The 115,343-nt window shown below is 45.4% G+C and carries 103 protein-coding genes and 1 pseudogene (2 of these 104 cut by a window edge); 65 read left to right on the top strand and 39 right to left on the bottom strand.

What is annotated here, in order from left to right:
• From ACLHG7_RS16415 to ggt, 5 genes are all read right to left on the bottom strand, one after another.
• On the bottom strand, positions 1–125 hold the 5' portion of the coding sequence (locus tag ACLHG7_RS16415; RefSeq protein ID WP_410212032.1) for an ABC transporter permease. 799 nt of this gene lie to the left of the window's left edge; 125 of the gene's 924 nt are visible here — the first part of the coding sequence; the start codon lies at positions 123–125; its stop codon lies off the left edge, out of view.
• Positions 122–1,204 carry an ABC transporter permease gene (locus tag ACLHG7_RS16410; RefSeq protein ID WP_410212031.1) on the bottom strand — a complete coding sequence of 361 codons (1,083 nt, stop codon included), beginning with the start codon at positions 1,202–1,204 and terminating at the stop codon, positions 122–124. Before ACLHG7_RS16410 ends, ACLHG7_RS16415 begins: the two co-directional genes overlap by 4 nt.
• Positions 1,201–2,784, bottom strand: a complete 1,584-nt coding sequence (locus ACLHG7_RS16405) for an ABC transporter ATP-binding protein (RefSeq protein ID WP_410212030.1) — start codon at positions 2,782–2,784, stop codon at positions 1,201–1,203. The genes ACLHG7_RS16410 and ACLHG7_RS16405 overlap by 4 nt, the downstream gene beginning before the upstream one ends.
• 2 nt (positions 2,785–2,786) lie before the next feature.
• Positions 2,787–3,794, bottom strand: coding sequence for a BMP family protein (locus tag ACLHG7_RS16400; protein ID WP_410212029.1), 1,008 nt, complete (start codon positions 3,792–3,794; stop codon positions 2,787–2,789).
• A 284-nt stretch (positions 3,795–4,078) separates the two neighbouring features.
• Positions 4,079–5,671: a gamma-glutamyltransferase gene (gene ggt / locus ACLHG7_RS16395; protein ID WP_410212028.1), complete on the bottom strand. Its 1,593-nt coding sequence runs from the start codon at positions 5,669–5,671 to the stop codon at positions 4,079–4,081.
• A 193-nt stretch (positions 5,672–5,864) separates the two neighbouring features.
• Between ggt and ACLHG7_RS16390 the strand changes: the two genes are divergently transcribed.
• From ACLHG7_RS16390 to ACLHG7_RS16360, 7 genes are all read left to right on the top strand, one after another.
• Positions 5,865–6,677 (top strand): cysteine hydrolase, encoded by an 813-nt coding sequence (locus ACLHG7_RS16390; RefSeq protein ID WP_410212027.1) that lies wholly within the window; start codon positions 5,865–5,867, stop codon positions 6,675–6,677.
• Entirely contained in the window at positions 6,674–7,855 is a 1,182-nt protein-coding gene (locus ACLHG7_RS16385) for an amidase (protein WP_410212026.1), read from the top strand. Before ACLHG7_RS16390 ends, ACLHG7_RS16385 begins: the two co-directional genes overlap by 4 nt.
• 146 nt (positions 7,856–8,001) lie before the next feature.
• A complete protein-coding gene (locus tag ACLHG7_RS16380) occupies positions 8,002–8,889 on the top strand; it encodes an outer envelope protein (protein ID WP_410212025.1) in 888 nt (295 codons plus the stop codon).
• Positions 8,890–8,981: 92 nt separating this feature from the next.
• Positions 8,982–9,968: a bile acid:sodium symporter family protein gene (locus ACLHG7_RS16375; RefSeq protein WP_410212060.1), complete on the top strand. Its 987-nt coding sequence runs from the start codon at positions 8,982–8,984 to the stop codon at positions 9,966–9,968.
• A gap of 351 nt (positions 9,969–10,319) precedes the next feature.
• Positions 10,320–10,583: a hypothetical protein gene (locus tag ACLHG7_RS16370; protein WP_410212024.1), complete on the top strand. Its 264-nt coding sequence runs from the start codon at positions 10,320–10,322 to the stop codon at positions 10,581–10,583.
• Between the two features lie 287 nt (positions 10,584–10,870).
• On the top strand, positions 10,871–11,212 hold the full coding sequence (locus ACLHG7_RS16365) for a hypothetical protein (protein WP_410212023.1): 342 nt from the start codon (positions 10,871–10,873) through the stop codon (positions 11,210–11,212).
• Between the two features lie 18 nt (positions 11,213–11,230).
• Complete coding sequence (locus tag ACLHG7_RS16360; RefSeq protein ID WP_410212022.1) at positions 11,231–11,788, top strand: GNAT family N-acetyltransferase; 558 nt, start codon at positions 11,231–11,233, stop codon at positions 11,786–11,788.
• A 2-nt stretch (positions 11,789–11,790) separates the two neighbouring features.
• Here ACLHG7_RS16360 and ACLHG7_RS16355 read toward each other — a convergent pair whose 3' ends face one another.
• Positions 11,791–12,405, bottom strand: a complete 615-nt coding sequence (locus tag ACLHG7_RS16355; RefSeq protein ID WP_410212021.1) for a pyridoxamine 5'-phosphate oxidase family protein — start codon at positions 12,403–12,405, stop codon at positions 11,791–11,793.
• Between the two features lie 27 nt (positions 12,406–12,432).
• A complete protein-coding gene (locus ACLHG7_RS16350) occupies positions 12,433–12,915 on the bottom strand; it encodes a DUF1348 family protein (protein WP_410212020.1) in 483 nt (160 codons plus the stop codon).
• Between the two features lie 142 nt (positions 12,916–13,057).
• On the opposite strand from ACLHG7_RS16350, the gene ACLHG7_RS16345 reads away from it, so the two are divergent.
• The 4 genes from ACLHG7_RS16345 to ACLHG7_RS16330 all read left to right on the top strand — a co-directional run bounded on the left by ACLHG7_RS16345 (position 13,058) and on the right by ACLHG7_RS16330 (position 16,856).
• Positions 13,058–13,963 (top strand): LysR family transcriptional regulator, encoded by a 906-nt coding sequence (locus tag ACLHG7_RS16345; RefSeq protein ID WP_410212019.1) that lies wholly within the window; start codon positions 13,058–13,060, stop codon positions 13,961–13,963.
• A gap of 234 nt (positions 13,964–14,197) precedes the next feature.
• On the top strand, positions 14,198–15,196 hold the full coding sequence (locus tag ACLHG7_RS16340; protein ID WP_410212018.1) for a lipase family alpha/beta hydrolase: 999 nt from the start codon (positions 14,198–14,200) through the stop codon (positions 15,194–15,196).
• Positions 15,197–15,387: 191 nt separating this feature from the next.
• The gene (locus ACLHG7_RS16335) at positions 15,388–15,672 is read left to right on the top strand and encodes a hypothetical protein (RefSeq protein ID WP_410212017.1); all 285 of its coding nucleotides are present in this window, start codon (positions 15,388–15,390) and stop codon (positions 15,670–15,672) included.
• Positions 15,669–16,856, top strand: coding sequence for a hypothetical protein (locus tag ACLHG7_RS16330; RefSeq protein WP_410212016.1), 1,188 nt, complete (start codon positions 15,669–15,671; stop codon positions 16,854–16,856). The genes ACLHG7_RS16335 and ACLHG7_RS16330 overlap by 4 nt, the downstream gene beginning before the upstream one ends.
• Positions 16,857–16,870: 14 nt before the next feature.
• Here ACLHG7_RS16330 and ACLHG7_RS16325 read toward each other — a convergent pair whose 3' ends face one another.
• Positions 16,871–18,661 carry a patatin-like phospholipase family protein gene (locus tag ACLHG7_RS16325; RefSeq protein WP_410212059.1) on the bottom strand — a complete coding sequence of 597 codons (1,791 nt, stop codon included), beginning with the start codon at positions 18,659–18,661 and terminating at the stop codon, positions 16,871–16,873.
• 437 nt (positions 18,662–19,098) lie between these two features.
• Here ACLHG7_RS16325 and ACLHG7_RS16320 point away from each other — a divergent pair, with 437 nt between their 5' ends.
• The 4 genes from ACLHG7_RS16320 (at position 19,099) to ACLHG7_RS16305 (ending at position 24,332) form a co-directional block, all read left to right on the top strand.
• Positions 19,099–19,647 (top strand): rhodanese-like domain-containing protein, encoded by a 549-nt coding sequence (locus tag ACLHG7_RS16320; RefSeq protein ID WP_410212015.1) that lies wholly within the window; start codon positions 19,099–19,101, stop codon positions 19,645–19,647.
• 176 nt (positions 19,648–19,823) lie between these two features.
• The gene (gene epsC / locus ACLHG7_RS16315) at positions 19,824–20,837 is read left to right on the top strand and encodes a serine O-acetyltransferase EpsC (protein WP_410212014.1); all 1,014 of its coding nucleotides are present in this window, start codon (positions 19,824–19,826) and stop codon (positions 20,835–20,837) included.
• Positions 20,838–21,151: 314 nt separating this feature from the next.
• On the top strand, positions 21,152–22,087 hold the full coding sequence (locus ACLHG7_RS16310; protein WP_410212013.1) for a family 2A encapsulin nanocompartment shell protein: 936 nt from the start codon (positions 21,152–21,154) through the stop codon (positions 22,085–22,087).
• Positions 22,062–24,332, top strand: coding sequence for a family 2A encapsulin nanocompartment cargo protein cysteine desulfurase (locus ACLHG7_RS16305; RefSeq protein ID WP_410212012.1), 2,271 nt, complete (start codon positions 22,062–22,064; stop codon positions 24,330–24,332). Before ACLHG7_RS16310 ends, ACLHG7_RS16305 begins: the two co-directional genes overlap by 26 nt.
• Positions 24,333–24,439: 107 nt before the next feature.
• Here ACLHG7_RS16305 and ACLHG7_RS16300 read toward each other — a convergent pair whose 3' ends face one another.
• Positions 24,440–27,142 carry a penicillin-binding protein 1A gene (locus ACLHG7_RS16300; protein ID WP_410212011.1) on the bottom strand — a complete coding sequence of 901 codons (2,703 nt, stop codon included), beginning with the start codon at positions 27,140–27,142 and terminating at the stop codon, positions 24,440–24,442.
• Between the two features lie 461 nt (positions 27,143–27,603).
• Between ACLHG7_RS16300 and ACLHG7_RS16295 the strand changes: the two genes are divergently transcribed.
• From ACLHG7_RS16295 to ACLHG7_RS16245, 11 genes are all read left to right on the top strand, one after another.
• Positions 27,604–28,662, top strand: a complete 1,059-nt coding sequence (locus ACLHG7_RS16295) for a pilus assembly protein PilM (RefSeq protein WP_114898043.1) — start codon at positions 27,604–27,606, stop codon at positions 28,660–28,662.
• A gap of 2 nt (positions 28,663–28,664) precedes the next feature.
• Complete coding sequence (locus ACLHG7_RS16290) at positions 28,665–29,300, top strand: PilN domain-containing protein (protein WP_410212010.1); 636 nt, start codon at positions 28,665–28,667, stop codon at positions 29,298–29,300.
• On the top strand, positions 29,297–30,013 hold the full coding sequence (locus ACLHG7_RS16285; RefSeq protein WP_410212009.1) for a type 4a pilus biogenesis protein PilO: 717 nt from the start codon (positions 29,297–29,299) through the stop codon (positions 30,011–30,013). The genes ACLHG7_RS16290 and ACLHG7_RS16285 overlap by 4 nt, the downstream gene beginning before the upstream one ends.
• A gap of 98 nt (positions 30,014–30,111) precedes the next feature.
• The gene (locus tag ACLHG7_RS16280) at positions 30,112–30,600 is read left to right on the top strand and encodes a pilus assembly protein PilP (RefSeq protein ID WP_410212058.1); all 489 of its coding nucleotides are present in this window, start codon (positions 30,112–30,114) and stop codon (positions 30,598–30,600) included.
• Positions 30,601–30,684: 84 nt separating this feature from the next.
• Complete coding sequence (gene pilQ, locus ACLHG7_RS16275; RefSeq protein ID WP_410212057.1) at positions 30,685–32,976, top strand: type IV pilus secretin PilQ; 2,292 nt, start codon at positions 30,685–30,687, stop codon at positions 32,974–32,976.
• Positions 32,977–33,074: 98 nt separating this feature from the next.
• A complete protein-coding gene (gene aroK / locus ACLHG7_RS16270) occupies positions 33,075–33,593 on the top strand; it encodes a shikimate kinase AroK (protein ID WP_410212056.1) in 519 nt (172 codons plus the stop codon).
• A 104-nt stretch (positions 33,594–33,697) separates the two neighbouring features.
• Complete coding sequence (gene aroB, locus ACLHG7_RS16265) at positions 33,698–34,798, top strand: 3-dehydroquinate synthase (RefSeq protein WP_410212055.1); 1,101 nt, start codon at positions 33,698–33,700, stop codon at positions 34,796–34,798.
• Entirely contained in the window at positions 34,795–35,673 is an 879-nt protein-coding gene (locus ACLHG7_RS16260) for a hypothetical protein (RefSeq protein ID WP_410212008.1), read from the top strand. The genes aroB and ACLHG7_RS16260 overlap by 4 nt, the downstream gene beginning before the upstream one ends.
• A gap of 461 nt (positions 35,674–36,134) precedes the next feature.
• Positions 36,135–40,646 carry a glutamate synthase large subunit gene (gene gltB / locus ACLHG7_RS16255; RefSeq protein WP_410212054.1) on the top strand — a complete coding sequence of 1,504 codons (4,512 nt, stop codon included), beginning with the start codon at positions 36,135–36,137 and terminating at the stop codon, positions 40,644–40,646.
• A gap of 192 nt (positions 40,647–40,838) precedes the next feature.
• Positions 40,839–42,260: an FAD-dependent oxidoreductase gene (locus ACLHG7_RS16250; protein WP_114898048.1), complete on the top strand. Its 1,422-nt coding sequence runs from the start codon at positions 40,839–40,841 to the stop codon at positions 42,258–42,260.
• 136 nt (positions 42,261–42,396) lie between these two features.
• Positions 42,397–42,816, top strand: coding sequence for a glutaredoxin family protein (locus tag ACLHG7_RS16245; protein ID WP_410212007.1), 420 nt, complete (start codon positions 42,397–42,399; stop codon positions 42,814–42,816).
• A gap of 7 nt (positions 42,817–42,823) precedes the next feature.
• Here the strand turns inward: ACLHG7_RS16245 and ACLHG7_RS16240 are convergent, their stop codons facing one another.
• Both ACLHG7_RS16240 and ACLHG7_RS16235 read right to left on the bottom strand, forming a co-directional pair.
• Positions 42,824–44,308, bottom strand: a complete 1,485-nt coding sequence (locus ACLHG7_RS16240; RefSeq protein WP_410212006.1) for a hypothetical protein — start codon at positions 44,306–44,308, stop codon at positions 42,824–42,826.
• 79 nt (positions 44,309–44,387) lie between these two features.
• Positions 44,388–45,560 carry a branched-chain amino acid ABC transporter substrate-binding protein gene (locus ACLHG7_RS16235; RefSeq protein WP_410212005.1) on the bottom strand — a complete coding sequence of 391 codons (1,173 nt, stop codon included), beginning with the start codon at positions 45,558–45,560 and terminating at the stop codon, positions 44,388–44,390.
• A 253-nt stretch (positions 45,561–45,813) separates the two neighbouring features.
• Between ACLHG7_RS16235 and ACLHG7_RS16230 the strand changes: the two genes are divergently transcribed.
• From ACLHG7_RS16230 to ACLHG7_RS16185, 10 genes are all read left to right on the top strand, one after another.
• The gene (locus tag ACLHG7_RS16230) at positions 45,814–46,422 is read left to right on the top strand and encodes a LemA family protein (RefSeq protein WP_114898051.1); all 609 of its coding nucleotides are present in this window, start codon (positions 45,814–45,816) and stop codon (positions 46,420–46,422) included.
• A gap of 3 nt (positions 46,423–46,425) precedes the next feature.
• Entirely contained in the window at positions 46,426–47,493 is a 1,068-nt protein-coding gene (locus ACLHG7_RS16225) for a TPM domain-containing protein (RefSeq protein ID WP_410212004.1), read from the top strand.
• Positions 47,487–48,038: a TPM domain-containing protein gene (locus ACLHG7_RS16220; protein WP_410212003.1), complete on the top strand. Its 552-nt coding sequence runs from the start codon at positions 47,487–47,489 to the stop codon at positions 48,036–48,038. Before ACLHG7_RS16225 ends, ACLHG7_RS16220 begins: the two co-directional genes overlap by 7 nt.
• Before the next feature lie 211 nt (positions 48,039–48,249).
• Positions 48,250–48,606, top strand: coding sequence for a roadblock/LC7 domain-containing protein (locus tag ACLHG7_RS16215; RefSeq protein ID WP_410212002.1), 357 nt, complete (start codon positions 48,250–48,252; stop codon positions 48,604–48,606).
• A gap of 69 nt (positions 48,607–48,675) precedes the next feature.
• Positions 48,676–49,644 (top strand): hypothetical protein, encoded by a 969-nt coding sequence (locus ACLHG7_RS16210; RefSeq protein ID WP_410212001.1) that lies wholly within the window; start codon positions 48,676–48,678, stop codon positions 49,642–49,644.
• 26 nt (positions 49,645–49,670) lie between these two features.
• Positions 49,671–50,213 carry a GTP-binding protein gene (locus ACLHG7_RS16205; protein ID WP_410212000.1) on the top strand — a complete coding sequence of 181 codons (543 nt, stop codon included), beginning with the start codon at positions 49,671–49,673 and terminating at the stop codon, positions 50,211–50,213.
• A gap of 5 nt (positions 50,214–50,218) precedes the next feature.
• Entirely contained in the window at positions 50,219–50,650 is a 432-nt protein-coding gene (locus ACLHG7_RS16200; protein WP_410211999.1) for a roadblock/LC7 domain-containing protein, read from the top strand.
• Between the two features lie 171 nt (positions 50,651–50,821).
• Positions 50,822–51,592 (top strand): TenA family transcriptional regulator, encoded by a 771-nt coding sequence (locus ACLHG7_RS16195; RefSeq protein WP_410211998.1) that lies wholly within the window; start codon positions 50,822–50,824, stop codon positions 51,590–51,592.
• Between the two features lie 17 nt (positions 51,593–51,609).
• A complete protein-coding gene (locus ACLHG7_RS16190; protein ID WP_410211997.1) occupies positions 51,610–52,185 on the top strand; it encodes a GNAT family N-acetyltransferase in 576 nt (191 codons plus the stop codon).
• A gap of 68 nt (positions 52,186–52,253) precedes the next feature.
• The gene (locus ACLHG7_RS16185; RefSeq protein ID WP_410211996.1) at positions 52,254–53,018 is read left to right on the top strand and encodes a sulfite exporter TauE/SafE family protein; all 765 of its coding nucleotides are present in this window, start codon (positions 52,254–52,256) and stop codon (positions 53,016–53,018) included.
• 93 nt (positions 53,019–53,111) lie between these two features.
• Here the strand turns inward: ACLHG7_RS16185 and ACLHG7_RS16180 are convergent, their stop codons facing one another.
• The 4 genes from ACLHG7_RS16180 to ACLHG7_RS16165 all read right to left on the bottom strand — a co-directional run bounded on the left by ACLHG7_RS16180 (position 53,112) and on the right by ACLHG7_RS16165 (position 57,155).
• Positions 53,112–54,971: a hypothetical protein gene (locus ACLHG7_RS16180; protein WP_410211995.1), complete on the bottom strand. Its 1,860-nt coding sequence runs from the start codon at positions 54,969–54,971 to the stop codon at positions 53,112–53,114.
• Positions 54,972–55,028: 57 nt separating this feature from the next.
• Positions 55,029–55,973: a lactonase family protein gene (locus tag ACLHG7_RS16175; protein WP_410211994.1), complete on the bottom strand. Its 945-nt coding sequence runs from the start codon at positions 55,971–55,973 to the stop codon at positions 55,029–55,031.
• Positions 55,974–56,180: 207 nt separating this feature from the next.
• Complete coding sequence (locus ACLHG7_RS16170; protein ID WP_410211993.1) at positions 56,181–56,675, bottom strand: cupin domain-containing protein; 495 nt, start codon at positions 56,673–56,675, stop codon at positions 56,181–56,183.
• A 30-nt stretch (positions 56,676–56,705) separates the two neighbouring features.
• Complete coding sequence (locus ACLHG7_RS16165; RefSeq protein ID WP_410211992.1) at positions 56,706–57,155, bottom strand: hypothetical protein; 450 nt, start codon at positions 57,153–57,155, stop codon at positions 56,706–56,708.
• A 287-nt stretch (positions 57,156–57,442) separates the two neighbouring features.
• Between ACLHG7_RS16165 and ACLHG7_RS16160 the strand changes: the two genes are divergently transcribed.
• Positions 57,443–58,459 carry a zinc-binding alcohol dehydrogenase family protein gene (locus ACLHG7_RS16160; protein ID WP_410211991.1) on the top strand — a complete coding sequence of 339 codons (1,017 nt, stop codon included), beginning with the start codon at positions 57,443–57,445 and terminating at the stop codon, positions 58,457–58,459.
• A gap of 22 nt (positions 58,460–58,481) precedes the next feature.
• Here the strand turns inward: ACLHG7_RS16160 and ACLHG7_RS16155 are convergent, their stop codons facing one another.
• Both ACLHG7_RS16155 and serA read right to left on the bottom strand, forming a co-directional pair.
• The gene (locus ACLHG7_RS16155) at positions 58,482–59,462 is read right to left on the bottom strand and encodes a lactonase family protein (RefSeq protein ID WP_410211990.1); all 981 of its coding nucleotides are present in this window, start codon (positions 59,460–59,462) and stop codon (positions 58,482–58,484) included.
• Between the two features lie 173 nt (positions 59,463–59,635).
• The gene (serA, locus tag ACLHG7_RS16150) at positions 59,636–60,868 is read right to left on the bottom strand and encodes a phosphoglycerate dehydrogenase (protein WP_410211989.1); all 1,233 of its coding nucleotides are present in this window, start codon (positions 60,866–60,868) and stop codon (positions 59,636–59,638) included.
• 106 nt (positions 60,869–60,974) lie between these two features.
• Here serA and ACLHG7_RS16145 point away from each other — a divergent pair, with 106 nt between their 5' ends.
• The 3 genes from ACLHG7_RS16145 (at position 60,975) to ACLHG7_RS16135 (ending at position 64,496) form a co-directional block, all read left to right on the top strand.
• Complete coding sequence (locus ACLHG7_RS16145) at positions 60,975–62,396, top strand: FAD-binding oxidoreductase (RefSeq protein WP_410211988.1); 1,422 nt, start codon at positions 60,975–60,977, stop codon at positions 62,394–62,396.
• Between the two features lie 66 nt (positions 62,397–62,462).
• Positions 62,463–63,779: an AbiH family protein gene (locus ACLHG7_RS16140; protein ID WP_410211987.1), complete on the top strand. Its 1,317-nt coding sequence runs from the start codon at positions 62,463–62,465 to the stop codon at positions 63,777–63,779.
• A gap of 72 nt (positions 63,780–63,851) precedes the next feature.
• Positions 63,852–64,496: a fumarylacetoacetate hydrolase family protein gene (locus tag ACLHG7_RS16135; RefSeq protein WP_410211986.1), complete on the top strand. Its 645-nt coding sequence runs from the start codon at positions 63,852–63,854 to the stop codon at positions 64,494–64,496.
• On the opposite strand, the gene ACLHG7_RS16130 is transcribed toward ACLHG7_RS16135, so the two are convergent.
• The 5 genes from ACLHG7_RS16130 to ACLHG7_RS16110 form a co-directional block, all read right to left on the bottom strand.
• On the bottom strand, positions 64,471–66,150 hold the full coding sequence (locus tag ACLHG7_RS16130) for a SulP family inorganic anion transporter (protein ID WP_410211985.1): 1,680 nt from the start codon (positions 66,148–66,150) through the stop codon (positions 64,471–64,473). The genes ACLHG7_RS16135 and ACLHG7_RS16130 overlap by 26 nt on opposite strands.
• 126 nt (positions 66,151–66,276) lie before the next feature.
• Complete coding sequence (locus ACLHG7_RS16125) at positions 66,277–67,026, bottom strand: DUF3761 domain-containing protein (protein ID WP_410211984.1); 750 nt, start codon at positions 67,024–67,026, stop codon at positions 66,277–66,279.
• Positions 67,027–67,228: 202 nt separating this feature from the next.
• Positions 67,229–68,215 (bottom strand): M14 family zinc carboxypeptidase, encoded by a 987-nt coding sequence (locus ACLHG7_RS16120; RefSeq protein WP_410211983.1) that lies wholly within the window; start codon positions 68,213–68,215, stop codon positions 67,229–67,231.
• Positions 68,216–68,387: 172 nt separating this feature from the next.
• A complete protein-coding gene (hslO, locus tag ACLHG7_RS16115) occupies positions 68,388–69,269 on the bottom strand; it encodes an Hsp33 family molecular chaperone HslO (protein WP_410211982.1) in 882 nt (293 codons plus the stop codon).
• Positions 69,270–69,358: 89 nt separating this feature from the next.
• Positions 69,359–71,254 (bottom strand): monovalent cation:proton antiporter-2 (CPA2) family protein, encoded by a 1,896-nt coding sequence (locus ACLHG7_RS16110; protein WP_410211981.1) that lies wholly within the window; start codon positions 71,252–71,254, stop codon positions 69,359–69,361.
• Positions 71,255–71,575: 321 nt separating this feature from the next.
• Between ACLHG7_RS16110 and ACLHG7_RS16105 the strand changes: the two genes are divergently transcribed.
• Positions 71,576–72,259, top strand: coding sequence for a DUF4230 domain-containing protein (locus ACLHG7_RS16105; protein ID WP_410211980.1), 684 nt, complete (start codon positions 71,576–71,578; stop codon positions 72,257–72,259).
• A gap of 10 nt (positions 72,260–72,269) precedes the next feature.
• On the opposite strand, the gene ACLHG7_RS16100 is transcribed toward ACLHG7_RS16105, so the two are convergent.
• Entirely contained in the window at positions 72,270–74,540 is a 2,271-nt protein-coding gene (locus tag ACLHG7_RS16100; RefSeq protein WP_410211979.1) for a primosomal protein N', read from the bottom strand.
• 37 nt (positions 74,541–74,577) lie between these two features.
• The gene (locus ACLHG7_RS16095; RefSeq protein WP_410212053.1) at positions 74,578–74,961 is read right to left on the bottom strand and encodes a RidA family protein; all 384 of its coding nucleotides are present in this window, start codon (positions 74,959–74,961) and stop codon (positions 74,578–74,580) included.
• Positions 74,962–75,509: 548 nt separating this feature from the next.
• Between ACLHG7_RS16095 and ACLHG7_RS16090 the strand changes: the two genes are divergently transcribed.
• From ACLHG7_RS16090 to ACLHG7_RS16040, 11 genes are all read left to right on the top strand, one after another.
• Positions 75,510–76,931, top strand: coding sequence for a mannose-1-phosphate guanylyltransferase/mannose-6-phosphate isomerase (locus ACLHG7_RS16090; protein WP_410211978.1), 1,422 nt, complete (start codon positions 75,510–75,512; stop codon positions 76,929–76,931).
• A gap of 3 nt (positions 76,932–76,934) precedes the next feature.
• Positions 76,935–78,092 (top strand): capsule biosynthesis protein, encoded by a 1,158-nt coding sequence (locus ACLHG7_RS16085; RefSeq protein ID WP_410211977.1) that lies wholly within the window; start codon positions 76,935–76,937, stop codon positions 78,090–78,092.
• Positions 78,092–78,901, top strand: coding sequence for an ABC transporter permease (locus tag ACLHG7_RS16080; protein ID WP_410211976.1), 810 nt, complete (start codon positions 78,092–78,094; stop codon positions 78,899–78,901). Before ACLHG7_RS16085 ends, ACLHG7_RS16080 begins: the two co-directional genes overlap by 1 nt.
• Entirely contained in the window at positions 78,898–79,551 is a 654-nt protein-coding gene (locus ACLHG7_RS16075) for an ABC transporter ATP-binding protein (RefSeq protein ID WP_410211975.1), read from the top strand. The genes ACLHG7_RS16080 and ACLHG7_RS16075 overlap by 4 nt, the downstream gene beginning before the upstream one ends.
• A gap of 29 nt (positions 79,552–79,580) precedes the next feature.
• The gene (locus tag ACLHG7_RS16070; RefSeq protein WP_410211974.1) at positions 79,581–80,861 is read left to right on the top strand and encodes a glycosyltransferase family 4 protein; all 1,281 of its coding nucleotides are present in this window, start codon (positions 79,581–79,583) and stop codon (positions 80,859–80,861) included.
• 289 nt (positions 80,862–81,150) lie between these two features.
• Positions 81,151–81,747, top strand: coding sequence for a DUF4214 domain-containing protein (locus ACLHG7_RS16065; RefSeq protein WP_410211973.1), 597 nt, complete (start codon positions 81,151–81,153; stop codon positions 81,745–81,747).
• Entirely contained in the window at positions 81,747–85,346 is a 3,600-nt protein-coding gene (locus ACLHG7_RS16060) for a glycosyltransferase family 4 protein (protein ID WP_410211972.1), read from the top strand. The genes ACLHG7_RS16065 and ACLHG7_RS16060 overlap by 1 nt, the downstream gene beginning before the upstream one ends.
• A gap of 144 nt (positions 85,347–85,490) precedes the next feature.
• Positions 85,491–86,525: a GDP-mannose 4,6-dehydratase gene (gene gmd / locus ACLHG7_RS16055; RefSeq protein ID WP_410211971.1), complete on the top strand. Its 1,035-nt coding sequence runs from the start codon at positions 85,491–85,493 to the stop codon at positions 86,523–86,525.
• 172 nt (positions 86,526–86,697) lie between these two features.
• The gene (locus tag ACLHG7_RS16050) at positions 86,698–87,495 is read left to right on the top strand and encodes an FkbM family methyltransferase (protein ID WP_410211970.1); all 798 of its coding nucleotides are present in this window, start codon (positions 86,698–86,700) and stop codon (positions 87,493–87,495) included.
• Positions 87,496–87,497: 2 nt separating this feature from the next.
• A complete protein-coding gene (locus tag ACLHG7_RS16045) occupies positions 87,498–88,391 on the top strand; it encodes an NAD-dependent epimerase/dehydratase family protein (protein WP_410211969.1) in 894 nt (297 codons plus the stop codon).
• A complete protein-coding gene (locus ACLHG7_RS16040) occupies positions 88,388–89,488 on the top strand; it encodes a glycosyltransferase family 4 protein (protein ID WP_410211968.1) in 1,101 nt (366 codons plus the stop codon). Before ACLHG7_RS16045 ends, ACLHG7_RS16040 begins: the two co-directional genes overlap by 4 nt.
• Positions 89,489–89,514: 26 nt before the next feature.
• Here the strand turns inward: ACLHG7_RS16040 and ACLHG7_RS16035 are convergent, their stop codons facing one another.
• From ACLHG7_RS16035 to ispZ, 8 genes are all read right to left on the bottom strand, one after another.
• On the bottom strand, positions 89,515–90,744 hold the full coding sequence (locus ACLHG7_RS16035; RefSeq protein ID WP_410211967.1) for a capsule biosynthesis protein: 1,230 nt from the start codon (positions 90,742–90,744) through the stop codon (positions 89,515–89,517).
• A 99-nt stretch (positions 90,745–90,843) separates the two neighbouring features.
• Complete coding sequence (locus ACLHG7_RS16030) at positions 90,844–91,887, bottom strand: hypothetical protein (RefSeq protein WP_410211966.1); 1,044 nt, start codon at positions 91,885–91,887, stop codon at positions 90,844–90,846.
• A 2-nt stretch (positions 91,888–91,889) separates the two neighbouring features.
• Positions 91,890–93,044: a glycosyltransferase family 4 protein gene (locus ACLHG7_RS16025; RefSeq protein WP_410211965.1), complete on the bottom strand. Its 1,155-nt coding sequence runs from the start codon at positions 93,042–93,044 to the stop codon at positions 91,890–91,892.
• Between the two features lie 5 nt (positions 93,045–93,049).
• Complete coding sequence (locus ACLHG7_RS16020; RefSeq protein WP_410211964.1) at positions 93,050–94,225, bottom strand: polysaccharide biosynthesis/export family protein; 1,176 nt, start codon at positions 94,223–94,225, stop codon at positions 93,050–93,052.
• Positions 94,226–94,612: 387 nt separating this feature from the next.
• Entirely contained in the window at positions 94,613–96,151 is a 1,539-nt protein-coding gene (gene mnmC / locus ACLHG7_RS16015; RefSeq protein ID WP_410211963.1) for an FAD-dependent 5-carboxymethylaminomethyl-2-thiouridine(34) oxidoreductase MnmC, read from the bottom strand.
• Between the two features lie 43 nt (positions 96,152–96,194).
• A complete protein-coding gene (locus tag ACLHG7_RS16010; protein WP_410211962.1) occupies positions 96,195–96,665 on the bottom strand; it encodes a hypothetical protein in 471 nt (156 codons plus the stop codon).
• Positions 96,666–96,683: 18 nt separating this feature from the next.
• Positions 96,684–96,992 (bottom strand): YciI family protein, encoded by a 309-nt coding sequence (locus ACLHG7_RS16005; RefSeq protein ID WP_114898092.1) that lies wholly within the window; start codon positions 96,990–96,992, stop codon positions 96,684–96,686.
• Positions 96,993–97,041: 49 nt separating this feature from the next.
• Positions 97,042–97,590 (bottom strand): septation protein IspZ, encoded by a 549-nt coding sequence (gene ispZ, locus ACLHG7_RS16000; protein ID WP_410211961.1) that lies wholly within the window; start codon positions 97,588–97,590, stop codon positions 97,042–97,044.
• A gap of 38 nt (positions 97,591–97,628) precedes the next feature.
• Here ispZ and ACLHG7_RS15995 point away from each other — a divergent pair, with 38 nt between their 5' ends.
• Positions 97,629–98,480, top strand: coding sequence for a PHP domain-containing protein (locus ACLHG7_RS15995; RefSeq protein ID WP_410211960.1), 852 nt, complete (start codon positions 97,629–97,631; stop codon positions 98,478–98,480).
• Positions 98,481–98,532: 52 nt separating this feature from the next.
• On the opposite strand, the gene ACLHG7_RS15990 is transcribed toward ACLHG7_RS15995, so the two are convergent.
• Together ACLHG7_RS15990 and radC are read right to left on the bottom strand one after the other, a co-directional pair.
• Entirely contained in the window at positions 98,533–99,438 is a 906-nt protein-coding gene (locus ACLHG7_RS15990; RefSeq protein ID WP_410211959.1) for a bestrophin family protein, read from the bottom strand.
• Positions 99,439–99,490: 52 nt separating this feature from the next.
• A complete protein-coding gene (gene radC / locus ACLHG7_RS15985) occupies positions 99,491–100,177 on the bottom strand; it encodes a RadC family protein (protein ID WP_410211958.1) in 687 nt (228 codons plus the stop codon).
• A 174-nt stretch (positions 100,178–100,351) separates the two neighbouring features.
• Between radC and coaBC the strand changes: the two genes are divergently transcribed.
• Positions 100,352–101,644: a bifunctional phosphopantothenoylcysteine decarboxylase/phosphopantothenate--cysteine ligase CoaBC gene (gene coaBC / locus ACLHG7_RS15980; protein WP_410211957.1), complete on the top strand. Its 1,293-nt coding sequence runs from the start codon at positions 100,352–100,354 to the stop codon at positions 101,642–101,644.
• Positions 101,628–102,110, top strand: coding sequence for a GNAT family N-acetyltransferase (locus ACLHG7_RS15975; protein ID WP_410211956.1), 483 nt, complete (start codon positions 101,628–101,630; stop codon positions 102,108–102,110). The genes coaBC and ACLHG7_RS15975 overlap by 17 nt, the downstream gene beginning before the upstream one ends.
• Positions 102,111–102,201: 91 nt before the next feature.
• Here ACLHG7_RS15975 and ACLHG7_RS15970 read toward each other — a convergent pair whose 3' ends face one another.
• Positions 102,202–102,741 (bottom strand): hypothetical protein, encoded by a 540-nt coding sequence (locus tag ACLHG7_RS15970; RefSeq protein WP_410211955.1) that lies wholly within the window; start codon positions 102,739–102,741, stop codon positions 102,202–102,204.
• A 200-nt stretch (positions 102,742–102,941) separates the two neighbouring features.
• On the opposite strand from ACLHG7_RS15970, the gene ACLHG7_RS15965 reads away from it, so the two are divergent.
• The 9 genes from ACLHG7_RS15965 to ACLHG7_RS15925 all read left to right on the top strand — a co-directional run bounded on the left by ACLHG7_RS15965 (position 102,942) and on the right by ACLHG7_RS15925 (position 110,854).
• Positions 102,942–103,277 (top strand): YegP family protein, encoded by a 336-nt coding sequence (locus tag ACLHG7_RS15965; RefSeq protein ID WP_114898098.1) that lies wholly within the window; start codon positions 102,942–102,944, stop codon positions 103,275–103,277.
• Between the two features lie 115 nt (positions 103,278–103,392).
• A complete protein-coding gene (locus ACLHG7_RS15960; RefSeq protein WP_410211954.1) occupies positions 103,393–104,028 on the top strand; it encodes an SAM-dependent methyltransferase in 636 nt (211 codons plus the stop codon).
• A 141-nt stretch (positions 104,029–104,169) separates the two neighbouring features.
• Positions 104,170–105,342 carry a branched-chain amino acid ABC transporter substrate-binding protein gene (locus tag ACLHG7_RS15955; RefSeq protein WP_410211953.1) on the top strand — a complete coding sequence of 391 codons (1,173 nt, stop codon included), beginning with the start codon at positions 104,170–104,172 and terminating at the stop codon, positions 105,340–105,342.
• Between the two features lie 666 nt (positions 105,343–106,008).
• Positions 106,009–107,547: a hypothetical protein gene (locus ACLHG7_RS15950; protein ID WP_410211952.1), complete on the top strand. Its 1,539-nt coding sequence runs from the start codon at positions 106,009–106,011 to the stop codon at positions 107,545–107,547.
• A gap of 242 nt (positions 107,548–107,789) precedes the next feature.
• Entirely contained in the window at positions 107,790–108,545 is a 756-nt protein-coding gene (locus tag ACLHG7_RS15945) for a glycosyltransferase family 2 protein (RefSeq protein ID WP_410211951.1), read from the top strand.
• Complete coding sequence (locus tag ACLHG7_RS15940; RefSeq protein WP_410211950.1) at positions 108,542–109,168, top strand: phosphodiesterase; 627 nt, start codon at positions 108,542–108,544, stop codon at positions 109,166–109,168. The genes ACLHG7_RS15945 and ACLHG7_RS15940 overlap by 4 nt, the downstream gene beginning before the upstream one ends.
• Complete coding sequence (locus tag ACLHG7_RS15935; protein ID WP_410211949.1) at positions 109,165–109,794, top strand: HAD family hydrolase; 630 nt, start codon at positions 109,165–109,167, stop codon at positions 109,792–109,794. Before ACLHG7_RS15940 ends, ACLHG7_RS15935 begins: the two co-directional genes overlap by 4 nt.
• Complete coding sequence (locus ACLHG7_RS15930; protein ID WP_410211948.1) at positions 109,791–110,531, top strand: glycosyltransferase family 2 protein; 741 nt, start codon at positions 109,791–109,793, stop codon at positions 110,529–110,531. The genes ACLHG7_RS15935 and ACLHG7_RS15930 overlap by 4 nt, the downstream gene beginning before the upstream one ends.
• Complete coding sequence (locus ACLHG7_RS15925; protein WP_410211947.1) at positions 110,531–110,854, top strand: cupin domain-containing protein; 324 nt, start codon at positions 110,531–110,533, stop codon at positions 110,852–110,854. The genes ACLHG7_RS15930 and ACLHG7_RS15925 overlap by 1 nt, the downstream gene beginning before the upstream one ends.
• A gap of 76 nt (positions 110,855–110,930) precedes the next feature.
• Here the strand turns inward: ACLHG7_RS15925 and ACLHG7_RS15920 are convergent, their stop codons facing one another.
• Positions 110,931–111,662, bottom strand: a complete 732-nt coding sequence (locus ACLHG7_RS15920) for a YgfZ/GcvT domain-containing protein (protein ID WP_410211946.1) — start codon at positions 111,660–111,662, stop codon at positions 110,931–110,933.
• Between the two features lie 222 nt (positions 111,663–111,884).
• On the opposite strand from ACLHG7_RS15920, the gene ACLHG7_RS15915 reads away from it, so the two are divergent.
• Positions 111,885–113,171, top strand: a complete 1,287-nt coding sequence (locus tag ACLHG7_RS15915) for a TIGR03862 family flavoprotein (protein WP_410211945.1) — start codon at positions 111,885–111,887, stop codon at positions 113,169–113,171.
• A gap of 5 nt (positions 113,172–113,176) precedes the next feature.
• On the opposite strand, the gene lpxL is transcribed toward ACLHG7_RS15915, so the two are convergent.
• The 3 genes and pseudogenes from lpxL to ACLHG7_RS15900 form a co-directional block, all read right to left on the bottom strand.
• Positions 113,177–114,127: an LpxL/LpxP family Kdo(2)-lipid IV(A) lauroyl/palmitoleoyl acyltransferase gene (lpxL, locus tag ACLHG7_RS15910; protein WP_410211944.1), complete on the bottom strand. Its 951-nt coding sequence runs from the start codon at positions 114,125–114,127 to the stop codon at positions 113,177–113,179.
• An 86-nt stretch (positions 114,128–114,213) separates the two neighbouring features.
• On the bottom strand, positions 114,214–115,161 hold the full coding sequence (locus ACLHG7_RS15905) for a hypothetical protein (RefSeq protein WP_410211943.1): 948 nt from the start codon (positions 115,159–115,161) through the stop codon (positions 114,214–114,216).
• A 6-nt stretch (positions 115,162–115,167) separates the two neighbouring features.
• Positions 115,168–115,343 (bottom strand): annotated as a pseudogene (locus ACLHG7_RS15900) (ABC transporter C-terminal domain-containing protein); its annotated part runs 61 nt beyond the window's last position; the annotation flags it as partial.

Here is a 115,343-nt window from a genome sequence, read left to right as displayed (position 1 = left end):
TCCACGCTGGTGTTGAGGACGCCTGATTTCTGGCTAACCAGTTCTCCAGTAGCCGCTAACAGTAATGGTGCCGCCAAGCGTAAAGCTGAGCCTAAAAAGATGGCTGCAAGTTCATAAGTCATCATTTCTTTGCTCCCGAACCGCTGAGCCAGATCGAGGTGCCTGCGAGCGTCAAAATGATGACGCCTTGCACCACGAGTACAATAGCTGAAGGCACTTGTGCAACCATTTCCATATTGATACCACCAGATCGCAAGAAGCCGAATAGCAGCGCTGCAATGAATACACCGCTGATTGAACCGCGTGCCAATAAGCCAACAACCATACCGTCAAAGCCATAACCCGAAGAGAATCCCGCTTTCAGGGATTGCTGATCGCCTTGCAGCATCAGAGCACCAGCTAATCCACCAAAGGCACCGGAGATTGCCAGTGCAATGATGATGGTGGATGCAACCTGCATTCCCGCGCGTTTTGCCGCTTGCGGGTTTAAACCGACCGCGGAGAGCCTAAGACCGAAGCGGCTGTACTTCATGGTCACAACGAGGATTAGCGCCAGAATAATGGTGATGATGAGACCTAAATGCAGACCGAATCCACTGCTGATGAAGATATTGGGAATCTGGGTACTGTCGGGAATCGGTAGGGATTCGGGGAGTGCTGCACCATCTGTCATGGGTTGTTTGAGTAAGGCTTCAGACTGCACGCATCCATAGAGTAGCCAGACAGCAATGAACGACAGTAAGAGGGTGCTGATGACTTCGTTCGTGCCGACTTTTGCCTTGAGCACGCCAGCGATTGATCCCCACAGCGCGCCTGCGAGCGTTGCTGCAAGCATGGGAATACCATATGACAGTCCATCAGGTAAATGTGCACAGCCACTGTATAGACTGACTGCGGTGGCGACGATACCGCCGACCGCAATTTGACCCTCAGCACCGACATTGGTGAGGTTGGCACGGTCTGCCAAGATAAATCCCATCCCCACCAGTGCAAAGACCAAACTGCGATTGATCGAGGCGCCGATTACATAGGGAGAGCCCCATGCACCCTCGGCAAAAGCAGTCAACGCAGTTGTAATCGGAACTCCTGCGGTTGCGATCAGTGCCAGTGCGCAGAGCACTGAAAATAGAATCGCACTGGTCAAGATGATTGCAGTGCGGAGTTGGCTGCTCTGTAGCCATAGCGAGTAATAAGCTATATTCATAGTGTTTGTCCTGCCATCCAAGCCCCGATTTGCTGACGATCCGCCTGCTGTGTCGCACAGGAGCCCATGATTCGACCGCGATAAAAGACAATGATCCTGTCGGCATGAGACAGAATTTCTTCTAGTTCTGATGAAATGAGCAATACACCCACACCCTGATCTCGTGCCGTTTTGAGGTGGCTATAGACTGCACCAACCGCACCGACATCAAGCCCTCGGGTTGGGTTGGCCGCCAGCAAAAAGACCAACGAATCCAGCGTCAACTCTCTGGCTAATACAGCTTTTTGCTGATTGCCGCCCGAGAGTCGACCAAAGGCGAGATCGGGACTGGATGCGCGAACATCGAATTGTTTCATGAGCTTCAGCGCGTCTTGCCGCATCTTGTTGCGCTGCAAGAAACCATAGCGACTGTACTGATCTAGGTGATTGAGGAGGATATTTTCAGTGACGCTCATGGCTGTAATACAGCCCGTCGCGTGTCGATCCTCGGGCACGATACCGATACCCGCTTTTGTGATCTCTTTGGGTTGCGCCGTGGTCATGTCACGACCATTGACATAAAAGCGTCCTGAGCTGGTGGGCAGCATGCCCGCGAGTATGGCGGCCAGCTCACTTTGACCATTGCCTTCTACGCCAGCAATCGCGACGATTTCACCTGTGTTGACAATAAAAGTGCAATTATCCAGTCGTGTAATGCCTTGCGCATCCTGGTAGCTCAGACCATTCACCTGCAATATTTCATCGCTGAGTGGTCGGCTATTGGGTGTGGCGATAGGCAATGGCATTGCATGGGATGCTAACGCCTGTGGGGTTGGTAATGCTGAACTGTCATTGGATTGGATCATGGCACTGACTAATTGCTTTAAATCTTGCGCGGGATTGTCAGAGCGCGCCACGATTCGACCACCGCGTAATACCGTTGCACGCGCTGCAATGGCTCGAATTTCTGCGAGTTTGTGCGTCACCAAAATCACGGCACAACCTCGCTCGGCTACCCGCTTGCAGATTTCAAGCAGTGCTTCAATCTCAGCGGGCAGAAGTACGGCGGTTGGTTCATCCAGAATCAACAGCTGTGGATTACGGATCAGACATTTGACGATTTCGACGCGTTGCCGCTGTCCTACGGAGAGTTCGGCCACTTGTGCAAAAAGATCCAACTCAAAACCCAGATCGACTAACAGGTCTGCGATTCGCTGGGCGTGTTTTTTACGATCCAGCCAGCCACGCACCTGTCCCAGCAGCAAGTTATCCAGTACCGTGGTATTTTCGACCAAGGAAAAGTGCTGGTGCACCATCGCCACACCACGATTGAGTGCATCCTTTGGGTTACTCGGGATGTAAGGTGCCCCATTCAGTGTCATGTCTCCGCCATCGGCAGAGATCACACCGAAGATGACATTGCATAAGGTCGACTTTCCTGCACCGTTCTCACCCAGCAAGCAATGGATCTCACCTGCATGAATCTCTAAAGAGAGGTCATTGAGCGCTTGGAATGAACCGAAGAACTTATTGATCGATCGCAAGGCAAGCACCGGTTCTGCTTGCAGGGACGAGGATGTTGTATCCGAGGACAGCATCATCATTACCCCTCTGAGACTTTGATCTTACCGCTCAAGATATCCTGTTCGATCTGAGTGATCTTTTTATCCATATCAGGTGTTGATTTACAGATTTTCATTCCTGAAGCTTTTGGACCCATGGCTAAGCCAAACGCCTTATAGCCCGGTTGCCATGTGCCTTTAGACAATTGATCAATCGCATATTGCACTTGATAGCCGACACCAGTGATGGTGTAGGCCAGATAGAGTGGGTTGGTGCCGCAGCGGTCTGTGTAGCTACCAATAATGTGAGTGTTTTTTTCTTTTGCCGCTTGCTCTAAACCTTTTAACCCTAGATTTAGAATATGGTAATGAATGTCAGCGCCTTGTGAGATTGCGGCAAGGGTTGCTTCGTGTGCTTTGGAGACGTTATCAAAATCACCTGTAAAGGTACTCATTTCCTCAATCTTCGGATTGATATAGTGCGCACCATTGGCAAATTCTTTGCCGGCATTGACGATCGAAGGAATCTCCATACCGCCGACATAACTGATTTTGCCTGTTTTGGTCAGCATTGCTGCTGCGGCGCCTGCAACAAATGCAATTTGCGCTTGTTTTACATCATATCCCGCGACATTACTGGGCATATTGGGGATCTGATTACCGCCGACGATAGAAAATTTCACTTGTGGGAAACGTTTGGCGACTTTCAGAATAGCCGCTTGTGTTTGACCACCAATGCCGATGACCAATTGATTTTTGATCGCTAGATTGGTGAGTGCCTGCTCCATATCGGCATAGTTGATGTTTTCAATCAATTGTGTTTTAAGCTGCGGACCAAAGGCTTTTTGTGCCGCGGTTACACCGCTGTAACCCGACTCCATCCAGCCGCCATCTGCTTTAGAGCCGGGCAGTAGGACGCCGACTTGCATCTGTGGGGCGGCCATTGCTGACATGGAGGACAATACCAGGAGTGATGCAGCGGCCAAACGCCATGGGACACGAGCGGTAGGATGTACGACGTTCGAAACTGTTTTTTCTAAATGTGACATGTTGATTCCCCGATAATCATTTAAGTAAGTAAGTGTTTCATTACTTAAAAAGCAAATTGGATGCCAAGTCGACTGAGAGCGCGGCTCCGTGGCTTTTAATTGCTGATTAAGTTCAGTTTTCAGATTTATTCTTAAGGCCGATACCACTGCATGACGTGTAGCAGTGGAGTGATTTTGGCATGCATAAACGTATTGTTCGTGAATCTGCAGCGCTAAATGCACCAGATTGAGAGGTGAATGCACCGCGGCTGTGCATGTGCGCATCATCAGTGAAGAAGTCGGTCTCATAAGCCGATCGCTAGGCCGTTGCTGCGGGGGTCGTGTGCACCTGTCAGTGTATGGTCAGCGTCAATCCGAATGACACCCGGATGGCCTGCGAGTTGGCTTTGTGCCGGGATCGCACTGACTTCATGGCCGCGTGCAGTCAACTCAGCAAATACGCTACTGCCAGCATCTTCTTCTAGCTTGAGTGCATCTCGGGTGTCAGAGAAGGTCTTGCCCAGCAAAAAACGTGGACGAGCGAGAGCGGTATAAGGATCCATCTGATAATCAATGAGCCGGGTCAGGATTGCGGCTAGTGTTTGTGGCTGGCCATCCGCACCTTGTGTCCCAAACAGCAGATGCGGGCGACCTTCTTTGAGATACATGCCTGGATTTAAGGTATGAAATGGTCGTTTGCCAGATTGCAGGGCATTATGATGCAGAGGATCTGTGCTGAATGATGCACCGCGATTGTGCCAAAGAATCCCTGTATCCCCAGCAACGATGCCGCTCCCCCAGTCAAAATAAATGGTTTGCAGTAAGCTGATACAGCGTCCTTCTTGATCGCAGACTCCAATAAAAGCAGTGTCGCCATGTTTAAACACTTCTGGCCAAGCGCGGGCGTGCTGTAAGTGAATGGATCTTGCATGGGCATCAAGAACGGCAGGAGACAGCATGTGATCAATCGGCACTGATTTAAAGTCAGGGTCACAGACCAGACGGTCTCGATCACGAAAAGCACATTTCACCGCTTCCACAAGCAAGTGGTAGTAGTCGGCACTGCCTTCGGCAATTGCACTCATATCGAAGCGCTGCAAAATGCCCATGATCTGTAGTGTAGTGACCCCTTGCGTGGGTGGGCGCAAACTCACGAGCTCTCCATCACGATAAGCAACACGTAATGGGGATTCGACCCGAGCGTGTGTATGGACCAGATCTGCCAATTTGATCGGGGAGCCTGCTTTTTCTAGTCCCGATGCAATATCTGTAGCAAGATCGCCTTCATAAAATTCCCGTGCACCATATTGAGCAATGCGCTCAAGGCTTTTTGCTAATTGAGGCTGAGTAAAGCGTTCACCAATGTTCAATAGACCGCTATCCGGTGCAAAGGTTTCTGAGAAACCGGATAAATCACGTAATACGTTGCCACGCAGTCTCTGCCAGAAATGCTGAGACTCCGTTACGGGAAAACCCACCGACGCATACTCAATAGCACGATTAAAAAGTGACGGCCATGATTGCTTGCCGCGCCACTGCGTCTTGCTGATTTGATACGCCTGATCCCAGCTATCGACAGCTGCGGCTGTGGTTAAAGCTGATCTGGCACCGCGTTGGGGAATCGCCCCAGAGAAATCAGGCAATTGCGCTGCGGCTTGTCCAATCCCTGATATGGTTTGAACTGCACCGGATTGATCACTGATGACCCAAAACGCATCACCACCTAAACCATTAAAGTGGGGGTAGGTCACGCTGAGTGCAGTAGCAACAGCGATTGCGGCTTCAATCGCATTGCCACCTGCTTTGAGTACTTCAAGACCTGCAGCGCTTGCCAATGTATGTGGACTGGTGACCATCGCTTTCGTTGATGTCGCAAGTTGACTGCTATATAGGCTCATTCCTGAGAGCTCCAAATGTCATGTTGGCACTTATCTTGCTTAGAATTAGTAAGTAAGTAGTTCATTACTTAAGTTAGCAAGATTAATGCCAGATTATGAGATGGTCAGTATGCTGAAAGAAAAGCAAGATCATTGGTCATTTAATTGATTTGACAGAGTAAATCTTAAAAGTTTTGAAAATCGGGGGATTGATATGACTGATAAAGCAATACAGAGCGAAGTGGGACAGTTGGGGCGTTGCACCAAAACGAGCTGGCGCGCCAGTGCGCATAGCGTGGATATGGTTGCACCCATTCATACGCCTAAAGTCATGCAACTACACAGTGCACCACAACAGCTCAGAATTGATCTTAAGCAAACGGCCTTGATCATCGTGGATATGCAAAATGACTTTTGCAGTGCAGACGGCTGGGTCGATCATATCGGTGGTAATTATGCGATCGATCGCACACCCATCGCACCATTGCAGAGCATCCTGCCTGAACTTCGCCGTCAAGAGGTTCCGATCATTTGGCTGAATTGGGGTAACCGCCCTGATCTTGCCAATATGCCGGCTAACCAGCATCACCTTTATAAGCCGACCGGGCATGGCATTGGTTTAGGCGAGGCTTTGCCAAAGCATGGTGCGCACGTTCTTGAGAAAGACTCGTGGGCTGCTGGAATTGTTGATGAGCTACAGGTGAGCCCACAAGACATCCTCGTCGATAAATATCGGATCAGTGGTTTTTGGGATACCGAGCTGGACAGTATTTTACGCAATCTGGCGATAAGGACCATTTTGTTTGCGGGGGTGAATACCGATCAATGCGTTTTGCATACCTTGTCGGATGCCAACTTTTTGGGTTATGGCTGTGTCCTACTTGAGGATTGCTGCGCTACGTCTTCCCCTGATTTTTGTCGTGAAGCAGCGATTTGGAATGTTAAAAAATGCTTTGGCTTTGTCTCTGATTCAACGCATCTCCTCGCGGGATTGGCACAAGTTGCTTCAGATGAGGAGGCAATATGAATGCTTTTGTGCCAGGGCCATTGATTGAGGTTAAAGCCACTGCCTTGGGGCCGTTGTCTGATCTGCGATTCGCGGTCAAGGACCTGATCGACATCGAGGGTTTGACAACAGGAGGGGGAAATCCAACATGGTTAAGCACGCATGATGCTGCAAAAGAGCACGCGCCTTGTGTACAAGCATTGCTAGACGCGGGTGCATCTGTTTACGGCAAGACCATTACGGATGAGTTGGCCTATAGTTTGGAGGGTGAGAATGTTCATTACGGTACACCCCTTAATCCTCAATGGCCATGGGCGCTGCCCGGTGGCTCATCCAGTGGTTCTGCATCGGCAGTCGCCAGTGGTGAAGTGGACTTTGCTTTGGGAACCGACACGGGGGGATCTGTTCGTGTTCCCGCGGCATTTTGCGGGATATGGGGATTTAGGCCGACTCACAATGCAGTTTCTTTAGCAGGAGTGCTTCCTTTCGCACCTTGCTTTGATACGGTCGGCTGGTTTGCATCATCTGGCGACGTGTTGGCGCGGGTGGCTGATGTCTTGCTACCAAAAGCGATCCATGCACCTTCAATTAAGCCTTTACGATTACTCGAGGAGGCCTTTGCGATTCGCGCGAGGCACGAGCCTGATGATGCTTCGCGTTTACAGCAGATTGCAAATATGTTTGGAGCCATAGAATCCATCAGCGTCTTTGATGATCAATCTGAAGCATGGCTGCGCTGCTATCAACATCTTCAAGATCATGACATCCAGACAACTCTGGGCGATTGGATTCGAGTGAGTAAACCACAGTTTGGAACCGCAATAGCTGAGCGGTTTGCTCGTATCGAGGGCGTCGATTCAGCACAGCTCGCGGATTCACGCATACGGAAAGAATCACTTTGTCGGCATATTCAGCAAATCGTTGATGCCAGTTATTTGGTTTTTCCCACCACGCCTTATGCGATTTTGCCTAAAGACGCCAATGCCGATCTGTTAAGCGATTTCTATCACCACGCATTGACGGTCAATGCATTGGCTGCCATCGGCGGCTTACCTCAAATCACGATCCCGATCCAAAGCGATGCGCAACGACCATTGGCACTTTCTATTTTGGGTGCACGGGGCAGTGATCGGCAATTAATTGCTTTAGCAAGAGAGCTATTCAGAAGTCATCAGGGGATGAACTCAGTATCTCTTTAGCCTAAGCATGGTGGCTATGCCTCATCCAGATGAACAGTTTGAATAGGGAGGAATATCGTCCAGTCCATTAATTTGGACGTGTTATCGAGTCGAGTGTAAACGTAGTTATTAATGATTTATTTAATTTTTTTCCGGGGGAATTTACGATGTTAATACAGTCAATGCTGTTATTGATGAAACGGGGACCAATGCTGGGGACATTGATCGGTGGGGTGGCTACAGCCGTGCTATGCAGTAGCACCGCACAGGCAGCAGAGTGGAGTGATACCTCACTGGGCTGGCGTTATGGAACCATGTTTGCTGAGCCCTATGACAACAAGCCCGATGGCAGTCGTCAGGATATCAGCAAAAATATCATTTCACTGACTCATAGCAGTGGATATGCCTATGGCACTAATTTCTTTAACGTGGACTTATTGCTGTCAGATAGTAAGGATCCCGGTAAGGGAACGACGGACGGTGCGCAAGAGGCCTATGTGGTCTATCGCAATACAGTGGACTTCGGCAAAGTCTTTAAAAAAGATCTCAGTATAGGGCCAGCAAGAAGTTTTGGCATGGAAGGGGGATTTGATTTTAATAGCAAGAATGACAGTTATAGCTCCAAAAAGCGTCTTTTCGTGGTTGGGCCAACCATGATGATGGATGTGCCCGGATATCTAAATATCAGCGTGCTTGCGCTGTTTGAAAGTAATAATCCCGATGGCATCGCCAAACGCTATGAATATAAAGCGCATCCAGAATTAGAAGTGGTTTGGGGACTTCCTGTATTTTCCTTACCGCTGTCTTTTGAAGGCTATGGACTTTTTATCGCATCGAAGGGAAAAAATGAGTTTGGTCAATCAACGGCACCCGAAACTCATTTAGATATGCAATTGATGTACGACCTGAGCCCTGATCTTGGTATCGCGAAAAAAACGCTACGCGTTGGCGCTGAGTACGAATATTGGCATAACAAATTTGGTAATCCAGAGTCTCAAGCTGGGAAAGGCGCTACCGCCAGCACACCGATGGTTCGTGTTGAATACCACTTTTAAATATTGACCCCTTCAAGTCTGATCACTCCTTTTTCATTTGAAAGGGGAGTAATAGATTCAAATTCGCTTACATCACCTGAGTTTATTAAATGATGCGTCGTCCAATATTCTTGCCCGATAATTTTACATTGATGCTGATTGCTTCAGTCGCACTCGCTAGTCTTTTGCCTTGTCGCGGGCAGGTTGCGATAGACTTTAATCTACTGACCAATATCGCAATCAGTCTATTGTTTTTTTTGCATGGTGCGAAACTATCTCGCGAAGCAGCGTTAGCTGGATTCACACATTGGCGGCTTCATCTTATGGTTTTAGCGGCAACTTTTGTGGTCTTTCCTCTTTTGGGACTCCTATTAAAACCTGTACTAAGCTTACTTGTGACACCCGCGCTTTATCTTGGGGTTTTATACATCTGTGTGTTGCCATCCACAGTGCAATCCTCTATTGCGTTTACCTCGGTAGCCCATGGCAATATTCCTGCTGCGGTATGCAGCGCATCCGCATCAAGCCTTATCGGTATTTTTATTACCCCTATTTTGGTCGGCATGATGATCATGCAGCATGACGGAAACTCTGGTTATGATGCGGGTCATGCGGTCTTACAAATTGTGATCTTGCTCTTGATTCCTTTTTTAGTAGGGCAGATGTTGCGCCGCTGGATATTTTCTTGGATTCAACGGCATCCGAAGTTGGTCAAGATGGTTGATCAAGGTTCCATCCTGCTCGTGGTTTATACTGCCTTTAGTGAAGCAGTGATTGAGGGGCTATGGCATCAATTACCCATCCCCGCATTACTCGGTGTGCTGGTGATCTGCGCAATTTTATTGACAATCATGATGCTCTTGACGACCTATGCCAGCCGCTGGCTCGGTTTTGATAAAGCGGATGAAATTACTATCGTTTTTTGTGGATCGAAGAAAAGTTTAGCGAGTGGTATTCCGATGGCCAAAGTTCTATTTTTAGGTCACCCGATAGGGCTACTGGTTCTGCCATTGATGTTGTTTCATCAACTGCAATTGATGGTCTGTGCAGTATTGGCACAGCGTTATGCCAGTCGGATTAAATCTGATCGGACATCATGAAAAGGAAGTCGCCTTAGAACGATAAGCTTAATGATTGATATCGCCTAGGCCGCACTGATGGGACCTTGTAAAAGTTACCCCCAATGCCTGCGGGTAAGGGTGTGGATAAGTTTGAGTGGAACACGTGGAACGCTTGATGTTACTGATAATTATGTAACTGTATGTTTTATCTGCAATCTTCTTTTGAGAATTAATCCAAGGCGGTGTTGGTTTATGCCGAGTTAATCTATTGGAGCTATACTTTGAGCTTGTGCCCTACACTAAATCTCCATATTGTAGAAAACAAAAGTTACGATTCAAGTGCTTGGAATATGGCAATATCTTGAGTTTAGTCCTCACAGAGTGCACATGATGTCAGACGTACAAATTTCCATTGATCTAAAATCCTGTATCGATCATAAAGTTTCACCTGCTGCGTTTGAACAAAAACTGAAATCTGCAATTCCAGCAATTGGCTTTACTGTAGAAATCGTTGATCATCCAACACATTCGAACGTATTAGGCATTCATCCGTTGGGTTGCTCTGAACTTGCGTTCTCATCTGAAAAACCGAATCTACCTAAGCACGAAATCTATGAAATTATTACCAGCGTGTTTAATAACCTGAAGCAATAATGCTTTAATTTGATGTATTTGAATCAGAAAAGCCCAAATCGTGAGAGATGGGCTTTTTATTTGCAGGCATGATGACTGCAGTGTTGATCAGAGTTACCCCCAATGCTTGCGGGTAAGGGTGTGGATAACATGGAGTGGAACACGTGGAACCCTTAGCATCATTAAGAATTTTTCAGGTGTGTATTATCTAGCCAATTTTGGATAACTCGTTTTTTTTGCATATAAAACAATTTTTCTCATGTAATCTCACCAGCAGTTCGATTATGCTCGCTAGAGAGGAGCGGGATATGGATACGAGAAAAAAATTCCCACGCGTTTCAGACATTGTTCTGATTATTTTTCTAATCGCCTTTACCATAGGCGTTCTCTATAAGTGTACGCATCATCCTCATCATCTGGTGACCCTGAAGTTTCAAACACTAGATGAATGCTTGATCGGAGTGCGTGCTAGCGCTGGTGAAGATTTGGAAATCGCTTCTTCCAATGCCAACGGGGTCTCTGGTCATTTGACGGTGAGCAAACGCAGTTTTGGCTGCAGTCCGCAGATTCAAGGTGCCCCGAATCTAGGTTATCAGGGCTGGTATCAAAAAGCGCCGACACTGGAAGAACGTCTGATTAAAGTGGATTGAGTCAGTAGGTTTTTTAGCATGCAGAATCTTGAGCTTCATTTACTTGATCCCAGTGATGCTGATAACTTGCTGGCTTTTGAATTATCTAATCGCGCTTATTTTGAACGTTTAATTAACGCCCGATCTCCAGACTATTATCACATCGACTCGGTTCGAGACTCGATTTATGAGTCTATACAATTGCGAGCCCTTGATTTGGCTTATCAGTATGTGGTCAAAGTCAATGGCGAGATTGTCGCTCGCGTTAACCTCACTCAGATCGCAAGGGATTATTATAATAAAGCGGTATTGGGGTATCGCGTTGGTGAGTCTATGACCGGTAGAGGTGTGGCATCAAAGGCGATTGAACTGGTTTTAATGGAGGCTTTTGATACATTAAATTTATGGCGAGTCGAAGCGGTGGTCCGTGAGACGAATGTGGCTTCCATCCGGGTACTACAGAAAAATCATTTTTTGCAATGTGGTCGTTCGCAACAGGCAATGTCTCTTCATGGGGTGTGGTGTGACTTAATCCATTTTGAATGCTTCTCACCCAAAGGGGCTCACCTTAATGCTGAGCCGGAGACTGAGTGCTAAGTTTAGGCATCCTTAAGCAACTTCTGCAATCGCTTGACTTCATCTTCTAATGCCTCGATACGTTGATCTCGTTCAGCAAGAATGCGTTGTACATCTTTGGCTTCAAAACGTTGTGGGATATGTTGTGGGCAGTTGGCATCCCATGCTTTGACCTTGAATAGAATGACCTGCTCCGGCCGGGCTTTATAATTGATCGGCATGAGCTTAGTCAGCAATTCTGGATCGTCTTCAATCACGACTGCTTCCCCCCAGATTTTAATTCGCTGGCGATGCTGATAATCCATCAAGAATAAATGTGAGTGTGGGTTCTCTTGCAAATTACCCATCGTAATAAATTGCCGATTTCCTGCAAAATCGGCAAATCCGATGGTCTCCTCATCGAGGACATGGAGGAATCCTTCGGGCCCCCCGCGATGCTGAATATAGGGTTGCCCTTGAGCGTTAGTCGTTGCCATGAATATACTGGTTTGGGCTTCGATGAATGCTTTCAAGTCTGAGGTGATGCGTGTTTCCCATGAGCCGGATTGCTCCATGCGCGCGTAGCTTTGCCGTGAGCCTTTTGCCGTTTGAATAGCTTTGATGGTTGGTGTAAAGGCGATATCACTGGAAAAGTCCATAGCTCAGATTCTCTTTAATTAAATGCCTTACAGCCCTAAATCGCTTAAGCCTGCGTGATCATCCGGGCGGCGCCCAGATGTCCAAAAGAACTTGCGTTCACTCTCAAGAATAGGCAGATCATTGATGCTGGCGATGCGTATACGCATGAGTCCTTGCTCATCAAACTCCCAATTCTCATTGCCATAGCTGCGGAACCACTGACCCTGTTCATTGTGCCATTCATAAGCAAAACGTACCGCAATACGATTTTCATGAAAAGCCCAGAGTTCTTTGATCAAACGATAATCCTGTTCCCGATTCCATTTGTCAGTGAGGAAAGCCTCAATCGCTTCTCGACCCTGTAAGAACGTAGATCGATTGCGCCATTGGCTGTCGGGTGTATACGCCAGTGCAACCTGTGCTGGATTTTTGGAGTTCCAGCCATCTTCTGCCATGCGCACTTTCTGTGCCGCTGTTTCTTGTGTAAACGACGGGAGTGGAGGGCGAGGTGCTTCTGCGGTAGGGTTCATTGAAGTCTCCATGGATGGAACTGAGCGGGAAAATATGATGAGTTTTACGGCTTGGATCAGCGATTGCAACTATCGTAATTGATCTATTTTGTATATAGAATGATTATCAGAAGTAACACACTATTTCAATAACTGGAATAATATGGACAAGCTTCATCTGATTACGGTGTTTGTGAGCGTCGTGGATACCAACAGCTTTGCGGGAGCAGCACGCAAGCTCAATATCTCTCCGCCTGCAGTGACTCGTGCAATCAATGAACTAGAGCGCCAACTCGGACTGGCCTTGTTGACTCGAACGACTCGCATTGTCCGTGTGACTGACGCAGGTGCGAGATATGTCGTTGATTGTCGGCGCATCTTGTCTGAGATAGCCGATGCTGATGATTCTGTAACGGGGATGCACGCCGCAGCACGTGGACGTTTGACGATTACCGCACCTGTTCTGTTTGGCAATCTGTTTGTGACATCCATTATCACTGAGTATTTAAACCATTATCCCGAAGTTAGTGCGTCTTGTTTTTTTCTTGATCGGGTCGTGAATATGTTGGATGAGGGCGTGGATGTCGCGATTCGGATCGGTGAACTTCCAGACTCTTCCATGCAGGCAATTCGTGTGGGGCAAGTCCGTCGTGTGATTTGTGCTTCGCCAAGCTATCTTAAGCAGTACGGTATGCCACAAAGTGCGGAGGATCTTCAGCAGCATACTATTATTTCATCCAGCGGCGTGTCATCAGCATTGGATCGACAGTGGCAGTTAATGCAAGCAGGGGAGATATTCTCAGTCAAAGTCAGGGCGCGATTAACAACGACAACCAATGATTCTGCAATAACTGCCGCTGTAAGTGGATTTGGTTTAACACGTTTACTTTCCTATCAAGTCGAAGAACATATTCGTTCGGGACAACTGCAAGAGGTCTTGAGTCATTTAGAGCCGACACCATTACCAGTCCATGTGGTTCACCACGAAGGGCGGAATGGCTCGCAACGCGTGCGCGCATTCATTGATTTAGCAGTTGCGCGGTTACGGTCAAACCCAGCGATTGAGTAAGCCTTTAGTACTCGGAGCAGACGTCTACGTGCATCCCCCTTTTTGAGGCGATGCATGCTCCCTCTGAAAAAAATGAATTGAGTGGAATTGATTTATTTAATCGGAATCACATGTCACCTTTGGTCGGAAATTTATCTGGTTTGCTTATTTTTTGTGTGACAATTTAGCTTGTCAGTTTTTGTGATGAAAAGTTGGCAGGCAAAAAATAATACTAACGCGATAAAAGGATGATCCATGAAAAATCGTATTCTAACGCCATTGTTATTCACTGGAGGTTTACTCATTTCTGGGTGGGCTTCCGCAACAGTCGCAACCTATCAATTTTGTAGTACCGATGGCTGCCGTACAGGTGGTAGTGCAACGGTGACTTCAGACTATGCCAAGACAAAATATCCGATCGTTTTTGCACATGGTATGGCTGGATTTTCATCTGCAGGCCCACTTCAGTATTGGTATGGCATTTCGCCTGATCTGGTGGCAAATGGTGCGAATGTCTTTGTCACTCAAGAAGCGTCATTTAATTCATCGGAAGTTCGCGGTGAACAATTACTGAATCAAGTGCAGCAAATTCTGGCGATCACAGGTGCAGCCAAGGTCAATCTCATTGGTCATAGCCATGGCAGTCATTCGATTCGTTATGTTGCGGGTCTCATTCCCAATCAAGTGGCTTCCGCAACCGCAGTGGGTGGACCGAATAAAGGTTCACCTGTCGCCGATGTGATTTATAATTTGAGCAAGATTCCCGTTGTCGGTTCAACAATTCTTGCGCCAGTGATATCGGCAGGTGTGAATGCCTTCTTCTCATTGGTTGGGATTTCATCAGGTCATTATTATGATCAGGATTCTTTGGCGGGTTTGAATTCATTGACCACAGCGGGTTCTGCTGCGTTTACCGCAAATTTTCCAGCCGGGATGCCGACTTCGTCATGTGGTGAAGGTGCATATGTCGCGAATGGCGTGCGTTATTACTCATGGGGCGGGACGAGTAAATTGACCAATGTGCTTGATCCATTAGACGCTGCGCTGGTTTTAACAGGGGCGCTGATCCCAGGGGACAGTGATGGTCTTGTTCCGCGCTGTTCTAGCCATCTTGGGCAAGTGATTCGTGATAATTATGCGCAGAACCATCTGGATGAAGTGAATCAGACTTTGGGTCTGGTTAATATCTTTGCCGGAAGCCCTGTGACTTTATATCGCCAACAAGCCAACCGTTTAAAGGTTGCGGGCTTGTAACGGGCCACTGAAACAAAAAAGGGAGTCCATGGGCTCCTTTTTTATACTGCTTTAGCTCAATCTCTTCCTGTCAAAAGCACGGATTTGCTGCTTTTAATTCCTCATTTTATCGCTATACTCAAAGCATACGACGATTAAAAAGATCAACACGCGACACAATTGATGCGATTATCAACGAGTGAGAGGGCGCGATGAAGGACGTTATTCAGCCATCAGGTCAAGATGAATCAAACACATCACAAGAACAAGCACTCCAGCAACTGGCTTCGGAATTACGCCGTCCCCCACAGAGTTTGTCTGCTTTTTCCCATCTATCAACAGAGCAACTAACTTGGCTCAGTACGCAAGTCGCTAAGGTCTGTGCGAATGAGGATGAGAAGCTCAATAAGGCGCTACATCAGGCGATTCCCTGGTTATTGCGCCCCTTGCTTTTGCGACGACTTGTGAAGAGTCCAGCAAGTCGGAGATCGTCATGAGCCTTCTTGCTGCCCAAGCTGAACTGCATAAACTCGCCGACAAACTCGATGTTCCTGTGGATGAGATCCGCTTTTTGACAGACATTCCCCCTGAAGCATTACGTCATTTAAGAACAGCTCTTACTGATCGTGTCTTCGATCAGCAGCGTCCATTATTCCGCTGGTTTGCGGCATGGGTACGCTGGTTTCCCGTTTTACTCTCGGTCCTCTTAGTTCGTTTCTGGATTGGGGCAACCCTTGCCACACGGGTGGCGAGTGAATTGCCTGCTTGGCGCGTTGCAGATATAGCCAAGCATCTCTCGGCCGAATTTATGGCTGATGTGGCCATGGGCTTTGATCCTCGAGTCGCACGAGAGTTAGTCCGTTTATTACCGGTTGCCCAGATCGTAGAAATCTCGGAAGTCTTGCTGAAACGTCGTGACTTTATGACGATGGGTCGGTTTGTGGGGCTCCTGCCTGATCAGGTTGTGCGTGAAGTTGCTGCCTCGATTGAGGATGAAGGCGATTTACTGGAGATCGTTTTTAATGTCGAATCCCGTGAGCGGATTGATCATTTGGTGCATGTGCTGCCCCCTGAACGTATTCGCCTGACGATCCTGATCGTTTGCGATGTTTCTAAACGTCTGCTTTGGCCTAAGCTCTTGGCTCTAGTGACCAATGTCAGCGATAGTATGAAACGTGAGCTGGGGGATTTTGCCGCCAGCCAAGGTGAGGATGTGCTGGAAGCCATTATTCGTGCAGCTGATGAGGATGGCTTGTGGGAGGATATTTTACCGGTTGTCGCGTGTTTATCTTTACCTGTTCAACAGCGTGTCGTGAACCTACCTGCATTGCATGCCCCACTGGTGATGCAGCATATTCTGGATGCTGCGAATCGTGAAGAGCTATGGACTGATATGTTGACACTCGCCGCCAATATGAATGATGCGGGTCGTGATGCGGTTGCCGATGCGATGACGTGGGTTGATGATTCGGTACTTGAGCGTGTGGCCTATGCTGCTTTGCTGCGCGCGCAGTGGGGGACAGCATTGGATGTAGTACGCCGTTTGCCTGTCGAGTGGCATGAGCGCTGTGTACAGGTTTTGGCAAAATATACGGATACCTTAGATCCTGAGACCGCCAATCAGATTCGATCAGATCTTGCCTTGTATGGGATTACCCAGCCAGTAAGCCAGCTTGCTTAGATCTGATATTTGGATTAGCGAGGCAAGGTATCCCGAATTGGAGTTAGGAGTTCCAGTCCGTATTGATAGCCCCGTTCAATGAGTTCATCTAAGCGGTGCCAATCAAACATGCCGATATCAGCTATTGGCATTCGTAAGTAAATATCAGCATTTGAAATCGATGACATTTGAATCGTGGTGTCACTGGCCAGAGTCGCTGTACGCATCAGAATCTCGGACAAGCTTGGCGCACGTTTGGTGCCTTTCCAGTTTAAAAGCGCCATTTGATCCGGTTCTTCTTCACCTGCACCTGGTGCACGTATATCGCCATTCATACTGACATTACTGGCGATAATAATGCCACGTTCCAAGTTGCGCATCACATCTGTGGGCAGGTTGTTTACGACACCGCCATCACACAATAAATCTCCATGCCATGCGACAGGTGGGGCAACGCCCGGCACACTCATACTGGTGCCGACCCATGTGGCCAAGGTTCCACGGTCATGAATCATCGGATTGCCCGTGGTGAGGTTGGTCGAGATGCAATAAAACGTACGGCGTAATTCTTCAATACGGCGATGACCAAATACCGACATGAGGCGTTTATGAAAACGTGCCCCCCGAATTAAAGAGACTTTGGGGACGGTATAGTCGTTAAGATAATTCCGAGCAACAAAGGTCTCATGAGCAATATGGCTCATCTCAACACTATCAAAGCCACAAGCGACAAGGGCCGAGACAAATGCGCCCATACTGGTCCCACCCACGATATCGACAGGGATCTGGAGCTGCTCCAACGCGCGAATCAGTCCGATATGAGCAAACCCCCTCGCGCCACCACCACCTAAGACGAGTCCTACGCCTTGTCCTGAAATTTGCCGTGCTAATGCGCTGATATCAGCATTCGCCCATGGATGAACAAAGTAGTGCGCGCGCGCTCCAGTTTCTTCCCGCCACGCCAGAGTATGCGGAGAGGGATCACCTTCTGATCTCAGCAGCACCAGCTCAATCGGTGCAATCAACCCACTGCGATGCAGTGCATCAAGCACAGGGACATTTTCTGGCAGCCGTGTTGCTTCGGCCAGAATTAGGATCCGATCGGCTTGGTGTAAGCAGCGTAATGACCAAGGATCACGGTCGTTGTCCGCCGCATAGAGGACGTAGTGATGACGCTCTTCCAGGGATGCTAACCACTCACGAAGATGAAGATCATTGGCACTTTCATCAAGTGGTGTTTGTGCAACGCCATCGCCAAAAATGGAATCGACATGAGCTGCAGTGATGAGACGGGTTTCCGGCCAGCCATCCAGATGCTCGACTAAGGCTTCGGCAAGTTGAATCGCGGATACCCCGGATGATGCGGGAATGACTGCCAATGTTCCGCCGAAATCACGTTTTTTGGCAGCTTTTGGATTATTGTTCTGATTATAAAAATGACGACTACGATTAATAACGAGGCGGGTTAAATCGAGCAGGGAGGCAGCATTGATCTGAATGAAATTCAAGAATTCCGATGCCCCAAAACGCAATAGTAAGCTGTCCCGAACGGCATAGACGGAGGTATTACGCACCTCACCGACAATGACATCCATTTCCCCAATTGGTTGGTGTCGTCCCACATAACCTAGCATGACATCCAAGAGACTAACGCGTAGTCGACCGTGTAACACCACGTAAAAATAAAGAGAAGGATCACCCTTTAAATAGAGTGCATCACCGGTATTGAGCTGGAGCGGCTCAGCGCAGTGCGCGAGGGATTGCAGTGCGGTATCTGAAAGTTTGGCGAAGATAGAAACCTGCGCAAGTGCAGCAAGGATATTGATCGGTTTGTGGGGGATTTTAAAGTCTACGGTCATGATGCATGTCTCCAAGCGCGGATAGGGCGTAGAGTCATTTGAATTATTATTTTACCTGCGATCTTTGAGGATAAAAGCCGTTTCATCTTCCTCACCTGCGCATAAAGTATTCATTCATAGAGTGTGTTGCTTATGCGGTAAAGTCAATATCATTTAGCAAGGTTTCACTTCAGTTCATGAATGAAAAAGTGAATCGATCAGGAGTCCATGGATGGGTGGTCAAAGCACACTTCTTTATTCAATTAAAATATAAGCAAGTTAATTTTTATTGTTTCTTTAAATAAGTAAACAGGATTAGCATATCTATTATCAAGGTTAAAGCGCATTTTTACTGTTTTATAAAAACGACTAAAACAGGGTGTACTGCTTTAAATCCCATGTTTTAAGTGATGGAGTAAATGAACATGAATGCATCCGTATCTAAAGAAATTCAACAAGCACAAGAACAATTACAGACATCATCAAATTCCGAACACCAGGCAGCCACGACTTTAAGTGCTGTGCAAATTCAAGCCATTCTTGATCGAGCTAAACAATATGCGCTTGATGAAGAGTTGGACTTTGCAGGTGGCGTGCCACCAAAAGATGCATGGGCATTGGTGAGAGCCGGGGCTGCCGTATTGGTTGATGTGCGTTCAAACGAGGAACGTAAGTTTGTCGGCCATGTGCCGGCTGGAGAGCATGTCGCTTGGGCAACAGGAACATCGTTAAATCGTAACCCACGTTTTGTCAAAGAGCTAGAAATCAAACTCAAGAATAATAAGGAACAAGTCGTTGTCTTGTTGTGCCGCAGTGGTAAACGCTCAGCATTGGCAGCCGAAGCTGCGGCAAAAGCTGGCTTCACTCAAGTTTATAATATTCTTGAAGGATTTGAAGGGGAACTAAATGAACAGCAACAGCGCGGGGATGTGGGCGGCTGGCGTCATGCAGCTTTGCCTTGGGTACAAGATTAATCTTTGTTCTGAAGATCGTTTAAATCGAGAATAACTTCTTACAAAATAGGACTGCTGACCGACAACAGTTCTATAAATATTATTTCTAATGGCCCATTCTTTCAGTTAATGTAGACCATATCTCAAATTAGATGCTTGCCTCGTCGGGCTTAGAAGTTGTAACAGGAGTTCGCACCATGAGCCAGCCAGTTGTGCCAGCCGCCAATCAATCCCATCAGTTTTCTACAACCACAACGTCCACCAAAGCAAATGCGGATACGCCACATTGGCCGTTAGAGCGCATTGTTAGTGAACTGCGTGCTGAGCGTGCACGCTGGCGTGAGTCGCAAAAGCGTACACGTGAGTTTGGTGGGCGCGAGCTGCCTTCTAGAGAGACACTGCGTGAGATTGTGGAGGCATTAAGTGGCGCGCTTTTCCCGATGCGACTAGGGCCTGCTGATCTCCGTCAGGAAGGGGAAGACTACTATATAGGCTATACGCTGGATTCTGCACTTAACGCATTACATGAACAAGTGCGTTTAGCGCTGTATTACGAAGCCCGTTATCGGGCTTCTGCGACACAGGCGGATAGCCATGCCGAGCCGGCAACATCTGTAATTGAACAACATGCTGTTGAAATTGTACGGGCTTTTTCTTTGGCACTCCCTAAAGTCCGCCGTTTGCTTGATAGTGATGTGCAAGCCGCCTATGACGGTGACCCCGCCGCACGCAGCGTAGATGAAGTATTGCTCTGCTATCCCGGAGTCCTCGCCATTATTTATTACCGTCTTGCCCATGAGTTATATACGCAAGGCGTGCCGCTGCTTGCTCGGATTATCTCAGAGCTGGCCCACTCAACAACGGGTATCGATATTCATCCAGGCGCCAAAATTGAAGCGGGTTTTTTTATCGATCATGGCACTGGCGTGGTGATTGGTGAAACTGCGGTGATTGGTCAACACGTTCGTTTATATCAAGCCGTCACCTTAGGCGCAAAGCGCTTTGAAGTGGCTGAAGATGGCACTTTGCAGAAAGACTATGCGCGTCATCCGATTGTTGAGGATGATGTCATTATCTATGCGGGTGCGACCATTCTTGGAAGGATCACCATCGGAAAGGGCTCAACAGTTGGCGGGAATGTCTGGCTGACACGCAGTGTCCCACCGAATAGCCATATCACCCAGCAAGACGCATCGCATCAGAAAGTTTGATGTATTGTGATCAAAACGTCATACATTTTACGTATATGTAAGGCAAGAATTATTAAAATGGCTTTTGCTCAAAGTGAGTGGGTTACCGTTTATATTCCTTTATGAAGAAATGGCTTGTTTTTGGTTATTTTAAAATCAAAAGCATTATAAGTATTCTTGAATTTGAATGACTTATCTGTTTTTTATATAAGTTATTCATATTTTGTGATGAAGGTTTTTCCGTTAGGCTAGAGTCGATCTGAAAAAATAGTTTTCTACTTGGTTTGTTTGAGACGCGTCGTTTGTTTTAACGTTTTTAATCACAGGAGCCAGTCATGGCGAAGAATCAGGATTTACCACACGCACAGGCGCTTGGCGATAATGCAGCCCGCCAGCTTGCCAATGCAACCAAAACAGCCCCGCAACTGTCGACGATTACGCCACGTTGGCTGGTGCATTTGTTGCAATGGTTACCTGTAGAAGCAGGTATCTATCGCGTCAACCGCGTCAGCAATGCGGATGACATCCAAATCGCCTGTACTCAGCGTGACGAGTCACAATTACCACAAACGTTTGTGGATTATGACACTGCACCGCGTGAATACTTTTTGAATGGCGTTTCGACTGTTCTTGATGTTCATACGCGTGTATCTGATTTGTACAGCAGCCCACACGATCAAATTCGTGAACAACTGCGCTTGACGATTGAAACCATCAAAGAGCGTCAAGAAAGCGAGTTGATCAATAACCCAGAATACGGTCTATTGGCAAGTGTTGCTGATTCCCAACGTATTTCAACGTTAACCGGTGCGCCAACACCAGATGATCTTGATGATTTGATCGGTAAAGTGTGGAAAGAGCCCGGTTTCTTCTTGGCACATCCTGCTGCAATCACTGCATTTGGCCGTGAATGTACCCGTCGCGGTGTGCCGCCACCAACAGTCAGCTTATTCGGCTCACAGTTCATTACTTGGCGCGGTCTACCATTAATCCCATCGGACAAAATCCCTGTGGAAGATGGCAAAACAAAAATTCTGCTGATCCGTGTGGGTGAGAAGCGTCAAGGTGTAGTCGGCCTGTTCCAACCTGGCTTAGCTGGCGAACAAGCACCAGGCTTATCTGTGCGTTTTATGGGAATTAACCGAAGTGCAATCGCATCCTATTTGATTTCGCTGTATTGCTCGCTGGCGGTGCTGACTGAAGATGCGTTGGCGGTTCTCGAAGACGTGGAGATTGGCAAATATCATGACTACTCAGACAAGTACAAGTAATAGCGTGACAGGACTCTCTCCTGAAACAGCTGGCTTGCCTGATGAAGCAACATTGAGTCGAATCGCCAGTGCGCTTTTTCAAGCGCTACCCGGTGAGAAACCCAATTTTGATTTGCCTGCAAGTCCGCCGCAACCGGCCGATCCATTTTTGGCTCTCGGCGGTCGTGCACCTGCGCTTGCAACAGGTCGTGCATTGAATCCAGAGATTCCGCACAATGTGCCGAATCTGCCGGATTCACCTGAGAAAAAAACGGCTTCATTGCCTGGTGTAGGGGGTGCGAATTATCCGCAAGTCCCTTATTCGCCAGTCACTCCTGAGATAGCAACCTTGACGCCAACTCTGCCGGTATTGGTGGGTTCACCGTCTCCAAGTGTTGTGGGGAATGATTCGCCGTTTTATTTTTTGCAAGGTTCTGGTGTAAGTCATGCCCCGCAACCGGTTGATCCAGCACTCGCGTTGGGTGGTCGCGCCCCCGCTGTGGCGACCTCGCAGGGCTTAAACCCAGCGGTGCCGCACAGCATTCCGACTGATCTGGATGCACCTGAACAAAAAGCGGAGTCTTTACCTGTTGTCGGTGGTGCTAGTTTTCCATCTGCACCGGCTAAAGTCCCTGCACCCGTTGCAACATCGGATGTGACGTCATTAACACCCAGTGTGCCAAGCGTTCCAGCAAATGTTGCAAGTGCGGCACCAAGCTCTGCGTTTGGTCGTGCACCGGATACGAGTGCGGCTTCTTCGCCGTTTTATTTTGTGAATGAAGGTGGTGCTCCTGTGCCACCATCTCCAACAGCCCCTGCGACGGATATCCCTGATGAAGCGCTCTTTGCGCAATCATTTGGGTTGCCTGGTGCGGATGCACTCAAAGCGCTGTTGTCAGGCAGTACGTCTAATCGTGCGGCACCTAGTGCAGCCCCATCTCCAAGTCCATCAGGGTTTTATTTCCTCGATGTACCGAGCGCAGGTTCCGCATGGCAAGATAAGCCGACCAACATTGTACCAGTCAGCAACGCTCATCAGCCTTTTGATGTGCAATCGGTACGTCGGGATTTTCCGATCCTGCAAGAGCGTGTTAATAGTCGTCCATTGGTCTGGTTTGATAATGCTGCGACCACGCATAAGCCGAAGTCGGTGATTGAGCGCGTGTCATATTTTTATGAACACGAAAACTCAAACATCCACCGTGCTGCGCATGAACTGGCGGCACGTGCAACCGATGCTTATGAGCATGCGCGTAAAACAATTGCGCGTTTCTTGGGTGCAAAGTCCGAAAGTGAAATTATTTTCGTGCGAGGTACCACCGAAGCAATCAACTTGGTTGCGAAAACGTGGGGTGTACAGAACATTGGTGCTGGTGATGAAATCATCGTCTCTAATCTGGAACATCACGCCAATATCGTGCCTTGGTTTCAATTGGCCAAGCAAGTGGGTGCCAAGCTCCGTGTGATACCTGTGGACGACAGCGGTCAAATTCGTCTTGATGAGTATCGTAAGCTGCTCAATGATCGAACAAAAATCGTTTCAATCACCCAGGTTTCTAATGCGCTCGGTACAGTCACGCCCGTTGCTGAGGTAATTGCTCTTGCTCATCAGGTCGGCGCGAAAGTACTGGTCGATGGTGCACAGTCGGTTGCACATTTACGTGTAGATGTGCAGGCCTTGGATGCAGACTTTTTTGTGTTCTCAGGTCATAAAATCTTTGGTCCTACGGGGATTGGCGTTGTTTACGGCAAGGCGGACTTGCTGGAAAAAATGCCTCCTTGGCAGGGCGGCGGAAATATGATCCAAGACGTGACCTTTGAGCAAATCATTTTTCAACCTGCGCCAAATAAGTTTGAAGCAGGGACTGGAAATATTGCAGATGCGGTCGGTCTGGGTGCAGCGATTGAATATGTCGAAAGCCTAGGTTTAGATAATATTGCCCGTTACGAGCATGATTTGCTTGAATATGGTCAGCATGGTCTCAGCAGTGTTTCAGGCTTGCGCTTGATCGGTACTGCACGTGAGAAAGCCAGTGTCATGTCTTTCACACTGGAAGGTTATGAGAATGAAGAAGTTGGCAAGGCACTAAATAAAGAAGGTATTGCGGTTCGTACCGGACACCATTGTGCTCAACCGATTCTCAGACGTTTTGGTGTTGAGACTACGGTTCGTCCTTCACTCGCGTTTTATAACACGACTGAGGAGATTGACTTGCTGGTTTCAATCCTGCATCAGCTACGTCGTGCACGCAGTATTCGTCGATAAGTTTTATAAAATCGGTTGCTGTAAAAAAGCCACTGAGCATTCGCTCAGTGGCTTTTTATTATGCTGAAGTTTCATTGGCTACTTCGGTAGCCAGCAATCAATCAAGCCTAGAATGGCGATTCAAGTGGAGTGCTTGGACTCACCTTGGTCGAGGAAGGTTGTTGAGGTGTGTGTTTAGGTGCCGCAGATTCTGCAGTCTTAGACTCCACAAGATCGGCAATACTGTCAGATGATGTAGAAGTCGAATCTGTCGTGGAATCAGATTCAGTATCGATCACTTTCTTTTTACGAGGCTTAATTGCGCCTGACGAGTTGCTACTATTCGGGTTACCTGGATCTTTATCAATCCAGCTTTCTGGCGTATTGGCAAGCGCTTTGGCCATATATTCGCTCCAAATCGGCAAGGCCGCAACACCCCCAAATTCTTTACGTCCCAATGTGCGGGGTTGGTCGAAACCGACCCATGCAACCGCGACGAGTGTTGGATTGAAACCAGAGAACCACGCGTCTTTGGCATCATTGGTTGTTCCTGTTTTACCGCCGATGTCGTTTCGACCGAGTTTCATCGCTGCGTAACCAGTACCGTGCTGAATCACGTCGCGCAAAATGCTGGCCATGTCGTAGGCTGTTTTAGCGGTCAACACACGTTCGGCACGACGATAATTCGCAGGTTCTGGCGTGGTTGCAGGTGAAGATGCCGGATTGCCTGTAGAATTGATGCTGCCATCCGGGTTACTAGTCAGCACCGTAGGCGCTGCACTGCTTGCATCGGATTGCACGCTACTTGCATCCGTTTGGTCTTGCTGATCTGGATTGTTGGCTGCGTCGCAACTGCGGCAAACGCGAACCGGGTCGGCTTTGAAAAGTACATCTCCTTTAAAGCTTTCGACACGTTCAATAAAGTAAGGCTGGATACGATAACCGCCATTGGCAAAAGCGGCATAACCCGTGGCCACTTGGATCGGCAAGGCTTGTGCTGCCCCTAAAGCCAGAGCTAGGTTCTTCGGCAGTTTGTCTTCCATAAAACCAAAGTGCGTCAAATGCTCAACGGCTTTATTGATCCCAACCGCTTGTAATAAGCGAACGGAAACCAGATTTCGCGATAGATACAATGCCCGGCGCAACGTAATGGGTCCCATGAACTTGCCATCGGAGTTTTGTGGACGCCAATTGCCGACCTGAAGGGGCGCGTCATTGATAATGCTATAAGGCGTGAAACCGCGCTCTAAGGCTAATGAATAGATAAAGGGCTTGATATTAGAGCCGGGTTGTCTCCAGCCCTGCATACTGCGGTTAAAGTTGCTTCTTGCAAAGTCATATCCCCCAACAACGGCTTGAATAGCACCATCATTCGGGTCTAGAGAGACAAGCTGTGCTTCGGCTGCAGGAATCTGCGTCAGTGTCCAGTTGATCCGTGACCACGAGGCTTTAGACAGATCTAGTTTGGGTTGGGCAGGTTCTTCTGTTTTGGTTTTCTTGGAATCTGGTGCTGGATCATCAAGATCAGCAGATGCATCAGAGTCATTCGTCTTGGCGGATGATTTATTCTGCGCATTCACGTACTGCTGGATTTGATCTGCGGTGAGGTCGGCTGGACGCACACGAATAATGTCGTTCATATGAACAATTTCAGCTGCATTACTGGGTGCACCACCGACACGATCTGTCGAATAATATTTTCTTGCCCATGACATCCCGCTCCACGGTACCGTGACGGTCAATCCATTGCTAAAAACAGCATCAAAACTTTGTTTAGACACCTTAGTGACCTGTACAGGCCACATATTATTTATCACATAATGATCCGCAAGGGGCTTAGTATTGGATTCTGCACCACGCCAGCCGTGGCGATGATCATATGCCTCCAGCCCTTTATGAACAGCATCTTCAGCCATTTTTTGGCGATCAGATGGGATCGTGGTGTAAACGCGATAACCGGAGTTGAGTACATCTTCACCAAATTCTTCGACCATGGCACTGCGGACCATTTCAGCTACATAAGGCATGTCAACATCAAGACGTTTGGTATTGGCGCTGTAGTTGAGCGCAAGAGGGGCGTTAATATTTTCTTGATATTGGGCCTGGCTAATAAATCCCAGTTGCAGCATGCGTCCAATAATCCAGTTACGTCGTTCGATCGCGCGATCTGGGTCATTGACAGGATTGTATTTGGTCGGTGCTTTAGGCAGTCCTGCAATCATGGCCATTTCTGCAATGGTCAGGTCTTTTAAAGGCTTGTGGTAATAGACTTTTGCTGCTGCGGCAATACCGTATGCATGTTGTCCTAAAAAGATCTTGTTAACGTAGAGTGTAAAAATTTCTTGTTTATTCAGGTTTTGCTCAATCTTTCGGGCTAGAAAGATTTCGGTTAATTTTCGTTTGAGGGTGCGTTCTGGACTTAAATAAAAGTTCTTGGCAACTTGCATGGTGATGGTTGAACCACCAGATTGTCCGCTACCACTTTGCATTGCTTCGGTCACTGCACGGCCTAGCCCCTTAAAACTTACACCGTTATGGGTGAAAAAAGAGGAGTCTTCCGCTGCTAGAAAAGCATTGACCATGAGTGGCGGGATTTCATCATAGGTGACAGGACGCGATATCTTTTCACCGAATTCACCAATCAATTTATTGTCTTTTGAATAGACTTGCAGAGGAATCGCGACAGGCGCTGACTTGAGCTGAGCGATGTCTGGCAAGCTTGGAGCAATAAAGAGATAGAGCCCATAAAATCCAATGGGAAGAGCCAATAGGAGCACGAGTAAGAGTGCAAATAGTGGGTGGATTCGGCCTGCGCAAGATAGCTTTTTCATGACAAGTGAGTTTTAATGCCTTAAGTCAAGGTTGACGCCGTAGTATACCCACAACAAACAAGGATGGCATCTTATTGCTTTTATTTAAGTCTTCCCTCCGATTTATTTTTTGAACGCACTTGTAATGCTGCAAAAGGCGTGTTATCACTATCCTATAGCTGAATTGTTACGAGATGTATTGGATATTCGGTGATTCTGTTGGCACTTTGTGTTGTTTGAGTGTGATTGTGTTGCCAGCTTAGGGTTTATGGATGTTTTAAACGGAATTATTCCATAAAAAATATTTGTAACTTGAGTGCTGAAACGCATTCAAAACAAACCTAGTTTTTTTGTAATTGTGGAGTGGCGACTAGGCGCTGTTTTTACGAAGCTTCTGGTATTTGAAGCTACGAGTAGGTAGTTAGGTGGATTGCTGGTTACGGCTTTTCAAATTTGGACAGAACAATAAAAGGGAATTTAATGTGTTTTCCTTTGGACGCAAACAAAATTCTAGCCTAGTGGGGTTAGACATCAGCACGACGTCTGTCAAGCTTTTAGAGCTCAGTATTCGTGATGGTCGTTATTATGTCGAAAGTTACGGCTCAGAGGCCCTTCCTCCAAATGCAGTAGTTGAGAAAAATATTGCTGATGTTGAAGTGGTTGGAGAGGCTATTGGTCAGCTCGTGAGACGCGCTAGCCCAAGATCCTCTCAGGCGGCTGTCGCTGTCGCTGGGTCCGCTGTGATCACCAAACTGATCGATATGGAAGCGGATATGACGGACGATGAGCGTGAAATGCAGATTCGTTTAGATGCCGATCAATATATTCCCTACCCGTTGTCTGAAGTCAATTTGGATTTCGAAGTGCTCGGTCCTTCTGCCGTTGTGCCTGGAAGGGTGAGTGTATTACTAGCAGCTTCGCGTTCTGAAAATATTGAACAGCGGGTCGATGTGCTTGAGATTGGTAATTTAACCGCCAAAGTGGTTGATGTTGAATCTTATGCGATTGAACGCACCTTTGGCTTAATGGTTGATGCCCTACCTGATAGTCCAGATATTGTCGCGATTGTTGATATTGGTCATACGATGACGACCCTTAACGTGCTTCGTCATGATCAGATCATTTATACCCGTGAACAACTTTTTGGTGGCAAACAGCTGACTGAGGATATTCAACGTCGCTATGGTTTGTCTTTTGAAGAAGCAAGCCGTTCTAAGAAAGAGGGCAATCTTCCTGATGATTACGAGCCTGAAGTGCTGATTCCTTTTATGGAGTCAATTGCACAACAAGTCACTCGCTCTCTGCAATTTTTCTTTTCGTCTAGTCAATATAACGATGTCGATCATATTTTGCTGGCTGGTGGTAGTGCCAGTATTCCGGGGCTTGCACGTTTGATTCAAGATAAATTGGGCAATCGCGTAAGCGTGGCTAATCCATTTACTCACATGGGTTTTGCCCCTCAAATCGATACCAATGCGATTGGAAATGATGCACCTGCGCTCATTATCGCCTGTGGACTTGCGCTCAGGAGTTTTGATTAATCATGGCACAAATTAATTTACTTCCCTGGCGCGAAGCTCAACGTGAGCAGCGCAAAAAAGAATTTATGCTCACGGGTGGTGCTATTTTCGTTTTGGCTTTAATTCTGTCTGTTTTGGTCTGGGTGGTCTTTAAACATTATCTTGATGAACAACTCCAAGCCAATCAACAGATCACTACCGCAAATGCAGCACTCGATACGAAGCTGAAAGATTTAGCGCAATTACAGTCAAGACGTGATGACATTGTTTCACGCATGAAGGTCATTCAAGACTTACAAGGTCAGCGTCCCGTTGTTGTTCGTATTTTTGATGAGTTGCCAAGATTGACGCCGAGTCATGTCTATATCACTAAATTTGCTCGGAAAGATGACAAGTTTACGATTGAAGGTCGAGCACAAAGTCCAAATGATGTGTCTGAGTTTTTACGTAATTTGGAAGCCTCGCCTTGGTTCCGTAATGCATTTATGAATTCATTTCAAGGTGCTGTGCAGCCTACTACACCAGTGTCTGGCAGTGTAGTGCCGAGAGCAGAGGATAGCTATGGTCAGTTTGTGATTTCAGTTGATTTGCAACTTCCCGAAGCTGATGTAAAAGGACAAGGAACTTCCACTGCGAAGCGTTTAGGAGGTGCATCATGAAGACGGATAATAACCCTCTAGCAGCTAAGTCGATTTCAAAAAAATTCTCCTTTGAGGAGTTTAGTAATAGTTTTAAATCGCTTGATCCGCAGAATATGGGGAACTGGCCCCTCCCTGTGAAAATTACAGCTTATATTTTTGTCGGTGTTTTGGTATTCGTGCTTGCTTATCTTTTACTGATTGCTCCTGTGCGTGAGGATATCGTAGCGGCCGAGGGGCAAGAGCAAAGTTTATTGAATGATTATCGTGATAAAGATTCAAAGCTTCGAAATTTGTTGCAATATCAGAAGCAAGTTGAGGAAATGGAATCTACATTTGGTCAATTATTACAGCAACTTCCTAAAGAAACTGAAATTCCTGGGCTTGTTGAAGACATTAACTATACCGGTGTAGGAAGTGGTTTGCAGTTCGATAAAATTAATGTGGAAAAAGAGGTGACAAAGGACTTCTTTATTGAATTGCCGATGACGATTAAGGGTCGTGGTGACTATCATTCATTTGGTGCTTTTGTGAGTGCCTTGGCTGCATTACCACGGATTGTGACCATTGATGATTTTGATATTTCTCCTATTAATGATAAATCAAAATCTGAAGTGCCGGTCTTGGGTTTGACGGTGAATGCGAAAACTTATCGTTATAACGATAAAGCCGACCCTAAAAATAAACCAAAAACCCCGCAGGATGCCGCAAAGAAAACAGGGAGTACATCATGAAATGCAGAATGATGTCAGAAAATAAACGTTCCCAACTACAAGTCCGATCAAAAGGTGTATCGCAAGTCTTGGCTTTGGGAGGGGTGCTTTTAGCAGTCATGCAGTTAACTGGCTGTAGCTCTCGGGTTGATGGTGTTGCAATGGAAATGCAGAAAATTCATAACGAACCAACTTTGCCCATTACCCCTGCACCCGTGTTCTTGCCAGTACCTACTTTTACGTATGCTGCGCAAGGGTTCCGAAGTCCATTCATTGCTCTGAGTCTTGCTGAAGAAATGAAGGTCATGGCAGGGCGTCACGTCATGCCGGATTTAAGTCGACCGTTGCAGTTTTTAGAACAATTTCCATTAGAAAATCTGCGTATGCGTGGGACAATACATAATCAAAAAGGTCCTCTTTATGGTTTGATTGAAGATCCTCAAGGTGGTGTGCTTCGCGTTCAAGTCGGTAATTATTTGGGTAAAAATTATGGGCGTATCGTGGGAATTACGCCTACCCAAGTTAACTTGGTTGAAATTGTCCCTGATGGAAAGGATGGTTTTGTTGAGCGGCCACGTAGCCTAATCATGGTTGATGCAGGCGGATAACAAATTTTGAGGATAACGATGATGAGCAGTAGCAGTATGGTAAGTCAAATGCTATCGAATTGGTTGGGTCAAGGGGTAAATGACATGGAAGTTAGTGGCGTTAAAGAGTCAGCACGTGACCTTAAAAAGGTTTTCGACCTAAGGATGGGGCATGAGTTGGCAATGCGTTCCGTCGCACGTCGTTTTGTGACAAAAGCATTGCCTATGCATTTAGCTATCGTGAGTGCTTGTGCGATTACGATGACGGCTTATGCGAGTAGCACGGTGACGCTCACTGGAATAAATACGACGGCATTGCCGAATAATGAGACTGAGCTTCGTCTTGCATTTGATGGTACTCCACCTAACCCGCAAGCTTATCAATTAGATAAGCCAGCACGATTGGTTGTTGATCTGCCTAATGCAAAAAGTAGTTTAGCGAGCCGTTATCAGGATATTGGTTCAGGAAATGCACGTAGCTTGGCGGTAGTTGATAATGCTGAGAGAACACGTTTAGTTGTAAACTTGAGTCAAGCCAGTGGGTATTCAACCCGTGTTGAAGGGAATACTTTGATTCTGAAAGTTGGCGGTACTAAAGCATCTGCCGCTAAAACTGTGGCTACAACTGCACCTGTGAATGCGGTTACACCTGTAGCCGGAAACAAAAGTATCGCCTATGAAGTGACCGATGTTGATTTCCGTCGTGGTGGATCGGGAGAGGGCAATGTTCTCATTGCGCTGAATAACCCGAATGCACCCGTTGACGTTCAACAGCAAGGGACTAAAATCATTGCGCGTTTCCTGGGTACGAAGTTACCTGAGCGCTTACGTCGCCGTTTAGACGTGAATGATTTCGGCACTCCAATTAAAACTATTGATGCTTATAATGAAGGCAATAATGGCATATTGGTGATTCAGCCACAGGGAGATTTTGAGTATTTGGCCTACCAAGCTGATAATAAACTTACGATCAGCGTGAAGCCAGTTGTTCAGCAAAAGACGGCTGAAGCAAAACCTCCAACGTATACTGGACAAAAGTTATCATTAAACTTCCAAGATATTGAGGTGCGTTCAGTTTTGCAGTTAATTGCTGATTTTACCGGCCTTAATTTGGTAGCCAGTGATACGGTTGCAGGCAAAATTACAATTCGTCTGCAGAATGTGCCTTGGGATCAGGCTTTAGATATAGTGTTAAAAACCAAAGGTCTCGATAAACGTCGCAATGGCAATGTGATTATGATTGCGCCTGCGGATGAGTTAGCTGCACGTGAGAAGATTGAAATTCAAAATAATCGCCAAGTTGAACAACTGGCGCCGTTGACGACGCAATATATTCAATTGAGTTATGCAAAGGCAAGTGATTTATTTACTTTAATAACCTCTGGTCGTAATAATGGTGGTGGTGGTGGTGGTGGTACCGTTGCTGGAGGTACAGGAGGTGATGCTAATGTAGGGAGTTTATTATCATCACGTGGTACCGTCTCGGTTGATACGCGAACAAATACTCTTATTGTTCAAGATACTGCTACTACTATTGATAAAGTTCGGGAGATGATTGCGCGTCTTGATGTGCCGATTAAACAAGTCATGATTGAGGCACGTATCGTCAGGGCATCAGATACCTTTAGTAAGGAATTGGGTGTGCAATGGGGGATTCTCTCTCATGGCACCGCAAGTCGGCCAAACTTGTTGGTTGGTGGTAGCGAAACGACATTGTTTGATCTACGTAACCCGCAAAGTACGACTTTGAATGGTCAGACAGGGGTAGGCTACACAATCACGCGTCCAGATAACTTGAGTGTGGATTTAGCAGCGACCGGTTCTGGTGCCAGCAGCATTGCGCTTGGTGTGATGAGCATTTCAGATATTATGCTGGATTTAACGCTTTCAGCACTGCAAGCCGATGGTAAAGGTGAGGTTATTGCAACACCTAAAGTTTTAACTTTGGATAAACAGAAAGCAAGGGTTGCAGCGGGAACAACAATTCCTTATCAGCAATCAACCTCCAGCGGCGCAACGTCTATCGCTTTTGTGAACGCTGAGCTGAGCTTGGAAGTTGTCCCAAGTATCACGCCTGATGGCCGTGTCGGCATGGAGTTGATGGTTAATGCTGACAGTGTGGGTGATGCCGCACCAAACGGACAATTGACAATCAACACTAACCGTTTACAAACAAATGTATTGGTTGATGATGGACAGACGGTTGTATTGGGTGGTATTTTCCAGAATCAGATTTCAAGCAGTACAACTAAAGTTCCCTTCCTAGGTGATTTACCTTATCTAGGTCGTTTATTTAGACATACGCTTCAGGCCAATAATAAACAAGAGATGTTGATTTTTGTCACGCCACGTTTGGTTAATAGCACCACTCAGGTAAATCAAAGCGCTAAACCTTAACTCTTTAAGGTTTAGATGCTAAGCGGTTGATGCAGGGTGTTTAGATGCATAATGCAACACAAGTGGCTTCCACTGATTCAACAACGAATAATGTACTTATGGGTAATTTATTCTTAGTTGGACCAATGGGAGCTGGTAAAACTACAGTAGGGAGGCATCTTGCCGATCTACTGGGTCGTACTTTTATTGATGCAGATCATGAAATTGAACGACGCACTGGCGCTACTATTCCTTGGATTTTTGAGAAGGAGGGAGAGGCGGGTTTTCGGCTGCGTGAAGAAGCTGTTATCGCGGAACTGACTGCGATGAATAATATTGTTTTGGCGACGGGTGGCGGTGCAGTAACTCGAGAACAAAGTCGCTTATATTTACGTCAAAGAGGCACGGTTATTTATTTGTATACGCCTGTTGCCATGCAGGTCGCAAGAACCTCTCGAGATCGTAATCGTCCTTTATTGCAAACCAGTAATCCTGAAGCACGGTTACGCGAATTGCTGACGATCAGAGATCCGCTTTATCGTTCGATTGCTCACCATGTGGTCATGACATTAGATGGTTCAGCCCGGGAACTTGCCCAAAAAATTATTCAGATCATTCAACCAAACGCGATAAAATAACAATAAATGATGTCCAACCATTCGTGGTATATTTTTATCTACACTTTTGAACTCTTCTTTCTATGACACCGCAATTGATTTCAGTCGAAGCCGAATCTGCCTCGATGGCTGTACAAACCCTTCATGTCGCCTTAAATGAGCGTAGTTATCCGATCTATATTGGCGGGCATTTGTCTTTAGCTGAGTATTTGTTACCCCATATCGCTGGCCATCAAGTCATGATCGTGAGCAATACAGTTGTAGCCCCTTTTTATCTGGCGCGTTATCGGGATGTTTTGAAAGATGCGGGAAAAACCGTTGCAGAGTGCATATTGCCGGATGGCGAGTCTTATAAGACGTTGGAGAGTCTTAACCTGATTTTTGATGCATTGATGTCGAATCGTTTTAATCGTGATTGTACGGTCTTGGCTTTAGGTGGTGGTGTGGTTGGGGATATGGCGGGCTTTGCTGCAGCAAGTTTTCAGCGCGGGGTGCACTTTGTGCAGGTGCCGACCACATTATTGTCTCAAGTCGATTCGAGTGTCGGCGGTAAAACGGGAGTAAACCATCCACTGGGTAAAAACATGATTGGGGCATTCAAACAGCCTAAAGCTGTCTTGGCTGACATGATGCTCTTGAATTCTTTGCCAGATCGTGAGCTATCCGCGGGGCTTGCCGAAGTGATTAAGTATGCCCTAATCGGAGATGTGGACTTTCTTGTCTGGCTGGAAAAGCATATGACTGAACTTGTGGCGCGTGATCCTGAAAAACTTGCAGAAGCAGTTTATCGTTCTTGCGCGCATAAAGCCCGTATTGTTGCTGCCGATGAGCATGAGATGGGTGAGCGAGCTCTACTCAATTTGGGACACACTTTTGGTCATGCAATTGAATCTTATATGGGGTATGGTCAGTGGTTGCATGGCGAGGCTGTTGCAGTCGGTATGCTTATGGCGGCTGATTTATCCGCTCGGTTAGGTTGGATTGCGGCTGATGATGTTGCACGTATTCGCAATATATTGCTTGCCGCGAATTTGCCTGTGAATGTGCCTGACATTGCACCAGATGACTTTTTGGCGCTGATGGGGCAAGATAAAAAGGTGTTAGAGGGGCGGCTACGATTGGTGTTGTTGAAACGAATCGGTGAAGGCGTTATTACGCGTGAATTTGATTTACAGCTATTAATGCAAACCTTGGGAAATAAAACCCCAGGCGTAGAGGTGATATGAGCTCAAATCTATCGGCACCTAAGCCGCCTAATTTTTATCCGAAGACGTGGTTTGTTTGCGCCGTCATCATATTAGCGGCGAGTGCCATATTGTGGATTTGGCTACAACTCGCCAGTCGCGTGACTAAAGAGCGATCCTTTGCTGAAACTGAAGCTGCATCTAAAACGATGACACCTGATCAGTTCCCTGCGAACTTAGGTACTTTGTCCGATATTGTGCCCGTATTGGATTTGACCAAAATTACTTCTAATAGACCAGAAGCTGCACATGCTGCTGAATTTAAAGCTTTAGCGTTTATTACCGAGCATCAAAGTGATTGGACGCTACAAGTGATGAATGTTTCACAAGAAAGCGTGATTACTGACTTTTTAGCAAAACGTTCAGACCGTTCGCGTTTTCAGTATTTTCGTTATAACAAAGGTGCAAAAGACGAAAGCTTTATTTTGACCTACGGTGCATTCCCAGCTATACAAACGGCTTTAGGCGCTGCGCAAACCATGGATTTTGGCTTGCCATCCAGCGTGAAAGCTTTTCCTGAGCGCTTTTCAAGCTATCGACCTTTTGTGAGTGATAGTGATGAAAATATGGTGGAGTCTTCTGCAAACTCGCCACGTCAGGTGAAGTTAAGACCAGTTGCTATCCCTCCACCAACGGATGCGATTGAGGATAAGCTCGCAGAGATTGCGGCTGAGTCTTCTGCTGCAATGACTACGTCGCCTTCGCCAACATCTAAGACGGTTCTACCGGCGAATGTCGATGGCTTTAGTGGGCTTCCTGATGCTCCTGCTGCAGATCCAGTTGCCCCTGCACCATCTAACTCAAAATCTAAAGGTGCTGCTTCTTCAACAGGGCCTGTGCAAGATCCATTTAATTAAAGAGATCTTGTTTTAAATTGATCAGTAGTATAAAAAAGCGTCAGAAATGGCGCTTTTTTATGGGTGAAACATGCTCGAGTAAATCTGTATTTATTTGCGTGATGTTAGGTATTTTTTGATGTTTGAGGGACAAGGGAGCATGTGCAAAGCGTTGGATAAATGCGATAATATGGTTATGTTGCATTTGTGTTGTATTTAATAAATCAAGCATTGCATTTGAGTACGCGTGAGTTTTTCTTTACACTATTAAGCCGTTTTGTCTGTCATCGTTTATTTTGTCGTGCTACTTTGGACGATGAAACTGGTCGCATGTCTTAATGATTCACTAACGTATAGGATGGATGAGTCAGGTTTTCGCTTGACCGTCATAACAAGTTTGACAAGCGTCTAGTGTCGTAACAAGTATCTATTGTGTTGTTTTGATATTTCTTTTGCTTTCTATTTAAGGGTACGCCATGCATATGTCGCCGCTCGCTACATCTTCTTCGGAAGCCCATTGCTCATCTGAATCGATTTCTGATGCGGCAGTGACGGGTCTGTATCAACCTGAAGATTTTCGGGATAACTGTGGCTTTGGTCTGATTTCCCACATGCAGGGGCAGGCCAGTCATCATTTACTTCAGACAGCGATTCACAGCTTAAGCTGTATGACCCATCGTGGCGGCATTGCGGCAGATGGCAAGACGGGTGACGGATGCGGTTTGTTATTGGCGATGCCAAAAGATTTTTTCCGCGCAGAAGCAAAGAAACTTGGTGTGACGTTGCCTGAATTATTTGCAGTAGGTACGATTTTCCTCAATACCGACGCAACTTTGGCACAACACTCTCGCGAGATACTGGCTGCAGAAGTGACCAAAGAAGGATTGACCGTTGCGACTTGGCGCCCTGTCCCGATCAATGTCGATATTTTGGGTGAGATTGCACTGCGTTCATTGCCTGCATTTGATCAGTTGATCGTTGCGGCACCTGAGGGAATGGAAGCACCAGAATTCAATCGTAAATTGTTCTTGGCGCGTCGTCGTGCAGAAAGCCAATTGACACACGATCCTTTGTTTTATGTGACTTCTCTTGCCAGTACGGTCATCAGCTATAAAGGCTTGATGATGCCGAAGGATATCGCATCCTTTTACTTGGATTTAAGCGATGAGCGCTTAACCTCTCATATTGTTGTTTTCCATCAGCGCTTCTCTACTAATACTGCGCCGCGCTGGGCCTTGGCACAACCTTTCCGTTACTTGGCACATAATGGTGAGATCAACACTATTACGGCAAACCGTAACTGGTCTGTTGCGCGTACACCAAAATTTGAAAACCCATTGTTGCCCGGGTTACTGGATGTTAAACCGTTGGTGAATCGTACCGGTTCAGACTCTTCAAGCTTGGATAATATGCTGGAGATTCTGGTTGGTGGCGGCATGGACATGTTCCGTGCGCTGCGTATGCTGGTTCCACCAGCATGGCAGAACGTTGAAACCATGGATGCGGACTTGCATGCATTCTATGAATTTAATTCAAAGCACATGGAAGCTTGGGATGGCCCTGCAGGTCTGGTGATTCAGGATGGTCGTCACGCAATCTGTATGCTTGACCGTAATGGTCTGCGCCCAGCGCGCTGGGTAATCACCAAAAATGGTTATATCACCCTCGCTTCTGAAATCGGTGTTTGGGACTACAAGCCTGAAGATGTGGTTTCCAAAGGTCGCGTGGGTCCCGGTCAGATTCTGGTTGCAGATACGCAAACTGGCGAGCTACTGCGCACTGTTGATATTGATAACCGCTTGAAATCGACGCATCCCTACAAAAAATGGTTGCGTGATCATGCGGTTCATATCAAGACTGACGATGATCTAGAAGAAAGTCTGCAAGAATTTGGTTTGAAAGGCGATGCGCTGAAAGCTGCGCAAAAGATGTTCCTGATCAGCTTCGAAGAGCGTGATCAGATCATTCGTCCATTGGCTGAAAGCGGTCAGGAAGCGGTTGGTTCGATGGGTGATGATACGCCGATGGCTGTATTGTCTCGCCAAGTTCGCCATGTGGCAGATTTCTTCCGTCAACAGTTTGCCCAAGTGACCAACCCGCCAATCGATCCATTGCGTGAATCGATTGTGATGTCGCTTGAGAGCTCACTGGGTCGTGAACAAAATGTGTTTGAACAGTCCCCTGAGCATGCTGAGCGTGTGATTGTGTCGAGCCCGATTCTGTCCGCGAGCAAAATGCATCAACTTCGCACGCTTGATCGTGCGGAATATCAGATGCATACCGTCGATCTAAACTATCCAGAAGCGGAAGGTTTGGAAGCGGCTCTGCGTCGTATTTGTGTTGAAGCGGCCGATGCAGTACGTGGTGGGGCAACGTTTATTAACTTGTCTGACCGTAATATCCGTGAAGGTTATCTTCCTGCGAATGCGATTTTGGCAACGGGTGCAGTTCATCATTATTTGTCTGAGCAGGCTGTACGCGCGGATGGTAATATTCTGGTTGAAACCGGTTTAGCCCGCGATCCTCACCACTTTGCGGTGTTGCTCGGGTTTGGTGCCAGCGCAGTTTATCCGTACCTTGCTTATGACGTGATCAATGATCTGATTGCCAAAGGCGATTTGTTGGGTGATCCGTTATATGCACAAAACAATTTCCGCAAAGGAATTGATAAAGGCTTGCTGAAAATTCTCTCAAAAATGGGGATTTCAACCGTTGCATCTTATCGTGCTGGCCAGTTATTTGAAGCGATTGGTCTGTCTCGTCCAGTGGTTGATCTTTGCTTCAAAGGTGTGCCGAGCCGTATCGAAGGCGCACGTTTCGTTGATCTGGAAAATGATCAAAAGAAACTGGCTACGCTCGCATGGCAAACCCGTAAGCCGATTGAACAGGGCGGTTTGCTGAAATTTGTCTTTAATAAAGAATACCATGCATTTAATCCGGACGTGATTAATAACCTGCATACGGCTGTGCGTTCAGGCAAGTTTGAGGACTATCAGTTATACGCTGATTTGGTCAACAAGCGCCCGACAGCGACTTTGCGTGATTTGCTGGGTCTTGATACCAGCAACAGCATTGCGGTTGAAGATGTCGAACCGATTGAGGCGATTCTGCCGCGTTTTGACTCTGCGGGTATGTCACTGGGTGCGTTGTCCCCTGAAGCACATGAGTCAATTGCTATTGCGATGAACACCATTGGTGGTCGTTCGAACTCTGGTGAAGGCGGTGAAGATCCAGCACGTTACGGCACGATTAAGAACTCCAAAATCAAACAGGTTGCATCAGGTCGCTTCGGTGTAACCCCCGCTTACCTATCTTCAGCTGAAGTGTTGCAGATCAAAGTGGCACAAGGTGCAAAACCGGGTGAAGGTGGTCAGTTACCTGGTGGTAAAGTGAATGCCCTGATAGCGCGTTTGCGTTACTCAGTACCTGGTGTAACCTTGATTTCACCACCGCCGCATCATGATATTTATTCCATTGAAGATTTGTCGCAATTGATTTTTGACTTGAAACAAGTCAATCCAAAAGCGCTGGTTTCGGTGAAGTTGGTATCGGGTCCGGGTGTGGGGATGATTGCAGCCGGTGTTGCGAAAGCCTACGCCGATTTGATTACGATTTCTGGTTATGATGGCGGTACGGCAGCATCACCGTTGTCATCGATCCACTATGCGGGTTCGCCTTGGGAGCTGGGTTTATCCGAAGCGCATCAAGCGCTGCGTGTGAATAACTTGCGCGGTAAGGTACGTGTACAAACCGATGGTGGTTTGAAAACTGGGCTGGATGTTGTCAAAGCCGCAATCTTGGGTGCTGAGTCCTTTGGTTTTGGTTCCACACCGATGATCGCCTTGGGTTGTAAGTACTTACGTATTTGCCACTTGAATAACTGTGCGACCGGTGTGGCAACACAGCAAGATCACTTGCGCAAAGAGCATTACATCGGCGAGCCTGAAATGCTGATCAACTTCTTTCATTTCATCGCGCAAGAAACCCGCGTATGGATGGCAGCACTGGGTGTCAAGAGCTTAAAAGACCTCATCGGACGTACTGATCTACTGACTTGTTTAGAAGGTCAAACTGATAAACAAAACCATTTGGATCTGCGTCCAATATTGACGACCCATGCTTCAGCAAAAGGTAATGATCAATATTGTACCTCTGCGCGTAACGAACCGTTTGATCGCGGCGTCCTTGCAGAACAGATGGTGATGGATATGCAAAATGCGATTACTGCCAAGTCTGGCGGCACGTTCAGCTATAAAGTCATGAACGGAAATCGTTCGATTGGTGCGCGTTTGTCGGGTGAGATTGCCAAGCTACATGGTGACCTCGGGATGAGCAATCAACCGATCACCTTGAAGCTGAACGGGACGGCAGGACAATCACTAGGTGTTTGGAACGCTGGTGGTTTGCATATTGATCTTGAAGGTGATGCCAACGACTACGTCGGCAAGGGCATGGCTGGTGGTCAAATCGCCATTTATCCACCGAAAGGTTCTCCATTTAAGTCGCAAGATACTGCGATTATTGGAAATACCTGTTTGTACGGTGCAACAGGCGGCAAGCTTTTTGCAGCAGGAACAGCAGGCGAGCGTTTTGCCGTACGTAACTCGGGTTGTCATGCTGTGATCGAAGGTGCGGGTGATCATTGCTGTGAATACATGACGGGCGGACTTGTGACCGTGTTGGGTCGTACGGGCCTGAACTTCGGTGCGGGGATGACAGGTGGTTTTGCTTACGTACTTGACTTAGAAGGTGACTTCTTTGATCGTTGCAATCATGAGTTAATTGATTTGAACCGTATCAGTTCAGAATCGACTGAAGAGCATCGTCAGCATCTGGTTGAAGTGCTCGAAGAGTATGTTGAAGCGACAGGCAGTGCTTGGGGTCAACAGGTACTGGATGAGTTTGATGAGTTCAGCCGCAAGTTCTGGCTGGTCAAACCCAAAGCGGCAAGCCTTGCCAGCTTGTTGAAAACGACCAAAGCTGATCCACAATAAGGATTGGTTCACCAATCACGTGATTTTATTCGCGTGATTGGTAAGATCGTCATAAATTGGTTGTTGATTCGCTATAGAATACGCAGCAATCGCATAAGCAATAATAATCTGTCAGCGTATTGAACGATATTTACGATTTAATGCAATAGCAGGCACGCACGCGCAATCGTGCTGACCCAGTGAGGATGACACATGGCTGATCGCCTAAGTAATGATTTTCAGTTTCTCGATGTTGCAAGACAAGAGCCTGAGAAAAAAGATATTGATACGCGTACGACTGCATTTGTTGAGATTTATCAACCTTTTGAAAAAGTAGAAGTTGCTAATCAATCTCATCGTTGTTTGGACTGTGGCAATCCATACTGTGAATGGAAATGCCCTGTACATAACTACATTCCCAATTGGCTTAAGCTGATTAGCGAAGGACAGTTATTTCAAGCGGCTGAATTGTCTCATCAAACTAATACTTTGCCAGAAGTGTGCGGTCGTGTTTGTCCACAAGATCGTTTGTGTGAAGGCGCGTGTACGCTGAATGATGGCTTTGGCGCGGTGACGATCGGAAATACTGAAAAATACATTACTGACACCGCGTTTGCTATGGGCTGGCGCCCAGATATGTCCAAAGTCGTTTGGACTGATAAGAAAGTAGCGATTATTGGTGCAGGTCCTGCAGGTCTGGGCTGTGCAGACGTGCTTGTGCGTGCTGGTGTTAAACCCGTGGTCTTCGATAAAAACCCAGAAATTGGCGGTTTGCTGACTTTTGGTATTCCAGAATTCAAAATGGAAAAAGATGTGATGATTCGTCGTCGCACCATTTTTGAAGGCATGGGCATTGAATTCCGCTTGAACACCGATGTGGGTGTCGATGTAACCATTGATGAGCTATTAGCTGATTACGATGCTGTGTTCATGGGTATGGGTACCTATACCTACATGAAGGGTGGTTTTGCTGGTGAAGAGTTAAATGGCGTTTATGATGCACTGGATTACTTGATAGCCAATGTGAACCGTTGCCAAGGCTGGGAGAAGTCACCGACTGACTATATCAGCATGGAAGGCAAACGCGTCGTGATCTTGGGCGGTGGTGATACCGCGATGGATTGTAACCGTACCGCAATTCGCCAAGGTGCATCGCATGTTGCATGTGCGTATCGCCGTGATGAAGAAAATATGCCCGGTTCACGCCGTGAAGTGAAGAATGCGCGTGAAGAAGGTGTTGAGTTTCTGTTTAACCGTCAACCGATCGAAATTGTTGGCGATGCCAATGGTGTGATTGGTGTGAAGGTTGTGACTACACAATTGGGTGAGGCTGATAGCCGTGGTCGTCGCAGCCCTGAGCCAATCCCCGGCTCTGAAGAAATTCTGCCTGCTGATGCTGTGATTTTGGCTTTTGGTTTCCGCCCAAGCCCAGCTGCATGGCTTGCTAGCCAGTCCGTGACTTTAGATGGTTCAGGTCGTGTGACTGCACCAGAACATCAAGCATTCCCATTCCAAACCAGCAATCCAAAGATTTTTGCGGGTGGCGATATGGTGCGTGGTTCTGATCTGGTCGTTACCGCAATCTGGGAAGGTCGCCAAGCCGCTGAAGGGATATTGGATTATCTAAAGATCTAATGTTTGTTTGAATTTAGGTTGTATAAATAAAAAAAGCTCATCATTGGATGGGCTTTTTTTATGATCATGAGTGATTATTGGTATTAGAATCCAGCTACACTTAAACAATGACTATCGAAAAATATAAGAAATCATCATGAATAGACCTTCTTTTTCTACTGTTGTTTTGATTTTACTGGTGTCATTAGGCGCTTATCATTGGTGGAACAAGCAACATGCTCAGACCCTGATTACACAAAATGATTCTGCACAAGATATGGATTCAGTCCGGGCAAATAATGCAGTACGTCAGGGGCGTGAAGTCATTCATCTGTATACCGCGACATGGTGTAGCTACTGTAAGCATCTAAAGGCGAGTCTCGATGCGAGCGGTGCACCTTATTTAGACCACGATGTTGAAAATTCAACCGAAGGGAAGCGTTATGCCGAAGAAAATCATATTTCAGGTGTACCCGTGACAGTCGTTGGTCATGAGACGGTTGATGGATTAGATGTGGATCGCTTGCAGTCGGTTTTTTATCATGCAGGATATGAAGTGAAGGGGCTGGAGATGTGAGTAACAATCACAATGCTTTCACAATAGCCCCCACAATCTCCGTCGCCTGCTGAACAATACTATCCCGATACGCTTCAAATAAAGCATCGCTGATCTGATCGTCATCACCTGGCTTAAAGTTGGTCATGACAGGTACATGCAGATGACCTGCAAGAATATAAGGGTTATAGATATCCCTCAGTAGCGTATTGCGATAGCCACTTTCGTTAGAGAGATAGTTTCCACCGCTGCCTTTTTGTGCACAAGCATTGGCAAGGGGTGCAGCAGGAATTTTGGGCGGCGGGGCTTCGCTGTTAAAATCTTGAGTAGTCATCTTCTGGCAATCTGGGAAAACACTGTAGGGTGTATGCCAGATGACATCATAACCACCCAGCTTTGCGGTTTCAGGATTAACGATTGATTTCCCTGTATGGGCAGCCAAAATGGCGTTGACAGGCAGACTCGTCACGGTAAATTGCTTGGGCTTATCCTGAACCCATGGACGAGGGTTATAACCCAGAATGTCAGCAGGTGGATCAATACTGGCGTCTTCAACAGAAGGTAAAGTTGCAGGGATGATGCGGCCAGCATTATCCGCAAAATTCGTTGCATGATAACGACCATGCCAGTTCTCAATCCAAAAAACGCCTTTGCCACCTTGACTCATCGTAATTGAAGCCAGCACATGATCTTTGCCTTGAAAGAAGGGGGCTACTGTATATTCCTGCATGCCTTTTTGGAAATCACTGTAGTTCACAGGTAGTAAGTAGGTTTGGATGACGGCTGTGGACCCATCCGGTAGCTTGAAGGTCTTGCCATCTAAAGCCAATGCGATAGCGCCTGAAGGATTACCAATACGAATCTTTGTCGATGGGTGATCTGCTCCTGGCGTTCCTAGCGTAAAAGGATCAAATCCACTGATGATGATTGTTTTCACATGTGAATCGGAAGGGAACAGAATGGAATATTGTCCACGTGAAGCACGTTCTAAGATCCACTGTAATTCTTCGCGCTGTGTTTGAGTGAGTGTGAATGAGGGTTTCCACTGCCGCAAAATTAATGTCATTTGCAAGCGTGCCCAGTACAGCATTCGATCATCACTCTGCGGTACGGTACCCTGAATTTCCTGACCTTGGACACGATTAACAGCAGCTTGCCACAGTGCTATTCCAGCACTTTTGACCAATCTTTGACTGTCATCAAATGATTTGATCGTCTGGATATCACATAAGTCGTGAGAAAATTGAGGTGCGAAACGATCAAATCCGGATGCTTCAAGGATTTGAGTTGCGAAAGGTTTGCCATTTAGTACTAAGACATTCTTGAGACGTTGTTCTTCATAGGATGGCAGTATCGCCGTATCTAAGCAATTGGAGTTCCATAGAGGGGTATTGATCAGAGGTGCTTGTAACGAGGAATTCGAGAGATCTTTTTGACATCCAGCCATGATTGCAATGAGCGCAATCAACGAGAGCCTTTTAACCCTTTGAGTGCGATGTTTTAAAGAGCGCATGGGGATGTCTATCCTTGAATCAAATCATACAAAATGGAATCGTAGCATAACGATTCCACTTGAACTCATATTCTCAGATTCAATTCACTCCGACCAGCTCTACCCATTTACCGTCTTTGACTTGGTATGCTGTAATCTGTCCTGTTTTCAAATCGCCTTTGTCATCAAACTGGATCTGATTGGTGACGCCTGCATAATTGGTGTCTTTGATTTTTGGGGCATATACTTTGGGGTCAGTTGAATTGGCAGCCTGCATAGCCTTGGCAATCACTTGGGTCGCATCATAGTAATAAGGCGAATAGAGCTGTACAGGGCCATACTTCTGTTCAAAACGCTGTTTGAAGGAGGCTCCTTGTGGCATCTTTTCAAGAGGCAGACCCGCAGAAGTGATCACGACTCCTTCCGCAGATTTTCCTGCCAATTTGATGAACTCAGGCGTGTTCATGCCATCGCCACCAATAAACTGTGCGTTAATGCCTAGATTTCGCACTTGAATGATCATTGCAGCCGCTTGACCATCATTCCCAGCAAAGAAAATCAGATCAGGGTTCTTACCTTTAATCCGGGTGAGCACCGCATTAAAGTCGGTTTCTTTGTCGCTGGCAGATTCACGGGTAATCAAATTGCCATTGATTGTTTTGAGGTATTTTTCAAACTCATCGGCCATGCCGACACCATAGGCACTACGATCATCAATGATCGCGATGCGTTTTGCGCCGAAATGTTGTGCTGCGATTTTTGCCAGAGTTTGGCCTTGCTGCACATCGTTGGCGATCAAACGAAAGGCGAAAGGAAAGCTTTGCTGCGTGTATTTCGGATTGGTCACTGCGCAGGCGATAAGGGGAATGCCTGCTGCATTATAGAGTGCTGATGCGGGAAGAGTTGTACTGGATGTGGTATGACCGATGGCAGCATTGACATGCGCGTCGACCAGCCGCTGCGCAGCTGCGGTTGCGTTGCGAGGGTCAGCCTGATCATCTTCGCTTTGAATTTTAAAGACGACAGGTTTACCCGCGATCACAAGTTTTTGTGCGTTTAAATCATCGATGGCCAGACGTACACCATTCTCTTCATCCTTGCCATAGTGGGCCAGTGCTCCGGTCAGTGCACCAACTACACCAATCGTAACGGTATTAGTATTCGCATCTTCAGTTTTCTTACCACACTGGCTTAAGGCAATGCCGATTAAAGCGATGCCAAAGACTTTACTGAAACGGATGACAGGGGCGGCGATTGGACTATGTAGGTTCATGCTATATCTGAATCGTATAAAAATATCATATAGAAAGATAACATGAAATTAGAGCCTTCTATATTCATTTTATGGGAAAGCATGTGCTTAAGGATGCAAGCTCATTTACGCTGATGAGGTCTGCTGTTCAATGATTCAAAGGATTTGGTCGGAAATAAACGTGCTTAACAATTCACTACGTCATTTATAGCGAGACATGCGCTATTGTTATGACTTTGCTACACCTATTTTTGAATTGGGCGATTTAAGGAATATGATCATGACACGTCGTTTATTGACAGCGGTTGCATTATCTACGGTACTGTTGACCACCTTGCCAAGTTGTGGCTATAACACCTTGCAGGCCAAAGACGAGGCCGTCAACGCCAGTTGGTCGGAGGTATTGAACCAATATCAACGCCGTGCTGATCTCATTCCGAACCTTGTGAATGTGGTTAAAGGTTATGCAACGCATGAAGAAAAAGTGTTGACTGAAGTGACTGCTGCGCGTGCTTCTGTTGCAGGGATTAAAGCGACGCCTGAATTGGTGAATGATCCTGTAGCGTTCCAGAAGTTCATTGATGCACAGAATCAACTGCAAGGCTCATTATCTCGTTTGATGGCTGTGACCGAAAACTATCCGGATCTTAAAGCCAACCAGAATTTCCTTGATTTGTCTTCGCAATTAGAGGGCACGGAGAATCGCATTACCGTGGCACGCAACCGCTATATCTCCACGGTACAGGACTACAACGTGACCGTGCGTCAGTTTCCATCCAACCTGACCGCTAAAGTGACTGGCATGCACACCAAACCCAACTTCAGTGTTGCCAATGAAGCGCAGGTTTCACAAGCCCCTACGGTTAGTTTTAGCGGATCATAACGCATGAATGCTCGCGCTTTTGCGACCTCATCAATGATGCGGCTCTATACGCTGCTGCTCGTCATGCTGGTGAGCATGATCGGGCAGTCGATTGCTTGGGCTGCTGAAGATGATGCGGATGCCGTTATCGCCGCTCAAGTTGCTAAAACAACGGCTTTAAAGCCAGTTAAAGATTTGGTAGCGACGCCGTTAGCAACCAGATCAGCCAGTGCACCAGTGGCCTCCGCCGCCAGTACACCTGCGGCAGTTGACGCTGGAGGTGGCTTTTTAACACTGCCTACGCTTAATACTCCCGTGATTGATCAGGCGAGTGCGCTGAGTGCTGCAGAGAATCAGCAGATCAGTGATAAGCTGCGTGCAATTCATACCGCCGGTCGTGCCCAAATTGGTCTGATTCTGGTCAAAACGACGCAAGGTGAAACCATTTTTGATTATGCGGGTCGGGTGTTTACTGCTTGGAAGTTAGGGGATGCCGCGCGCGATAATGGCTTATTGATCGTTGTTGCCGTGCAAGATCGCAAGATGCAGATTTTAACCGGCTATGGACTTGAGGGCATTATTCCAGATGTCATCGCTTCTCGAATCATCCGCGAACAAATTACCCCGCAGTTTAAGACAGGCAATTATGCGGCGGGTTTGAATGCTGGGATTGATCGCATCGATAGTATTTTGCAACAAGATCCTGAGACTGCAAAAGCAGCAGCAGACCAATTAAAAGCGGAACAACAGGCATCGCATTCTGGTCAAGGTAATGTGGTTTCTGGTAGTCTGATTTTAATCTTGCTGGTTTTGGTTGTGGTCGGTCAGTTCACCCAAATGATCTTTGGTCGGGTACTCAATTCAACTGGACTTGCAGCAGCAGGTGTAGGGGTTGGCCTCTTCTCCGGTCTGGGTCTGGCCGGCAGTTTACTGCTGGGCGGAGGCGTGTTTATTTTATTGCTTGTGGGTATTTTGCCGTTCTTGAATATTCTGATGAGCATGAGTGGCCGAGGCGGAGGCGGTTCGGGTGGCGGCGGCTATGGCGGTGGTGGTGGTTCATTTGGCGGCGGAGGCGCTTCGGGCTCATGGTAACTGATGTTTTACAAACAAAGTTAGATCCGAATCATCTGATCGAGACGACAAGTTTTATGCGCTGGCTAAAGCAGTTATTTTACTTTCGCTGGCAGGAGCGTTATCAGTTCGATACTGCTGCACGATCTGCGATTGAGCAGGCGGTCAAAGCTGCGGAGGCAGGTCATGCAGGCGAGATTAAGGTTGTTATTGAGGGGCATCTCCCTTTAAATACTGCCTTATTCCAAGGGGCAACAGGTCGCGCACGTGACTTGTTTGCATCGTTGGGTGTCTGGGATACCGAACTCAATAGTGGTGTGTTGTTGTATATTAATCTCTGTGAGCATCGCGTTGAAATCGTGGCAGATCGTGGCATTAATGCCAAAATTGCGCCTGATCGCTGGCTGACGATTTGCCAGCAAATCACCGCCAAGCTTGGTGATAATAAACATCAGCATGGTGTGGTTCTGGGTATCGAGTTGATCGGTCAAACTTTGCTTGAGTTTTATACAGTTCTTGATTCTGAAGCGGGGAATGAACTCAGTGATGCTGCTCTTTTTTTATAAAAAATTAATCTGTATATAATTTAGACATTTGATTTCGTTTGGTGATATTTATACCAACCAAATGGTATAAAAATAAGCTATAGTTCAATTAGTGTGATTTACATCACATTTCTGTGGTAAATGGCGACGTCGACTGAGCTATTTCTGTTGTTTATTAAACACTTTTTTCTTTATTCCTTGTAAATTTCTATACAGAGGTTGTTGTCTCGTCATGTCCAAAATTAACTTAAATGGGTTGTCTAGTATCGATGGTTTTCTTGCTGCAGCAGTTGTTGATAGTGACAGTGGTCTTGCATTGGCAGTCGCAGGCTCAGGAATTGATCTAGAGCTGGCTGCGGCGGGTAATACGGAAGTTATTCGTGCAAAACGCAAAGTTGCAAGTGCACTGAAACTGAATGACAGCATCGAAGATATTTTGATTACCCTTGGCAAGCAATATCACCTGATTCGCCCGCTGGAACGCAATGATAAGTTGTTTATCTACGTGGTACTTGATCGTAGCAAGTCAAATCTTGCAATGGCGCGCCATGAATTGAAATCCTTTGAAAAAGAACTCGATTTTTCTTGATTCAATGAAATCAGGCAGTGAGAGCTTTCTCACTGCTTTCACCTTAAATTTTTTTAGTGACACTTCAAGATGAGCATGCCGCAAAGTTCAGTGGATATATCAATCGTCGGTCTCAGTGTGGGGACGACCGTAACGATTCGAAATTGTCTTCGTCAGATTATTCCAAGTCATTTCGATTTGCGCTGGGTGAATCTTGCAGAGCCGACTGTTGATTTATTGATTGTACATAGCGCATTTGTAGATTCTGCGAATGTGTCCAGGATGCTATCTGGTCGTCAGATTCCTATACTAAAAGTTTCTACCGAGTTTGGGCTAGACGGGGTCTTTAGAAATGAGACGTTGTATTTACCGATTGCAGAATTAACATCACTACAAGAGTGGCTCTATACCAAGCTCCCTAAACTATCTTCGTTGCCAATTAGTCATTTTCTTTCGCAAAAATCAGATCAATTGATCAATCAACAGATTGATTTTTCGCTATTTGAAAAAGTACACGACAAAGAAGCGGGTCCAACAAAAATTTTAAATGCGGACGGTTTGATCGGGATTGTCAATACGCGCAAAGAGCAGATATGGTTAACCAAAGCTGAGTCGAAAACCGATCAAGTCGACCATACGTGGCAAGTGATGTATTCGACCAATAAAGATGGTCGTGAAGTTGTTGATTCGCCTAATGATTTACGCCAGTGGATTTGGCAAACCTTATGGCAGGCTGATCGTTTACTAACACTTGCTTCCCCAGAGGACTATATCCATTTGAAGTTCTGGCCTCATCCAAAGGTATCTGATCGGAAAGATACCTTACGTATGGCTGCATATTTCGAGCATGGTTATAAAGTGCGTGAGGTGGCCGAGAAGAGTCAGATTTCTTTGCCACGTGTTCAGCATTTTGCTTCTTCACTGATTGCCGCAAATCTTGCGAAGCATTCTCTTGCCGAGTTTAGTCATTCATCGGTTGCACGAGGGATGATGTCTGGCCGCGAAGCTTTGGGATTACGTGGATTTTTTTCTAAATTACGACTTCGTTTAGGGTTGTAGTCTTTTTTGATGACGATGAATTAAATATGCAACAATACAAAATCGTATTCAGTGGTCCTATGGGGGCAGGTAAATCGCAAGCGATTGCCAGCTTATCGGATATTTCTGTTCTAACGACAGAAGTGACGAATACCGATCAGGAAGCACACCAGAAGATGCTGACTACAGTAGGCATTGATTACGGTGAGATTACTTTAGACTCTCATACCAAGATCGGGCTGTATGGTACACCGGGTCAGCAGCGTTTTAGCTTCATTTGGCCGATTATCGCGCAAGGCGCTTTGAGTGTAGTCATTCTTATTGACCATACGGCTGCAAATCCGCTTGATGATTTGCAACATTATATTCACGCCTTTGAGGGGAAAATAAATCATCTTGTCATCGGTGTGACCCATGTCGATGAGATGCTTGAGCGCCCAGTTGCGATCTATCGGGAGTGGTTGGAGAAGAACGAGCTCAACTATCCTTTATTTACAGTGGATGCTAGACATCGCGAAGATGTTTTGCTGTTGGTTGAAGTGATCATTGCTTCCTTTGAGGCGCGTATGAATGTTAAAGACGGGGAGTAGTGAGTATGAATGGTTTGAATGTTCCATTAGGAAGGAAAGCCCCTCAGGTTCTGGTTCAGGCTGCGCATATTGAAATCGGTGCCTTATTGAATGATCTACAAGGCATTGATAGTGTGCTGCTCGCATCTACAGATGGCTTTGAGCTCACGTCGGTGCATAAAAAGCCAGTTTTCGAGGCCGGTAAATTTGCGGCTGTGAGTAGTTCGATTCTGGCACTGGTAAAGGCATTCTTAACCGAGATCAATTTAGTCGGCTGTCAGTCAATTACACTGGATGCGGAAAATGGGAAAGCCTTGATTGTTTCTATTCCTGCGGCAGATCATCCGATGGTGATGGTAGTTATTACGGACAGTACAGTTTTACTCGGCAACTTACTTCATAGAATTAAAGTAAGCTCACAGAAGATTGCTCAACTTGAACGGCAATATAGCGCTTGAACGCAAACGCAATTTTCTGGTTTGATTGAAAGGATATTTTTGTTTATTATTTAAGCAAATATTAGATTTATATTGCCAAAGAATCTCTGTGCGGCTACTATCAAATTGTAAATAATATGTAATTAATAAAAGTAGTTCGCAAGCCCCTACTGAGCAGGGAGTATCAGTATCATGAATACCCTAGTGACACAAGCTGACGATAAATCTGCCGTACAGCCTTCATATTCCAAGATTTTAGAACTGACTCCTCACAAGGGTTGGGCTGCAGAGTTTTGGCAGTCTTTGACGCCACTTAAAGATCAAGTCGCTAATCATCCTTTTTTTCAAGATATTGCCGATGGCAAAATGACCCATGAGGGGTTTAAATACGCGCTGCTGAATCTTTATCCATTGGTTGGGCATTTCCCTTCTTATATGGCGCTGAACTTGGCCAAAGCGATTCGTTTTGAACAACCTGGCGTGCTTGAAGCACGTAATTGGCTGATCCGTAACATCAAAACAGAAGAGCGTCATTTATTTTGGTATCGTGATTGGGCTGAGGGTTTTGGTGTACCGATTTCTGCACTCAATCACGTTACTCCGCCACCTGCGATGAATGCTGTCAACCATTTCTTATGGAATATCAATACTTACGGCACACTGGCTGAGGGTATTGCTGCAACTAATCTTGCGATTGAATGGGCCACAGGAGATTGGACCATCAAAGTATTCAAAGGAATGCAGGCTTATGCAAACAAAGCTGGGATGACGATTGATACGCGTACGCTGGCTTGGCTTCGTGCGCATGCGCAGTATGATGATGAGCATCCGCATGAAGCGATGGAGTTAGTGAAGCGTCTGTGTGACCATGATCCTGTACAACAAGAAAAAGCCCGTCATGCGGCTGAACAGGGTTTAGGCTATTATCATCTCGCGATTGACCATTGCTATGGTGCGATTTGACCATCTTGGCCGAGTAGATGCATACACTTATTGAGCTTCAGGTTATTCCGGCAAGCGATTTAACACGATCTGATCATCAGGCTATTCGAGATTTATGCACGCGTGCATATGCAGAAGATGTCTGGTGTGACTATGACTATCTGAATTCGGCCTATCATGTGATTGGACGTGATGATGGGGTTATCGTGTCACATGCACTCTGGGTAGATCGCTTGTTAGTTGTGGGCCAAGGGACGCCCCTTAAGACGGCTTATGTCGAATATGTTGCCACTGAGCCCACCCGACAAGGACAAGGTCTGGCCTCGCAATTACTCAAGTTCCTGATCGACTATATCCAGAATGATGAACTGCAATTCATTGACCCACAGGTTCCTGCCTCGCGTTATCAATTGGCCGCTTTATACCCTGAGAATACTGCATTTTATGCGCGTTTGGGGTGGGAGCTTTGGCAAGGGGCTTTGCATATTCGTCAGGATCGACAGTTGATTGCCACGCCCAATGATGCAGTCATGATTCATCGCTTAGGTACGACGCCTAATCTTTCAATAGAAGATAGTCTTTCTGCCGAGTGGCGCATTGGTGAACTCTGGTAGTCAGTATGCACACCATTCGGTCAATTTAACGCTATCATAGCGTTATTCATCTTGCTGTATTTTTGCCTATGCAACCCCCTGATCTTATTTTCCTCGGTTTCTTTGCCTTCTGTGCCGGATTGATTGACTCGGTGGTTGGCGGGGGCGGCCTGATTCAAATTCCTGCGCTGTTCAATGCGCTGCCGAACGCTTTACCCGCAACGATTTTTGGTACTAATAAAATTGCTGCAATTTCCGGGACGCTCTCTGCCGCATGGTCTTATGTGCGCCGTGTAAAGTTACCGTGGGCTCTGATTATTCCTGCAATGCTGGCTGCATTTGTCATGTCATTCACGGGTGCGGCGATCGTGTCCTTGATTCCAAAGTCCATTATGCAGCCCGTAGTCTTTGTTCTGCTGATCATCATGGCGATCTATACCTTTCATAAAAAGGAATTTGGTTTATTACATACCCATTTAGTCGTGGGGCGGCGAGAGAAATTACTGGGTATTTTGACCGGTGGTGCGATTGGTTTATATGACGGGGTATTCGGTCCAGGGACAGGAAGTTTTCTAATTTTTTTATTTATTCGGCTATTTTCATTTGATTTTCTGCATGCTTCCGCTGCGTCTAAATTGGTCAATGTGGCAACTAACGCTGCGGCGCTCTTGTATTTTGTCCCAACTGGGCATGTGCTGTGGCAGATCGCACTGATCATGGCGGCGTGTAATATCATCGGTTCGTTGGCGGGTACGCGACTAGCATTGAAGCATGGGGCCGGCTTTGTGCGGGTGTTGTTTTTAGTCTTGCTGATAGGTTTAATCGGTAAGATGGGTTGGGGGATGCTGAAATAGCTGTGCTCTACAACGATAGTTGTAATTGAGTCAGATATAAGACAAAACCCAGTATGACTGGGCTTTGTCTTACGGTGGTGGCTTCGAACGGGTCTAAAAACCAGATGCTGGGCTTGTCCAGATATTCCGGAAGAAAGAGTCGATGTAGCTGACTGTTATTTTCCCTGCATTGGGTGACGTTGTGGTAGGTGGTGTGATGGTTGCTTGCGTTTGTCCGAGTGGAATATTCGTCAAACTTTGACCTCCTCCGGCTGTTCCACTGACAGACACACATAAGGTGCTCGGAAGTAAGTTATTACTGGTGATCAGGGTCGTATTGGCAGAAGGCACGGTCCAACTCACAGTGAGTGGCGTACCACTTGCTGCGGAAGCGGGGAGCGCGGGGGATACATTCAGAGCGCTTGGGAAAATGGTTGTTGTGAGATCTGTTGAGGTGAGAGGGGGCGCAAACAGTTGGACTGGGTACGTTGCTAATGTTGTTGTCTGTGCGCCCGTTACATTATAGAGAGTCACTGTATAGTTTGCAGGTAGGCTCGACAGGTTAATTTGACCGATATGGGCATCATCCATGGCGTATACATTGCTATAGCAGTTCGTTGCAGGTTTGGTATTTGTTCCGGCATAACTGCTGACATCGCCGTTGGCAAGTGTTAGGGTGGTTGAGCTGCCATTGTTGAAGAATAGCAGGTTCGAATCGATGCCTAGACCTGTAACCGTTGCATAACTAATTGACAAGGGATTATTACTACTGTCTTTAAACGCACCATTATCGGTGATGTGCAGTTGTAGACCACTGCAGAGGGTGTTGTTGTTGTCGCCTTCAAACGCCTTCAAATCAATCTTGGCTTTCTGCTGATTGCCTAAAATACGCCAAGTACCAGCGCTCGTTTTATAAATAATATAGCTATAGCGACCCGTCGGTTTATTATTCTGGATCGCTGTAAAACTCACATTATAGGGACTACTCGCACCCGTCGGTAGTGTTGCAAAGGAGGGTGTGCTGGCTAATACAATGTCAGTAAACGCCAGTGATCCCCCAGTGACTTGAGTATTGCTTATAGTCTTTTGCAAATACGTGGAGAGTGATACGCCGTCTTGTACAAAATTGCTTTGATCAAAAAACGCCAATAATGATGAGGATGTTGAGGTGGGCTGATCGGCAAATACTACGGTTAAACTATTCAAAAAAGAAGCGATGGATTGCTGGTCACTGAGACTGGCACTGCCTACTGTAGACAAGGGTGTTGTCGGCGGTGCATTGAGCGTGCCACTGATTGAGCTGCCATTCAGCGCATTGGTGATCACTTCTGTTTTGCTCAGCGGATCAATGTTGACGTGAACCGCATCAAGCAATGCATCTAGCCCCGTGTGATTAACCGTAAAGGCCTGATGGAGTAAGTCAGGATTGGTTGAAGTGATGCCTATTCCTGAAAAGAGCGGCTGCAGTAGGGTATTTAATGATTGGACACCACTGGTGAGTGCTGTAGAGGTTAATGCCGCAGCAAAACCACCATTGGCAAATACGCTGTGGGGATCATTGCCTACAATATTTCCGACAATCACATCGGTGAGAGGGGTGACATTGACCGTTGCGTTACTATTGGCGTAATCCGCGAAGGTGACTGCGGAGTGCAGGTAATAGGTGGTTCCACCGATTTGATAGCTCACCTCAATCATCCATGGTGTTGCAAACCCTTCGACTTGGTCTAAGGTAAAAGCAAAATGTCCTTGGCTATCCACTGTTGTGCTTGCTGTTTTGGCGGGACCAGAAGAGTCTTTGAGTGTTACCGTGGCATTCATGGCATTGGTAATGGGGCCATTTGCGGTGGCTGCGGTTCCACTGATTAGACTGGTTTGCAAGACACCGAGATTACTCGAGTCCGAGCCATCACCGCATGCGGTTAAAGAGAGGGTGATGACGCTTAACGCTGCAATGGATCGTAAATTTAACATGATGGAGGTTCTCTATTCTGTAAGGTGATTCGGTCATTTGATCAAAGCGCTTTTTGATTACAAATGACTGGTAATGGCGATAGAGGAAATATAGGTCGCGGGGGCTGATAGTGCGGGCATTGGTGCCAATGCACCGTTAGAGCCGATGGAGTAAACCGAGATATTGCTGCTACCGGTATCGGTGACATATGCGAATTTATCGGTCGGGTCTACAGCAATAGAATAGGGCGCATTGCCGACAACGGTCACAGGGGTTGAGATGGGAGACAATGCGCCATTCGAACCAATGGAGTATTCAAAAACACCCGCAGAAGTTGCCGCGTATAAGTACTGACCTGCAGGATCGATGGTGATGCCATAGGCTCCTGTTGCCGTCATTGGTGAGGTGGCAACGGGGGATAGTGTGCCATTCGCAGTAATGGAATATTCAGAAATGAGGGAGCTGCCCGTCACCAGATACACATATTGTCCTTTTGGGTTCACAGCAATGGCGTTGGGTCTAGCACCGGAGAGATCCAGCGTGGTGAGGAGTGACAATGCGCCATTAGTTCCAATGGCATATTCTGAAACCGAATCATTGTCGCTGGCGCCATTAGCGGCATAGGCGTATTGACCTGTAGGATCAATGGCGAGTGCTGAGGGATATTCACCTGCTGGAGAACTGGACGTTGCAGACGGCATTGTAGACAGGGCACCATTGCTACCGATTGTATAGCTGAAGATCGTCCCAGTCGTATTATCGGCGACAAAGGCATATTGACCCGTTGGGTCTGTAGCAATGGCGAAACCATAAGCCGATGTGGGTAACAGGAGTGTAGACGCTAAGGTAAAGGCACCATTATTGCCAATACTATAGTTATAGACACTGCTATTGGTTGGATTGACTAAATACGCATGCCCTACCGTTGGTACGGAAGTCGTTGTACTGTTTGAACCACTGCCACACGCTGCTAAAAACAGCGGCATTGTTAAGCCCACTAAAATCGTTATTTTTTTCATCATTTCATCCCCCGGCGTAAAAAGATCTAGCAGAAACACTCTTTGCCGATATTGAGGGCGTCTTGAGATGTAATCTGTGTTTGAGTCCGGCAATGCATGGCAAAACTTGAGCATTCATTGTCGATGGGCTCATGCTAGAGAGGCTTTAAACATGTACTTTGAGGGATGTGTTGCTCGATGGTTCTTTTTTAGGATGAGATTGTAAATCTTCTAATTGTCTTCACCTTCCCAGTATTCCATGGTTTTGGACTGATCATAGCCTTCTTGAACCAAACGAACCTGAATACGCCCACTGTCGGTATAGAGGGTCACTTCATGTGGACTTTTCTCTCCAATGATGAGATAGCGGCAGGTTGTGTCACTGTGATTGATCAGTGTATGCCCTGCTTTTTGACCCGCAGGAAAGCAGACATAATCCTCTTTTGAAAGCTCAAATGTTTTGTCACCAAGACGTAGAGTAAGGCTGCCTTCAAGAATATAAAGGTGCTCTTCTTCGAGCATATGGTAATGCGCAGGACCCGATTGTTTGCCCGGCTCAAGCTCTTCAAGACATACGCCGACATGTGTTCCCCCGCCAAATTTATCGAGTCGTTTGAAGCGACTGGCAAAGCGTTGCCCATGAGCAAACTCCTCCCAAGGTGCTTCATCTGTGGAAAACGGCTCAAAGATGCCATCGGCATTGATCGAAGAGTTTCTTTCTGCCACAGCGGTAATCTCCATCAATCTTAATCAAGACTATAGTTTGACTTTAAATTTCATTTTGAACGGAAAGTCCATCGTACAAGGCTGCCCAGAACAAAGCGCAGGTTTATATTTTGCTTTTAGCAGGACAAATGCGATGGGGTTTGTCATTTCTGGATCTGGAATCTGATAAAACTTAACGCTTTGTCCATCGCCCTTTGCATCGATACTGACGGTTGCAAACAAGTCGCCACTGGCCAGCACGACGCTCTGAATTCTGACAATATCATTCATGAGCGGTTTCATGCCATTTATTGGGTAAGGCGGCTCATCTTGATCGCCTAGTTTCTCATATTGATTTTTTACATAAGCGACTTCGTTTGGCGTTAAATCAGCATAGCGTTTATTGAAATCAATATCACCTGTCGCGGTGACTGCGGGGATATTGGATCCTGTTGTCGGTGTTTCTTGATGTAAAGTGTATTGATCTGCAGCATTTGCCATTATGCTGATTGAGGCAGTAATGGTAAGTAGAAATAAATGGAATCGAAGCACAATAAAATCCTTTAAAAAATAAAGATCGCTATCAATGAGCAACAATTTGTTTTGGACTAAATTGTTATATCGTAAGAGAATAACCTAAATTTTCCATTAGGTTAAGTTGATTGCTTGGAATCTTATGATAGGGATGAAGAACAGAGGAGAGTCACGTTCTAATTCACAAAAAAAGACATGTCTTTTAATAATTTTATATTAATGTATCGGGTGATATGAAAATATGGAGTTTGATGATGAAAGCAGTTGGATATAGTCAGTCTTTACCGATCGACCATCCAGAGTCGTTACTGGATATTGAACTGCCTGAACCGCTCATTGGTGATCATGATTTGTTGGTTGAGGTTCGTGCGGTTTCGGTGAATCCCGTGGATACCAAGGTGCGTAAAAATGCACAACCACCCATTGGTGAGTACAAAGTGCTGGGCTGGGATGCAACGGGTATCGTTAAAGCGGTGGGTCCTAAAGTCACGTTATTTAAGCCGAATGATCGCGTGTGGTACGCAGGTTCGATTGCTCGTGCGGGCAGTAATAGTGAACATCATGTGGTTGATGAGCGTATCGTTGGTCGCTTGCCTCATAGTCTTGATTTTGCGGCGGCTGCGGCATTGCCTTTGACCAGTATTACGGCATGGGAATTGTTATTTGAGCGTCTGCAAGTGGTGGAAGGCAAGGCCGATCGAGGTCAAACACTCTTGATTATTGGTGCTGCGGGCGGTGTAGGTTCAATCTTGACGCAATTGGCAAGGCAACTTACTGGCCTTACTGTGATTGGCACGGCTTCGCGTCCAGAAACCACCGAGTGGGTCAAAGCACTGGGCGCTCATCATGTCATCGACCATAGTAAACCGTTGTCTGAAGAGTTAGAGCGTATTGGTATTTCTGAAGTGACTTTTGTCGCAAGTTTGACGCAAACCGATCAGCATTATGATCAAATTGTTGCCTCCTTAGCCCCGCAAGGGCGTCTAGCACTCATTGATGATCCAGCCAAACCATTGGATATTATGCAACTGAAAAGGAAGTCGATTTCACTGCATTGGGAACTGATGTTCACCCGTCCGATATTTCATACAGCCGATATGATTGAGCAGCATCATTTGCTCAACCGCGTATCTGATCTGATTGATCAAGGTGTGTTAAAAACGACTTTGGGTGAAAATTTTGGCAAGATCAATGCGGAAAATTTACGCCGTGCCCATGCTTTCATTGAAAGTGGGCAGGCAAAAGGCAAGATTGTTCTTGAAGGGTTCTGATCTTGGTTTTATAGCCGTTACATCAGCTCGCTGCTTGTGGCTCGGTGCGATTGTTGACGGCCTGTGAGCTGATATCACTGGCAGACCCTGCAATCGCCGACTGATAAGTGAGCGCGCCATTCGTTCCGATGGCGTAGACCGAAATGTTGGCTGAGTCTGTATTGGTGACATAGACGGATTGGTTGGAAGGATCAACCGCAATGGTATAGGGTGCCGTGCCAGTGGCGAGAGCAACCGGTGTCGAAACTTCTGTCAATCCACCATCCGACGCAATACTGTATTGATGTATGCCTGTTGTTGTGACGACATAGGCATACTGTCCATTCGGGCTTATCGCTAGATCATAAGCGCCTACTGTGGACACTGGAGACTCTGCTGTAGAGGCCAGTGAGAGCGTGCCATCGGTGCTACTGATAGTATATGTTGAGATCAGTGTATTTCCGGTCAGAACATAGACCACTTGTTTGTTCGGGTTGCTGACGATGGCATTGGGAATGGTATTGGATAAGCTTAGAGTGCTATTGAGGCTTAATGCCCCAGTGCTATCTAGGGTGTATTGCGTAATCGAGTTATTGCTTGTGCCGCTATTCGCGACATAGACATAACGACCTGCGGCATCTATCGTGAGCCCGATAGGATTTGCACCACTCGGTGAGTTGAGTGTGGCGACTGCAGAGGTGGACAATGCCCCTGCTTCGTCAATAGTGTAGGTGCTGAGTGCACCCGTTGTATTGTTAGCAACCAGCAGGTATTTACCCGCTAAGTCTGATGCCAGAGAAAAATCGGTGCCGGTGGTCGGCAGCGCAAGAGTTGATAGCAACGTGAGGGTATTCTCCGTCGTACTGCTGCTTCCTGTACTCGAATTATTTTGACGAATACTATAATCGTAGATACTGCTATTTGCAGGACTGACAAAGTAGGCATGACCAATTGTTGTGGTTTTTGTACATGCGGCAATGAAGAGCGGGATGGATAAGCTCACAACTAATGCTAGTTTTCTCATAGAGTTTGTTTCCCTTACCCGGCATATTTTGATCAGATTAAGTACCATCATAGTGGTGTTTTGCATCCAGATTTTGAGTGCCTCGTTATTAGATCGTATTTTTTTGCAACAGCTTTGTTATGGCCATAAAAAAACCTCACATTTTGTGAGGTTTTTTTGACATCATTCGTTGATTAGTAGAGTACGCGTACGCGCATGGTGCCCTCTACGCTTTGCAGTTTTTCAAATGCGCGAGCAGAGTCATCATCATCTACATCCATCACCAGATAACCGATGTCACCCTTAGTCATCAAGCTTTGTGCAGAGATGTTGATGTTGTTTTGCGCAAACAATGTGTTGACCGCAGACAATACGCCGGGGACGTTCTTGTGGATATGCAGCAGACGATGTGTGCCTTCTTGCTTCGGAATCGAAACTTCTGGGAAGTTGACCGAAGTGATGGTTGCGCCGCTATCAGAGTAGCGTACAAACTTATCAGCAACTTCTAGACCAATATTAGCCTGCGCTTCAAGGGTTGAACCACCGATATGCGGAGTCAGAATCACGTTGTCGTACTTACGCAGTGGAGACAAGAACTCTTCGTCGTTGGCTTTAGGCTCTTTCGGGAAGACGTCGATTGCTGCGCCTCCCAATTGGCCGCTTTCGATAGCCGCTGCCAAGTCATCAATCACCACACACGTACCGCGTGCAGCATTGATGAAGATTGAGCCTTTTTTCATTTTGGCAAACTGTTCTGCGGCCATCATGTTATTGGTCGATGGCAATTGCGGCACGTGCAGGGATACGACATCGGCAGAAGATAACAACTCATCCATGCTGCCGACTTGACGTGCATTACCTAAAGGCAACTTGGTGACGACGTCGAAGTAGATCACTTTCATACCCAGTGATTCAGCCAAAACAGATAACTGTGAACCAATCGAGCCGTAACCCACCAAGCCTAAGGTCTTGCCGCGCGCTTCGTATGAGCCTTCTGCAGATTTTGACCAGCCGCCACGATGCACCAATGCATTTTTTTCAGGAATACCGCGCAGTAACAGAATCAGTTGACCGAGTACCAGTTCAGCGACTGAGCGAGTATTAGAATAGGGTGCGTTAAATACAGGGACACCACGTGCGAGTGCTGCATCTAAGTCAACTTGGTTGGTTCCAATACAGAAACAACCGATAGAAGATAATTTGTTAGCGGCAGCAAGGACCTTTTCGGTCACGTTGGTGCGGGAACGTATACCCAAGAAATGCACGTCTTTGATCGCTTCGATCAGCGCATCTTCGTCCAGTGCGGTTTTGCGATAGTCAATGTTGGTGTAGCCATTTGCATGGAGCTCATCGAGGGCGGTCTGGTGAACGCCTTCAAGAAGCAAGAAACGGATTTTATCTTTTTCCAAAGAAAACTGCTGACTCATGATGTGCTCTCAAAATTAACGCAATTGGTGCTTCGCCACAAAATAGGCGGCTATGGTAACATATTACAATCTTTGATTGCTTGACCCTCCTTATAGGTTTTCTAACATGAATGCGCCACAAAACAGCTTAACAACCCCGATTTTGCCGCCTGAGTTGATTACCCGTTTACAGCAAGCTGTGGGCGAGGCGCGTGTGCATCTGGATAGCGATACCTTGAAAAACTGGGGTAAGGACTGGACCAAGCATTTCGAGCCTAATCCATCGGTCGTGGTTTTCCCGGCCAATACGTTTGAAGTGCAAGCAGTAGTGAAGCTGGCCAATGAGTTTGGCATTGCCATTACCCCAAGTGGTGGTCGTACTGGCTTGTCAGCGGGAGCTGTTGCGGCCAATGGCGAGATCGTGGTTAGTCTCGATCGCATGAATAAAGTCATTGATTTCATGCCTGCAGATCGTATGGTGCGGATTCAGGCGGGTGTGGTGACTGAGCAATTACAGCAATTTGCCGAAGAGCAAGGTTTGTACTATCCGGTAGATTTCGCGTCAGCCGGTTCCAGCCAGATCGGTGGCAATATTGGCACCAATGCTGGGGGGATTAAAGTCATCAAATACGGTATGACCCGTCAGTGGGTACTGGGCATGACGGTTGTGACCGGCAAAGGCGATATCCTGCGTTTGAATAAAGGCATGATCAAAAATGCTACCGGCTATGATTTACGTCATCTGATGATTGGTGCGGAAGGCACACTGGGTATCGTCTGTGAAGTGGACATCAAGCTAGAACGTCAGCCGCAGGATTTACGTGTCTTAGTTCTGGGTGTCCCCGAATTTGCCGCGGTGATGCATATTTTACAAGCCTTCCAAAATCGTCTGGACCTGACCGCTTTTGAGTTCTTTAATGAACTCGCGATTCAAAAGGTCATTGCCCATACCGGAATCCCACGTCCATTTGAATCACCATGCCCATTCTATGTGTTGCTTGAGTTTGAGGGTAAATTTGAAGCGGTGGTGGATGACGCGATGCAGACCTTTGAGCATTGTATGGAACAGGGTTGGGTGATTGATGGCGTGATGAGTCAAAATCAGACTCAAGCCGCGACTTTATGGCGCTTGCGTGAAGACATTAGCGAGATGATTGCGCCATTTACTCCGTATAAGAATGATATTTCAGTCTTGATCACTCATGTGCCTGCATTCATTGCAGATATTGACGCGATTGTGACTGAGTTCTATCCAGACTTTGAAATTTGCTGGTTTGGTCATATTGGGGATGGCAATTTGCATTTGAATATCTTAAAGCCTGCCAATCTGACTAAAGATGAATTCTTTGAAAAGTGTAAAGTGGTCAATAAGCATGTCTTTGAAACCGTGCAGAAATATGATGGTTCGATCTCTGCTGAACACGGGGTAGGCATGACCAAGAAAGACTATCTCCATTACACGCGTGATGAAGTGGAAATTGAGTATCTACGTGAAATCAAGAAAGTCTTTGATCCGAAAGGGATTATGAATCCTGGGAAGATTTTTTAAGTTGGTGATGCACTAAGGGCGTATTAAAAGTACGCCTTTTTCTGATGAACCTGAGATAAAAATAGTATGAAGATTTTGGTCATAGGAAACGGTTTTGATTTGGCCCATTATTTGCCCACAAGCTATAACCATTTTATGGGTGTGATGCAGGCAATTGAACAGTTATCAGATGAGAAGACTGAAATAGGTTTTGAAGATTTATTTGGTGCGCTAGCTCTAGATGAGAAATGGTTTTTTGGACGAACTAGAGAGTTGTATGCTGTTGAGTCTATAAAGTTTGATCTTGATATAATTAAGGATATTAAGGAAAAACTTAAAGAAAGTTCGTGGTATGCATATTTTAAGGATCACTTAGTTGAGATCGATACTTGGATCGATTTTGAAACAAAGATTGGAGAGGTGCTGGAAGTAGTTAGCTACTTACTTAACGAGTTTGAGAAAAAGAAGATAGAACTCGGAAGTTTCCCATCATTTGAAATCAGTGAGATAAAAAATGGAAATAATCATTGCGTCTTTATAGAAAGATCTAAAGCAGATTTATTAAGGCAGTTTAATTTTTTAGTTAATAAGAAGTCGGAAGAAAATGTTAAAAAAAGTAGGAGTATTAGCTGGGCAGGAATCGCAAAGGAACCCGATTGGTATGAACTAAACCCAGATTTTATAGCGTTCTATAAAAAAGAAATAATTGGATTGAAGCATCAAAAAGTTTTAGATGAACTAAAAAAAGATTTAAATTCATTTATAGAAATTTTTGATACTTATTTCTCTGCAATTATTAAAAAATTCAGTTCAAGAAAACCTTTTGTCGACTTATCTAATATATTTGAAGGCTTGATAGAGTTATACTCATTTAATTATACGTCAACTTTTATAACAAATTATATTAATTATAAAGAGCTAGTCCAAGTAAGTTACTTACATGGGCAAGCGGGGTGTATAGATAAGAAAATAGTACTAGGGATAAGTGAATTACCTAATAATATACTTAAGCAGCATAAAGCCTATGGATTTGTAAAATATCATCAGAAACTATTTAATGATACCGATTACTCATTTTTAAAAGAACATCATTTGCTCACTAAACATAAGGACCCTGAAGCTGTATATGACATTGTTTCAAAGTTGGAAATAGTTATATGGGGGCATTCATTAGATGTCTCTGATCAGGAGTATATAAAAGAAATATTCTCTTTTAATACCAAAAGACATGATGATTTATATGTTGAGGTTGTTATATTATTCCATGATGAGTCTTCAAAATTTTCAATGCTTGCTAATCTTCTTCATATTCTTGGGAAAAAATTAATTGAGAAGTGGATGAAGAGAAAATGGTTACTTTTTGAGAAAGTACCTGATATTTATAAACTTAACACAGAGATTTAAGTTTAAGTAAGTATACTCTAGGAAATTTTTAGTCTGAATTGTCTCATCTAGTTATTTGATAGGAGTTGCACAATGATTCAACCCACCAAAATCGTCTGTGTTGGCCGTAACTATGCGGATCACGCCAAAGAGCTCGGTAATGCTGTACCTAACCCTTTATCTGAGCCGCCTATTCTTTTCATCAAACCCCCAAGCAGCTTAATCGGTTTGGATGAGGGGGTTGTATGGAAAGATGGACTGGGAGAGTGTCATTTTGAATGTGAACTCTCAATCCAGATTGGACAGACGCTAAAAGATGCGGATGAAGTGCAAGCCCGCGCAGCCATCTCAGGCGTAACCTTAGGGCTGGACCTCACTTTGCGTGATTTGCAAAATAGTCTCAAGAAACAAGGCTACCCGTGGGAGCGTGCCAAAGCGTTTGATGGTTCATGTGTGCTTGGCGATTGGCTGGCACCGGATTTCATTACTGACTATAAGAATGCAAGTTATACCTTCAAAGTCAACGGTGAAACTCGGCAGGTCGGCGAGACCTCACATATGTTGTTTGATGTGATCGGACTGATTGCTCATATCAGCCATACCTTTACGCTAGAAAAAGGCGATGTCGTGATGACGGGTACACCGGCAGGTGTAGCGGCACTGCATGCCGGTGATCAGTTGGAAATGACACTCGACACCCAGCTTGGCGCAGTTAGCTGGAAGACGTTTGTTCGTTAGTGGTGGATGAGGTATTTTGAGCTCGAGACTCACTAACAGCATCGTAGACACTACGTGGATCGTAACAGGACGCTGGGATTTGTGGAAAATTAGCGCGGAGTAAAATATCCCTGAGAGGATCTTTGACACGCGCTAAGAGCAGCTTAATGTTCTGTTTCTGCATGGCCTCAGCAAAATCACGAAGCGCTTCCAGACTCGTGCTATCTAAGTTCGGCGATTCTTCAAAGCTAATAATCACAATCTGAGTGGCGGGCAAACTCAGTACCTGATTATGAATCATGCCAAAAATACGTTCAGCATTAGCAAAGAATAACGATGACTCTGGGCGGGCAATCAGCATGTTTGGCAAGGTTTTGGCGTCTGGATGACGTTTAATGTCCACATAATCACGGCTGTCCCCCAGTTCCCCAAGCCACGCCACACGTGATTCTGACAAATTACGTAGCATCATGATGAGACTGATGCCAATCGCTGCTAGCAATCCATCCAAAACACCCAATACCAATACTGCAACCAATGCTGAAATGACAATAATTCGATCCCGATGCCATAGGAAATAGGGACGGAATGTCTGCCAGCTAATGTTATGACTTACGGCATGAATCACGATCGCTGCGAGGACGGGCTCTGGTGTGTGCTCAATCCACGGTAATAAAGTTAGCACCAGAATCAACACAACGATCGCGGCAATCCAACCGGACCAGCGGCTTTGTGCGCCAGCCGATTCATTGGCAGATGTCGCGGAATATCCCGCACCAACGGGCATGCCCTGAAATAAACCTGAAGCAACATTGGCAACGCCAAACGCCATCAAGTCTCGATTAGGTGCAGACGGGTCGCCATGCTGAATGGCAAAGGTGCGAATCGCGCCATAAGATTCGGCGTATAGAATCATGACCATGGCAATCGCAAGCTCCCCAAGTCGCAGCCATTCTGCACGACTGAGGTCTGGAATAGTCGGCATACTGAGACTCAGATTAATTGTGCCGACAGCTGCAACGCCGTGTAATGCGGTAAAACCAGAAATATCAAGCGCAATCCCTGCTGCAATCACAATCAGTGCCCCGGGAATCGCACGCCATGTCGCTAAAATTTTGAGCAGCGTTAATGCGATCACAGCGATCAATAAACCGGTCAGATTCCACTGCGGAATCCCGATGATTAAATCATTCACATAACGAAAAATATCAGAATGAGTTGGGTGAATGGCGACGATATTGGGAAACTGTTTAATCACAATCGTGATGGCTAAGCCCACGGCAAAACCACGGAGGACGGGTTTAGCAATGAAATTTGAGGCTTCGCCGAGCTTTGCAACAGATGCGAGGATAAAGAAAATACCGGTTAGAATAACCAGTCCGCTGGCCAGTAAAAGACGCAGAGATAGATCTGGGCCTGCCATCGAACTAACTGCCGCAACCAAAACGGCGGCAGAAGATGACGTGGCTGAGACAATCGCAAAACGATTCGTCCCGATGAATCCATAACAAAGGAGTCCAATCAACAAAGCAATGACACCCGCTTGAGGTGGCATGCCCGCAATGCCGGAATACGCCACCGCTTCAGGCAGAAGTAATCCTGCAATGGAAAGGCCAGCGACAAGATCAGCAAAACGCGAAGTTTTGGCTATGAGGCTTTGAGTGGGGTTAGTCATGATATGCGTGGGCTATCCATTGAGGGGTTTGTTCTTGTTGTGATCAATATAAATGAAAACGCCGACATCTTAAAAGGATGTCGGCGTTTTTTCAGAACGAGCGTTTACTGCTTAATCTGGATTTGATTAAGAGCAAGCTTTGTTATGGTCAGGACGTGCACCAGCGGCTTTTGCTGCGGCTTCAGTCATATATTGACCTTGTTTGGTTTTGCCATACCAGTGTGAACCTTGGCAATGGTAGACGTTTGAATCAGTATTGACCCACACTTGTCCAGCGCCACCACCAGCAGCGACCGCGCCGGCAGTTACTGCAGCAGCAGGTGCCGCTTTAGCCGCTACGTTTGCTGGTGCAGGAGTTGCGGCTGAGGCAGGGGCTGCTGCAGGTTCCGCTGGTTTTTTACCGAATAATGAGAAGCCTTTTTTTTCAGGTGCAGGTGCCGCTGCGGTGGTCGTTGCAGCAGTGGTTGCACCAGCTGTCGCATACCAATCTTTAACGCCTTTATGTCCACGACATGCGCCTTTTTTGTTTGCACCCGTGTAGTAGGTGCCGTCATTACACAGACCTGTTGCACCTGCTGGAGCAGGACCCGTTGCTGCAACGGAAGTTGTGGTGGTCACCGTCGTTTTCTTTGGTAGCGCGACAGGTGCTGCGGTTGTGGTTACCGCAGCAGCGGCAGTACCTGTACCGTACCAGTCTTTGACACCTTTATGTCCACGGCATGCGCCTTTTTTGGCAGCGCCATTGTAGTATGATCCGTCATTACAGAGACCGGTTGAACCTGTTGGGGCTGTTGCTGGCGTGGCAACATCCGCGGCGTAAACACCCGTGGTCATGAGGCCAAGCATAAGTGCTGCAGATGCGAATAATGCTTTCATATGAGTTCTCGCTTTAAGTCAAATTGATTATCAAAAAATTAAGGACAGCTATAATTAACATTGGCGGAAGACGAAAGCATTGACGTGCTTGGTCATCATGACCATATCGAGATCCTAGCGCGATAATAGCTTGATGTGATTTATTTTTGTTTATGATTTACAAATAATAATGTTTGATAAATGTTCGAATTGTGCAGAAAAATCATGATCGATACCAGCGTTCAATACCTGCTTGATGCAAGCTCATCCGTGATAATTCATCGGGTACCCAGTGGTCATAGTCTGCGGTCGCGCGCATAAGGAAGTCGAGAATGGTCCAGTGCTGACGCAGCACTCGGCGTAATCGGTGGGGCAGCATTGGATGAAACAAGCCAAAGCGCTGAAAGAACTGGCGCGGGTTTTTACGTAACCAAAGCCATGATCCCATCTCTAGTGTGTAGGGGAGGAGTAGAGGGCCATTTGCTGTATTGGCTTTATCATACAAATAATCCCACAAGTCACCGTGAGTGGTGTAATGAATACTTTGCGGTTCGATTTTATAGAAGTCGTGCAGCGGATAGTTTTGGTTGAATAGATCACAGAGCGCGACTGCCTCAGCAAGATGAGGTGGCGGCATCCGGTTTGCGGCATAAGGAAACCATAAACTATCATTAGAGCCGAAGCCTGAATGTAAGTCCATCGCCATCATGAAGCTGGCTTTTTGATGAGCCTGCATGACACTATCAATCAGTGCCTGACTCTCAGGTGCCAAGGTACGGCCACGATACCAAGGCAAAAAACGACTAACTTTTTGTCCAGCCAGTGGCCAGACATAGGGCTCTTGCGCATCAATGGGTGCATTACGCATCAGATCTATGCCTTGAGAAGTCGCTCGGGTTCCCTGCTGCAAACCCGTGACATTAATCAACGGAATACTGACGATACGCATTTTTTTGATGCGTTCTTGCAGCGAACTATCCCAAGCGAGACAACTTAGTGTGTGTTCAAGCCATGCCAAGAGCACTTGCGATCCAATGCGTTCATTGCCATGGATGCCTGCATAGAGTCCGAGAGTCGGCACCTGTTCCTCTTCGCTGCCAATACTGAGTTCCCAAATTGGCAATCCATCGACCTCTGCTAAAACACGCGAGCGAACTAGGGGGTGCGTACGAATGACATCAAGTTGGGAGAATTCAGCAATTTCAAACATGCTTGTGATCCAGAGCAATACAAGGTTTAAAAATCGGATAAAGACAATACTAAACTTCAATATGACAAGATACGATGACAAGATCATGAATGTTCATAAAAAAAGACTGAGCTAAATCATTAACTCAGTCTTTTAAGTATTCATTAGGAGTCACTGTTGGTTTTTATTTGGTTTAGCTGACCCGTAAACCAAATAAAGCCATGGCCTCGACAGGTCCAAAGCGATACGCCGTATTACAGAATTGACAATCCATTTCAATTTCATCATCCGTTGCCAAGATTTCTTCGACGGCAGCTTGACCGACTTGTACCAGTGCTTCGATACAGCGCTCACGAGAACAGGTGCAGCCAAATTGCAGAGGTTCTGATTCGGGTAGGCGCACATCTTCCTCATGATAGAGGCGGTGCAAGATTTCGCTTGCTGGCAGCTCAATCAGCTCTTTAGAGGTCATCGTCTGGGTGAGAATAGTAAGGCGAGGCCATAAATCCTCATCGACGCGCTCCTGTTCTTCATCAGAAGTGCGTGGGAGGAGTTGGATGAGAAGGCCAGCGGCATGTTGACCATCACAGGCAAGAGAAATCTGGGTGGGCACTTGAGCCGACAAGTCATAATACTGCGCTAAGCAAGCTGCGATGGTGTGCTCTTCAAGGGGCACAATCCCTTGATAGCGTTCGCCATCTTTGGGCTCGATATTGATAAATAAGACAGCATCCGTGAGCGCAGCAAGCGCATCGGCACTGGTATGTAGGTGACTTAAATCAGCCTCGTTATCCCAATCAGCCAATCCGCGTAGTTCACCTTGATCTGTACATTCCGCCATGACCCATTTGAGGTCGCCGCTGCCTTGTGCCTGCAGGCTTAAACGGCCACTAAACTTCAATGTAGTCGCAAGAAGTGCTGCGGCGGCCAACATTTCACCCAGCATCAGTGCGATGGCTTTGGGATATGTGCGCTGCTGCAAAATGGTCTCAAGCGCTGTATTGATATGAACAATATCGCCACGTACAGGACTGTTATCAATATAAAAACGTTGGCGATGATCGGTTGACGTCATTGGCTTCTCTAAAAATAACTGATTTAAGCGATTTAAATGGGGATGAATTCCGAAATTATCAAGATCCATCCTGATGTGATGACAGCGGGTTATGACCCATTACTTGACTCTCGGCGTGCCACGCTGATTCGATCAGTACGCTCGTGATGTTCAGCCGAGGCGCTTTTACGGGCTTCACGCGCGTCGCTGTCAAATAATCCTTCGAGTTCAACCATTGAAGCGCGTGCGGACTCAATAATCTTACTTTCATCGTTATACACGGCTTGTTGTCTTTCCAGAAGCTCTTCATCGTAATCTCTGAAGATTTCGATGCTTTCTGTTGCGTCTTCTTCTTCAAAACCCAGTGCGATTAAGGATGCATGTGCCATACCGAGCGAGGACAGATAGGTTTCCCGCCATACCATGTCAACGCCAGCTTCACGTAAGCGATAGTAGTGCGTACGATCACGGGCACGTGCAATGATTTTGACGTCAGGATAGGTGCGACTGATGTATTTTGCCGTCGCAATAGATTCTTCCACATTATCCAGCGCCAAGATAAAGAGTCTGGCATGTGCAATCCCAGCAGCCCGTAGGATTTCTGGATTGTTGGGATTACCATAATAAACGGAGTTACCAAATTTACGCACAAAATCGACTTGACGGACATCACTTTCCACGGCGGTAAATTCGATTTTATGGATACGTAATATCCGGCCTACAATCTGACCGACTCGACCAAAGCCAGCAATGATCACCTGATGCTCATTGCTGGGAATTTCATCATACTCCCGACCCGGTTGTGCTTTGGCAAATTGAGGTTCAAGGAATTTTTCAAGTAAAAGAAAGGCCAATGGGGTCAGTGCCATAGAGAGCGTCACGATCAGAATTAAAGGTTCGGCAATCTCTGGTGCAAGGACCTTTTGTGAAACGGCAGTGTTAAAGACTACAAAGGCAAACTCACCGCCTTGTGCCAGTGCAACACCGAGGCGGATACTGGTTGCGACTCGATTACCCATTAAACGCGCGATAGAGACCAAAGTTGCAAACTTAAAGAGCATCAACCCCAGAGCCCCACCAATAATGAGGACCGGTTCGGCGACAATCAGATTAAGGTTGGTACTCATGCCCACCGACATGAAGAACAATCCCAGTAATAAGCCTTTAAAAGGCAAGATACTGGCTTCAATTTCATGGCGATATTCTGAGTCAGCCAAGAGTACGCCTGTGAGAAAGGCACCGAGCGCCATACTGATATTCAGTTGATCCATCAACAAGGCAACGCCCAGAATAAAAAACAAGGCCACAGCCGTCAGAAGTTCATTTGCGCCGCTGCTCACGATTAGTCGGAATAGGGGGCGCACAATAAAGCGGCTGGCGATCACGAGACCGACAAAGACACTGATGACTTTGGCAAAATAAACCAGATTAAACCCTTCGCCATCATCATGGAGCCCAGAGGTGCTGAGTAGGGGCAGTAAGGCGAGTAATGGAATCACCGCAATATCTTGAAAGAGCAGAATGGCGAAGGCATCTCGTCCATGTGCACTGGCGAGCTGATGTTTTTCACTCAGGAGTTGCAAAACGAAGGCAGTAGAAGACAGTGCAAAGCCAAAACCGATAATAAAGCTGGTACTCAGCTGACTTTTAAGATTGATGCCAAAAAGACTGGTGTTTTTTCCGCCAAAAATAAACCATACCACGAGCATTAAAATCGCGCCTGTCACCAAAACTTGTAAGCCACCCAGTACAAAGATGGGCTTACGTAGTGCCCAGAGTCTGGATGGTTGCAACTCAAGCCCGATCAGAAACAGCAGCATGACCACGCCATATTCGGCAAAATGCATGACGGCTTCGGTATTCCCCGCAACATTAAATCCACTGGGGCCCAGAACCACACCCGTGAGCAAATAACCCAAGACCGTCGCGAGTCCAAAACGACGACCCAGTGGAACCAGTAAGATAGCGGCGCCTAAAAAAATGGTGGCTTGCACGAGAAGTGTCATGTATAGGCAACTCCAAAAAATCTAACGCAAATAAGTGTATTTATTAATACTCTTCAATGATAACAAGTGTCATGCCAACAGATTGTGGCGAAATGAAAAACGCTACAAAAAATAATAAGAATGAATAGTGTTTTTGAGTGCTTAGAATGCAACTATGTGCAAAGTTGGACGGCTTTTTTTGATCTTATCAAAATCATGTTATATTTTTATAACGATCAAATCTGTTCAGATGCTAAAGCAATGTGAGTCAAGGACAGGCCGACTATTTTAAATAGAAACGCATATCTTTAATACAGTTAATATATCGAGTGTCGGTTACTGATGAAAGAATCTGTATTACCAAGTGCAGTTATCCATTCAAAGTTTTTGATGTGGATTGCGCTGATTATTATCATGTTGCTGGGTATTTCTTATCTGGGTTTTAAAGCCAATAAGCAACATGCTGCAAGTACTTCATCTCAGGATCTGACAGTCGCCGCCGCTGTGAATAGTCCTCCCGTGGTGACACCCGCTGATCGAATACTATCGACCTTACCGCAGTTAAATGTATTGGTCCCCGTTTTATACAGCACACAAATGATCTTGCCGCAAAAGGGTGTTCAAGATGGCAGTGCATTATGGCAGCCTAATCAGCAGCAGTTGACGATTGTGCAAGGGACTGTTCTTGCAGGTGTGGATCTGAGTGAGCTTACCCGTGCAAATATGAATCTATCAGCTCCGGCCAGTTTACAGCTTCCCCTTGCTGAAATGATTTCAGTACATTTGGACGATGTCTCGACCTATGACATCAAAACAGGACAGAAATCAGCCGTACAGCTAGGCACTTCCATGACTGAATCTCAATTAGAGGAGGTGCGTCAACAAATGGAGCACAATGCGTGTATGTCTGGCATTTTGCAGAACAGCAGTGAAAGTACCCGCAAAGAGGTTGATGTGTTGTTAAAGTCGATGAATATTGAGATGATGGTGAATGTGACTAATCCACTGCCGTGTGAAGGGACATGATGGATAAAGCTTAGGACAGCTCCATCGGATCAACGTCGAGGGAAGCTCGCACGCCCCGGCGTTCAGGAAGGTGCATCATAGCGGGCCACCATGGTTCGATCAGATGATGCAGTAGTTTACGTTGTGCGCATTGGATTAAAACGTGACCCCGAAAAACGCCCGCTCGCTTCTCCATTGGGGCCGGAATGGGACCCCAAATTTCGAGTCCATTGGGGTCGTGGGGAGTGGAGATCATTTGTCCAGATCGTTGTTGATATTCTTCTATACCCCTTTTAAATGCTTCTATCGCGGCTTTTAGAAATACTTCCGTTTTTTCAGCATTGGGAGATTCCGCGCGAATAAGAGCCGCATGTCGATAGGGCGGGAGTCTTGCTGATCTTCGCTCTTGTAGCATCTCTTGAGCAAACTGCCCATAGCCTTGCCGAATGAGCGTCAGTAGTAGTGGATTTTCAGGATAACGGGTCTGAATCAAGACCTGTCCTGTTTTGGTACCACGCCCTGCACGTCCTGCAACCTGTAAGATCAACTGTGCCATGCGTTCAGGGGCACGAAAATCCACACTTAAAAACCCACCATCGACATCGACGATGGCCACTAAAGTAACATTCGGAAAATGATGTCCTTTAGCCAGCATTTGTGTGCCGAGTAAGATTGCTGCACCCGCTTGATTGGCGCGTTGATATATTTTATCCCAACTCCCGACGCGACTTGTCGTATCACGATCCACTCGAATAATCGGATGATCGGGGAAATGACCCATCAAGGTTTCTTCAAGCCTTGCCGTTCCAGCGCCTGTCGGAATCAAATTAACTGACTTACACGCAGGGCATTCGGTTGGCAAGCGACTTTGATATCCACAATGGTGGCAATGTAAATGCTGTCTTGGTGTGTAGTGAACAGTCAGGTGTGCATCACAACGGGGACAGTCTGCTTGCCAACCACAGGCATCGCACAGTAAAACGGGTGCAAACCCCCGTCTATTGAGAAAAACCAAGACTTGCTCATCTGCTTTTAGCCGTGTTGCGATGGCATCTAAAAGAGGTTGGCTAAGGCCGTTCTCTCTTTTTTTATTGCGTAAATCGATTAAGTGAATTCGCGCAAACTCAGCATTTCCAGCTCTTTCGTTTAAGTGCAAATGCAACAGCTTCTTTTCAGCAGCCAGATGGAGACTTTCAAGAGATGATGTTGCTGAACCCAGTAGGACTGGGCATTTCTGATCAAATCCGCGCTTTAAAGCAACATCACGGGCGTGATAGCGAAAGGTATCCTGTTGCTTATAGGAGAGATCGTGCTCTTCATCAATGACGATTAAGCCTAAGTGAGGCATTGGCGTGAACACGGCTGAGCGAGTGCCGATCACAATGTTGGCGTGCCCGGTATAAGCCGCTTGCCACGCCTGTAGACGTGCCACATCGCTCATGTTTGAGTGCAACATCACGATTTCTGCATGAAAACGGGCTTTGAAACGATTAATTGTTTGCGGAGTTAAGCCAATTTCAGGGACCAGAACGAGAACTTGTTGTCCTGCCTCCAGCACGGGCTGCATCGCCTGTAAGTAGACTTCTGTTTTACCGCTTCCTGTCAGTCCATCCAAGAGTACGCCTTGAAATCTACCTAAAACAGCATGAATTTGGTCTATTGCATATTGCTGTTCAGCGTTGGCAAGTAATGGCATGTGTGCAAGATTTACCGGATGCTTGACCAGTTCTCTCGGTTGCATGAAGGATTCGACCAGACCACGTTTTTCTAACAACAGCAATGAGGCACGTTCAACGCCCATCAGGATTAGGATGCTTTCCGGTGCACCGCGCTGATCGTGGAGATTGAGAATGTCGAATGTTCTGCGTTGCTTTGGTGACCGCGATAGTTCTGCTGAAGTTGCATCGGGGGCTACGCGCCAGTATTGGGTGAGTAAGTCAAGATGGCGTCCTTGCCGCAGTAGTGCTGGTAATGCAGCACTTAATACTTCACCCAATGGGTAGTGATAATAGCCAGCCGCCCAAATCAGTAAGTCTAGTGTGGTTGCAGGAATAATCGGTTTGAACTCGATGACTTCCAAAATAGATTTTATTTTGTGCTCAGTGATGGATGATTCACCCGTTTCATTCTTTTCTGAATGGAGTGGCTTGGTTTGCATCACAATACCAATCAGCTCGCGGGATCCAAAAGGCACACGCACACGACAACCTGCCGTAGGCACTTGAGCATCGGCAGGGAGAGCATAGTCAAAAAGTTCGAAGAGAGGTACAGGTACTGCAACCTGCACCAAAATAGTGCTCATAGGGATAGGATGAAATCAGAATGCCAAAGTGAGATATTTAGTCCGCGAGTTCTAAAATACAATCCATTTCCACGAGTGCGCCACGGGGTAGGCTTGCCACACCGAGGGCTGCACGTGCTGGGTACGGTTCGGTAAAATATTCCCCCATGATTTGGTTGACAAGTTGGAAATTCGCCAGATCAATTAAAAAGATATTGATTTTCGCGATATCAGCAAGCGAACCGCCAGCAGCTTCTGATACTGCTTGTACATTATCAAAGACGCGACGAATTTGTGCTTCAACGCCCTCAACCAACTGCATGGTTTCAGGGTCTAGACCAATTTGGCCTGACAAATAGACGGTGTTACCCGTTTGGATTGCCTGTGAGTATGTTCCGATAGCGGCTGGAGCAAGAGAGGTATGAATAACTCGACGCATAATCATGAGTCCTGATCGAAAAAAGAATGGTGAAGTCACAACAGAAAAATAATTCATTTGAATGATACAGCATTGAACCGCAATCTGATGCGGGCTAACGTCATGAAAGTGGAATGATTCGTATTAGAAAAGCTACAGAAACTTGTTAGCAGATTGTCATTGTTGTGTTATGCCAAATTGCTTGCTAGACGAAGTAAAAAAATAAATTTTTATAAAAAATAAATGTTAACAGTGACTTGTTGGTAGGTAGTGCTTTTTTTAATCAAAAAGCGTGGGGTTGCTTAAAGTGATCTGAGCAATTATAGTCAGGTCATAAGTACTTGCTCCGATGCACTGTCTCAACGTCATTATCGACAAATAACGGTTATTTTTTGGGGAATAATCGACAGTTGCTGGATGAGTAATATGCATTTTTCCTTTTAGTTAAAAGACTTCTTTTCCGGTTTCTTTTTTTGATTACATGTTGTTCTTAGCATGTTTTTTGCTTGCTTGTGTGTTCTAACTAAAAGTAAGCAAAATTAGTCTGGTTTTCAAATAGGTGGGTTACATCAATGATTCTTGTTCCTGTGATTATGTCTGGTGGTGCGGGTACTCGCTTATGGCCTGTATCTCGTGAGGGCTATCCTAAACCGTTTATGAAGCTTGCGGATGGGCAGAGTCTCTTGATGAAGACTTATCAGCGTGCGGCTTCGGTCATGAGTACGGATTATTTAGTGACTGTAACTAACCGGGATTATTTTTTTGAGAGCAAAGATAATTTAGCGCAAGTTAACGCTAAAGTTCAGTCTACTTTTTTGCTTGAGCCCTTTGGTCGCAATACTGCGCCTGCAATTGCTTTAGCTGCATTGGACATTTTAGAGAAACAAGGTCCTGAAGCGATATTGCTGGTGATGTCTGCAGATCACTTAATTAAGGATGGGCAGCGTTTTGAAGACGCGGTTGCTGCTGCCGCGACCCTCGCAAGTCAAGGTTATTTGGTTACTTTTGGTATTACACCAACCGCACCTGAAACTGGCTTTGGTTATATTGAGTGTGGTGAGGCGCTGGGCGTGGGTTATTCCGTTGCCCGCTTTGTTGAAAAGCCAGCCTTTGAAAAAGCACAACAACTTTTGGCGAGTGGTAATCACCTGTGGAATGCAGGAATTTTCTGTTTCCAAGCGGGTACATTCTTAAGTGAGCTTGAAAAGACGGCTCCTGAGATTGTGACGATTGCACAAGCTTGCCGTGCTCAGCTTGGTGAAGGTGCAGTAACCCCCATGCAGGATTATTCAGCAGATATTTTCGCAAAGTTCCCTGATATTTCAATTGATTATGCATTGCTTGAACGCTCAGATAAGGTTGCGGTTATTCCGTGTGATTTCGGCTGGAGTGACATTGGTTCTTGGCAAGCAGTGAGTGAGTTAACCGTTGCGGATGAAGCGCTTAATCGTACCGTAGGGCAGTCTGTTATCGTTGATTCGCGTAATGTTTATGTGCAAAGCAATGATCGCTTAGTTGCGGCGGTTGGAGTTCAGGATTTAGTTATTGTTGACACGCCTGATGCACTATTGGTTGTGCATGCTGATAAAACGCAAGACGTGCGTAAGGTTGTCGCTCAGCTTAAAGCTTTAGGGCATGATGCGTTTAAATTGCATCGTACCGTTGCAAGACCTTGGGGGACCTATACTATTCTTGAGGAAAGTTCACGATTCAAGATTAAACGAATTGAAGTGAAACCCGGTGCAAGTTTGAGTTTACAAATGCATCATCATCGCAGTGAACATTGGATTGTTGTGAGTGGAACCGCGCAAGTGACCAATGGGGATAAGACATTGTTGTTGGGTGCGAATGAGTCAACTTATATTCCAGCTGGAAATAGGCATCGTCTTGAAAACCCTGGAGTACTTCAACTCATTATGATTGAGGTACAAAGTGGGGAATATTTGGGCGAAGATGATATAGTGCGTTTTCAAGATAATTATGGACGTTGCTAATTTATGCAAGCTACTCATAGTCAGTCGGTCGATCACAACACGACTCAATCATTGCTAGCACGATTGGTCGCTTGGGTGCGTGGCAATACTCTTTTGGCAGTTGTTGTTATTTTACCAACGCTAGTCTCCATTGTTTATTATGGGCTTATTGCTTCGGATGTTTATATTTCAACGTCAGAGTATGTGGTCAGAAGTCCTCAAAAACAACAATCCTCTTCAGGTATTGGTGCTTTGCTTCAGGGGGCTGGCTTTTCTAAGGCTGCAGATGATGTGTACGCGGTGCATGACTACATGCTTTCACGTGATGCGATGTTTACTTTAGATAGGAGTCTTGGTTTAAAGAAAATATACGGTAATAAAGACATTGATATTTTTAATCGTTATGCGGCTTTAAGCTCAGAAAAGTCCTCAGAATCTTTATATAAATATTATTCGAAGAAGGTGACTATTGACCTTGATACCGTATCCTCAATCTCAACCCTTGAGGTCCGAGCTTATACGGCTGAAGATGCATGGCGTATCAATGAACAACTCATTGAATTGAGTGAGACCCTTGTCAATAAAATGAATGAGCGAGGTCGGATTGATGCGATACGATCGGCTCAGCAGGAAGTCGATGCTGCGCGTCAGTCTGCGGTTTCTGCAGCGAAAGCGTTATCAGTATATCGTAATAATCAAGGTATCTTTGATACAGATAAGCAATCGGCTTTACAGTTAGAGCAAGTGGCTAAACTGCAGGATCAGTTAGTGACAACCATTACACAATTGAATCAGGTTAAATCGCTAGCGCCAAAGAACCCTCAGATCCCAGTATTAGAGAATCAGAAAGCGACGTTGTTAAATGAAATTGCAAAGCAAACATCGGGTGTATCAGGGGGGCAGCGTTCTCTTTCTACAAAATCTCCTGAGTACGATCAACTGCAGTTTAATTATGATGTTGCTGGTAAGCAACTTGCCGCTTCTTTAGCGACTTTAGAGCTCGCGAAAAATGATTCTCAGCGCAAACAGCTTTACGTTGAGCGTATTGTGCAACCTAATAAGCCTGATAAAGCTATGGAACCGCGAAGAATACGGAATGTCTTTGCAACATTTGCTTTAGGCTCAATCGTATGGTTTGTATTATCCATGCTCATAGCAGGTGTTCGGGAGCATCAGAATTAATGAGTATTCGCCGGAAGGAAAAGTATGGCACTTCCTTTTGGGGGTCGCTGATGATTCAGAAGCGTGTGCTCAAAGCACTTTTAATGCGAGAAGTGATTACCCGCTATGGACGCCACAACGTGGGTTTTTTGTGGCTATTTATTGAGCCCATGTTGTTTACGATAGGGGTTACTGCGCTTTGGACTTTATCCAGAGCCTCACATGGATCTAATCTGCCCATTGCCGCTTTTGCGGTGACAGGTTATTCGTCTGTGTTGCTTTGGCGGAATATGCCAGGACGTCTGGTTGGCGCTGTCGAGTCAAATTTTACTTTGATGTATCATCGGCAGGTCAAAATTATCGATGTATATTTATCGCGAGTGATTTTGGAGTTTTCGGGTGCTACAGCATCATTCATTACATTAAGTATTATTTTCTCATCATTGGGCTGGATGAGTATGCCTGAAGATGTTTTAAAAGTTATTGAAGGGTGGCTATTACTTACGTGGTTTGGTGTTGCCTTAGCCTTTGTTGTTGGGGCGCTCAGTGAAAGAACCGAGGTCGTAGATAAAATCTGGCATCCATTTTCTTATATATTATTTCCATTATCCGGTTCTGGGTTCATGGTTGATTGGTTACCGACTTCAGTTCAAAGCTTTGTTTTGTATCTCCCCATGGTTCATGGTATTGAATATCTTCGGGAAGGCTATTTTGGGAGTGCAGTTAAGGCTCATTATGATCTGCAATACATGATTATCGTGTGCCTTTGCCTGACACTTTTTGGGCTTATTCAAGTGAGAATTGTCAGTCGACAGGTGAAACCAGCGTGATTCTATTAGAAGATGTTGTCAAAGTTTATCCACTGCGCAGTGGCGAGGCGAAAGTCCTTGATAATATCAATCTACGTGTTGCCCCAACAGAGAAGTTAGGGATATTAGGCCGGAATGGTGCGGGTAAGTCGACGCTGATACGTTTAATCAGTGGTGCAGAGCGCCCTACCAGTGGAAGTATTACGCGTCATATGAGTGTATCTTGGCCACTGGCATTCGCTGGCGCATTTCAGGGTTCATTAACTGGCGTAGATAACCTACGTTTTATTTGTCGTATTTATGGTACTACAACTGAAGATAAGATTCCATTTGTCCAAGAGTTTTCTGAATTGGGGCGTTATTTGTATGAACCAGTCAAGACCTATTCTGCCGGGATGGCTGCGCGTCTTGCATTTGCAATTTCTATGGTTGTTGAATTTGACTGTTTTTTGATTGATGAAATTACTGCTGTAGGTGACAGTCGGTTTCATGCGAAATGTCACTATGAGTTGTTTGAGAAAAGAAAAGATCGCGCAATGATTCTGGTTTCTCATGATGCTGGATTTATACGAGAACACTGTGATCATGCGGCTGTCATCATCCAGGGTAAATTACATTCATTTGAACAAATAGATGACGCTTATCATTTTTACCATGAACATGTCGGCTAAAGTTATTTACTTTTTTTTGTAGGTGCGTATTGCTAAATTACCCATTAAACACACAGCCCCATCAATTATTAGTAGATGTATCGGTAATTTACGAAAGTGACTCTAAGACTGGGATTCAGCGTGTAGTTCGAGCATTACTCAGTCAATTGATCAGTTCTCCACCTATTGGATATCGGATTTGCCCTGTTTATGCTACTCGTGATCATCAATATCGCTATGTACCTGAACAGGAAAATGTTTTATATACAGGCTCTGATGTTGTCATTGCTCGTGAGGGGGATGTTTTTTTAGGACTTGATCTATCTGCTCACTTATTACCAAGGTATAAAAAACAGTTGAAAGGCTGGAAGAGTAAGGGCGTTTCAATTCATATTATGGTGTACGACATTCTTCCTTTGACGAATCCAGAGTGGTTCAATTTCAGGACCTATATTAATTTTCGTCGATGGATTAAGGTGTTAGTAGCATTTTCAGATAGTGCAATTTGTATTTCTTATCATGGTAAGAATGAGCTAATACATTATTTATCACAGCGATTTAAGTCTGAGTCGAATCGACTCAAAGTCAGTGTGATCACGCTTGGCGCGGATATCGAGGCCAGTTTTCCTAGTGAGGGACTTCCTCAGAATACACAAGATATTTTTTTAGAAATTGCTAAGAGACCTACCATCTTAATGGTCGGAACGATTGAGCCTCGAAAAGGGTATTTACAGACATTACTCGCTTTTGAAGAACTTTGGCGGCAAGGTGTTGATGTTAATCTGGTTATTATTGGACGCAGTGGTTGGAAAACTGAAGTTCTTCAAAGAAAAATGAGATTACATCCACAACAGAACATCCGTTTGTGGTGGTTTGAAAATGGCAGTGATGAGCTTTTGAAGCGGCTTTATAATGTCGCTAGTGGCGTGATCGTTTCTTCTGAAGCGGAAGGCTTTGGTTTGCCCTTAGTGGAATCGATTTTGCATGGTTTGCCTGTCTTGGCACGTGATATTGATGTGTTTCGTGAAGTCGCTGGAAATGCAGTAACTTATTTTGATTGTAAAGATGCTAAAGGTTTGTCGTTAAAAATTATGGAATGGTTATCTGGTATTGCATCTGGCGATATCCACTCTGAGTCTATAGCGGTGACCTCATGGTATGAAAGTGCCAAGCAATTGTGTCGGAGTTTGGATCTTGAGCAGAATGAGGGTGAATTAGAGTCTGATTACCAGACCTTAAATAATGGAAAACCTGCATTTGTGACGACAAGTTTGATCCATAAGCGTAAACAGACTTTTTTAGAAAAATTATTTTCAATTAGGCATAAATAATTATTAAAATTAATTGGTTATGGTTGAATTTGGTGTTTAAGAAGATTTTAATTTTTTAGAAATGAAATTTACGATGACATTTAAGTTGGAATGATTAAATAGTGATGATGAGCGACTCTATTTGTTAGACATCTATTTGGTGATTTGAGTTTACATTGAATGATAATACAAATGATGCTTTCTCTTTTGAGAAGCGTTTTTAGTATTGTTGCTGAATAATTAGGCTGTAAATATCAAGAAATGATCCCATAGCGACAATCATTTTTTGATTTAAACGGAGCAGGTAATAGTGCCAACACTTACAGATATCCCCATTGCTTCAACGATAGATGAATTAATGGCTTACCAAGGCGAACAGTTTGTTGCGTGCGCTTACCAGACTATTTTAGGTAGAGAGACTGATCCGACAGGAATGGATTACTACTTAAATCGGCTGCGTGCGGGATATTCCAAAATCAGTATATTAAAACAACTTTTATCTTCTTCGGAGGCACAAGAGAGAGATATTACGATTTCTGGATTAAGATCCGCAGCGTGGCGCCATAGTTTTGCGCAATATCCTGTAACGGGGTGGGTTCTTGGCATCCCTAATTTACCTCGCGTGGAAGCCCCTATTCGGCGATTGAAGTTAAAAAAACTTCCGGTTATCGGTTCGATATTGGATATCGCTAAGTATGCAGATAGTGACCGTTTCAGTGCGCGCAAAGAAAGAGGATTGGAATTCAGACTTCACCAACTTGAAAGCGAGATAAAAGGTGAGTCGGTAAGCGATCAAGCACTGAAGAAAAAATTAAGCGCCGAAATATCTAGCCAATTATCTCTCTATGCTCAAGAAATTTATAACCAATTAAGTAATATTTCATATTCAAGTAAAAAGGTGACGTAATGCGGATAGTTATTGACTTGCAGGGGGCACAGTGTGGAAGCCGCTTCCGCGGTATCGGACGCTATTCGCTGGCATTAGCGTTGGCAATGGTTCGGAATCGCGGCGATCATGAAGTTATCCTCATGTTGAGCGGTCTCTTCCCTGAAACGATTGAACCTATACGTGCTGCATTCGACGGTCTCCTGCCACAAGAAAATATTCGTGTTTGGTATACCCCAGGTCCAGTGGATGCTTTTGGAATCAATAATGATATCCGCCGATATAATGCTGAATTGATTCGTGAGGCGTTTTTAGTCAGCTTAAAACCTGATGTCTTACATATAACCAGTATTATTGAAGGGTTTGGCGATGATGCTGTGCATAGTATTGGGCGACTTACCAAGTCAGTTCTTACCGCAGTTACTTTCTACGATCTAATCCCATTATTACAGCGAGAAGTGTATCTAACACCTAATCCAGTTTTTGAAAGACTGTATATGGAAAAAGTTCACTATCTCAGACAGGCTGATCTTTTCCTAGCAATATCAGAATCTTCACGTCTAGAGACAATCGGGTGTTTAGGTATTAATCCTGACCAGGCGGTTAACATCTCAGCTGCTGCAGATGAGCATTTTAAAGTTGTTGAGATGTCCTCAGAGGCCGAGCAACAGTTACGCAATAAATTTGGATTACCGCGTTCATTTATTATGTATTCGGGTGCGACTGATGAACGTAAAAATCATTTACGTTTGATACAAGCATTCGCGTTAATTCCTGAGTCTGACAGAAAAAACTATCAGGTTGCGATTGTGGGCGGATTACCGCATGAACATCGTCTTCAATTTGAAGAACATGCAAAAATGTGTGGCTTAACAACGACTGACGTTGTGATTACTGGGCGGGTGACAGATACAGAGATGGTGGGGCTCTATAATATTTGTGAGCTTTTCGTATTCCCATCATGGCATGAAGGTTTTGGGTTACCCGCTTTAGAAGCAATGTCTTGCGGAGCACCCGTTATTGGTTCAAATACGACAAGTATTCCAGAGGTTATCGGTCGAGATGATGCTTTGTTTGATCCATTTGACACGATTTCCATCTCTAAAAAGATTCAAAGTGTACTCGCCGATAAAAAACTAAGACAGAGTTTGGCTGATCACGGGCTACAGCAAGCAAAGAAATTTACATGGGATGCCAGTGCTCAAGTTGCGCTCAAAGCAATAGAAAGCTTATTTTTGAAACATGGTGGTTGCTCTACAGTGGACAGTGTTGCATTGCCTGCTGAGTTAATCAATCATTTAAGTCCTCAAAATATTAAAGCAATGGCACCTGAGGAAGTTATAAAAACTGCAAAAGCGATTGCTCAAAATCATCCTCAGAGTCAAGGCAAACAATTATTTGTTGATGTGTCTGAGTTGGTTCAGCGTGATTCAAGAAGTGGGATCCAGCGCGTTGTTCGCAGCATTCTCATTGAGCTATTAACCAGTCCTGTGCCAGGGTTTAAAGTTGAGCCTATTTATGCCGTGCCGCAACATGGCACTGGTTATCGTTACGCGAAGAAATTTACACAACGATTTTTGAATCCAGATGATGATTTTGATATTAATCTGAGTGATGATCTCGTTGATGTACGTGTAGGCGATATTTTTTTAGGTCTAGACTTAACTGAAATCATTCATTATCAAACGGATTTCTTTAATCTGTTAAAACAAATCGGCGTTAAAACCTATTTTGTTTTATATGATTTATTACCTGTTTTGAACCCTAATTTTTTCCCAAGTCATGTCTCTCCGACGCATTCTAAGTGGTTAACAACGATTGCAGGATCTGATGGTTTACTCAGCATATCTCGCGCAGTTGCAGATGAGATGTTGGGTTGGTTGGATGTTTATGGTCCAAAAATCATTAGACCTCTTCCATTGGGTTGGTTTCATTTGGGGGCGGATGTTGCTCAGTCTCTCCCGAGCAAAGGGATACCTGACGACGCAGAAGATGTACTTAAGCGGTTATCAGAGCGCCCAACCTTTCTCATGGTTGGGACCATTGAACCTCGAAAAGGGGTGCTGCAAGCATTATTGGCATTCGAACAGCTTTGGATGCAGGGCGTTGATATCAATCTAGTTTTAGTTGGGAAACAAGGCTGGCATGTCGATTCTTTGGCTCAAATGTTGAGTAACACTGGGCGTAATCATCCATTATTGTGGCTGAAAACAGTCAGCGATGAATATCTTGAGAAAATTTATGAACATTCAACCTGTCTGATCGTTGCATCTGAGGCTGAAGGCTTTGGTTTGCCGCTCATTGAGGCTGCTCAAAAGGATCTGCCTATTATCGCTAGGGATATTCCTGTTTTCCGTGAAGTTGCAGGAGATAATGCGTTTTATTTCTCTGGCAGAACACCAGATGCACTCGCAATGGCTATCAAAAAATGGTTGGCATTACCTGAACCGCCTTCGTCATCATCAATACCTTGGTTAACGTGGAAACAAACAACCAGTAGTCTGATTAATGTCATTTTTAATGATAATTGGTATAAATCATGGCTCTCTGATCATGTTGTCCGTTATTGGGGCTCCGATAGTCGTTTAATGAGTCAGGTTGGTGAACGAAAGTCACAGCATATGCTGACTACCGGCAAAGCTGGATATTTATTCTATGGTCCGTATGCGCATTTTGCGGCGGGTCATTATCAGATTGAGATCCATGGTGAGTGGGCGGAGTTATCTGATCGCGTACGGATTGATGTTGCTTATAATAAAGGCGCTGTGAAGTTGGTGGATAAAGTTTTTAATAAAATTAAAAAATCGAACACTTTTGCCTCTATTCAATTCACGCTAAACGAAAACTGTGGTGATCTTGAAGTCAGATTAGCAGTTGATGATGCCGCAGTGATTAAAATCTCTTTGCTTGAATTCAAACCGATTGAAGAGTTATCGGCTATACAGCATGAAGTTCAGCCCGAAGTAGCCGTAGAAGTCGCAACAGAAGAAAACATCGATAAAGTGTTACGCTACTGGGCTGATGATTCGTCTATTTTGACGCAGGTCGGGGAATATAAAGGCAAAAATATATCGAGTACAGGTAAGACCGGTTATTTGATCTATGGACCTTATATCCATCTCAAAGCGGGCTTATATGAGATCGGAATTCATGGGGAGTGGAAAAAACCATCCGATAGCGTCCGTGTTGACGTGGCCTACAACAAAGGTGGCGTGAAGTTATGTGATCAAACGTTTAATCAAGTGACGCATTCTAATCACATTGCATCATTACAATTTTCGTTAACTGAGAATTGTAATGATTTAGAAATCCGAATTTGGGTTGATGAAAAGACCTCCATGAAGATTTCATTGATCGAATGCTATGAGATTGATGAACTAAGCCCAGTTGCAGAGTCAGTGAGTACGGCTGTACAAATAGTTGAAAAAAATATCAACATAGTAACAGCTGCTCATGCAGAGGAAAGATATGCTGGGAAAGATCAGCAAATTAACAATGTTGTTCCAACGGCAGTTAATCAACATGTTGAAGCCTTGAACCAGGAAATTTCGATTGCACCTGAACAGAGTCCTTTACCGAAGAAAAGCTTTGGCGATCGATTCCTTGATTTTTTCAGATGAGATAAACGGTATTGGCGCTAATTGAAAATTTTTTAGTCGTTCATGCTCATGTAGCGTAACGATTTGATTGAAGGAAGATCTGAGTAGATCTAAAAAACTCATTGATTAAATGTATTTCTATCCACAAGTCTAGTCGAGAAAAGTATGAAAACAGCAGTTATCACCGGAATCACAGGGCAAGACGGCGCATATTTGGCCGAATTGCTTTTGAGTAAAGGTTACACCGTGTATGGGACATATCGTCGTACCAGCTCTGTAAACTTCTGGCGTATTGAAGAACTGGGAATAGAGAAAAACCCTAACTTACATCTTGTTGAATATGATTTGACGGATTTATCTTCAAGTATCCGTTTGTTGCAGACTTCGGGTGCGACAGAGGTGTATAACATCGCTGCACAAAGTTTTGTGGGGGTGTCTTTTGAGCAGCCAATTACGACTGCAGAAATCACTGGGATTGGTGCAGTCAATCTGCTCGAAGCAATTCGAATTGTTAATCCAAAAATTCGCTTTTACCAAGCATCGACCTCAGAAATGTTCGGTAAAGTTCAAGCGATCCCACAGAAAGAAGATACGCCATTTTATCCACGCAGCCCCTATGGCGTTGCAAAACTGTATGCGCACTGGATGACAATTAATTACCGCGAGTCTTATGGTATTTTTGCCTCAAGTGGTATTTTATTTAATCACGAGTCGCCGCTTCGTGGTCGTGAGTTTGTGACTCGCAAAATTACGGATAGTGTTGCTAAGATTAAATTAGGCAAACTGGATGTTCTAGAGCTTGGTAATTTGGATGCAAAACGTGATTGGGGTTTTGCTAAAGAATATGTTGAAGGTATGTGGCGGATGTTACAAGCTGATGAGCCGGATACCTTTGTTTTGGCAACAAACCGTACCGAAACTGTTCGTGATTTTGTGACCATGGCATTTAAAGCGGCAGGTATTACGGTTGAATTTAAAGGCACAGACGTCGATGAAGTTGCGATTGATGTTGCGACAGGCAAGACCGTGATGAAAATCAATCCAAAATTCCATCGCCCTGCTGAAGTGGAGTTGTTGATTGGTGATCCTGCGCATGCAAAAGCAAAACTGGGTTGGGAACCAAAAACCAATTTGGAAGAGCTATGCAGAATGATGGTTGAAGCCGATCTACGACGCAATGAACAAGGTTTTTCGTTCTAAGGAACAAGTTGATCTGAATTGTTTGAGTCTGGGGTAGAGGACGTTTACCCCAGACTCTTTATTTGTTTGAATCGTAAAAGTATTCATCTAATTTTTATAATAATTATTTTGGAACTTTGATTGATTCTCGAAATATCAAGATGGCGCTTTCTTTCTCAATAGCGGGTTAGATATGACAAATGATCAAACTGACTCACTTGAAGACCAATCAGTGAATTCTATTGTAGTGCCGGAGTTTATATCCTATGCACAGAATTTTGAAGATGTCATGCTATGGCGGGCACTAAAGTCAGTCGAAAAAGGGTTTTATGTCGATGTGGGTGCCAATGATCCAATCATTGATTCGGTAACCCATGCTTTTTATTTGAAGGGTTGGCGTGGGATTAATATTGAACCTATTGCGTCTCACTTCCATGATCTACAAAAAAATCGTCCCGAAGATATTAATTTACAGATCGCAATTAGCGATCAAGATGGTTTTTTAGAGCTATACGAAACGGAAGTTAGAGGGTTGTCGAGCGCATCGCAGAGTATTGCAAATCAGCATAAAGAAGCAGGGATTTCGATTGTCAGTTATGATGTTCCCACAACAACCTTGACCAAGATTTTTGATGAACATGCTCCTCAGAATGTGCATTTTTTAAAAGTCGATGTGGAGGGATTCGAAGAACAAGTCCTAAAAGGACTGGATTTTGAGCGCTTTCGGCCATGGATTTTGATCATAGAAGCGACGCTGCCGAATTCTCAAATTAAGAGTTATGCTGGGTGGGATAGCTACCTTAAAGATATGAATTATATCTTTGTTTATTTTGATGGTTTAAACCGTTTTTATTTAGCGCAAGAGCATAAAGCGCTCAATTCTGCGTTTGAAGTGCCTCCTAATGTATTTGATCATTTTGAACTATATCGTTTTGTTCAATTACGGGAAGCCTACGATGCATTGAAAATGAAAAGCACTGAGGGAGAGTAGTTTTGGCAACAGCATTGATTACAGGAATGAATGGGTTTACTGGGCAGTATATGGCTGAAGAGCTCCGCTCCGCGGGTTATGATGTCATTGGTTTAGCTTCACGTTCTTCTAAGGGAGGAGGCTCTGGTGTTTATCATTGTGATCTCCTGGACCGAGACGGTCTTGTTAAGGTTTTTGCGCAGGTTAAGCCTGATTTAGTGGTGCATTTGGCTGCTATCGCTTTTGTTGCACATGGTGATGTTGATGCGATTTACCGCACTAATGTTGTCGGGACACGTAATTTACTCGATGCGATTGTTAAAAGTAGTCATATTCCTCGCTCTGTATTACTCGCCAGTAGTGCAAATATTTACGGCAATGCTGTTGTTGAGCCGATTACTGAGTCGGTGATTGCAGCCCCTGCAAATGACTATGCGGTGAGTAAGTTGAGTATGGAATACATGGCTAAGCTATGGTTCGAACAATTACCGATCACCCTGGTTCGGCCATTTAATTATACGGGTGCGGGTCAGTCACTCAATTTCTTGATTCCTAAAATCGTTGATCATTTTAAGCGACGAGCAACAGAACTGGAGTTGGGAAATATCAATGTGATCCGAGATTTTTCCGATGTACGTTCTGTCGTCAGGCGTTATAAGCTGCTATTAGAGTCGGGCATTCATGGCGATGTTTTTAATGTGTGTTCCGGTCAAGGGCATTCTTTGCTTGATGTTTTGCAAATGATGCGTGAGATTTCTGGTCATGATTTGGATGTACGCGTCAACCCTGCATTTGTTCGCGCGAATGAAGTGCATAGATTGATCGGTTCCAGTGAAAAGCTGGATATTGCGGTGGGGAAGGTCGCGGATATTCCGCTAAGAGAAACATTGACTTGGATGTTGAATAGCGCTTTATGAACTTAATTATAGCAGTAGATGCGTTGATTCCACCACTCACGGGTATTGGACGTTATACCAAGGAGTTGGTCAGCCGAATTCACACGTCAAATGAGATTCAGAAGTTAAAATATTATTCAAATGGGCGGTGGGTTAAGTCACCATTGACGATCCCTATAACAGGTAAAGTAACATACGAGTCTTTTAATGTCCCTAAAGCGTTGCGACCGCTTTACTTAGGGCAAGCGATGAAGAGTTCGGTCTTTCATTCCCCCAATTTTTTTCTTCCGCCTGCAGCAGAACATGGCGTTGCGACCATTCACGATTTATCGGTTTTAAAATTTCCAGAGACTCACCCTATCGAACGTGTGCAGCAATATGAACGCCGACTTTTGATGACTTTAGGGATTGCCCAGCACCTCATTACGCCATCGGAAACAGTACGGCAAGAAGTGATTGATTATTTTGGTTGGCCTAGTCATCGTATCACGTCGATTTATAATGGCGTGCCAGACACCTTTAAACCCCATTCTTATGATGAGCTACAGCCTGTGCTTAAGCGCCATGGTCTTATGCCCCAAGGTTATACACTTTGCGTGTCGACAATCGAACCAAGAAAGCGTATTGAAAGTTTGATTAATGCGTATGCTTTGCTACCAATGCAATTGAGATTACGTTTTCCATTGATATTGGTAGGGGATAAAGGTTGGCAGAGTGAGCATCAACATCACGCAATAGAAGCGGCACAACGTGGTGGCTGGCTCTCCTATCTCGGATTTGTTGATGAAGAAGACCTCCCATTGATTTATGCAGGTGCACGTTTATTTGTTTACCCCTCGATTTATGAAGGATTTGGGTTACCTGTTGCCGAAGCGATGGCTTGTGGCGTTCCTGTCATTACCTCCAATCGCTCCTGCTTGCCTGAGATTGCTTCAGGCGCTGCTAAATTGATTAATCCTGACGACTTAGAGGGTTTTTCATTAAGTTTAGAGCATTGTCTAACCGATTCTGCTTGGCGTGAAGTGGCCATTAAAGAGGGCTTAAACGTTGCTAAAAAATATAATTGGCAGGACTGTACTGAGCAAACTCTGAAGATTTATAAGCGTATTAGTCGATAATACGATGTCTTGAAAAAAGACATCTCTTATAAGCTATGGCGTTTAGGCATAAGATTAGAAACATCGAGCTTTTTTGAGGTCTGATTTGTCGTGTGTTTTTGGAGAGGCGCTGTTTTGTGAAAGGCTCTAGGGTCGACTAATAATTCAGGTAAATAGACGGCACCTTGTAATTGGCATTTTGCAATAAGCCAGCCCCGGTAGCGTAGACTTAATGCCCGATCTACAGGCTGCGGGTCATTCCAGAAACCGTCTAAGTCGCCTTGGTGGGTCAGTCCGACAATGTTATAAATGGCTTTACCTAATGTTTTGACAGGAACTCCTTCTTCAACGGAAGTCATGCCTACCGATGAGTTCACAGTGACCGTGCCCTTCAGGATTGGAAAGAGAGAGGGCAAATGAATATCGTGAACATAGAAAACTCGCCCATGCAGATCAAATTGACGAGTCAGCGTTCTAATCAGACCGATATAATTTCGATAAGCGCGATCTAATGGATGGTGTTTAATCACCAAGACCGTATCATTTGGTGCGTGCTCTGCAAAGCTTGCCATCGTTTGTTCAATATAGGTTTCCATGGCATGTCCACCATGTAGCCACAGTTGACTGTCATTATGAACCTGTAATGGCATCAGAAAGGTTTTACCGCTCCAGTTTTGGCGTAGCAGATTGAGGACATCACGCTGGCGCCATTTATACCAGACCTTACGAAACCCTCCAACAATCCAGCGGCGCGGTTCTGCCCAACTGATTTCACGATGATGCTTATAGCCAGGATACTTCCACTGGAAAAGCCAAGTGATGAAGTAATAACACATGGCTAATTTAGCGCGATAAGAAAAGTGATCAGGGATATGGTGTTCTGGCGGGGGGGCAGGAGGTTCTGCATTATAGTCTGCAGGGTTACGGCTCAATGTGGAGTGGGCATTAACGCCCCAAGGCTCAAGTGTAATCCAATTTGGACGAAGATAGCCTTCCTCAAAGACGAGAAACAATACTCCTAAGCGTAATGCAACCTCATGCGCGATGCGATGGTAAATACGTGCATCACTAAAAACGATTATGGCTTCAATTTGGTATTCTTGGATCAGATTTCTGAGCCACTCAGACCAATCTTCTATACTACCCGTATAATCTATGCCATTTGGCGAGTACCATGCATCGCCTGCATTAAGATTTACTTTAGTGACGGAATACCCTGCTTGATCCAACTTATCTGCGATGCTGCGAAAGAAAGGCCCAAATGGACCTTGTAACATCAAAATTTTATGGGCTGAGCCTAATTGGTCTAGTATCATAATGATTATTTTAACTTTAGTAGGCGTTTAATTTAAAGTATGCAATTGTTATTTCTTTTGTTACTTTCGCCGCAAAAGAAATCTCAGGAGTTGGCGTGCAAACGGTGGAATCATTTTTTTCTCATCACGCCAACTAATTAGCTCTTCTAGAGCATCTTCGACAGAAATCTGTACATGGGTTTTCCGACTGACATAGGTTGGGTAGAGAATGAGTGTTCCTGCAATCAATTCATCTAATGTCAGTTGCCGTTTTCGTCGTGGATGTGGTTGACGATCAACGGTTAGCCCCCAGCCCGCATAGAAGGGTTGACCATAGCAGAATACGGTCTTCCCTCGCAATAAGGCTTCAAATCCTGCAAGAGAGGTAATGACATGGACTTCGTCGATCTGAGTTAGCAAATGGTCCATGGACACATCAATGACCACTTCATTGCATAACTCATCGGCATTTAACCGACCTTGGGTTCTCAGTCCAGCAACGACATCGGGATGTGGCTTGTAGATAATAAATGCATCAGGATTTGCCTGACGTACAGTGCTGAGTAGTGACAAGTTGCTACGAATATCATTGGCACCGAATTGAATGCTTGCATCACTTTCAACTTGTCCCACGACCAAAATAATCTGTTGCTCTGAGGTGGGCCTTTGCCATCGCTTACCAACCACATTATATTTCGTTAACCCTGCCTTAATGAGTCTTTCAGATAAATGACGTGCACGGCTGATAAGCTGAGGGTCAAAGGTTGTTGTGTTTAAAATGTTCTCAAGATCTGAGGGCTGGGTTGCATCATAATAAATACCGGTTCGATCAATGACCCAAGATAAAGGTTGTGTTAAGTCTGCACCTAAGCCAACTGATCGCAGAAAACCATCCTCAAGGCGTATGATTTTGACATTTGAAGAGACGCCATCAGGGATGGGGCGGTTTCCCCAGAGAACCAATGTTGCAGAAGAAGGGATTTGCCAGCTTAAGTAAACGAATTTTATATGTTGATTGAGAAAACGTCTGACGAGTTGTCTTTTCCAAGGTGAAAATCCAAAGGCATAAAGAACTTCTGTTGAGTCAAGGAGAACATTGGAATGCGACTTAAACAGGAGGCGCATAATTAGACCTGCTTAAGCCAAGCATCGACTTTTCTAAAGTGATCTGTCCATGTTGGTAAAGCCATTGTGATAGATTTTGGGGGCTGGGCGTGATCAAGCCATATTGACTCAATAGCCTGCATCCAGCCTAAGCCATCAATTGGATCCAGATAATGAGGGGCATTGCCTACAATTTCATGAAATACCGGAAGGTCGCTGGCTAGGACGGTCACGCCTTGTTGCAATGCTTCGATCAATGGCAGTCCAAAACCCTCGGCAAACGAAGGGAAGAGTAGGGCTTTAGTATGTTGTAGCCATTGTGCAAGCTCAAGATCAGACACCTCAGATAGCTCAATGACAATTCCTTTTAATTGGGGGCAACGTTCAAGCATATCAACAACCTGCTCACACTCCCACCCGCGTTGCCCAATCAAAACAAGTTTGGGCGTATTGTCTCCGTATTTTCCGATTAATTTACGCCAGACATTCAGGATTAGTAAGTGATTTTTACGAGGTTCGATAGTGCCCAACATTATAAAATAAGGCATCGGGATAGGAGAGGCCGTATGCCCATATTCAACGGCAGGGAGAATCCCTAAATGTGCGACTAGACTGGGTAACTGTTTAAGTTGATGTCTGATCGTAAATCTATCGAGCTCATTCAACGTATCTTGCGAGTTGGTAATCAATCCCGAGGCCGTTTCAAGCATGGCTTTCATGCGTGACGTATGTCGACTGATTTCGCCTTCACGGCAATACTCAGGATGCGTGATCGGGATGAGATCGTGCACCATATAGATGGGGCGAACAGGGTTTTGCTGTAACCACGAGATATAGCGTGCATGCTCCAATCCGCTATGCCCAACATTAATAAAAAACGCATTTTGGATGGGTTTAACGCGTGTGCTGCGAACAACCTTGGCCAGAAGATGAGTCAGAAAATCCACTTGCTCATACTTACCTTTCAGTGATTTGACGTCTTGATTCAGTAAAAAAGAACGAACAAGGGTGCTGTCTTCCTGTGTAAGAACAATCCCTTTCCCACGAATATGTAGGAATGCCTGAGCGTTTTTAAAATGATCAAGGTAGGCAAAACAGACCCGGTCAACCCCAGTGGGGAGTCGACCTTTTAAGCTTCTGCCAACAATCCGCGTAATATCGAGGACGATATCCGTCATAGATATTATTTCGAGATACTGATGATAGATGCGGCTGGATACAATACTGAGCTGACTGTTCCTAAGACAATGTCGAGGAATTTTTTGAGTTCTGCACCAGAAGCATTGGAAACATACAAGATATCTTTATTACGTACAGGGAAGTTTTGGGCAATAAAGAAGTTTGTAGGATCTTTCATGTCAATACGATAAATGACCGGTACTTTGCCCTCAGGAGTCAACACCATATTGGCTGGCTGTTGTACTAGGGCACTTGGTGTTTCAAAGCGGAAAATAAATACACCATGAGCATCGGAGCGGCTGTCTTGTAACCCTCCCGCTCTTGCAACGGCTTGCGCAAGGGAGATGCCTTGAGCTTCAAAATTAATTTCCTGATTTTTATCCACTGCGCCTAAAACAGTGAAACTGAGTGGTTGGAATAAGGCGGTAACGACATCACCAGATTGCAGGACAATATTTTGCTTGGGATCGCGAATAACCGTTTGTAAAGGAAGTTCTGCAGCTTGATCATCGCGAGTCAGCTGTAGGGTGACTTTGTCGATAGGATCTTTAACACCGCCTGCTGCTGCAAGTGCATCCAGTATCCGCTCTCCACGCGGGGTGATGGACATTCGTGTACTTGCGGTTACATCGCCGATCACTGTCACATTAGACGTATTGTTTCTTGTAGTGCGGACCAGAATTTGAGGGTCATTCGCCATGCCACGGAGTTTTTTGGCAATAATTGTTTGTACTTGTTCAGGGGTTTTTCCTGCAACAAATATTTGCCCGATGAAAGGAACACTAATCGTTCCTTTTTGATCCACCATTTGTTCAGGTAAAACACTTGCTTTCGATCCACTTGGGCTTAGCCCAACGGCATCAGAGCCACCAAAAAGTAGGGCGGGTGGGGCTTCCCATACTGTGACTTCTACAACATCACCAGCCCCGATGGTCAAAGATGAAGATGTATTAGCAAGGGATGAGAAAGATTTTTTCTGCTGACTGGCGATGACTTGTCTTGCTACCGCGTCGTTGATTTCAACAATTTGAACTGCTGAGGCACCAACGCCCTGCTTATTATCCAATATTTTTTGTCGATTAGGCCCCGCTGCTGGTATCCAATCAGGGGATAGTGTACATCCACTCAAGGTGGCTATCACCAGAGTCAAAGTCAATAATTTAGTGTGCGCTTTATTCATAGTAAAAACATTCATTTGAAATTGACCAAAATTAGATTCTGAGGAAGACTACCAGAGCTAAACGCCCATTATTGATAAAAAATGTTGCAATCTGTCAGGGCAGCTTATTTATAACACATCATTGTGGATGTTTCATTTTCATGTGCAATGATCATACCTGTCTCCGGTACTTTATCGAAAAATCATTAACATGGTATCAGATCGTACAATAAAACCACGCGTTCTGCAGATTGACTTTGTTGGCGCCAATTCTTTTAAGCCTCACTATAAATACCGAAGCCTCTTTGTTCAAGCTTTTACGCATAAAGCATCAACTAGAAATTTTTGTCAAATATGTATTTAACTGATTTTAAGTATTTTAATTAGTGAATCAATGGGGCTGATGCGTTAATTATCTTGTGGTGGTGTGTAATACGGTTTACGGATTCGTTCTTTTTTGATGAAACGATGAGCACTTAGTGCCAAGATGAGTGGGTTGGGTAAGGGCGGGGTTTCTTCCAAAATTTGTGCTGCAAGCAGTTCGGCACAGAGGGGCGCAAACGAAAATCCTTTAGAGCCGAGACCCGTTAGCGCGTAGACTCCTTGCATTTGTGAAACCTCTCCGACAATGGGCATCGAATCGCGTGGCAGAGCACGCAGACTGGCGCGTCCTTGCCAGGAGCTGGCATGGGGGAGTGTGGCCGCAAGTTTTGGAAATGCATGTTTAAATAACTCTAGATTGGATTGATGCTCGCCGTCACGTAAAGTCAGATCCATATCATCCCGTATGAACGATGAACCGAGAATGAGTTTCTCTCGATCGTTGACGGCATACCCCCCATACCCCAATGCAAAGTCGGGAAATGAATTGGACTCTATCCAGGACATCTGTCCTCGAATCACGGTGAGCGGTGGAAGTGTAGGGCATAGCCGCTCACTGTCTTTCGCGTTAGCGACGATCACATGAGTTCTCGTGGCAATGCATACTCCCGCGTTGTCGAGAAGTAACCAATGGTTATCAGGGGACTTGTGTAATTCCGCAACATGTTGTTTCAGTAGAGTGACTTGTGCTGAAGACAGCACATGATCACGAATGGCTTTCGGATTGATCACTACTGCGCGTGGCATAAACATTTGAGTACGCGGAGTCATGAGTTTCATATGAGTCTGCACGTCTTCTGGTTGAAGCCGTTGTACCATGTCATCGGGATAGTTTTTGATTTTCTCCAAATCATCGGCATTGGCTTCAATAAGTGCACCAGAATGAGTCACTACATCCGGAGCCCAGTAATTCCACCAGCGTGCAGTACTGAGCGCACTGAGAGTCTGCAGGTTATTGCTCACACGGTCAAGCTTTGGGAGTTTGGACAAAAGTAATGCTCTGGGGTTACCCGAAGCACCCGCTAGAGGTTCATCTTGTTCAATAAGGGTGACGGCATAACCTCGGCGTGTGAGCGCATCCGTGATGGATAGTCCTGCAATTCCAGCGCCAATAACGGCGAAAGAAGGTTGCTCAGATTTTGCTGGTTCGGGATTAATGATAGGTGGGTGTCCAATCATCAGATCATCCACCGTATCACCAAAGCAGAGATCCAGTGTGAGACGCTCGGCTGGATAAATGAGTCGATGAATGCCTGAAATGGCAGGTGGGTATTGCGCTAGCAGTTGGTGAGCAAGATTCTGATATTCGGGATGTTCAGCCAACAGCAGTTGTATCTGCTGCTGTGATAGAGGCTCTTTTGCGGTGGCAACGATATGCAAGCGGCTATGATTATTGGGCCGAGTCTGCTGCCACAGTTTCCACAGCTTTAAATAGACAATTCCGCTCTTAAAAGGCGCTTTGCCAAGGGTTAGGCACTGGTGTGAATCCAGTTTTGAAAATTGAGTTCCTAATTCTTGTTCAGAAATCTGATGTTGGCTGATCAGGAAATCATCTAGCGTAGTCATATGGCGACAAATAGAATGAAACAATGCATCAGTCTATCACCCACTACCAGCGTCGGCTTCTACGCATAAAATAACTGGCACAGAAATAGCCAATCAATGCGCCAATCAGAATGGCAACTGCGCCATAAATAAACATTTGCGCACCACGATCACTTTGGAGCACTTTGACTTGAACCGTCAGATTGTCGTTTTCAAGCTGTAGGGTTTGATTACGTGTCAGTGCATCACGATTGGCGATTTCAAGTTGGTTGAGTCTGGATGCTTGTGAGTTACTTTGTTTACTGAGATTTGCGAGTTGTGTTTCCAGTGTTGGCGGCTTGGGTGCGGCGGGTTTTGCGGTTGCTGTCACTGAGGAAGCGCTATTGGTTACTGGCGTAGCAGCAACGCCGCTTGCAGGCACTTCTGCAATAGCCCAAGTGCTTATGAAAAACATCATCGATGCAACGAGGGCCGCGGCGCGTTTAGAATGGGGAGAAGTGATCATGACAGGGCGTGATCTAACGGGAGTGCTCAAAAGATTCTCGCTCGAGGATTAAACAGTGGACTTGATAAAGGTCTGAATAAAAGGTTTGACAACAACAGATTCGTAAATCCCTTCAAGGACATACGGTTCTTCTGCAAGCCAAGCATCCAGCGTCGCACGATCTGGAAAGTCGAGCACAAGGATACTGCCTGTAAAGCCTGTTGGTGGCGTATTGTGATCGGTTGGGCATGGACCTGCAAGGATGATTTGACCTTTAGCATGCAATGCTTCTAAGCGTGCCACATGACGCGGGCGGACAATCGCGCGTTTTTCAATACTATTGGCAACGTCGGTTGCATAGACGGCAAATAATGGCATGTGTTTTGGTCCTCTATTTTTGCAATATCACATATTAATGGATGCTGAATTAGTTTTGATTTTCGGGGGTCTTCAGGTGTTTGCGGAGTAGAATAAACTGCCCGACCATAAAGATAATCATAATAGCCGTCCCACCAAAAACTTTGAAATCGATCCAGAATTTGGGAAAGGTAAAGGCAAAGATCAGATGCAGTGTTCCGAGGAAATAAAAAAAGACAGCCCATGTTAGATTGAGTTTTTTCCAAGCTGTGCTGCTGAGTTCAAATACTTGATCCAAGAAACGTTGGACCAGTGGTATGGGGTTCTTTCCGACAATTGGGCTGAGTAAGAATGCGGTACCAAAAATCCAGTTAATAATGGGTGATTTCCAGCGTAACCACATATCGTCACGCAGATAAAGCGTGAGGCCGCCGAAAGCCAGTGTGAGCAAAAGCGTAATCCATTGCCCTTTTTCCAAGCGCCCTTTTTGTAGCGCAAAGTGCAAACCATAGATGACTACACTGGCGATAATGAGCCCTTGGGTCGCGACAAAAATTGTTTGTGTTTTCGCTAAAAAAAAGAAAACCACTAAAGGCACGAAGTCCAGCAATGCTTTCATGCTACGCTTGTTCCACTGAATTAAAAGTCGAAGTATAGATGATAGTGCGTGCAGATTTACATACACATAGTTACTTTTCTGATGGGCAATTGTCGCCTGCAGACTTGGTGACTGCTGCGCATGCGGCAGACGTGTCTATTTTTGCGCTCACGGATCACGATACGGTTGATGGATTGCCTGAGGCGCGGCAGCAAGCAGCATGCTTGGGGCTACATTTGATCGATGGTGTAGAACTTTCAACCCAATGGACGCGTGCAACAACCAAACGGGCGGTATCGGTACATATTGTTGGCTTAGGCATGAAAGACTATGCGCCGTTAAATGCGGTATTGGCCGTTCAACAAACCATTCGTGCCCGCCGTGCCGCGGCGATTTGTGAAAAGCTTGAGAAAATCACCAAACGTCCAGCTTGGGATGCGGTATTGGCATTGGCCAATGGACGACCTGAAGGCATTACCCGTGGGCATTTGGCACAGTGGCTGGTCAATGAGGGGCTGGTCAGTAAACCCCAACAGGCGTTTGATCGCTATTTGGGAGAGGGCAAGTCTGCGCATGTGCCGCTTGAATGGCTCCCTATGGCAGAGGGTGTTGCCGCGATTGTGCAAACTGGTGGGCAAGCGGTCTTGGCACATCCGACGCGTAATAACCTTACCTCCACAGCCTTACGTCAGCTCCTGATTGATTTTAAACAAGCCGGTGGGCGTGCGATAGAGCTACCTGCAATCAATGAACCACCAGCAACTCGGGCGATGATGAATCGCCTGATCGCACAACATGAGTTTTTGGTTTCAACGGCCAGCGATTTTCATGGTGCACATATGGTTTGGCACAAACTGGGTCATGTGCCTCAGCTTGCTGCGGGGCAAACTGGGGTTTGGGAATTACTCTAATTTAAAAAAAGCATTGAGTGGCTTAAATGCTCGTTCTTTTTTCTCTTTGTGTCTACCGCAGAATAAAATTCACAGGTTGCAAGGGATTGGGAATATTGCTCTCCCCGAGGCTGCTTAGTAAATCAATTTCAATCGCCCTCGCCATCGCATCCAGCGGTAAATCATTCTCTAGAATTCCAAAAGGCTGCTCTAACTCACTGCCTAAAGCATCTAATCCAAAAAAGGTATAAGCCAGTAATCCAACGATAACGGGGGTCAGAAAACCCAAAGTACTTCCCAAACCTATAGGGAGTAACAAACTATATAGATAGGCAGTGCGATGAATCAGCAATGAGTAGGCAAAAGGGACTGGCGTATTGCGAATCCGCTCACAAGCCGCTTGGGTTCCTGCCATATTGGCTACTCGCGATGAAAGTTGCTGATAGCAAATGTCACTGAGCTCACCTGCTTTGTAGCACTCAAGGATGTCTCGTTGGATACAGAGCAAAACATAATCTGAGGGGTTGGGATGCTCAGCATAATCATGTTGTTCTTGAGTGGGTAGCCAAAGTTCAGCAATACTCGTTTGATTTTGATTACGAAGTCTCGCATTTAAGGTTTGTGTGAATCCGATTGAACGATGCAGTACCCGGCGACGAACGTCGACATGGAGTAGAAGACTTTCGCGGGCGAAATTGCGCATATGGAGGATGAGCGCTCCCCATTCCTTACGCGCCTCCCACCAGCGGTCGTAACAGACATTGTTGCGAAAACCCAAGAAAATAGAGAGCGCAAGTCCGATCAGGGAAAAGGCAGCGATAGGCAGTTCTGGGAAAATATGAGGATGGAAGTGCTCAAAGAGTGCAACGACGATTGAGAGCAAAATAACAAATAAAAGTTGCGGCGCAATCTGTGGCAGGATTGAACCACGCCAAGAAAAAAGCATGATAAAAGCATTAGGCCGTGGACGTACGATCATTTGAGTAACCAAAAGAGTTGCAAAGCTTTGTCAAAAAAAACTGTTTGACGCATCAATGAGTGACAGGCATTAAACCCTGTAACGCAAGGGATTGACTGCCCGATGTGCCTACAATCACGTGATCAACCAATTGTATATCAAATAATTGGCAGGCTCGCATTAATTGTTGCGTCAAAGCGATATCCGCTTCTGACGGTTGTGCTGGTGCATCCGGATGATTGTGGGCAATGATGATCTGGACAGCACGGTGCGCTAAAGCGCGGCTTATGACTTCGCGAATATGCACAGAACAACTGGTCATCGATCCGAAGAAAATCTTTTCGAAGGCCAGTAAGCGTAATTGACTGTCTAAAAAGAGCACCGCAAAGACTTCGCGTCGTTCAGCTTTAAGCTGCTGACTAATGTAACGGATTGCGGCACGTGGATCATTGAGCCCTACACCTTGGCGGAGTTCACTTTCACTATGGCGGCGTCCCAATTCAAGTGCGGCCAGCAAGTGGGTGTATTTCGCAGGACCAATGCCATGACAGGCCATGACTTCGCTGGGTGTTGCGGAGAATAAGCCCGCCAATCCTTCAAACTGATCAATCAGACCACGAGCAAGCTCAATAGCGGACTGCTGCGCTGTCCCGGTTCTCAAAAAGATAGCCAATAATTCCGCATCTGATAGCGCAGCGGCACCTTGACCCAACAGTCGCTCGCGTGGGCGTTCAGACTCAGGCCAGTTACGGATACTCATCAGTCATTGCTCTTATAGTCTTGTTTCATCATCGATTTCATCAACCTATTGTGCCTATTTTCAAGCAATAAATATCTCTTTTTATCAAATTCTTTTACGTTGTGATAGCGCGTATTTTGGCAATTTTATGGATTGAATGGTATTGTTACGCAAATTGATTTTGAGTAGCTTTACATGCCATCAGCAATACCGTCAGTTGCAGTGCCATCTCCACAACCCTCTGAGCCATCAAAAAATATTCTACTCGGCGTTACTGGCGGTATTGCTGCTTATAAAAGCGCGGTTCTGGTTCGTCGATTAAAGGATGCGGGTTTTGCAGTACGTGTAATTATGACGGCAGGTGCGCAGGCCTTTGTGACACCACTGACTTTTCAGGCGCTATCGGGTGAGCCAGTACATACCTCGCTACTTGATCCAGAAGCAGAGGCAGGGATGGGACATATCCAGCTTGCGCGCTGGGCGGATCTGGTCTTGGTGGCGCCTGCCAGCGCCAATGCCATTGCCCGGATTGCAGCAGGTGCGGCGGATGATTTGCTGACGACTGTAATCTTGGCCACTGCGGCACCTGTTCTGATTTCTCCAGCCATGAACCAACAAATGTGGCAAAACAGCTTCGTACAGCGCAATCTCAAGACTTTACGTGATTATGGTATTCGCGTTGTTGATCCTAATTCGGGAAGCCAGGCTTGTGGTGATATTGGTGCGGGGCGGATGCCTGAACCTGAAGAATTGGTCGTGTTGGTTCAGCAGCATTTTAAAAATCAGTCGGCCGATGTGTCCTTGCCAGATTCAGGCATTCTTGCTGGGAAGCATGTGGTGATTACTGCGGGACCTACGCGTGAAGCTCTGGATCCTGTTCGTTACGTGAGTAATCACAGTTCGGGAAAAATGGGATTTGCTTTAGCTGAGGCCTGCCGTGATGCGGGTGCGCGCGTCACTCTTTTGGCAGGTCCTGTGAGTTTGGCAACGCCACAAGGCGTGACGCGGATTAATGTCGTGTCAGCACGCGATCTATTGGCTGCTAGCGAGCAGGCTGTTGATGCGGGATGTGATGTGTTTATCGCTACGGCTGCTGTTGCGGACTATCGCGCAGAGCATATTGCAGAACAAAAAATTAAGAAACAAGGCGACTCTTTGACCCTGACCCTCGTTAAAAATCCAGACATTGTGGCGAGTATCGCGCTCCATGCAAAACGTCCTTTTATGGTCGGTTTTGCGGCGGAAACACAGTATATGGAGGAGTATGCACGCGGTAAGCTTGAACGAAAACAACTGGATATGATTGCGTGCAACGATGTGTCGCGTGGTGATATTGGTTTTGCATCAGATGATAATGCCATGACGGTGTTTTTCTCTGATCGCTTTGGCTTAGAAAAAGTCATTCTCGAAAAAGCCAATAAACATGTGATTGCAACCCGTCTGGTGGAGTGTTTGGTACAGGCGGGGATTAATGATCAGAATCATTGAGGCGGATTTAACGCAAGAAGGGCAGGCCTTAGCATGGTTGAGTTTACTGGATGGCTATGCTGAGGATCAAATGGGTGGCGGAGCAGGATTAGCTCCTCGGGTCAAGCAGCAATTGATCCCTCACATACTCAAACGTTCAGAACGATTAATCCTGCTGGCGATGCGTGATGATGTTGCGGTTGGCCTGCTTAATGCGTTTGAGGGATTCTCAACTTTTGCGGCATCTCCTTTACTGAATATTCATGATGTCTTCGTTCATCCCCGTGCGCGAGGGCTTGGTGTCGGTAAAGCATTGTTTGATTACGCTGAGCAAGTCGCCCGTACGCGTGGATATTGCAAGCTGACGCTTGAGGTGTTGACGGGTAATATGGTCGCTCAGAATCTGTATCGTAAACAAGGTTTTGAAGGCTATAGTCTCGATGATCGGATGGGGCATGCTTTATTTTGGCAGAAGAAGTTATTATAAAAAGTAAAAGAGTCACGATTCTATAAGTCGCATCAAACAGTAAATAAAACCTTCTATAGTGATAACAGCATAGAAGGTTTTGAGTATTCTGTTATTGAAGTAACTCTGCGAATGCCGGGTCAGAAATTGCTTTTTTGATGAGATCTTGAACAGCAGGAGCAAGCGCCTGTGCTGTTTGATTACAAGCAGTAATCGCATCAAAGCCACTCTTAAAGTCGTAACGGTTTTCTACACTGATCGTCTTACCATTGCTTGCTTTCAGTGTAAGCCCTAAATCCCACCAACCGCTTGTCAGACCTGAAGCGGAAGAGAATTGAATCTTGGTTAATGCGCCTGCTATTGAGTTTCCATTTTCAGAGTATATGCTGGCGAATTTTAATTCATCGTTAAACGCTTTCTGTACAAATTGGGGAATGGTCATGCCGTCTGATGCTTGAATGGGTCCCATAAGGCGGCAATTTGAATCATAGTTTGCTGGAGGATCCATTGAAATTATTCGTGTCGTCTGACCTGCATATTTCTTTAATATTAAATTATTGTCGACGGAGACTGAATAACGAGCTGGAGTCATCGTTGAGCATCCTGACAAAGCCAAGGTCAGGCCGATTGCAATTGCAGATAGTTTTTTCATTACATTCCCTATGTATATAAATTAAGTTAAAACGACAGAAAATCGATGTTTTTATATCATATTTTATAACTAGATAATCATAATAAATTTTTGTTTGATAACAAAAAACTATTGAACTTTGATCTAAAACAATCTAAAAACGATCCATGAGTGTGATACCCCCATCATTCAATCTTTTCATCAAAAAAAGGAATACGTTCATGGCTGGATATTTTGAGTTAAAAACAAGTAAAGACGGGCAGACCTATTTCGTATTGAAAGCAGGCAATCATCAAGTCATTCTGCAAAGCGAACTGTATACCACGCGTGCTGCAGCAGAGAACGGGATTAAATCGGTTCAAACCAATAGCCCGCTGGATGAACGCTATGAGCGTGCCGTGAGTAAATCGGAAAAGCCTTATTTCAATCTTAAAGCGGGCAATCACCAAGTGATCGGCACCAGCGAGTTGTATGAAAGCGAAGCCAGTCGTGAAAATGGGATTGAATCCGTGAAAACCAATGGTTCCAGCGAAACGATTAAAGATCTCACGACTTAATCTGGAATATCCGTTTTTCGTGATGCCGTTCTTGAAAATTGGGCGGTATGAATAAGCTGAAAATGGTTAAATAAGCAGGTTTGATTGACCTGCTTATTTTATGCTTGTTTTGAAGATGCCCCCTATGCGAATGTTCCGTCCAGAAGTATTTAAAGCCCCAAGAGATTTTGAACGCCCTGATTGTTTTGAGCGTCTGTCGGATGATTCCAGCTTGCGGGTGGCACTGGAGATTGGGGCGGGGGTTGGACTCCATGCATTAACGTTTGCTGCACAGAATCCCGAAGTGCATTTATTTGCTATTGAGCGAACCGCCGAAAAATATCAAAAATTTGAGCAGTCTCATGCAGCCCAATCTTTAGCCAATCTGACTTCAGTTCATGCGGATGCTATTCCTTGGATCATCCATGCTGTACCACCTCACAGCCTTGCGCAAGTTTTTATTCTCTATCCGAATCCAGAGCCGAAGAATGCTGCTCAGCGCTGGTTTAATATGCCCTTCATGCAGTTTTTATTGTCGCGGATGCAAACTGGCGCAACGTTAACACTGGCGAGTAATATTGATGCGTATTTGGATGAGGCGGAGGAACAGCTGAACACTGTTTGGCATCTGCCTTATGAGCGGACGCAGGTGACAACTGCCCGACGGACCCATTTTGAGATTAAATACATGGCGCGTGGAGAGTCCTGTGGTCAGTTCTTGGTGACCAAACCAGAAAATTATCAAACGCCGTTTGATGCGTGGACTATGTAATATTTTGTTGGATGTGGCAAAGGGGGTAGATGTTGGCATGAAGCCTGCTGTACTGTTGGCATCGTGCGGCATTGGTTCAATAGGTGTATAGATTGTGGTTTACGTTTTTTTGTTTAAGACTTTCATCAGGATGTGGTTAATATGAAGCATTTGAATTCTAAGAAAATTGTGCTAACAGCGCTGACTGTTGCCGTGGCGACAAGTTTGACTTTAGCGGGTTGTAGTAAAAAGGATTCCTCAGCAAGTAGTGGCGATACATTGGAAGTCAAAATTGGCCACTCAGCGCCTTTAACCGGGGCACAAGCTCACTTAGGAAAAGATGCACAAAATGGTGCGCAGCTTGCTGTTGATGAATTGAATACTCAAGGCGTGACTATTGCGGGTAAGAAAGCGCACTTTACGCTTGACCCTGTAGATGACCAAGCCGATGCTCGGATTGCAACGACGGTTGCCCAGCAATTGGTCGATGATAAAGTCAGTGGGGTGATTGGACATCTGAACTCTTCAACCACCTTGCCAGCATCGCGTATTTATCATCAAAACGGCATTGTACAAATCAGCCCTTCAGCAACTAACCCAACGTATACCCAACAAGGCTTCAGCAATGCATTCCGTGTCATGGCGAATGATGTACAGCAGGGCCGTGCTTTAGGAACATTCGCCGTCAATGAGTTGAAAGTGAAACACATTGCTGTGATTGATGATAAAACTGCTTATGGTGCGGGTTTGGCTGCTGAATTTGAAAAAGCGGTTAAAGCTGCAAATGGCAATTTGATCGCTCATGAGTACACCACCGATAAAGAAACGGACTTCAATGCGATTTTGACCCGTATCAAAGGTAAGAGCCCTGATTTGGTGTTCTTTGCAGGAATGGATGGTCAAGGTGCTGCGATGGCGCAACAGGTCCGAAACCTAGGCTTAAATGCGCAGTTCATGGGTGCTGATGGGATTTACACCCCAGAGTTTATGAAACTCGCCGGTAAAAATGCGGAAGGGACCATCGCAAGCTTACCTGGTGCACCACTGGCATCCGTACCCAAAGGTCCTGATTTTGAGAAGCGTTTTTCGGCCAAGTACGGTCCAATCCAGTTATACGGCGCCTATAACTATGATGCGGTGATGGTCATGGTTGATGCGATGAAACGTGCTAACTCAATCGATCCAAAAGTTTATGTCGAGAAGATGAAAGACGCGAACTGGCCCGGTGTGACCACGACCATTAGCTTTGATGATAAAGGCGACTTAAAGAAAGCCAGTATCACGTTGTACAAAGTTGAAAGCGGGAAGTGGGTTCCATTGAAGACTGTGGAGTAACAGTTGCGGTTAGCCCGTATTCATAAAGTAATATGCGGCGCATGGCTAATTGCCTGTGCCACCGTTGTATATGCGGGGAGATTACCAAACCCTTACATGCAATATGTGATGGGTCTCCCACAACCTTATCCCTACCCAATTGATGGCGTCTTGTGAGTGGCGGGTTTAATGGCGGTTCAGAGCTTCATATCATTTTAGTTTTATATCCTAACAAATACCATAAAATTATGGCCTCACACATTCATAGCAATGAATGGGTGTATTGTTTTTTTTTGATGTTAGGGACGATTGGTGCCACGCATGCCCCACCATTTTATGGTGTTTTTCTATTGTGGCAAATTTTTATAATTATTGCGTTATTTGTTCATTTAATTGTGTCTTTTGTTCGAAAAATATAAGAGAAAATTATTTCAGTAAGATACTTAAGTAGTCGAAATGTAATATGACATCATTGTAATTTTCCCTTCATCCCTTTCGTGTAGTATAGATATTTTATTGACTTATCCGTTTGAATAGGTCAAGAGCTGGTCCTAATCAAAATTATTTGATTAGGATATTTTTATTAGCTTGTTCTCTTGCATTTTTTAAATATTATCATTTGGATTTTACATTATTTTTTATAATGTAGAGTAATTTTGCTTCTTCAATTAAACTGGTTTTATTCTTATGGCAAATAATTCTGCTTGGGTACTTGTCACTGGCGTTATAAGAGATGAACAGTTTCTTGTTGATCGTTTCAATTTTCTTTTTAAATTGAAAGAGAAGGGGGACATCGAGCAAGTCGTATTTTCAACGTGGATTGGGGAGATTGACAAATTTAAAAATATTGCGGCGCTTATAAAGCAATATAATTTTGTATTAGTAGCCTCTCAAGAGCCTGATTTAATTTGTACAGGCCATTATTTGCATCAAGTCGTTTCTCTTAAAAATGGGTTAGATGTTTGTCCAGATGACAGCTTTATATTACGAACTCGGACGGATAAATGCGGACCTGAGTCTGGTTTCTTTGATGATTTGATTGAGTCATTCTTTGAAAAAAGAAACTATATTCGACCATTAGAAGATGCGACAAGTTTATTTTCTTATAAAGTTGGGATTCAAGGTGGACATACAAAGTCTTCCGCAGAAATTCCAAGTGTTTTCTTCTGGAATGATCGGCTGTATTTTGGTTATAAGCAAGATCTTTTAAAGTTTGTCAATTTTGATATTCTTGCATTTGACTTTAAAAAAATAATACCAGAAGAATTATTATTTTCATATCCGTTCTTAACGCGCTATCCAATATTTAATATTTTCTATGAAGCGGTGAACCAGCAGTATGTTGGTTACCACTTTGTACCTGGTATGGGCTCGATGACTCAAGAGTTTCTAAATACACTCTCTGAATCTTTGGTTTCTTTTAAGGTTTTTAAATATGCATTTCTGAGCGAACGTTTTTTACTTCATAAATATTTTTTTGATATTAACTCAGAAAATGATTTTGGATTTGATCCACACTATCGTGGAATTAATGTCATTAATGATCAAGAAACACAGAGCTATGTCGACTCTCTTTTTTCAAATGAGCAAGTTCCTCGTTCTGATAATCTAGCTCAGGATTTCAATGCCCTAGTTGATTTTTTGACTAATCAATATACGTTTACTAAGGTTATTCAGAGGGATGCGGGTTTAAACGGATATATATTTGATACCCCTCGAGTTAGTGCCACTATAAAAGAACATAAACCCCAACCTGAAACTTTACCTTTACTGCTAAGAAGTGACGATGCACGTGCGAGAACTAATGTCGGGCAACGTTCCGCTCTGAATATAAGGACAACAGGACAACGGGGGTTCTTATACCATGGACCATATATTCGACTTGATGTTGGAGATTATGAAATTAGTTTTTTTGGTGAGTGGAGTGGTGCATTAACAGAAGTGGATATTGATATTGTATCTGATAAAGGGGCTCATTTATGGGCTAAAAAAACATTTAATCAGATAACTCGTTCTAAGCAATTAGCGGTGCTACCTTTTTCATTAACAGAGATGTGTGAGTTGTTGGAAGTCAGAATCCATGTGGCGGACAAAACTAATATGAGTATCGAAAAGGTTGAGTTTAAAAAGATTCATTATGATTCTACTTTTGAAAAGAAATCTTCTGTTCTTTTAGCTCGCGTTAAAAAGAATTTTCCATTGCTAGGTAAAATATTGCCTGTTTAGATAATGTTTTTCATACCGCATATTTATCTAATGATTGATTGCTAGCTATCCATCATATTTTGTTGAAATAAGTTTAGATTAGTGGTTGGTCTTCTCATTTTTTAATGGGACATCATTGTGGAGAAAATCACGTCATGAGATTGCAGACTATTTGAAAGCCAGTAAATGAATATGCCCTGCTGCTTGTATCTTTACAGACTTGTATGGTCAGTATTTTTTTAAATTCAATATAGGATATATGCATGAATATCGTAATCCCAATGGCTGGTGCCGGAAGTCGTTTTGCAAAGGCGGGATATCTGGATCCTAAGCCTTTAATTCCTGTCCATGGTGTACCGATGATAAAGGTTGTCATTGATAATCTACGTCCCAAGCAAGATCATCGATTTATTTTTATTTGTCAGCGCAAACATGTCCTTGAATATCAGCTCATTGAGAAACTGAAAACATGGGCTCCGAACTGTGAAATTGTACAACTCGATGGTATTACAGAAGGTGCTGCTTGTACCGTGCTCAAGGCAAAGCATTTAATCGATAATGATGCACCATTGATGATTGCGAATAGTGATCAATATGTCGATGTGGGGATCGATAGTTATCTGGATAAAATGGACATCGACAAATTAGATGGTCTGATTATGACTATGACCGCAAATGATCCAAAGTGGTCCTTTGTCGGGCTGGATGAGCAGGGCAAAGTGACTCGCGTGGTAGAAAAAGAGGTGATTTCAAATGAGGCTACGGTCGGTATCTATAATTTTAAACATGGTCACGATTTTATAAGAGCTGCAGAAGCCATGATTGAGCAGGACTTGCGCGTCAATGGAGAGTTTTATGTTGCGCCAGTCTACGATCAACTGATTAATGAAGGTCAGACTGTTGGCATTTATAATATTGGGCAAGAAGCTGCTGGAATGTACGGGCTAGGTATCCCTGATGATCTGAATTTATTTTTGTCTTTAGCCGTTTCACGAAAAGCTGTAGGAGAAGGCCAATGATTGTTCTTAGTCATCGAGGATACTGGCTGGAGCCAAGTGAAAAAAATAAGACAATAGCGTTTACGCGATCATTTGACCTCATGTTTGGCACTGAAACTGATGTCCGCGATTGTGGTGGAAAATTAGTGATCTCTCATGACATGCCTTCAGGTCAGGAGATGTCACTCACTGATTTTTTAGCATTGGTGGGTCAAAATGATCTTCCCTTAGCGTTGAATATCAAAGCAGATGGACTTGTTCATGCTCTAAAAGAAATCATGCAGAGTGCTAATATTTCGAATTGGTTTGTGTTTGATATGTCTATTCCAGATATGCGGTCTTATATGCAAGCCAATGTTCCTGTCTTTGTTCGAATGAGTGATGTTGAACGCGAGCCTGCATGGCTGGATCAGGTGCAAGGCATCTGGTTGGATAATTTCTCCGATAAGCCTTGGTATGAGGCTGGATTTATTGAAAATCTGCTGAATTCTGGCAAGCGCGTATGCATTGTTTCACCTGAGTTGCATGGTCAAAGTATCGAACCATTGTGGAATCTCCTTCTACCCATTTCACAATATCCCAATTTAATGATCTGTACGGATTATCCCGAGCGAGCAAGACAATATTTTGGTGAAAAGATATGAAAATTAAAGCCGTGATTTTTGATATGGATGGCGTGCTAATCGAAGCAAAAGATTGGCATTACGAGGCACTCAATCGTGCGCTGCAATTATTTGGTTATGAAATCAGCCGCTATGATCATCTGACGACTTATGACGGTTTACCCACCAGCAAGAAGTTAGAAATATTGTCGCTGGAGTCTGGTCTTCCCCGTAAGTTGCATCGTTTTATTAATGAAATGAAGCAGGACTATACGATGGAAATCGTTTATGCCCAATGTAAACCCCGTTTTGTCCATGAGTATGCACTATCAACGTTAAAATCTACGGGATATAAATTAGCAGTTGCTTCTAACTCAATTCGACATACCGTTGAAGTCATGATGGAAAAAGCAAGATTAGATGGGTATTTAGATCAAATGGTTGCGGCCAGTGATGTTTCTCGCCCTAAACCTGATCCAGAGATCTATCTCACAACGATAGCCAAGCTTGGGCTCACTCCAGAAGAGTGCTTAATCGTTGAGGACAACGAAAATGGGATTAAGGCGGCTAATGCTTCAGGCGCTCATGTCTTGGTTGTTCAAGATGTTGATGATGTCAATCTGACAAATATCCAGACTAGAATTGATCAGATTGAGGGTCGCGCATGATGAATATTTTAATTCTTGCCGCTGGATTATCATCCGTGGATACCTTGGACAATAGTTATCCGTTTTGTCTGACGGAATTGGATGGTATTCCTCTGATTGAACGTCTCATACAGGGCTGCCGATCAATTGGGAATGACATCTGTTTTATCGTGGCCTTACGTGAAGCAGATATACAGCGCTATCATCTCGATAATGTTGTTTCTCTTTTGGCCCCAGATGCCAAGATTTTACGCATCAGGGACAGTACGAAAGGAGCGGCATGTACCGCATTACTTGCTGCAGAATATATTGACTCTAATGATGAGCTGTTAATCCTCAATGGTAATGAGCTATTAGATGTTAATTTTTTTACGGTATTAGAAGGCTTCCGGCAGGGAAAATTGGATGCAGGTGTCGTGACTTTCCCGTCTGTCCATCCTCGCTATTCTTATGTACGTTTAAGTGATGATCACTTTGTGGTTGAGGCGGCTGAGAAAAAACCCATCAGTCGCATGGCTACGGTTGGATTTTATTGGTTTTCTCGTGGACAAGACTTCGTACGTGCATCACAGAACATGATTCGTAAAGACGCTTCTGTTGGTGGGTTGTATTATATTTGCCCATCCCTCAATGAGATTGTTTTAGAGCAAGGTAAGATTGGTACTTATCCGATTAACCTGAGTCAATTTCATCCTTTAAAGACAGAGCGACAGTTAAATCAATTCGGGATTGCGTTTGAACAGCAGAGGAAATATTGATGAAAAGTGTTAAGCATAGCGAGATGATCAAAGGGTGGTTCGTTGGCGGCTTCACGCCAACAGCACATTCCACGGATGCATGTGAGGTCGCTGTCAAACATTATAAGGCGGGTGAAACGGAAGGCGCTCATTATCATAAAGTTGCCACAGAGATCACCATGGTGCTATCTGGCCGTGTACGTATGGCTGGGCAGGAATGGGGGGCTGGGGATATTATTGTTCTGGAGCCAGGCGATGTGACCGACTTTGAAGCATTAACCGATGCGGTGAATGTGGTTGTGAAAACACCGGGTGCGCTGAATGATAAATTCTTAGTGGACTAGAGGCATAGATGGTCCGTTGAGTCATGCCTTCATGAAGGCTGTTTACTCAGTCTTCATAGTGAAACATATATAGATGTTAACGTCCTACATCACCACTCAATGCTTCTGGCAAATCTAAAATCACCAGACCCGCTTCGCCCAGCGTTTCAGGTTTGGCAACGACTAAGGCCTCCCAGCCCTCATTAGAGGTGGCAATGGCATTCACCGCAGTGATATTTGGCGCAATACTTTGCCCAGCCTGAGGCACAACCCCTGAACCTTCGACACGATGCAGCCATGCTTTAGGCTTCGCGCGGAAATAAAGACGAGCGACAATTTCTTGCCCTAAATAACAGCCTTTATCGTAGTTGACGCCATCTCGTTGATGCAGACGAAGTTCCTGAGGCTGGAATAATCCCGCTGTATTCGCGGTGATCCAAGCGGCGCCTGTTGCAATCGCTGTTTTTTGCCATTCGATGATCGTGGTTGCGGTCTCGTCTGCCTGAAAGACGGCAAAACCATCTGCAATAGCGGGAAAAATAGATTGGCTATCTGAGGCCGACATTTTTGAGAATGCACCGTATTTACGAAGATGTGCCTTGAAGCTATCCAGTAGGTCCGTTGCAATCACAATATCAATGTGCTCAGCTGAGTGCCGTGTCAGCCAAAGTCCAAATGCAATACGACCTTTTAAATCACAAATTGCTGTTGGGCGGAACTCATCGGCGCTAATGTGGGTCACATCGACGGTAACCTGACCTTGCAGGAACTTTTCAGTGTCGATCCCGGTGAGAGTCAGTGTGCTGAAGGAGAGAGTAGGTGCAGACATGGGGGTAACCTTGCGCTTGAATAAGAGATAGAGTACGAAACGCCGTAATTCAAATCGTATCGCCTCTATATCGGGTCAAATTGATCGAACACAAGCAAAATAACACAAGCGTCAATCATGATAAAATAGAGTTCGGTATCTTGATCCTATGTTCGCTATTTTGCCAGTTTATAGGGTGGCAATGTTAGACTTCCTTTATCTATAACATCATTGAATTCAATTATGTCCAAAGCAACTCCTGCATCAACGCCTTCATCTGTTGCCATTATCGGTGCAGGCCCTGCGGGATTAATGGCGGCAGAATCTATAGTCGCGGCAGGTCATCAAGTAACGGTTTTCGAGCAAAAAGCCTCGGTGGGCCGTAAATTCCTCATGGCAGGTAAGGGCGGCCTAAATATCAGTCATAGCGAACCTTTCGATGATTTTGTTCAACGTTATGATGCACCAGACTGGCTGCGACCGATGTTGCAAGCATTCACACCCCATGATCTACGCGAATGGGTACATGGTTTAGGGGTTGAGACCTTTGTCGGGTCATCTGGACGGGTCTTTCCAGCAGAGATGAAAGCAGCACCACTGCTCCGTGCATGGGTTGCACGTTTGAAAGCCAGTGGGGTTCAATTTCTGCTCCGTCATCGTTGGGAAGGGGGCAACGAAGATCAACAGTGGTTTTTCTCTACGCCTGTGGGGGAAACGTCCTATTCGTTTGATGCGGTGGTCTTGACACTGGGTGGAGCCAGTTGGGCAAAACTAGGTGCTGATGGCACATGGCGTCCTTGGTTGATCAAACAGGGCGTTGCGACACACGATTTTAGCCCCTCAAATGGGGGGTTTACGGTAGATTTAAGCCCCTTTATGCAGTCCTTGGCAGGTGAGCCCGTCAAGTCGATCGTTGCTTCGACGCAGCGTGCGGACGGCAGCCTTGAGCAGAAGTCAGGGGATTTGATTATTACTGAGCAAGGTGTAGAAGGCGGTGTGATCTATGCGTTATCTCGGCAGTTACGAGAATCGATAGAGCGCACGGGGAGTGCTGTGCTTTCTTTGGATTTATTCCCACATCGGAGTGAAGCGCAATTGTATGCACAGTTGTCAAAACCAGTGGGTAAGCAGTCTTTATCGAATTTCTGGCGACGTCAGATTGGTCTGGAGGGGTGCAAAGCGGGGCTAGTCCGTGAATCTATTGCACGGGAGTTCTGGACCGATGCGGCAGAAGTGGCAAAAGTTCTTAAGCAACTCAAAATTGTGATGAATGGAATGCGACCGATTGATGAGGCGATTAGTACTGCCGGTGGCATCACACGAGATGCGGTGAATGATACTTTGATGCTAACCCCGTGGCCGGGTGTGTTCTGTGCCGGAGAAATGCTGGATTGGGATGCACCAACGGGTGGATATTTGTTGACGGCTTGTTTTGCCAGTGGTCGTTGGGCGGGGCAGGGTGTTAATCAATGGCTGGCTTGTACCCATATGAGCCCGTCTGAAATGGATTGTTTGAGCAGTAGTACTTAGTTCGATTAATTTTTCTCTTGCTCAGCCGCCTTTTTATAAGGTGAAAGCACCCCTTCAGGCTGAGATTTAAAGCGGCGGTGGAACCACATCCACTGAGTCGGTGCAATGCGAATCAGCCCTTCAAACATATCATTAATGCGTGTGGCATCCAGCACAGGATCATCGGAAGGATAATTTAACAGTTCAGGTGTAATCGTGAGATGGTAATGCGGTTTTTCATCATTTTGGCGATAAGAATGAAATGATAAAATCGCTGAATTATTGACTTTAACCAATCGCCGTGGCGCAGTGACTGATGCAGCAGGGACACCGAAGAAAGGCGCCATGACACCCTGCTTTAAGCCAAAGTCCTGATCGGGGGAGTACCAGACGATTTGTCCAGACTTAAGCGCACTGACTAACCCCCGCATATCGTCATGATCGATTTGCTGTTTAAAAATATTGGAGCGCGCGCGTGTGATGAGCCATTCCAGTAAAGGATTGTTCTGTGGTCGATATACGATATAGGCAGAAAAGAACAGGGAAGAAAGATATCCACCCAAATCGAGCGTTGTATAGTGACCGCCTAGCAGTAGAATGCCTTGCCCACGTTTTTGGGCTTCAATCAGATATTGGAGTCCATCAATTGTGACCTGATTGTCGAAGCGTTTAGGGGTATACCACGCACTGAGACTTTCAAAGAAACCAATTACCCCGTTTCTAAAAACATCTTTTCCCATTTCATAGCGTTCAGCTTCCGACAGTTCTGGAAAGCATAGTCCAAGATTGATCAGGGTATCGCTTCTGCGGCGCTTACCGAGAGCCCAGAATTTCTCTCCTAACCAACGTCCTAATCTGAACTGTATACGCCATGGTAGATGCGCCAGCAGCAAGAGGATACAGACGCCTATCCAGATTCCCCAATATTGAGGCATGAGAAACTTGGCTTTAAAGGGAGGCGTACTACTTACACTCATAAGATCAGAATCGCGTTTTGGAATTTTTGAGATACTTACTGATTGGCATGGGATGTGCCAATCAGTTGATGAGACTTCATTGAAAATTATGGGTTTGGCGTAGAAGATGACCACGGATTGATGGATTTCAATATCCGATGAAACAGTGATGGTTTCGGCGTGTCAGTTTTATTCGCAGGTTGTACGGTATCTACTTTGCCATCAGGATTTGAATAATCGACAACCTTCGCAGTGGAATCAGAACTATTGCCAAAGCTAAACCATTTACCCGTATTGCTTTCACCACATTGCGCTGCTTTTTTCCACTCTTCGATTTGAGCGGGTGTCGAGTTCTTAAGATCGATATAGATCGGATTATCTTCTTGTTTCTTATTCGTGGGCAAACGACCTGGAATCTGAATTTCGGATGCCAGTAAGCCTAGAATTTCAAGCATGCGGTCTGAACGATAAAATTTTTGCTCATGCTGAATCACATAGCCGATATTGCCGCGACGAGTGATGAGATAGCCCATGAAACGAGTGGTATTCAGGTCTTGGGTCAGATCTTTTACCGTGATTTCAGATTGAATCACCGCATAAAGTGATGAGCCCATACGACTATTCACGTTACGCTGAATGATAATCCGGCCCCCCGGGTTCACTTTTTCCATGTAATAGCGGAAGATCAAATCGCGCGTGGTGGTATCGTCTGCAAATTCAGGCAGAACAATATTGGGATTATTAATCAAATTTACTGCATCAATACGGAAGAAACGACCGGCATTATCATAAATATTTAAGCTTGAACCTTCAGGTGTACAGCTATCGCGCAAACGAACCTGTCCGCGGAAGTTCTGCGCACCGAGGTCAATCGTATAAGCTTGTGCAGGGGCGTCATAGAGATAGTGACTTTGGGGGCTGGTTTGATGACTGAGCCCCATATGACTACAACTTGACAAGACTATGCCGCTGGTCGCGATAGCCAATATGCTGGCTACGCGATGTCCCGCTAAACGTTTGATGACAGGCAAGCGTTCCATTCCTTGGTGATTCATGCTGTTTTAAGCTCCTTGACTAGCCGCCTCTAGGGTCGTCCAGCGCTCTAATTGATCTAGTATTTTTTGTTCTATCTCGGCTAAACGCGTTGACGCAAGCGTAGCCGCTGCTGCATCAGTAACAAACCATGCGCCATCGGCGAGTTTGCCTTCTAATTCAGCTTGTTCTGCTTCGAGTGCCG

Source organism: Aquirhabdus sp., from assembly GCF_046462495.1.
In the GTDB taxonomy this organism is placed as follows: domain Bacteria; phylum Pseudomonadota; class Gammaproteobacteria; order Pseudomonadales; family Moraxellaceae; genus Aquirhabdus.
This window is presented reverse-complemented; position numbering and strand designations above follow the sequence as displayed.

What these genes read in the sequence shown, in the direction of transcription:
- ACLHG7_RS16410 (WP_410212031.1), bottom strand. Translation starts at nt 1,204, where the DNA reads ATGAATATAGCTTATTACTCGCTATGGCTACAGAGCAGCCAACTCCGC.
- ACLHG7_RS16405 (WP_410212030.1), bottom strand. Translation starts at nt 2,784, where the DNA reads ATGATGCTGTCCTCGGATACAACATCCTCGTCCCTGCAAGCAGAACCG.
- ACLHG7_RS16400 (WP_410212029.1), bottom strand. Translation starts at nt 3,794, where the DNA reads ATGTCACATTTAGAAAAAACAGTTTCGAACGTCGTACATCCTACCGCT.
- ggt (WP_410212028.1), bottom strand. Translation starts at nt 5,671, where the DNA reads ATGAGCCTATATAGCAGTCAACTTGCGACATCAACGAAAGCGATGGTC.
- ACLHG7_RS16390 (WP_410212027.1), top strand. Translation starts at nt 5,865, where the DNA reads ATGACTGATAAAGCAATACAGAGCGAAGTGGGACAGTTGGGGCGTTGC.
- ACLHG7_RS16385 (WP_410212026.1), top strand. Translation starts at nt 6,674, where the DNA reads ATGAATGCTTTTGTGCCAGGGCCATTGATTGAGGTTAAAGCCACTGCC.
- ACLHG7_RS16380 (WP_410212025.1), top strand. Translation starts at nt 8,002, where the DNA reads ATGTTAATACAGTCAATGCTGTTATTGATGAAACGGGGACCAATGCTG.
- ACLHG7_RS16375 (WP_410212060.1), top strand. Translation starts at nt 8,982, where the DNA reads ATGCGTCGTCCAATATTCTTGCCCGATAATTTTACATTGATGCTGATT.
- ACLHG7_RS16370 (WP_410212024.1), top strand. Translation starts at nt 10,320, where the DNA reads ATGTCAGACGTACAAATTTCCATTGATCTAAAATCCTGTATCGATCAT.
- ACLHG7_RS16365 (WP_410212023.1), top strand. Translation starts at nt 10,871, where the DNA reads ATGGATACGAGAAAAAAATTCCCACGCGTTTCAGACATTGTTCTGATT.
- ACLHG7_RS16360 (WP_410212022.1), top strand. Translation starts at nt 11,231, where the DNA reads ATGCAGAATCTTGAGCTTCATTTACTTGATCCCAGTGATGCTGATAAC.
- ACLHG7_RS16355 (WP_410212021.1), bottom strand. Translation starts at nt 12,405, where the DNA reads ATGGACTTTTCCAGTGATATCGCCTTTACACCAACCATCAAAGCTATT.
- ACLHG7_RS16350 (WP_410212020.1), bottom strand. Translation starts at nt 12,915, where the DNA reads ATGAACCCTACCGCAGAAGCACCTCGCCCTCCACTCCCGTCGTTTACA.
- ACLHG7_RS16345 (WP_410212019.1), top strand. Translation starts at nt 13,058, where the DNA reads ATGGACAAGCTTCATCTGATTACGGTGTTTGTGAGCGTCGTGGATACC.
- ACLHG7_RS16340 (WP_410212018.1), top strand. Translation starts at nt 14,198, where the DNA reads ATGAAAAATCGTATTCTAACGCCATTGTTATTCACTGGAGGTTTACTC.
- ACLHG7_RS16335 (WP_410212017.1), top strand. Translation starts at nt 15,388, where the DNA reads ATGAAGGACGTTATTCAGCCATCAGGTCAAGATGAATCAAACACATCA.
- ACLHG7_RS16330 (WP_410212016.1), top strand. Translation starts at nt 15,669, where the DNA reads ATGAGCCTTCTTGCTGCCCAAGCTGAACTGCATAAACTCGCCGACAAA.
- ACLHG7_RS16320 (WP_410212015.1), top strand. Translation starts at nt 19,099, where the DNA reads ATGAATGCATCCGTATCTAAAGAAATTCAACAAGCACAAGAACAATTA.
- epsC (WP_410212014.1), top strand. Translation starts at nt 19,824, where the DNA reads ATGAGCCAGCCAGTTGTGCCAGCCGCCAATCAATCCCATCAGTTTTCT.
- ACLHG7_RS16310 (WP_410212013.1), top strand. Translation starts at nt 21,152, where the DNA reads ATGGCGAAGAATCAGGATTTACCACACGCACAGGCGCTTGGCGATAAT.
- ACLHG7_RS16305 (WP_410212012.1), top strand. Translation starts at nt 22,062, where the DNA reads ATGACTACTCAGACAAGTACAAGTAATAGCGTGACAGGACTCTCTCCT.
- ACLHG7_RS16300 (WP_410212011.1), bottom strand. Translation starts at nt 27,142, where the DNA reads ATGAAAAAGCTATCTTGCGCAGGCCGAATCCACCCACTATTTGCACTC.
- ACLHG7_RS16290 (WP_410212010.1), top strand. Translation starts at nt 28,665, where the DNA reads ATGGCACAAATTAATTTACTTCCCTGGCGCGAAGCTCAACGTGAGCAG.
- ACLHG7_RS16285 (WP_410212009.1), top strand. Translation starts at nt 29,297, where the DNA reads ATGAAGACGGATAATAACCCTCTAGCAGCTAAGTCGATTTCAAAAAAA.
- ACLHG7_RS16280 (WP_410212058.1), top strand. Translation starts at nt 30,112, where the DNA reads ATGCAGTTAACTGGCTGTAGCTCTCGGGTTGATGGTGTTGCAATGGAA.
- pilQ (WP_410212057.1), top strand. Translation starts at nt 30,685, where the DNA reads ATGGAAGTTAGTGGCGTTAAAGAGTCAGCACGTGACCTTAAAAAGGTT.
- aroK (WP_410212056.1), top strand. Translation starts at nt 33,075, where the DNA reads ATGGGTAATTTATTCTTAGTTGGACCAATGGGAGCTGGTAAAACTACA.
- aroB (WP_410212055.1), top strand. Translation starts at nt 33,698, where the DNA reads ATGGCTGTACAAACCCTTCATGTCGCCTTAAATGAGCGTAGTTATCCG.
- ACLHG7_RS16260 (WP_410212008.1), top strand. Translation starts at nt 34,795, where the DNA reads ATGAGCTCAAATCTATCGGCACCTAAGCCGCCTAATTTTTATCCGAAG.
- gltB (WP_410212054.1), top strand. Translation starts at nt 36,135, where the DNA reads ATGTCGCCGCTCGCTACATCTTCTTCGGAAGCCCATTGCTCATCTGAA.
- ACLHG7_RS16250 (WP_114898048.1), top strand. Translation starts at nt 40,839, where the DNA reads ATGGCTGATCGCCTAAGTAATGATTTTCAGTTTCTCGATGTTGCAAGA.
- ACLHG7_RS16245 (WP_410212007.1), top strand. Translation starts at nt 42,397, where the DNA reads ATGAATAGACCTTCTTTTTCTACTGTTGTTTTGATTTTACTGGTGTCA.
- ACLHG7_RS16240 (WP_410212006.1), bottom strand. Translation starts at nt 44,308, where the DNA reads ATGCGCTCTTTAAAACATCGCACTCAAAGGGTTAAAAGGCTCTCGTTG.
- ACLHG7_RS16235 (WP_410212005.1), bottom strand. Translation starts at nt 45,560, where the DNA reads ATGAACCTACATAGTCCAATCGCCGCCCCTGTCATCCGTTTCAGTAAA.
- ACLHG7_RS16230 (WP_114898051.1), top strand. Translation starts at nt 45,814, where the DNA reads ATGATCATGACACGTCGTTTATTGACAGCGGTTGCATTATCTACGGTA.
- ACLHG7_RS16225 (WP_410212004.1), top strand. Translation starts at nt 46,426, where the DNA reads ATGAATGCTCGCGCTTTTGCGACCTCATCAATGATGCGGCTCTATACG.
- ACLHG7_RS16220 (WP_410212003.1), top strand. Translation starts at nt 47,487, where the DNA reads ATGGTAACTGATGTTTTACAAACAAAGTTAGATCCGAATCATCTGATC.
- ACLHG7_RS16215 (WP_410212002.1), top strand. Translation starts at nt 48,250, where the DNA reads ATGTCCAAAATTAACTTAAATGGGTTGTCTAGTATCGATGGTTTTCTT.
- ACLHG7_RS16210 (WP_410212001.1), top strand. Translation starts at nt 48,676, where the DNA reads ATGAGCATGCCGCAAAGTTCAGTGGATATATCAATCGTCGGTCTCAGT.
- ACLHG7_RS16205 (WP_410212000.1), top strand. Translation starts at nt 49,671, where the DNA reads ATGCAACAATACAAAATCGTATTCAGTGGTCCTATGGGGGCAGGTAAA.
- ACLHG7_RS16200 (WP_410211999.1), top strand. Translation starts at nt 50,219, where the DNA reads ATGAATGGTTTGAATGTTCCATTAGGAAGGAAAGCCCCTCAGGTTCTG.
- ACLHG7_RS16195 (WP_410211998.1), top strand. Translation starts at nt 50,822, where the DNA reads ATGAATACCCTAGTGACACAAGCTGACGATAAATCTGCCGTACAGCCT.
- ACLHG7_RS16190 (WP_410211997.1), top strand. Translation starts at nt 51,610, where the DNA reads ATGCATACACTTATTGAGCTTCAGGTTATTCCGGCAAGCGATTTAACA.
- ACLHG7_RS16185 (WP_410211996.1), top strand. Translation starts at nt 52,254, where the DNA reads ATGCAACCCCCTGATCTTATTTTCCTCGGTTTCTTTGCCTTCTGTGCC.
- ACLHG7_RS16180 (WP_410211995.1), bottom strand. Translation starts at nt 54,971, where the DNA reads ATGTTAAATTTACGATCCATTGCAGCGTTAAGCGTCATCACCCTCTCT.
- ACLHG7_RS16175 (WP_410211994.1), bottom strand. Translation starts at nt 55,973, where the DNA reads ATGATGAAAAAAATAACGATTTTAGTGGGCTTAACAATGCCGCTGTTT.
- ACLHG7_RS16165 (WP_410211992.1), bottom strand. Translation starts at nt 57,155, where the DNA reads ATGGCAAATGCTGCAGATCAATACACTTTACATCAAGAAACACCGACA.
- ACLHG7_RS16160 (WP_410211991.1), top strand. Translation starts at nt 57,443, where the DNA reads ATGAAAGCAGTTGGATATAGTCAGTCTTTACCGATCGACCATCCAGAG.
- ACLHG7_RS16155 (WP_410211990.1), bottom strand. Translation starts at nt 59,462, where the DNA reads ATGAGAAAACTAGCATTAGTTGTGAGCTTATCCATCCCGCTCTTCATT.
- serA (WP_410211989.1), bottom strand. Translation starts at nt 60,868, where the DNA reads ATGAGTCAGCAGTTTTCTTTGGAAAAAGATAAAATCCGTTTCTTGCTT.
- ACLHG7_RS16145 (WP_410211988.1), top strand. Translation starts at nt 60,975, where the DNA reads ATGAATGCGCCACAAAACAGCTTAACAACCCCGATTTTGCCGCCTGAG.
- ACLHG7_RS16140 (WP_410211987.1), top strand. Translation starts at nt 62,463, where the DNA reads ATGAAGATTTTGGTCATAGGAAACGGTTTTGATTTGGCCCATTATTTG.
- ACLHG7_RS16135 (WP_410211986.1), top strand. Translation starts at nt 63,852, where the DNA reads ATGATTCAACCCACCAAAATCGTCTGTGTTGGCCGTAACTATGCGGAT.
- ACLHG7_RS16130 (WP_410211985.1), bottom strand. Translation starts at nt 66,150, where the DNA reads ATGACTAACCCCACTCAAAGCCTCATAGCCAAAACTTCGCGTTTTGCT.
- ACLHG7_RS16125 (WP_410211984.1), bottom strand. Translation starts at nt 67,026, where the DNA reads ATGAAAGCATTATTCGCATCTGCAGCACTTATGCTTGGCCTCATGACC.
- ACLHG7_RS16120 (WP_410211983.1), bottom strand. Translation starts at nt 68,215, where the DNA reads ATGTTTGAAATTGCTGAATTCTCCCAACTTGATGTCATTCGTACGCAC.
- hslO (WP_410211982.1), bottom strand. Translation starts at nt 69,269, where the DNA reads ATGACGTCAACCGATCATCGCCAACGTTTTTATATTGATAACAGTCCT.
- ACLHG7_RS16110 (WP_410211981.1), bottom strand. Translation starts at nt 71,254, where the DNA reads ATGACACTTCTCGTGCAAGCCACCATTTTTTTAGGCGCCGCTATCTTA.
- ACLHG7_RS16105 (WP_410211980.1), top strand. Translation starts at nt 71,576, where the DNA reads ATGAAAGAATCTGTATTACCAAGTGCAGTTATCCATTCAAAGTTTTTG.
- ACLHG7_RS16100 (WP_410211979.1), bottom strand. Translation starts at nt 74,540, where the DNA reads ATGAGCACTATTTTGGTGCAGGTTGCAGTACCTGTACCTCTCTTCGAA.
- ACLHG7_RS16090 (WP_410211978.1), top strand. Translation starts at nt 75,510, where the DNA reads ATGATTCTTGTTCCTGTGATTATGTCTGGTGGTGCGGGTACTCGCTTA.
- ACLHG7_RS16085 (WP_410211977.1), top strand. Translation starts at nt 76,935, where the DNA reads ATGCAAGCTACTCATAGTCAGTCGGTCGATCACAACACGACTCAATCA.
- ACLHG7_RS16080 (WP_410211976.1), top strand. Translation starts at nt 78,092, where the DNA reads ATGAGTATTCGCCGGAAGGAAAAGTATGGCACTTCCTTTTGGGGGTCG.
- ACLHG7_RS16060 (WP_410211972.1), top strand. Translation starts at nt 81,747, where the DNA reads ATGCGGATAGTTATTGACTTGCAGGGGGCACAGTGTGGAAGCCGCTTC.
- gmd (WP_410211971.1), top strand. Translation starts at nt 85,491, where the DNA reads ATGAAAACAGCAGTTATCACCGGAATCACAGGGCAAGACGGCGCATAT.
- ACLHG7_RS16050 (WP_410211970.1), top strand. Translation starts at nt 86,698, where the DNA reads ATGACAAATGATCAAACTGACTCACTTGAAGACCAATCAGTGAATTCT.
- ACLHG7_RS16040 (WP_410211968.1), top strand. Translation starts at nt 88,388, where the DNA reads ATGAACTTAATTATAGCAGTAGATGCGTTGATTCCACCACTCACGGGT.
- ACLHG7_RS16035 (WP_410211967.1), bottom strand. Translation starts at nt 90,744, where the DNA reads ATGTTACAAGGTCCATTTGGGCCTTTCTTTCGCAGCATCGCAGATAAG.
- ACLHG7_RS16030 (WP_410211966.1), bottom strand. Translation starts at nt 91,887, where the DNA reads ATGCGCCTCCTGTTTAAGTCGCATTCCAATGTTCTCCTTGACTCAACA.
- ACLHG7_RS16025 (WP_410211965.1), bottom strand. Translation starts at nt 93,044, where the DNA reads ATGACGGATATCGTCCTCGATATTACGCGGATTGTTGGCAGAAGCTTA.
- ACLHG7_RS16020 (WP_410211964.1), bottom strand. Translation starts at nt 94,225, where the DNA reads ATGAATAAAGCGCACACTAAATTATTGACTTTGACTCTGGTGATAGCC.
- mnmC (WP_410211963.1), bottom strand. Translation starts at nt 96,151, where the DNA reads ATGACTACGCTAGATGATTTCCTGATCAGCCAACATCAGATTTCTGAA.
- ACLHG7_RS16005 (WP_114898092.1), bottom strand. Translation starts at nt 96,992, where the DNA reads ATGCCATTATTTGCCGTCTATGCAACCGACGTTGCCAATAGTATTGAA.
- ispZ (WP_410211961.1), bottom strand. Translation starts at nt 97,590, where the DNA reads ATGAAAGCATTGCTGGACTTCGTGCCTTTAGTGGTTTTCTTTTTTTTA.
- ACLHG7_RS15995 (WP_410211960.1), top strand. Translation starts at nt 97,629, where the DNA reads ATGATAGTGCGTGCAGATTTACATACACATAGTTACTTTTCTGATGGG.
- ACLHG7_RS15990 (WP_410211959.1), bottom strand. Translation starts at nt 99,438, where the DNA reads ATGATCGTACGTCCACGGCCTAATGCTTTTATCATGCTTTTTTCTTGG.
- radC (WP_410211958.1), bottom strand. Translation starts at nt 100,177, where the DNA reads ATGAGTATCCGTAACTGGCCTGAGTCTGAACGCCCACGCGAGCGACTG.
- coaBC (WP_410211957.1), top strand. Translation starts at nt 100,352, where the DNA reads ATGCCATCAGCAATACCGTCAGTTGCAGTGCCATCTCCACAACCCTCT.
- ACLHG7_RS15975 (WP_410211956.1), top strand. Translation starts at nt 101,628, where the DNA reads ATGATCAGAATCATTGAGGCGGATTTAACGCAAGAAGGGCAGGCCTTA.
- ACLHG7_RS15970 (WP_410211955.1), bottom strand. Translation starts at nt 102,741, where the DNA reads ATGAAAAAACTATCTGCAATTGCAATCGGCCTGACCTTGGCTTTGTCA.
- ACLHG7_RS15965 (WP_114898098.1), top strand. Translation starts at nt 102,942, where the DNA reads ATGGCTGGATATTTTGAGTTAAAAACAAGTAAAGACGGGCAGACCTAT.
- ACLHG7_RS15960 (WP_410211954.1), top strand. Translation starts at nt 103,393, where the DNA reads ATGCCCCCTATGCGAATGTTCCGTCCAGAAGTATTTAAAGCCCCAAGA.
- ACLHG7_RS15955 (WP_410211953.1), top strand. Translation starts at nt 104,170, where the DNA reads ATGAAGCATTTGAATTCTAAGAAAATTGTGCTAACAGCGCTGACTGTT.
- ACLHG7_RS15950 (WP_410211952.1), top strand. Translation starts at nt 106,009, where the DNA reads ATGGCAAATAATTCTGCTTGGGTACTTGTCACTGGCGTTATAAGAGAT.
- ACLHG7_RS15945 (WP_410211951.1), top strand. Translation starts at nt 107,790, where the DNA reads ATGAATATCGTAATCCCAATGGCTGGTGCCGGAAGTCGTTTTGCAAAG.
- ACLHG7_RS15940 (WP_410211950.1), top strand. Translation starts at nt 108,542, where the DNA reads ATGATTGTTCTTAGTCATCGAGGATACTGGCTGGAGCCAAGTGAAAAA.
- ACLHG7_RS15935 (WP_410211949.1), top strand. Translation starts at nt 109,165, where the DNA reads ATGAAAATTAAAGCCGTGATTTTTGATATGGATGGCGTGCTAATCGAA.
- ACLHG7_RS15930 (WP_410211948.1), top strand. Translation starts at nt 109,791, where the DNA reads ATGATGAATATTTTAATTCTTGCCGCTGGATTATCATCCGTGGATACC.
- ACLHG7_RS15925 (WP_410211947.1), top strand. Translation starts at nt 110,531, where the DNA reads ATGAAAAGTGTTAAGCATAGCGAGATGATCAAAGGGTGGTTCGTTGGC.
- ACLHG7_RS15920 (WP_410211946.1), bottom strand. Translation starts at nt 111,662, where the DNA reads ATGTCTGCACCTACTCTCTCCTTCAGCACACTGACTCTCACCGGGATC.
- ACLHG7_RS15915 (WP_410211945.1), top strand. Translation starts at nt 111,885, where the DNA reads ATGTCCAAAGCAACTCCTGCATCAACGCCTTCATCTGTTGCCATTATC.
- lpxL (WP_410211944.1), bottom strand. Translation starts at nt 114,127, where the DNA reads ATGAGTGTAAGTAGTACGCCTCCCTTTAAAGCCAAGTTTCTCATGCCT.
- ACLHG7_RS15905 (WP_410211943.1), bottom strand. Translation starts at nt 115,161, where the DNA reads ATGAATCACCAAGGAATGGAACGCTTGCCTGTCATCAAACGTTTAGCG.